We start from the raw sequence: 115,343 nt of genomic DNA, 5'->3' as shown, positions 1-115,343 counted from the left end.
GCCGGCAAGACCCCGGGCCCCGAGATGTCGCTGTCGAAGATGGGACTGATCCGCCAGATGAACGCCACCTGCGAGTTCGTGGCCGACACCATCGGCCCCAAGCTGGTGGTCGACTCCGGCGAGTGGGGCACGTTCTCGTGGGCCGGCTACGTGCTGGGCTTCCCGGCGATGCGCATCGCCGGCGGCTCAGACGAGGTGATGCGCAACATCGTCGGCGAGCGTGTGCTGGGCCTGCCCAAAGAGCCCGGCATCGACACCACCAGCCCGTTCCGGGAGCTGAAGGTCGGCACCCAGCGCGCCGAGTGAGCCGGCCGGCATGAAGATCGGCTTGGCACCGACCAACAGCGACTACGGGCCGGCTACCGCCGACATGGCGGTCGAGGCCGAGCAGCGGGGCTACGACTCGCTGTGGGTGGGCGAGCACAGCCACATCCCGGCCAGCCGCGAGACGGTTCACCCAGACGGGGGCGAACTGCCCGAGTTCTACTGGCACATGCGCGACCCGTTCGTATCGCTGGCGACCGCGGCGGCTGCGACGTCGAATATCAAGCTGGCGATGGGCGTCTGCCTCGTGCTCGAACACGAGATCTTGGACCTTGCCAAGAGCGTGGCGACGCTGGACGAGGTGTCCGAAGGGCGGTTGCTGTTCGGTGTCGGCGTGGGATGGAATCGCGAAGAACTGGCGAACGTCTCCGACGTGCCGTGGGCGCAGCGCTACAACGCCATGCGTGAGACGGTCGCCGCGCTGCGGGTGCTGTGGGCTGAGCACGAAGCCGCCTACTCGGGCGAGTTCGTGAACTTCGCGCCCGCCCGGGTGTACCCGAAGCCGGCCCAGCAGCCCGGCCCGCCGGTGCTGGTGGGCTGCCGGGGTCGCATCGGCATGCGCCACGTTGCCGAGTACGCAGACGGCTGGTGCCCCCTTGACGTCGGCTTCCGGGATGTGCGCGTAGGCGTCGAACGCTTCCGCACTGCGGCGGAGGCAGCGGGCCGCAACCCCGATGCCATCCCGATCTCGATGTACTGCTACGCGAGCCCGGACGCAGAGAAGCTGGAGCTGTACGGCAGCCTCGGCGCCGAACGGGTGGTCCTCGGCGCTCCCGACGGCGGCGATCGCTTGGCCCGCTTCCTGGACCGCTACCAACCTCTCGTCGACGCCTTCGCCGACTGAGGCCGCGCCGGCGATCAGGACGGCTCGCGAGCACCCGCGAACAGCGCTTCAGAGGCGAGTCGGGAGATCGGCGAGGGGGACGAGTTCGGCTCGGGGTGTCTCGATGTCGCCGTCGGGCAGCATGAAGCGCCAGAAGGCGATGCCGAAGGGGCGGCCTTCGGTGTCGAGCCAGTTCGGAACGCCGGGATCGGCGTGGGCGATGACGGCGGTGAAGCGGCCGTCATCGTCGGCGACCATCTGGGCGCGGTTGAGCGAGATAGAGCGGTTCGCATAGTCGAGCGATTGCAGGTGGCGGTTCCACAGGCTGATGTTGGCGTAGCGGCATTCGGGCCAGCGGCCGCGGATCACCAGCGCTTCGTCGGGCCCGACCACGAACGGCGCCAGGGCGTACGCGGCATCGATGGCCGACAGGCCGAGGTCGCCGGGCAAACCGGGGGGCGGGAACTCATTCGGCACCAGCGACACCCACGATCGGGGTTCGCCCTGGGCCATCGGCACGCGATCCACGGTGAGCTCGCGGATCATTGCCGCAATGCGGCGGATGCCGGCGCTGACCGAGTCGTCGGAGGGCCGGGGAGGGGGCGCACCGTCGATGACCTCGATGTCCATTTCCGGGATCCGGGCGGGATTGGTCGCCGCGTGCGTGGTGTCCTCGAAGTAGTGGCGAGTGATGATTGCGCCCTCTTGGGGCGGCAGCTCCAGCCAGTTGCCCTGCCGGGACTCGCCGCCGACGATGATCTCGAAGCGGCCGTCAGCGTCGACGTCGAGGGTCGTGTCGTTGAGCACGCTGAGCACCTGGTTGTCCATCGACCCCCACCCGACGCTCGACTCGATCGAAATCGACAGGTAGATCGCGCCCTCGGTTTCGCCGGTCACGCGGTACACGTGCCCTGCCGACACCGGGGCCTCGAAGTAGATGGTGTCTGGGTTGTCGCCCAGCAGCTTGCGACTCGGCGTCACCAAGCGGCGGAACCGGGGAGCGGACGGGTCGCGCTCGAACAGCCCCGCCAGTCCCCACTGCAGATAGTGCATGAGGGCGCGGTGCGCCTCGACGGCGTCGTCGGCGGTGTACAGGTTCCACTCGGGCGACACCCAGCGCTCGTCGGCGTCACGCAGCGTCTCGAGCAGCTCAGCGAGCGCCCGGCGGGACTCGGTCTCGGGAAGCGGATCCATGATCGTGGTCGGCTCAGCCCTCGAGGGGCAGGTCGAACCGCTCGATGTACTGGGCCGTGGCGTCGCGTATGCCTTCGGCGGTCATTCCCCAGTCTTCGGGCTGGTAGCGGTGGACGCCGTACTTGCCCTTGGGCTTGTGGTCCAGGTAGTCCCGCACTGCGGCGGCGTAGGCATCGGTCATCGACAGGCCCATCTGTTCGAGGGCCGGGCCCAGCGCTCCGATGGGGTCGCTCACCAACTGCGTGTAGCTCACGTCCACGAAGCGCTCGTCCGGCACGACGCCGTTTGCTCGCAGATTCACCGAGTCGTTGAGGGCGAAGGCGAAGGCGTCGTGCACGAACTGGGCGTTGCCGACGGCGTCCACATCGGCGAAGCGCATCCAGTGGATCATGGCGGTGATGCTGGCGGTGGAGGCCATGGTGCGGGCCGGGTCCCGGTGGGTTTGGATCACCCAGGCGTCGTTGAACTCCGCGAACAGATCGGGCAGCACGAAGAGATGGCCGGGCGTCTTGAGCACCCATTGCGTGGGGCCCGCGCCGTGCTGGAGCACCTGCAGGATCTGCCGCTCGTAGCTGTAGTTGACCGCCAGATCGGGAATCCACCCTGTCAGCGGGGCGATCATGCTCCAGTGGAAACCGGCAAAGCTGCCTGTGGTGAGGGTGATGCACTCGACGGGCAGGTCGGCCCGGAACTCGTGCATGGCCAGGAACTCGGGCTGGATGTCGGCCCAGAATTCCTGCTCGCTCTGCCCCATCTCCAGCCGATCGGCGAGGCCATCTTCGGGCAGCGGCACCGGGTGGAGCGCCTCGGCGCCGATCGGGGCTCGCAGGTCGGGATGCAGCCCCAGCAGCTCGAACAGGATCGAGGTGCCCGAGCGGGCCGGGCCGGCGATCATCAAGGGGGCGCGCACGGGCTCAGCGGTGATCTGCGGGGTCGCGTCGATGGCCGCTGTGAGCAGCAGCCGGGTGCGCAGCGAGCGCAGCAGCTCCTGCTTGGTCATCAGCCGGCCGAGCACGTGCATAGGCGAGGCGTCCAGGTCGGCGGTCAGCGCCTCGAAGCGCTGCTGCCAGTCGGGGTCGCCCAGGTCGCCGGCAGGCATGCCGCCGAGCGAGGCCTCGGCCAGCTTCAGCAGCTCGCCGGCGTCTATGGGCACCAAGTCCTGGGGGCGCCCCCCGATCGAGTCACCCATGAGGATGATGCGCCGCACCCAGTCAGGCCGGGTGTACCGCTCAGGCATAGATGGAAGTGCATAGGTTTCATGAGCCATACGGCCGGTCAACGTACCAGCACCCCGCTCAGCGAGTCAGCAGGAAAACCGTTGGAATGGCTCGGTCTGCGCTCGTTACGGTGCCAGCGTGGTAGTTCCGAGACGCCATCTGCCAGCGTCGCCGAGTCCGGGACATATGCCATACCATATGGTCATGGCTCGACGCGAAGTGCTCGTTCAACTCGACGACGAACTCATCGAACGCCTCTCGGAGATCGCCACTGCCGAGGGAACAAGCAGGTCGGCACTGCTCCGCCGAGGCGCACGCGCGGTCATTGATGCAGCAGACCTGGCCGCCGCCGATGCCGAACTAGTCGCTGCATACCGTCGCGAGCCCCAGGAACCGGCACTCGTCGAGGCAGCGACGCGTCTGGCGGCCGAGACAGCGACCCCGTGGTAGCCCGCAACGAGATCTACTGGGGCGATCTGGGAGAGCCAAGCGGCCGACGACCCGTCGTCGTGCTGTCAAGAGACGCCGCGGCCTCTGTGCTGACGGCAGTTGTGTGCGCTCCCATCACACGCACGATGCGAGGCATCCGCTCAGAAGTGGAGGTCGGCACAGACGAAGGACTGCCGCAGCCAAGCGCGATCAGCTGCGACAACCTCCTCACCGTGCCGATCACCCGCCTCGACGCCAACCCGGTCGGCCAGCTCGACACAGTCAAGCGAGCCCAGCTCGACCAAGCCCTCCGCTACTCCCTCGACATTGCCTACTGACGCCTCCACCTCGAGCAGATCTACCGGTCACGCGCGACTACCCATGGCGCGTAGGGCGGCTGCGATGTCGTCGACGCCGATGTCGCTTGAGGCGACGGTCATGACGAGGTCGTAGACGGCATCGTTGCTGGCTACGGTCACGCTGGCGTCGTTGACTTCCAGGAGGACGGCTGCGGCTAGCCAGCCGAGTCGCTTGTTGCCGTCTACGAGCGGGTGGTTGTTGACCACCGAGTGCAGCAGTGCCGCGGCTTTGGTCCAGGCATCAGGGTACGCGTCTTCGCCGAATGCGGAGGCCTGGGGGCGTGCCGCTGCGGCACCTAGGAGGCCTAGGTCTCGAATCGGCGGTGGATCGCCGAGCAGCCGGCGGGCCAGCTCGACGAGGTCTTCGGTGTCGAGGTACTCGAACGTCTCGTTCACTCGCCTAGACGGCGCAGCGCTTCAGCGTGACGATCCATGACGAGGTCGGCTGCAACTGCGACACGGTCGCGATGCTCCGCCTTGGCCACGTACTCGCGCACGGCACGCCGAGCGGCTTCCTGCATCGAGGTGCCATCCAGCGCGGCTCGCTGACGCAGTGCCTCCTGCTCGTCATCGGTCAGCCTGAGCGTCATCGCCATAGATGGAATGGTATCAAATCGATATCACTGGTCCGTGACTGGCCGTCGAATTCTGGACACGCTCAAGCCGGGAAGCGGGCGCGCTGGTTGCGCGCTGGTGCTTGGTGCCGCCAGATTCGTCCGGTGCTGCGATATACCGGAACCTCAGTGAGCTTGCCTGCCGTCATGGCGGATTCATGACGAACCGACTTGTTGCCGCGATGGCCTTTGCTGCCTTGGTGATCTCGGTGCTGTCGTTGTTCGTGGCGTTGAGCGGGACCGAGGTGGAACCGGCACGAACGACAGCCGATGTGGCCGCTGCGCCGACCGTGGCGGAAGCCGACGACGAACCGGCGATGTCGTCGCCGCCGGCCACGACGACAGGCACGTCGGCGGATGCTGGGACGCCTTCGGCAACTGTGGTCACCGCTACCACAGCAGCTCCGGCCGAGCCTGCCGCCACGACGACACCTGACGACGCGCTGCCGGGCACTCCGGCAGCATTCGGGCCGGCGGCCGGCACGCGACTCGGTGTCATCGGCGTCGCCCACGACGACTGGCTCAACGTGCGCGACGTTCCCAATGGCGAGGTCGTCGCAACACTGACGCTGCAACTCTCGCCGCAGTCGCCTGCGGAGAGCGCGCTGCTGGTCCGCGATGCCGAAGCCGAAGCGGCGTTCGCGAGGATCGGCGTCGCAGGAGTGACCGCGACCGGCCGCTCCCGCGACCTCGCCACGAGCACCTGGCACGAGATCCGGGCGGGCCCGATCGTCGGCTGGGCCAGCTCGAACTACCTGGCACCGCTGTCGCCGGCGACCGCCCTCGACATCACCGCACAGGTCATCACCGACATCGACGGCCCCGCGACCTCCGAGGCGTTCGCAGAGCTTGTCGACCAGGTCGTTGCAACGGTCGCCTCACAAGAACCGCAATCGCGTGTCAGGACCGCTTCAGCACCCGACGCATCGGGAGATCTCCTGGAAATCGTTGTCGATGTCGTCGGCCAGCCTGACGACTCGGTGCGCGGCTACCGGCTGCTGATCATCGCTCAGATGGCCGCTGACATCCGGGCCTTGGATGCCGACGGCGGCGGCGACTTCACCACCGACTTGGGGCCGTACACGCTGCACAGCGTGCTTGCGACTCCGCTGTGCTACAGCCACCGCGGAGTCGGCACAGACGGCATCTGCAACTAGTCGTCGGCGGGCGGCGCCAGCGTGTCGCCGATGAGGTACTGCACCACTTCGGCGAGGGCCTCGTCATGATCGGCGCCGTCATCCAACGCCCCTTGATAGACGGCGAGCTGACGATTCGCTGACGTGCCGTGCTCGCATATGGCGCGGAGGTGGCGGACCTCATCCACGCATCCGAGCGCCTCGGCATCGGGCGTCACCAGTTCGATGAGCTCGTCGGCCAGGTGGTCGTACGGCACCAGCGTGCCCTTGCCGAAGTCGATCAACGAGCCGCCGATGCCGTAACGCTCGGCGCGCCATAGGTTCTCGCCGATGAGGAAGTTGGCGTAGCCGCGCCAACGCTGGTTCTCGGTTCGCAGCCGCCACAGCATCCGCAGCAGGCAGACGTACGCGGCTGCGATGGCGATGGTGTCCTCCATGCGGGTCGGCAGGTCGGTGACCCGCATTTCCAAGGTCGGATAGCGCTCCGAGGGCCGGATGTCCCACCAGACCTTCGACGAGTCCTCGATGATCCCGGCGTTCACCAGCACATCGACATGGCGACGGAACTCCGCCCACGAGTCGAACTTCGGCGGCAGGCCGGTGCGCGGCAGCGTCTTGTACACCGCCGACCGGTAGCTGGCCAGCCCGGTGTCGCGACCCTGCCAGAACGGCGACGAGGTCGACACAGCCAGCAGGTGCGGCAGGAAGTACGTCACCTGGTTCATCAGGTCGATGCGCAGCTCGGGGTCTTCGATGCCCACGTGCACATGCAGGCCCGAGATGACGAGCTGACGCGTGATGTCCTGGAGATCGTCGGCCAGAACCCGGTAGCGCTCCTTGTCGGTGATCTGGAGCTCCTCCGGTCTGGCGAACGGATGGGTGGACGCGGCAATCGGCGCAAGCCCATGTTCCGCAGCGGCCTCGGTGACCGCGAGCCTCAGCAGGCCGACATCGGCGCGCAGGTGCTTCATGTCGCGGCAGATGCCGGTGCCGATCTCGATCTGCGCGCTGAAGAGCTCCGGGCTCACGAGCCCGTGGCGCAGCTCGGCCACCCGTTCGATCAGCCCGGGCGGTTGGGCCTGCACCAATGCGCCGCTGTCGCGGTCGACGAGGAGATATTCCTCCTCGATCCCTATCGTCCAGCTCGGTTCGTCGATCATCGCCCGCGAGTGTGCCAAACCCGTGCCTTCTGCCGTCGCGCCGGTTGAGCCTCGCAACAAGCGGGAGCGCTGGCGACCGTCTGCGGGATCAGTTGCGCGCCGTGACGATCCACGCAGCGGCAGGGAAGACCACGCCCTTCGGCGTCTCGAAAGGCGCGAGCGCTGCAATGACGGCGTCCTTCGCTTGAGCGTGCAATTCGGGCGGGTGCCCGGCCAGCGCCCGCCGGGCGATGCCCAGGTCCATGGCGAATTGCGCAGTGTCGGCAAGCGTGCTGCCCACGCCGTACAGCACCTCGGTCTCGAACGACTCCAAGCCAGCGTCCGACCACCCCGCTGCACCGAGCATGTCGCTCACGAAGTCGGGATCGGCAAATGCGAACGGATCCACTGCCGGCCCCCCGCCGTCGGGCATCTCCACGATCTCCAGCACTGCCTTGTTGACAGTGACCAGCCACGGGTTCTGGCGCGGCGTCTGCCAGCAGACGAATGCAAGCTGCCCGCCCGGCCGCGTGGCGGCGCGCAGATTTGCGAACGCTGCCGCCGAATCAGCGAAGAACATCACGCCGAAGCGCGAGAAGACGAGGTCGAAGCCGCCGAAGACCCCGTTGCGGCCCGAGGCAGCAGCACCGAGCGCGGCGATGTCCGCCGTCTGGGCGTCTGCGATCTCGAATGCGATCGGCGCCGTCTCAGGACGCTCGGCGGCATGCGCAGCGCCGCGCCGGCGGGCCACGTCGATCAGCGTCTCGCTGATGTCGAGGCCCAGCACCGAACCGCCGACGCGCTCGCTCCACTGCAGCGTCGTCTGGCCGCAGCCGCAGCCCACGTCCAGCACGTTGGCTTCCGTCGGCAGGCCCTCCACGGTCTCCATCGCCGCTAGGCCGATGTGGCCGAGCTGGGCGTCCAGCCGCTCCTGCTCCTGCACCCACACGTCTGCGTTGCGCCAGAACTCGCGCTGCTGGGCGTTGGGGTCGTCGTTCACACTCATTAGGGGCCTCTCCGTGAAGCTGCCTTCTTCTAGCAGCCTGCGTCCGCGGCTTCATTCAGGCGCGGTGCGTGACCTGCCGCCGACGACCGCTCGCCGGGACGGCCGCTCAGAACAGCGTCGTGTCGGGCCCGGCGAAAGCCTTCGAGTAGGTGGCGAGCGCTGTCTCGGCGTCGTTGTGGGTGGGGTTCGGCACCGGCTCGGCGTCGGGCAGCGCATCGGTGAACGACCAGCTCAGCCGGTGGATAGCGCACGGTCCGTGGGTGGCCAGCGCGGCACGGTGGACCGGCGCGGGATAGCCCTTGTTCGACTCGAACCCGTAGGGCGGGAAGTCGCCGGCCAGCACGGTCATGATCCGGTCTCGCACCACCTTGGCCATGATCGAGGCCGCCGCGATCGACAGGCAGCGCCGGTCGCCCTCCACGAGCGCCCGGCTGGGACGCCAGTCCACGAAGTTGAAGTTGCCGTCGAGCAGCACGCGGTCCGGCTCGGCCGGCAGCAGGTCCAGGGCCCGGCGGGTGGCCAGCCGCAGTGCATCGGTCATGCCCAGTTCGTCGCACTCGGCGGCGGTGGCGTGCCCCACCGACCACGCACGGGCCCAGTCGTCGATGCGCTCGAAGAGCTGCTCGCGCACCTCAGGGCGGAGCTCCTTGGAGTCGCGAATGCCGTTCACGCGTCCGTGCGGAGAAACCACGACCGCGCCGACGGTCAACGGGCCGGCCCAAGCGCCGCGGCCAACCTCGTCCACGCCCACAACGGTCGTCTCGCCGGCGTCCCAGCAGTGCCGCTCGAACGTAAGGCTCGGCCGCGCCGTCATGAATGTGAACCTAGTTGCCGACCCTGTGCCGGTCGGAAAACCGGTTAGGGCGCGCGCGGGGGTGCGAGGAGCGTCTCGCCCTGCCAGCCCGTTGCCGCGAACGCCGGGTCCAGCCCAGGCGCCTTGACTGCGGGCGGGTCGCCGTCCGGATCGTGCGGCGCAACTTCCCACAGCAGCGCCGGCCGCTCGCCGTGCCAGCGCACCGCCCACGACACAGCGCCGATGCGCGTCGGCACGCTGTGCACCTCGACCGGCTGGCCCAGCCAGGCCGCCGGCCACTGCGCCGCCAGCCGCAGGCTGGGTGATTCGCGGCCTGCTCCCCCGCGGCTGGCAGCACCGTTGTCGGGCACGTCGACCAGCAGTCGCAGCAGTGTCCGCACGAACAGGCCGCCCACCACCAAGTCGTGCCCCGTCCCGTTGGTGCCCGTGCGCAGCGTCGGGTGCATGTAGGTCGGCCAGTTCAGCGTCGGCGACGCCGCCGAGACGAGCGTCTCGAGGCGCTCGAAAGCGCGCCTGGGTGCCGGTCGAGCCTCGGCGAAGGCCAGCAGCGCGGTGGCCACCAGGTCGTGACCGCACGACGCTGCCGTGTCGGCCACGAAGTCCGCAGGCGTGCCCTCGGCCGGCTCGGCCCCCACGAACGGCAACGGCGGCGCCCACGGCACCGCGGCATGGATCCACAGCCCGGTGTCATGCGACAGCCATTCCCAACGCTGGCTCGGTGGTGCGGGCATCTCGTCCCACGACGCCTCCCACGGCGAGCGTCCCAATCCATCGCGGTAGAACGACGTGGCTTCCTTTGGGTCGGCACCGCCGTCGGCAGCATGCGGGCCAGCGCGGCGGCGTCCTCGGCGGCTGGCACGCGAGCCCGCTGAGCCAGCCACGTCCACGCGCAGTGCCTCGGGCAGGGACATCGCCTCGCGCTGCAAGGCAATCGCCGCACGTTCAGCGCCGAGCCGCAGCAGCAGCCGGTGGCTGGCTCGCAGTCCCTCCCGGATCGTCCATGCCTCCTCGCGGCGCTCTGCTTCGCGTGTCAGCAGCCATCGTGCCGCTGCCGTCACGAATTCCGAGATGCCCTCCGCAAGCTCCAGGTCGGGATGCAGCGAAAGCAAGTGCTCGGCCAGCACCAGCGTGGTACCGGTCACCGAGAGTCCCATGCTGCTGGTCTCGCCCGAATAATCCTGCGCCTGGGCCTGGCGCAGCAGAAGATCCCGCGCTTGCTGAGGCATGCCAGATTCGACGAGCATCAGCAGCTGCACCAGATCGTCGCCAGCGAACTGCGCATCGGTGTGCACCGCCGGGGCAAGCATCGGGCCCACGACGCCGGGACCGTCATCGCAGGGCGCCGTCGAGAGCAGCTGCGCCGAGCGTGCCGAGAGCGCAGCGTCGGCCAGTCGACCGCCAGGCAGTTGGAGACGGCAGCCCGCGTCGACACGCAGGCGCCAGCCATTGGCCACCCGATCCACGGCGGGCACCGCGTCGAGAACAGCGGCGCCGAGTGCGGGGCTGCCGGCGTCGTCCCATTCGAAGGCTGAGCCTCGCTCGACAATGGCGGCGCGCAGCGTCGCTCCCGCAACCAGCGGGAAGATCGCCGCTGCATTGGCCAGGTGCTGCGGGCACCGCTCCGAAACCTGAGGCCGCTCTGGCTGCGGCATCGATGCGGGCTCGGATCGCGGCGTCGATGCTGCGTCCTCGAGCGACGTGCTACCCCCGATGCTGACCGATACTGAACTCGGCTGTCCCGTCGCGGCCTGTTCGCCGGCTTCCACCAGCACGGCGGCGCAATCAGCCCCGTGACTGCCGACTACTGCGTCACCCGGTGCGCGATCGAAGATCACAGCCGCACGGTTCACCGTATGGCGATCGTCATCGTCGAGCGTCATCACCCGGCCGTCAACGGTGATCTCGTCGATGCCCCACGCGTTCGACCACTCCCAGATCTGGTCGTCCTCATGCTGGAACGCACCCAAGTGGTACGGCCGTGCAGCGAGCGCAACCGCCACGGGCGCAGGCGTGCGATTGGTGATCTCCACCACGAACACTTCGGGAATAGCGCTCGTGCGGTCTCCAGTCGTCCGCGGACCTCGCTGCCGCCTGACGTGCCGTTCAGCGTCAGCGAGCTGGACGGAAGCGCCCCGGGCCGCCGCAACCCGATGCACCACATCGCCGCCGCCGACGCGCAGCACGGTCTCGACCACCGGCATCCCGTCCACCAAGCGCTGCCGCACCGCAGCCGCCCGCGACGGGAATACCCACTCCTCGCCGGCGCGCACCCACCAGTCCAGCGACCAGCCTCCAAGCACCACCAACCCCCGGGGATCCACTGCGGCCCGGTCGAACGTCTCCGGCATGCCGATGGTCGTCCATGAGCGGCCCACCGTGTTCGCCAGCACGGTGTCCACGACCTGATGAGCGTCGAGCCAGTAGCGGACCCTGCTGGGCTCCGGTGCATACGCAGCCGTTCTCGAGTCGAGCTGGCGCTCGGCCCACCACGGTCGCACCCACTCATCGGGAGGCTCAGTCAGCACCGTCATGTCCTAGCAAACCGGGGCCCGCCGGCCGAGCCGGATCCGTCGTCGGACGACGCAGCCTGTTGCCGGCACCTGCCCTGCCGTCAGATCCAAGCGTGCCCATACACTCGCCGCGGGTGACTGATCGCGGCGACATCGAAGCGGTGGTGCTGATCCCCGTGAAGGACTTCGAGCTGGCCAAGGGCCGGCTCGCCCCGCAGCTTCCTGCCGGTGAGCGGGCCGAGTTGGCTCGTTCCATGGCCTCGCGGGTCGTGCAAGCCGCCGGTGGCATGCCAGCGCTCGTGGTGTGCGACAACGACGAGGTGGCCGAATGGGCTCATTCAGTGGGGGCCCATCCGCTCCGCATTGAAGTGCGGGGACTGAATGGCGCCCTCACAGCTGCCCTCGAGCGATTGTCGGCCGCAACGCCAGACGAATCACCGCCCTGGCGACACTCGACCGGCAGCGACGCCGCATCCGATGGCCGCTGGCCGCAGCACGTCGTGATCGCCCACGGTGATCTGCCCCGGGCCGAAACCCTCGAAGGACTGGCCGAGCCGGGCGCTGTGACGATCGTGCCCGACCGGCACCTCGACGGCACCAACGTGATGGCGCTGCCGTTGGGCACCGGCTTCGAGCTTCACTACGGGCCTGACTCGTTCAGTGCTCATTGCGACGAAGCGCGGCGCTGCGGGCTCGACTTGCAGGTACGGCGGGTCGCAGCGCTGGAATTCGACATCGACACACCCGACGATCTCGCGGCATACCTCGCCGATGCCGACGACCAGCGATGACCGCTGACACCGGCTTCTCGATTGACTTGGCGGTGCCGGCGTCGGCACTGGTGATTGCCGCGCACCCTGATGATGCCGAGTTCGATTGCGGAGCGACGCTGGCCAAGTGGGCGGCTGCCGGCGCCATCGTGCACCACTTCATCTGCACTGACGGTTCGAAGGGCACGTGGGACCCTGAGTGCGACCAGACAGCGCTGGTGCGAACCCGCCAGGACGAGCAGCGGGCCGCCGCCGCAGCATTGGGCGCCACGGGCGAGGTGCGCTTCGGCGGCCACGTCGACGGCGAGCTCGACAGCGACCTCGCGACCCGTGCGCAGCTCGCGCAGGTCATCCGGGAGCTTCGGCCCGCCGTGATTCTGGGCCACGACCCCTGGAAGCGCTACCGGCTCCATCCCGATCATCGCCACGCCGGACTGCTGGCAGTCGAGGGCGTGGTAGCAGCACGCGACCCGTTCTTCTTCCCTGAGCAGGGCCTGCCGCCGCACCGCCCCGACGAGCTGCTTCTGTTCGAAGCCGACGAGCCCGACCACGCGGAGAACGTCGAGGGCTGGACTGCGGCCAAGACCGCTGCGCTGCTCTGCCACCGCACCCAATTCGTGACCACCCACGACATCACCGATCCTGACGATCCCAACCAAGTACAGCGCTTTGCCGACTGGGTGGATGCAGTGGCAGCGGCCAGCGGCCAACAGGCCGGGCTCGCCTACGCAGAGCTGTTCAAGCGCATCGACAGCGTCTGAGCTTCGCTAGGGCGCGGTGTCAATCTCGCCGTCGTCCCAGAAGCCGGCGAGCAGGGTCGCAGTTCCATCGGCATAGCTCGCGAGCCTGGCCACGTCAGCCTCGTCGAACAGCTCGATGACGTCGAAGACCGCAGTTGGTCCGAGCGTGCGCAGCGCACGGTCGCCCTCGGCACCCACACGGGGCAGGTGCGGCGTCAGCAGCAGCAAGCGTGCGCCGGGCTGGGCCGAGGCCAGCACGGATGCGCGCCCGAGTGCCTTCCACAGCGTTTCGGCGCGCAGCAGTCCCGGGCGCACCGTGGTGAACGCTCCCGCCACGTCAACCCACCATTCGCCTTTCGCACGGTCGGCCACCAGGAAGCTGAACTTCACACCAGAACCGCGCACCGTGGCGGGGCTGCGCACGATCTCGAATCCCGCTCCTTCGAGCAGTTCGCCGGCGATGTCGTGAGCCTTGCGACCGGCATCCACCGCTTGACGTACAAACGCGTCGGCTGTCATCGCGTCCGCAATTGCCTTCGGCGCGGCAGTGCTCAACTCGAACAACGGTGGCTGATTGCTGTTGGGTGGCGTGTCGGGCGGAGCCGAGGCTGCCGCAGCGACGCGTGCGCGGGCCAAGTCCACGTAATCGGGGTTCAGGTCGTAGCCCACCGGCCGCCTGCCGCACAGCACGCTCGCCACCAGCGTGGTGCCCGAGCCCATGAACGGGTCGAGCACCAGGTCGTCCTCGTAGGTGTACAGGTCGATCAGGCGCCGGGGCAGCTCCAGCGGGAACGGCGCCGGGTGCCGCACCCGCTGCGCGCTCTCGGGCCCCATGTCCCACACGTCGAGCGTGGCTTCCATGAACTCATCGGTGGACAGGCTGCTGCGGTGCGGCAGTCCCTCCTCCTCGCGCTGAGCGGCCGAGCGCGCCCGATCGAAGCGGCCCTTGCTGGCGATCACGATGCGCTCCGTGGTGTCACGCAGGGTCGGGTTGGACGGGCTGCGGAACGATCCCCACGCGCACGACCCGCTCGAGCCCTTGCTCTTCTGCCACACGATCTCGCCACGCAGCAGCAGGCCGAGCTCCTCGAAGATCCGGGCCACGTCGCCGGACAGACTGCGGTAGGGCTTGCGGCCGAGGTTCGCCACGTTGACGGCCATGCGTCCACCCGGCTCAAGCACCCGCACGCACTCGGCGAACACGTCGCGCAGCATGTCGAGGTAGTCGAAATAGCTGGTGGGGATGCGGCTGTCGGTGCCGGCGGCGATGGCATCTTCGTACGACTTGCCGACGAAGTACGGCGGTGAGGTGACCACCAGCGCCACAGAGGCATCTGGAAGCGCTGTCATCTGCCGGGCGTCGCCGCAGAAGCAGCCGTCGCCGATGCGCTCAGCAAGCTCGGCATCGAAGTCAGGCCCGCGAGCCACCGTGTCGTCATCGGACAGGACGGGCGGGGTGAAGCGGGCGTAGAAGGCCGACGCATCGTGGCCCTCGCGTCGGGAAGCGCCGAATCGCGACGTCGCCGTGCGGCGAGCGGAGGGCGTGGCCAGGCGCGTTGCGCCCAGCGGCTCCCGGGGAGTCATTTGTTCCAAGGTACCGAACAGACGCGCGCTCGCCAAGAGCGGGCAGCCGCTAAGCGTCGTGGAGCACCATGCGGACGCGCTTGTTGCCCTTGCCCTTCGATTCAGTCTTGGTGATCTCGAAGCGGCCCACGGCGCCCGTGGACGCCACATGGGTGCCCCCGTCGGCTTGGCGGTCGAGCCCCACGATGTCCACCACCCGTATGTCAGTCACCCACTCGGGGATCAGGTTGACCTTCGTGCGGATCAGTTCGGGATCGGCCAGCGCCACTGAGCGTTCCAGGAAGCTCACCGCGATGGGCCGATCCGCGGCGATCTCGGCGTTCACCAGCTCGGTGACCCGCGTCGCGAAGCCCTCGGGCAGCGGGCTGAACTCGAAGTCCATGCGCGCGGCCAGCGGTTCCATGTTCCCGCCGGTCACCAGCACGCCCCACTCGTTCCAGATGACCCCGCACAAGATATGCAGAGCGGTGTGCGTGCGCATGAGCCGCAGGCGGCGCTCCCAGTCGACCGTGCCGGTGACTGCGGTTCCCTCCGGCGGAGGCTGGCCGTCGACCCAGTGCCAGATGAGGTCACCTTCCTTGCGGACGTTGTGCACCTGCCAGGTGTTGCCGCCCTGATCGGCGAGCGTGCCGGTGTCGTGGGGCTGGCCGCCGCCGGTGGCGTAGAAGACGGTTTGATCAAGCGCTACGGCGTCGTCTCGCACGGCGACCACGGTCGCCTCGGCGCTCTGCTGGTACGCGTCGCGCAGGTAGATCTGGTCGGTGGCCTGTTCGGCGTTCAATGCGGCAGTCATCGGCGCAGACGATACGCCGCCAGACCCCGGCACCGTTCAGTCGGCCCGACCGTGGCGGCGGCCGTTACGGTGACGCCGTGCGCATCGTGACCTGGAACCTGTGGTGGCGCTTCGGCGACAACTGGGAGGCCCGCCACGGGGCCATCGCCGCCACCCTCGCCGCACTCGACGCCGACATCGTGTGCTGCCAGGAGATCTGGGCCGAGCGTGACGGCGCGAACCAGGCCGACCTGCTCGGCGAGACGCTGGGCATGAACGTGGCACACCACCCGCGCTTCGGGCGGCGAGGACTGTCGTTCAGCAACGCGATTCTGAGCCGCACAGCGATCATCGAATCCAGCTCCCACTCGCTGGCGGTCGGCGACCCCGCGTCGCCCGAGGGCCAGCAGTCTGGGCACCGGACGGCAGTCGTGGCCCGGATCGCCCGCGGCGACGGCGAGATGACGGTCATCTGCACGCACCTCGAGCACCGCTTCCATCTCAGCGAGATCCGCCAGGCACAGGTGGCCACGCTGTGCGAGTTGGCAGCGCCCCATCACGATCCCGAGGGGTTCCCGATCGTGATGGCAGGCGACTTCAACGCCGTCCCGAGCTCCGAGGAGATCCGGTTGCTGACCGGCGAACGCCCGCCGCCAGTCTCCGGGCTGGTCTGGAGCGACGCGTGGGCGCAGGCGGGCGACGGCCCAGGCTTCACATGGAGCGGCCAGAACCCCTACCTGCACCAAGCCATGTGGCCGAATCGGCGCATCGATTACGTGTTCGTGTCGACACCGCGCCCGGTTCCGGGGGGCAACATCACGAGCGTTCGGCTGCTCGGCACTGAGTCGGTGGACGGCGTGGTGCCTTCCGACCACTACGGGCTGGTCGTGGATCTGGTCGACTGAGCCGGCGGCGTCAGGTCGCGTAGAGCGCCAGGATCGACGCAGCGGCGGCACTGCCCGCCTCGGCCAGTTCGGGCGGCAGTTCCGCCGCGTTCACGACGTGCGTCTCGGCGCCGAGGCGCAGCAGCATCTGGCTGAGCACGAGCGGACTGCGGATCGCGTACGTCACGATGCACCGGTCGCCGTCGTCGCGCACCTCCCGTGATGGGTATGCCTCCACTTGCCACAGGTCGCTGCGGGGAATCGACAGCACCACATCGGTCGTCTCGTCGGACTCGGCTGGCGCAACGGCACCAAGCTGGGCTGGATCGCCTGGCGCCTCGCGCGGCTCAGCCGAGTTGCTTGACGCCTCGCGGGGCTCGGCCGGACGGCCATGCAGCTCGCCGGTGTCGCTGCAGTCCTCGATGCGGTCGACCCGGAACGAGCGCAGGTCCTGCCGCAGGTGGCACCAGCCCCGCAGGTACCAGTGGCCGTCGGCCAGCGAGACGTCCAGCGGGTCCACTCGACGCTCGCTGACGGCGTCGGTGTTGGGCGTGTAGTAGTGGATGCTCACGGTGGTGCCGGCGCGCACGGCCTCCCGCAGCGTCGGCAGAGAGCGCGGCAGCGGCAGCTCCACCGACACCCGTACTCGCTCGCCGTACGCCGCACGCAGCTTGTCGAGCGCGGTCGCCAGCGCACCCGAGCGGTCGGCGCCGCGCATGGCCAGCGCCGACTGCCCGGCCACCAGGATCCCGAACGCCTGCGGCACCGACAGGTTGAGCGGCCGGTCCAGCATCGCTCCCGGCTCGACATGCACCCACGCCTCGCCGGCGGCGTCGTCGCCGCCGAACACGACGATGCCCAGATTCTCATACGCGCTTGCGCCGGCCACCTCGTAGCACATGGCCGCGAGCAGCAGGTCGTACACGGCGGTCGGCCGCAGCTCGAATCGCTCGGCGATGTCGCCCACCGTGGCACCGCCCCGCTCCACCACCCACGGAACGATGGCCAGCAGGCGCTCGATCTTCGCCGATGTGCTGGGCCCCCTCACCGGTCTGCGTCCCCAGCCTCGCCTGCCAACTCTCGCAGCCACGACGTGATCTCGCCTACCAGCTCCGTCGGCGATTCCACGACGGCGTGGCGGCCCATGTCCAGCAACCACACCCGAAATGCGGCCCGGTTGCGCACTCGAACCGTCACCGTCACCGAACCGTCGTCATGCCGCTCGACGACGCGGCCTCGTTCGGCCGTGGGCTGCTGCGCCATGGTGGCGTCGATCCGCACCCGGGCTTCGAAGTCGTCGCCGAAGTCGATCTCCATCGGCTCGCTCGGCAGCAGCGCTGCGACGTCGACATCGGCGCGGGCGAATGCCTCGCGCTCCCCCACCTCCGCGTCGCTCTCCATGCGATCCACCCGGAACGTCTTCACCACGTCGTCTTCGCGTGCGGCCAGATACCAATAGCCGGCCCGGCACAGCAGGCCGAGCGGCTGCGCGTCGCGACGCCGCCCCCCATACGCGAAACGGACCACGGCTCGCTCGGCAGACGCGGCGGCCAGCTTCGGCAGCAGCGACCCGGCGGTCTGCTGCGCGGCGGCCGTCTCCAGCGCCACGTCCGCCGACAGCGATCCGCTTTCCGCGCCGACAGCGCCTTCACCCTCCGCTCCGCCTCCCGTTGCCGCCCCACCCTCGCCGGCCGGAGCGGTCTCGGTGCTCGTGAGCTTGGCGACGGCTTCGAGATCCCAGGTCTCGCCGATGTCCACCCGAGCGGCAGCGAAACGCAAGGCGAGCTGCTCGTCGGCGGTCAACTGCAGGTCAGGCAGGAAGTAGTCCTGGCGCCGGATCGTGTAAGCGGTGGCGCCGTCGTGGGTGATCGCCTCGGTGATCCGTACGCCGAGGTTTCGGATCAGCGCCTTGTCACGCTCGAACGAGGCGCGTGCGCTGTCCAGCTGGCGCTTGTCGGTAATGCCGTCGGGCGCATACAGCCCGGTGTCGCGCCAAATCTCCTCACGCGTCTGGGGCACGTCGCGAGCCAGCAGGTACATCATCAGCTCCATCACGCGCTCGGTCGCGTCCGGGCGTGGTCTCGCTGCCACGCTCGGGAGTGTAGGACTGCGCAATCGGGCGCCCCGATGAGTTTCAGGGCCGGAGTCGGAGCGTCGGAGACTGGGGTGTCAGCCGTTGACGCCGGCGGATCGGAGCGCCGCCCAGACCCGCTCCGGCGTCAGGGGGAAGTCGTCCATCCAGACACCGGTTGCGTCAGCGAGCGCTGCGGCCACGGCCGGTGCGTAGGGAATGACGCCCATCTCGGCCATGCCGCGGGCACCGAAGGGACCCAGCGGGTCGGCCAACTCCAGCACCACGCTTTCCGTTGTGACGGGAATGTCGCCGATGCCCGGGATCAGGTAGGTGCTGAACCTTGGGTTCAGCAAGCGACCGTCCCGGCTGCGCAGATGCTCGCTGAGCACGTGGCCGTGGGCTTGGGCCACTGCGCCCTCGATCTGGCCGACCACGAAGCGCGGGTTGATCGCCCGGCCCACGTCGTTGGCGCTGATCACCCGGTCGATGCGGATGTGGCCGGTGTCGATGTCGACGGTCAGCTCGACGTGCTGGGCGACATAGCCGTAGGTGAAGTTCGGGGTGCCCTCGCCGGTCTCGGGGTCGAGCTCGGTGGTCGGCGGGGGCGTGAAGCGGAAGTGCCCGATGGCCGGCCGGGCGCCCTCGCGCCATGCCTTCTCGGCTTCCTCGGCGGCACCCAGGATCGAGTTGCCCGCCATCCACGTCAGACGCGACGCCGACGCCGACCCCGAGTCGCCCGACGTACCGGTGTCACTGAAGCGCCCCACGACCCTGGACGGGTCGACGCCGGTCGCCTCGGCAGCCATCTGCAAGAACGCGGTATGCGCGCCCTGGCCGACATCAGCACCGGCGTGGGCCAGCTCGACCGATGCCGGCAGCTCGTCGTCTGGCTCGCCATGCAGCACGATCGTGGCCTCGCAGCGCTCGGGAAAGCCGAAGGAGAACCCGACGTTCTTGAATGCGCAGGCGAAGCCGCGGCCGCGGCGCAGCGACGACGGCCGCGCCGGCAGCGAAACGAACGGGCTGAACAACGCCGCTTTGTCGGGCATCTGGTCGTCGGACTCTGGACTGCCAGCGTCGCTGCCTGGGTCGACGCTGCCCGAGCGGGCCGGTAGCGCTGCGGCGTGGGCGCAGGCCTCGATCACCTCGGGCATCGTCACGCCGGCCGGCATCGGCGTGTGGGCGATGCTCGGCGAACCCTCGCGCAGGGTGTTGACACGGCGGATGTCGATGGGGTCCATGCCCAGTGCCTCGGCCAGCTTGTTCACCTGGCATTCCACGGCAAAGGCCGCCTGCGGAGCGCCGAAGCCCCGGAACGCTCCCCCGGGCGTGGCGTTGGTGTACACGACATGGGTGTCGATGGCGGCGTTGGGCAGCTCATAGGGCCCGCCGAGGCCCAGGTGCAGGTTGCCCATCACCTTGTTGGAGGTGTAGTTGTAGGCGCCCGCATCCAGCCAGGCTTCGGCTTGCGCTGCGGTGATCTTGCCGTCGCGGTCGGCGCCCCAGCGGGCCCAGATGCGCCCACGGTGCCGCTTGTGATGGCCGACGATCGACTCCTCACGCGACCACTGCATGGCCACCGGCCGGTCGATGCCCCGTTCGGCCAGCCGGGCGGCGGCCAGCGCCAGGATGATCTGCATCGACGTGTCCTCGCGCCCGCCGAAGGCGCCGCCGATGGCCGGGTAGCGCACCCGGATGTGCTCTTCGGGCAGGTCGAGCGCGTGGGCGATCTGCTCACGGTCCTCGTGCACCCACTGGCCAGCGATCTCGACATTGACGATGCCCTCGGCGTCCACCCATGACGTGCCCGCTTCGGGCTGCAGGTAGGCGTGTTCCTGGTAGGGCACCTCGTAGGTGGCCTCGACCGTCACGGCGGCGGCGGCCCAGCCGGCATCGAGGTCGCCCTTGCGGGTGCGCATCGATTCGTACAGGTTGGACCCGATGCCCTCGTAGGGGTGCACGAGCGGCGCGTCGGGCGCCAGCGCCGCATCCAGGTCGGCCACGACCGGCAGCGGCTCCCACTCGACCTCGATGGCGGTCGCGGCGGCACGCGCTTGGTCGAGGCTCTCGGCGACGATCAGCGCCAAGTGGTCGGCCTCCCAGCGAGACACGTCGCAGGGCACTGGACTTCGGCCCGTGTGGTCGAGACCGATGAAGACGGGCTGGTCGAACTTGGTCAACCCATACTCGTTGCAGGGCACGTCGGCAGAGCCGAGCACCGCGACGACGCCCGGTGACTGTTCGGCGGGACTGAGGTCGAGGTGTCGCAGCCGGGCATGGGGCTGGTCGGTGAACACTGCGAAGGCCCACAGCGCATCGGCGGGAATGCGGTCCGCCGGGTAGCCGGCCAGCCCGGCGACCTTGGCAGGACCGTCGGCACGCGGCGGCGATTGGCCAGTACCGCCCGCCGTGGCTGGCGGCATCTCCAGCTCGATGACCGCACCGGTCTCGCCGGGAGCGGCGCCCTCCCTCACGACGAATCCCCGGCGGCGTGCACGGCTGCTGCGTCACTCGAAGCGGACTGCACTGCTTCGATGATCGAGCAGTAGCCGGTGCAGCGGCATAGGTTGCCCGACAGGCCGACGGTGATCTCTTCGGGCGTGGGCTCCGCAATCTCGTCGAGTAACGCCACGGCGCTCATCACGAAGCCCGGCGTGCAAAACCCGCACTGGGCACCGCCGGTGTCGACCATGGCCTCCTGGAACGGATGCAGGTCGCCAGCCGGCGAAGCCACGCCCTCGACCGTGGTGATGTTGGCCCCGTCTGCTCGGCCTGCAGGCACCAGGCAAGAGAACACGGCGGCGCCGTCGAGATGCACCGTGCAGGCGCCGCACTCGCCTTCGGCGCAGCCCTCCTTGGTGCCGGTCAGCCCGAGATCGTCGCGCAGCCAGTCCATGAGCGTCTTGCCGGCGGCACCTGCTGCGCTGCGCCGCACGCCGTTCACCGTGGCGGTGACGGTGTCGCGGGGCTCGGCCAACGCCGTCGATGCCGGTCCGGCATCAGCCGCGCTCGCTGTCAACGCCAGCCGTGGCGCTCGGCGGGGCCAGCGGTCGGCTTCGGTGTTGCTGGCCAGTGCCGTGATCGCTCGGTCCACTACGACGCCGACGGTGTGCGCGCGGTACTCGGCGCTGCCGCGGATGTCGTCGATGGGCGTTGCCGCCCGGCATGCAGCAGCCGTGATGTCGGCGTGGGCCTCAGCCAGCCCCCGACCGGCGGCAAGCTCGGCCGCGTCGGGCACGGTGATGATGGTGGGCGCGACGCTTCCGAGTGCAACTACGAGATCAGCCACTCGGCCGCCGTCAAGCTCCACAACCGCGGCGGCATGCACCACCGAGATGGCCTGCGCCCTCCGCAAGCCGAGCTTCACGAAAACGCCGCGCCGGCCATCGGCCCGGCTCGACCCGTCGAGGGCATCGAAGCCGATTGCGGTGACGATCTCGTCGGGCTCGAGCACGGTCTGACGGAAGCCGGCAAAGAACTCGTTGATCGGAACTGTTCGCTCGCCGCGCACCGAGGTCATAGTGACTGCAGCGTCAAGCGCCACGAGCGCCGAGATGGTGTCGTTGGCCGGGCTGGCCGTGACGATGTTGCCGACCACGGTGGCCCGGTTGCGCAGCGGCGGCGAGCCCACCTCTAGGCACGCCTGCGCTAGCGGCAGGCCGGCCGTGCGCATCGGCGCCGAAGCGATCACGTCGGCATGGGTCACGAGCGGCCCGAGCGTGGCCCGCCCGCCGTCGTAGGAGATCCGGTCGAGACCCGCCAGTCCCGAGATGTCCACCAGCAGTTCCACGCCCGAGCGGGCTCCGCGGGAGAGCTCAAGCATGAGGTCGGTGCCGCCGGCGATCAGCCGCGCCGCGGCGCCGTGCAACGAGAGCAGCTCAGCCGCCTCGTCGAGCGATGCGGGGGCCGCATATCGGCTTGGCAGCGGGACTGCCCGCTGCACCTCATGAAGCTCAAACATGCCGCACTCAAGGGTGTCAGATTGCGCCGTCAGCAGAGAACGCATTGCGCTGATGCACTTCGTGCTTCTCGTTCATGTGGCCCGTTCGCACGCGATGGGGTTCACCGGCCGCTCGGGCTTCGGCTTCGTCTACCGGCCCAGCATCTGGCGCTGGACCTTGCCGAGGGCGTTTCGGGGCAGCGCTGCGATGCGGTGGGTGCGGCGGGGCCGCTTGTAGAAGGCGAGGCGTTCGCCCACGAAGTCCTTCAGCTCGTCGTGGTCGAAGTCGCGTTCTGCGACCACATAGGCCACCACCACCTCGCCCCACTCGGGGTCGGGCTCGCCGCCGACCGCGCATTCCACGACATCGGGGTGCGAGGCGACGACTTCCTCAACCTCGCGGGGGTACACGTTGAAGCCGCCGCAGATGATGAGCTCTTTGGCACGACCGACGATGCGCAGGTAGCCGTCGTCCCACTGGCCGAGATCGCCGGTGCGGAACCAGCCGTCGCTGAACGACGCTGCGTTGTCGGCAGGGCGCTCCCAGTAGCCGGAGAACACGTTGGGTCCCCGCACCAGGATCTCCGCAGCGCCATCGGCCTCCGCGCCGTCGCCAGCCGTGGTGTCGGGACGAGCCGCCGCTGCGTCGTCAGCCGTCGCGGAGCCGCCGTCGCCGACGTCAAGCGCTTCAAGGCGCACTTCCACGCCGGGCAGCGGGAAGCCCACCGTGCCGGCACGGCGAGGCTCGTCGTGCGGGTTCGACACGAGCATGACGGTCTCGGTCATGCCGTAGCGCTCGATGACGTGCTGCCCGCTGGCTTCCCGCACGGCGTCGTGCAACTCCGCGGGCATGGGTGCCGAACCCGACGCGCACAGCCGCAGCGCAGACAGCTCGGCAGCCCGCGGCGACGCCACCAGCCGGGAGTACATGGTGGGCACGCCGAAGAACATGGTCGCTCGGTGCTCTTGAATCGCATCGAAGACGGCATCGGGCTCGAACGTGGGCTGCAGAACGGCCCGAGCGCCCACGGTGAGCGTGCCGTGCAGCCCCACGCCCAGCCCGTGCATGTGGAACAGCGGCAGCGCCAGCACGAGCACGTCGTCGGGCGTCCAGCGCCACGCCAGCTCCAGCGCCCGTACCGAGGACAGCAGGTTCGCATGGCTGAGCACCGCACCCTTGGGCCGACCGGTCGTGCCCGACGTGTACCCGATCAGTGCCGGCTCATCAGGCCGGCGCTGACGCGCGAACGCCAACAGATCGAATCGAGACCCTTCATGGGGTTCGGCACCGCCGCCGGGAACTACTGCATCAGCGCTGCCTGTGGCGTCTGCGCGAGCCGCGAGCAAATTGGCGGCGTCGAAGTCGCTGACCAGCACTGATGGATCGGCTTCGGCGATCCACTCCACCCACTCCCCGGGAGTGCCGACGCCTTCCATCAATGCCGCTGCGGGACGGCAGTCGTCCACCACGCCGCGCACCTCATCGGCCCGGTAGGCACCGTTCAGCGGCACCACCACCGCTCCCATCCCCAGCAGGGCCGCATGCGCCGCAACCAAACGAGACGAACTCGGACCGCTCATCAGCACGCGGTCGCCTGCGGCGATGCCCGCACCCGTCAAGCGCTCGGCAACCTCTTGGGCGCGCTTCAGCAGCCCGGCGCCGGTCACCCAGCCGTCATGCGCATCCCACACCTCGGCCCGCTGCGGATCGGACGACCAGCGGTCCAGCCAGACCGCCGGCAGCGTGCCCCCCACAAACAGATCAACCTCGGCAGCACTGCCACCCGCCGGCAGATGCCGGGACCAATGCGACTCCTGCCCATCGCTCATCTCGGGCTGCTCCCTCGGCACACCGGCAGCGGTGCCTGGCTCGCAGGAAGCTCAGCCGGGCCGACGCCCGCCGAGCCGCCCGAATCGAGCGGACATGGCGCACCCCCAACGGGATTCGAACCCGTGCCGCCACCTTGAGAGGGTGGTGTCCTTGGCCGCTAGACGATGGGGGCTGGTTGAGATGCGAAGGGTCAGCATACCCACCGCCCCAGATTGGGCCGCTAGCGCCCCTCGGCGGGGGGCCAGATCTCGGTGTCGGGGTGTAGGCCGTACCAGGCGAACCAGAACGACTGCGACGACACGATGCGCGGCAGCCTGACGTCGACGCCCGTGCGGCCGTCCACGCCGTTGACGCGCAGCTCGTCGTGCAGCACTCCCCCGGGCGCCACCTCCACGGCTGCTCCGTGGCGCCACGCCTCGGCTGGCACGCCGGCCACCTCGGCGGCGCTGTACACCCTGGCGCCGCCTTGGTTCGGCACGATCACCAGCGGTTCACCGCCCAGCACGTAGACGAAGGGACCTTCCTGCTCAAGCGCGGCCAATCCCAACGCCAACGTGTGACCGCCGCGGTCCACCGTGACGACTTCCTCCTTCAGTTCGAACACGTCGGGCGTCTCGAAGGTGGGGAACCACAGATCCTCGCTGGAGTAGTACGTGCGGTACGCCGCGCCCGGCGTGTAGTCGTAGGTGATCGGCGGACGCTCGGGCATCTCGGGGAAGTACGTGGGCGGGGGCGTATCGAGCGTGAACGTGCCAGGGTGATCGGCCAGCCAATCTGACCAGCGCGTCGTGGCCACCGGGAACTGCTCCAGCTTCGTGCCGGCTAGCGCGCCGGCGAACGCGGTGCCCGAGAGATGGTTCCACAGGCTCTCGGTCTCGTTGTCGATCATGATCTTGTTCGAGTCCATCAGCAGGCCCGATGTCTGGAACGACAGCACGTCGCCGTTGGGCAGCCGCCGGTCGAACATGAGCGCTGTGAGGCACAGGGTGCAGTAGCCGAGCGCCACCGGCACACCGCCGACCACGTCGTTCGCCAGCTCGTGGCGTGCCAGGAACCGCACCGGGTACGCCCCGGCTTCGGCGCCGATCACCACGCCCAGCACCAATTCCTCATCGGTCATGAAGTCGGCTTGGGCAGGGGTGAGCCGTTCAGGGTTGTTCAGCTCCGGAATGCCGCCCCGGCGCACCCCGCCGAACTGGATCGCGCCGAGCGTGACCCGGTCGGTGACCTGGGCGAGCATGTCCCCGAATCGGAAGTCGAGGTAGGCGTACAGCTCGCTCTTGAAGGTCTCGTAGCCCTCGCCGGGATCGATGCCGTTGGTGCGGTACCACGAGCCGTAGCGCACGTAGTCGGTGTTGAAGTCGCCTGAGCTCTCGATGCCCGTCAGCCGCTCCAGCGCCCCCATCGACGTATCGGAGACGTTGCGAGAACCGGCGGTGCGCATGATGTCCATGACCCAGGGCACCCACCGCTGGTCGCCGGTCAGGCCCATCTCGCCGGCGATGTTCGCGGCGAATGCGGTGTTCGGCAGCTCCAGGAACTCGTGGATCTTCTCGGTCAGCGTCAGCTCCAGGAACGGCCGACCGTCCTCGGTGCCCGGAAAGAACGGCTGGGTGGTCGGCGGCGGTGCCGTGTCGGAAGGCGTGGTGTCGGGCGGTCCCATGTCGTCAGCGGCGGGCTCGGTGGCCGCGGCGCTGTCTGCCGAATCGGCCGCCAAGGTCGACGACGTCGCTGGAGGCTCAGTCGGTGCAGAGCCATCGTCCGGGTCCGCCGAGGTCGAGCAGGCCGCGGCGAGCACGCTCACGGCGACCGCTGCGCAGATCAGCTTTCGCATACGCCGGCCGAGCCTATGGCAGCCGCCTGCTGCGCCACGGTCGGGCTGGTTGGGCTAGAACGGCAAGCGTGAGCGGCCGCTGCGGTGGCACCACGAAGGGGGAATCACGATGGACAACGGTGCAAGCAACGGGGCGATACCCGACAATCCGGCGGGGTACGTCTGCCTGACCTTCGACTTCGACGGACCGTCGCTGTGGATAGCCCGCCGCCAGACCACGCCGACGCCCATCTCACGCGGCGAGTTCGGTGCCGTGGCCGTGCCGAGGATCCTCAAGCTGCTCGCCCGCCACGACATCCCGAGCACGTTCTTCATCCCGGGCCACTCCATCGACACCTACCCCGACGCCGCCCGCATGGTGGTCGACGCCGGCTGCGAGGTGGGGCTGCACGGCTACGCCCATGAGTACAACCCCCGGCTCAGCGAGGACGAGGAGCGAGCCATCCTCGAGCGCACCTTCGCGCAGATCGAGTCGCTCACCGGCGCTCCGCCGAAGGGCTACCGGGCACCCTCGGGAGACATCAACCCGTGGACCATCGACCTGCTGATGGAATACGGCCTCAGCTACGACTCGTCGCTGATGGGCCACGACTACGCGCCGTACTGGCTGCGCACCGGCGACCAGTTCCCGCTGGACGGGCCGATGGAGTTCGGCGAGCAGGTCGACCTCGTGGAGCTGCCATTCAGCTGGCACCTCGACGACTACGTCCACCTCGAGTTCGTGACGTTCAAGAACACGATCCTGACCGGGCTGGAGAACCCCGGCACCATGTTCGACACGTTCCTGTCGGATGTGAAGTGGATGACCAGCGAGGTGCAGCACGGCGTGTGCACCGTCACGTTCCACCCGCAGGCGATCGGCCGGGGCGGGCGCCTGTACGAGATGGAGCGCTGGATCGAGCAGATGACCGACTTAGGCGTGAGCTACACCCGCATGTGCGACGTGGCCGACGCCTGGCGGGGCGGGCGTCAGCTCGGCATCGAGTAACTGCCGCACATTTCTTCCCGCTCTTGTTCGCTGCGCTCACGGGCCGCTCGGGCCCGGGGCTCAGCTGCTAGCCCTCGACGCCGTCGAGCATGCGGCTGATCAGTAGCTTCTGGACCTCTGAGGTGCCCTCGTAGATCTGGTACACCCGCACGTCGCGGTAGATCTTCTCCACCGGGTAGTCGTTGAGGAAGCCGTAGCCGCCGTGGATCTGGATGGCCTTCGACGCCACCCGCTCGGCCATCTCCGACGCGAACAGCTTCGCCATGGAGGCCTCGCGGGCGCATTCGAGGCCCTGATCGCGCATCTGCGCTGCGTGCAGGTAGAGCTGGCGTGCCGCTTCGATCTGCGTGGCCATCTCGGCGAGCGTGAACGAGATGGCCTGGTGCTCCACGATGGGGCGCCCGAACGTCTCGCGCTCCTGGGCATAGGCATGTGCCGCTTTCAGCGCGGCCCGTGCGCCGCCGGTGGCCTGGGCCGCGACGCCGATGCGGCCGAGCGACAGGTTGCCCAGCGCAATGCCGAGCCCACGCCCGATCTCGCCGAGCACGTCGCTGGCAGGCACCCGCATGTCCTCGAAAACCACCTGGCAGGTGTCGTTGGTGCGGTGGCCGAGCTTGCTTTCCTTGGCGATCACGTGGTAGCCGGGGTTATCGGTGGGCGTGATGAACGTGGTCATGCCCCGCTTGCCGGCTCCCGGATCGGTCACCGCCACGATCATCGCCACATCGGCGCTCGAGCCTGCGGTGATGAACGCCTTGTGGCCGTTCAGCACGTACTCGTCGCCGTCGGGGGCGGCCCGGGTGCGGATGGCCGCGGCGTCCGAGCCCGTGTGGGGCTCGGTGAGGTGGATGCAGCCCAGCCACTCGCCGCTGGTGAGCTTGGTGAGGTAGTCGCGCCGCTGCTGGTCGGTGCCCGACTGCTGGATCGCTACCGCCACCGGCGAGTTGTTCGCCGCCATCATGTTGCTGATGCCGCCGTCGGCTGCGGAGATCTCCTCGATGGCCAGCGCGTACGACACGAAGTCGGCGCCGGCGCCGCCCCAGCAGGGGTCGACCATCATCCCCATGAGCCCGACCTCGGCCATCTTGCTGTAGAGCTCGCGGGGCGCTCCGCCGGCGCGGTCCCACTCAGCAGCGTGGGGCGCGATCTCGCGCTGCGCGAACGCCCTGGCCACGTCGCGGATCTGCTGCTGCTCGTCGGTCAACTGCACTGCGCCCTCCTCGGGTTCGGCCACGGGATACGGGGGCTCGGCACCGCCGTGCAGCGGCGACTTAGGGTACCGAAATGCAGAATTCTGATTCCGGGGAACGCACCTCCGAGGCCGGTTTCGACCTCGACCAGGTGGATCGCCTGCTCACCACCACCCGGGCCGTGCGCAAGCGGCTCGACTTTGACCGCTGGGTCAGCGACGAGCTCATCTTCGAGTGCATCGACCTCGCGGAGCAGGCCCCCACGGGCGGCAACGATGCGAGCCGCCGCTGGATCGTGATCCGCGACCAAGACCTCAAGGACCGGCTCGGCGAGCTCTACGCCGAGGTGGGCACCATCTTCATCAACGCCCGGGGGCGACTCGACGGAACCGGCCACCCCAAGGAGCACATCGTCAGCTCCAGCGCCTACCTCGTGGAGAACTACGCGAAGGCCCCGGCGCTCGTGATGCTGGCGATCTGGGGCATCCACGACGACAGCGGCCGGCCGGGGCTGTTCGACAGCGCCATCCCCTCGGCGTGGAGCTTCAACCTGGCGCTGCGCTCCCGGGGCCTGGGCACCGCGTACGCCACGATGCTCAACAACAAGTCCGACGAGGTGGCCGAGCTGCTGGGCATGCCGCCGGGCCTCACCACGCTGGTGTGCTTCCCGGTGGCCTATACCAAGGGAACCGACTTCTTGCCGGCGCCCCGCCGGCCGGCGAGCGAGATCACCTACTTCGACCAGTGGGGCTTCACCCGCCAGCGGCCCAGCGACGACGGCACCGCCCGGGTGGCCGACGGTCAGGGCGTGGTGGCCGAGATCGACACCGACGCCCGGCCCCGTGCGGTCTGGGACGTCATCACCGACATCGGCATGCCGGCGCAGTTCTCCGAGGAATTCCTGGGAGCGGAGTGGACCTCCGAGGGCGATCCGGGTGTGGGCTCGACGTTCCGGGGCCGCAACTCCATCCCCGACGTGTTCGACTGGCAGACCGACTGCATCGTGACCGCATGGGACGAGCGCACGGCATTCGAGTGGCGCGTCACCGACACCGAGAACCCGGGCGCGGTGTGGCGGTTCGACCTGGCCGAGCAAGGCGGCGGCAGCCGGCTGCGGTTCTCGATGCTCATCGGTCAGGAGAACAACGGCACAGTGCCCATGGCCCTGCGCGATCCCGCCAAGGAGCAGCGCGTGCTGAACCGGCGCCGCGACGTGCTGCGGGCCAACATGCAGCGCGTGGTCGAGGGCGTCAAAGCCATCGTCGACGGCGACTGATCGGGACTGCATCTGCGTGTTGCATGTTTGACTGGCTCCGCTGCGAGACGGGTCCCCGACGGCACGAGAAGGCAAGCGCTGTCTACTGTTCTCGCTGCCGCATACGTCTCTGTCGTATTGCCCTCGCGCCGAGCGCTCCGCCAACAATCGCCGACCCGGCGACGACGGTGAACAGCAGATACATCGGTCTCGACAGGCCAAGCGCATCTTGCACTGCCGGCGACAACCGGCGCCAAAACCCAACCAACGCAATGGTGCCGATCAGCGATAGCCCACCGGCGGTCCCGCGCAACGAAGATGACCTCGACGTAGCAGGTGCTTCCGCGCCTGAACGCTCCGTTCGCCGGCCACTCGCCTCACTCTGCATAGTCAATGACTGGCGTACAGCCAGCTATTCGCATAAGGAAGAAAACCACCACAGCCACTCACAAGAAATCTGACAGTCCCGCGTCAACAACCTCGCTGGACATTACATCTAGTTGCCGGGCGTCGGGCTGGTGCAGTCCACCGACGTGTTCGTAGATGCGGAATGGTTGGGCTGGATCGCCAGTCGGAACACGAACTCTGCTTTGTTGGCTCTGGCACCCGCTGTGCCGCCCGAATCGGTGACAATCAGCTTGTACACGCCGTTCAACGATGCCGTCGGCGTACCTGAAATCGTCCGCGTCGCAGCATCGAAGACCAATCCGTCACCCAACGGCTCCCCGTTGATGAAGTTCTCTAGCCGGTATGTCACCGAACCCACCGTGCCGCACGCCCCCGGCAAGCGCAATGGAACAACCGGCGACCCCGGCGCGAACTTAACTCGCGCCAGAAACGCCCCTCGACCGTTCAATGACGCGGACGTCCCCCCAGACGGTGCAACGAAAGACACATCCGCAACGTCCTCCTGAGGCACCACCGGTGACGTCGTTTCATCATCATCACGGACAGCAACGGTCGCAGTATTCGAGGATCCAACCGTGTAGCCAGTACCGGCCGTCACGGTAACGGTGACTGAACCGTCCGCTTCGTCAACGCTGTCCGCGATCGTAGCGACACTCAACGTCGCCGAGCCAGAAGTGGGGATCGTCACCGTCCGCGTACCGGCAGCCGCATATCCGCCGACTGACGACACGCTGACATTCACCTCTTTCGCAGCGCTCGGTGCCGGTGACGCCGTCACCGTGAAAGTAGCGGTAGCCCCTTCAGTGACCCCGCTGCCGCCGCTGACGCTGACCGACGGCTGCGCCGCTGATGGGTTGTCGTCATCGGACACCGCCACCGAAGCCGACTTCCTCGTCTCGGGCACCGTGTAACCGGTGCCACTGGCAACCGTGACCGTCACCGTGCCATCTGACTCATCAGTGCTGTCATCGGCAGTCGTGATCGTCAGCGAGCCAGTGCCGGACGTTGCAATGACCACTTGGCGCGACCCCGTCACCACGCCGAAATCACCCGACGACGTCACCGACACATCCACTGTCAGCGGTGTTGAGGGAGCTGGCGATGCCGAAACCGTGAAAGTCACCTTCTTGCCCTCAGTGACGCCGCTACCACCAGTGATGCTCACTTTCGGCGGCGACCCGGCGCTATCCGAGGAAGCATCATCGCCTTGCCCGGCGGCGTCCGCGCTCCCCGTGTAGTGGGGATAATCCTGATCAGCTCCGTCGCCGCCTGAGCCTCCGATGAGAACTTTCACCAATTGTGTGGCACCGCTCGCGGCGTCTGTGATTTCTAAAGTCAGTGCAAAGGCTCGTGATGATCCAGCTGTAATCGTCAAGGTATCGCCAGTGATGCTGCCACTAATCTGGTCTAGGCCACTGCTGCCGAGCAGTCCGTTACGCAACTCACCCGATCCTAGGTGCTTCGTATACACCCGTACGGCATAGCTCTGCACACCGAGAAAATACTTCGACAAGTCAATGTTCGTAGATGCTCCATTCTTGAGCGACACGTCGGGAATCGATCCTATCGCTACCACGTCGTCTGCTGGGCAGTCCCAATACGGCAGTGCTCCAATCCCAGTCAACATGAGCGGACTCGGTGGCGGCATCACCTTCACACAGTCTTCGCTCGTGGGCACTCCAGCATCGATAAAGTAGTACAGGAAATCATTAACCACGTCGGTGCAAACGATGATAACGCCAGCGTTGATTGCTAAGCCGGTCGGAGTTACGGCAGAACCAACTCGGACTGCTCTGATGACGCCTTTCGACGCCAAGCCACACAGAGTATCGACGACGACCTCGGCCCCGATTTCGATGACCGTATCTACGGTTACTTCGCCATCTTGCAAGTAACTCCAGATGCTCGTCGCGCCTGGCAGACAGTACACCGCCAATGCGTCCAGACCAGCTCGAGCCGTGATCTTGTACCATCCAGAACCCCGTCCTAATGTTTCACTTGACGTGCGCCCGGACTCAACCATTTGGCAAATGGATGCAGCCAACCCAGTACCGAGGTGAGCTTCGATATCGGATGGGACCTCATTGCCACCTCGCGTGGTGCATGTGCCACTAAATTGCATCGTTTGCTTATCGGTACAAGGCGGCACACAATCTCCGTTGGGCGCATGCACGCGGGCGTTACCGACATCATCAGGCGTGCAAGTGACTTGATTGCAACCGGTGCCATCATGGTTCTCGACTTCACCGTCGCCACAGTCGGGGACGCACTCCATGGCTTTCTGTCCACCCGATTGCAGACGCAGCGCCCTGACGAATCCTGCTGCACAGGGCGAGCAGTCTTGACCGATAGCAATCGTGCTGATTGAACCATCCCCCTCATCGACGCATCGCAAATGGGCAGGGTCTATCGACTTACAGCGCGGTGGATCGCTGCCTGCCACCAGTCCATATTCTGCTGGACACGAGTAGCGTACGCAGGTTGGCGTCGGCGTTGACGAATCCAAGTCATAGCTGCCAGGGCACGTATACTGGAAACAGATCAGAGAGTTCGAGTCAAGTTCATAGTCCGATGGGCACACGTAGGTTTTACAGGTCGGTGGAGTAGTTGCTGGCGTGATCTCTGTGTCTCCTTCATCACACTTGTAACGTACGACTCCTGGAAGCACTCGGCTGCAGGTTCTGTCTGTGCTGTTTAGGGTCCATGTACTGTCCTTACACACCGGAGTACCAGGGCCCACGTCGGTGCCTGCCGGCCGTTTACAGTGGTTGGTATTCTTGTCCAAGGCATACGTAGTCGGACAAGTACGTGTCGTCGTTGGAGCTAGCGTTTTGACACGATCCACCACTACTGTTCGTTCGCGGGTCACTGATTTACAGCACTCCCACCGGGTTCGCGTTTCATAATTGTACGCATCAACGGTCTCATAGTTGTAGTCAGGCTGATCCTCGTAGTTGTACGCATCGACTGTCTCCGTCACCTTCACAGTGACGTTCCGGTATGCCCATCGAAGACACCCAGTGCCGAACTCAGTGTCGTATTGCGCGCAATATCGTTGGCGACGAGTGTACGTTTGTGTGACTACTTCAGTAAATGGGGCGATACGAACTTTTTTGGTATATGGAGCAATCCGAATCTGGGCCGTATATGGAGGAACGCGCACGGTGTACTCGACTTCGTATGGCACTTGGTCGACAGTTGTTCGAATTTCCTCCACCTGCACTGTTTTCTGACACTGACCTCCGGTCAGCGTCCAACCCCCGTCCGTCGGGCAGCTGACAGTCACAGTTGGATGCGCGGTGTGCTCTGCGTTCGTTACGCAGCGCGAGCCACTGGCCGACACCATGACTGGCGAGCCATGGGCCGAACAATCGGTACCGGCATCGATGGATTCCCGTTTTTCGCAACCAGACGGCGACGCAGCGGGATCGCTCGCCTCGACAAGATCAAATCCGTCGTGACAGTACGGCCTCTTGACGTAAGTGGATGGCGTCGGAACCGCTACCTGGCGCTTAGCACCGGTCGTTTCACGCGTCGCTTGGACCGTCGCGCTGCTCGATGTACCGCTCTCCGTCGAGGCTGTTGACTTCGTCGTTGAGGTTTCAGATGAGGAGGCCTGTGCCGGAAGGTCTTCTACCCCCCCCCCCGTTGGACACAGCAGCCGCGGGCGTGAGCGGCAGGAAGGACAAGCAGGACAGGGTCACGACGACCGCGACGACGAATTTACGCATCAGGCTTCCCCAAACTTCGGTGACCAGAGATGAACTCGGGGCACCGTAGCAGTTCATCCTCTTCTGTCAAGAATGCATAGCCACAGGCAGCGAATTCGCATTATCACGCGCGAAAGAAACGACGAGCCGCGCGCCCGCCCATCGCGCCAACCCCGAGGTCATGCGCTCAGGCACAGCGCAAGATCGAAATCTTCGGGGAGCGCATTCGCTCGGATCAGCAACGATCCCAGGCGCGGAACGCAAAGGGGCCGGCGGGTTTGAACCCGCCGGCCCCTAATGCGCTGACGCTGCGTCAGCAGGGATCAGTCAAGATCAGCGGCAGCCGCCGTTGTCCTTGTCCCAAGCGCAGTTCGTGGACTTGCCGTTGACGTCCACGACGGCGCCGACCTGGTTCCAAGTCTGCCCGGCAGCGTCGAACTGGCTGAAGTCTGAACCCTCAACGAAGTACGCATCCGCGTTGCCGTTGAGCTGGGTGATGATGCCGTCGAGCAGCATCGGGTGGTAGATGTCGATCGACCGCACCGCCAGGATGAAGTTCGTTCGGTTCAGGCCGCCCGGCAGCTCTGCAGCAATGCGCAGCGCCTCGCCGTAGGGGTAGCCGTACATGTAACCCACACCGTTCAGCGAGTTACCCGGATCGAGATCACCGGCTGCAAGGTTGTCGTTCAACCACGTGATAAATGGCTCGTCAGCAAACTTCGAATCCGTGGTGTCCTTGCCACCGCCGCCGACGATCCACCATCCATCGGATGCGTCACCGGCCGGCTCCATGTAGTTGGCCACGGCCTTGCAGACCGACGGCGTAAACAGCACACCGCCCTTGTCCCTGACGTTCTCGATGAGACCGCTCTGGCCGGCTTCCTGGATGGCCAGCAAACACGGATTACCCGCTGTCATCGAGATGAACACGTCGGGGTCGAACGCCAAGACTGTCGTCATCTCGTTAGTCAGCGTCGGCGCGGCGGGGTCGTGGCGCACCGGGAGGAACTCGCTCACCACGTCGGTGTTCTCATGCGCCCACTCCTCGAAGCCCAACTCATACGCCAGACCGAAGTCGTTGTCCATCACCAGGCCGGCGACCTTGACAGGCAGCAGGTCTGACAGGTTCTCCCGGATCCACGCGCCCCACAGGATCGACTCGGTCGAGTACGACATCTGCATGATGGTGGTCCACGGGTGGTTCACCGGGTCGCCCCAAGCGGGGTGGCCGGTCATCACGAACGGGTGCGGGATGCACTCCGCGTTGATCTTGTCGTACACCGCGAGCGTGTTCGGCGAACCCAGCGTCAGGATCGAGAACACGTTCTCCGCCTCGATCAGCTCATCCACGAACTCGATCGTCTGAGCGGCGACGTAGGCGTCGTCTTTGATGATCAGCGTCAGGTCACGCGGCGAGTCGCCGACCATGATCGGGTCGTTGTCGTTGAGCCAGTTGAAGTAGTTCTCCCAGCCGTATGCGATGTTGCCGTAGGCGGCAAGGTTGCCGGACTGAGCCGTGGTGTGGCCGATGCGGATCTGCGAGTCGGTGATGCCCGTGGTGTTCGACCAGTCGTCGGGGCACGCGGAAATGTCGATCTCGAAGCCCGCAGGACCGCGCAGAATGCCGTCGTCGCCGACGCCGTACTCGCCTGACTCGATCTTCTCGGTCAGTGAGGCAACAGCCTTGGCGCGACGGGCAGTGGCCTCTTCGAAGATGCCTTCGATGGTGGAGCGATCGAACATCATCTCCTCATCCATCATCTCCTCGTCGGCCATCTCCTCATCTTCGTCTTCGCCGGCAACGGCAGCTTCGATGTCCTCTTCGGCCGCGGCGCCGCCGAGAGCACCGGTGGCACCCTCGTCTTCTTCCTCGGCCATCTCCTCTTCCTCGGCCATGTCGTCGCCTTCGCTCGGAGCGGCCGTGGTTTCGGTCTCTGTCTCGCTGGCGTCAGCATCCGCGTCGTCATCGCCGCCGCCGCATGCAGCAGCGACGAGCGAGAACGCGAAGAGCAGAGCCAGCAAGCGCCACATTCGACGCTTGGTCATGTTGTGTCTCCCCAATTGGTTGCAAAATGATGAACCGGCAGCGCAATCGCACAGATGCCCCAACCGGTCCATCGAGACGCTAGTTCGCGTCTCTGATCTGGTCACGGGGCGGGTCATGTCAATTCTGCAACGATTTCGAATCTGTGATCCGTACAACGCTGGTGCGAGCAGCGCGTCTGCAGGCGTTCGCTCACCGCGTCCGGATGGATCGTGTTGCAGTACGAACTGCCTAGTCGTTGCGACGGCGGCTGAACATGCCGATGAGGCCGCGAGGGAAGACGAACGTCAGCGCCACCAGCAGCACGCCGAACACGAACTGTTCCTCGTCGAGCAAGCGCAGGAACTCGCCGAGCGGACCCAGCCCGCTCACATCGCCGAGGAGTCCGCCGATCACAGAGAAGACTTCACGGATCGCGACGCCCAACACGGAGCCCCACAGCGAGCCCAGGCCGCCAAGCACCGCAGTCGCATACAGCACCAGCGATTCTTGGAACGGGTACGACTCCTGCGACGTGAACGGCACGAGGACGATGCCGAGCGCGCCTGCGAGTCCCGCCAGCGTCGCACTCGCCGCAAATGTGCTGACCCTGGAGACCACGAGATTGACTCCGTACACGGCCGCAGCCGTATCGTTGTCGCGCACTGCGCGCATCGCGCGGCCGGGCCGGCTGTTGATGATGTTGTGCGTCAGCCACATCGCCAACCCCACCACCGCCAAGCAGATCAGGTAGCGGTAGAGCCCCTCGGCCCAGCGGGTGGTGCCGAACCACGACGGCGGCACCAACTCGGCACCCACCGCCCTGCCGCTGACGCCGCCGGAGAATGCCGGCACTCGCTTGGCGAGCGGCTGGAACACAATGGCGAGCCCGAGTGTCACCAGCGCGAGATGGATGCCTTTGATGCGAAGTGCGGGCAGGCCCACCAGTGCCCCCACCGCTCCAGCGAATGCAGCTCCGGCAACGATCGAAACGACCCACGGCAGCGCGAGGTTGTCAACTGCGTAGGCGGCCGCGAACGAACCGACGGCCACGAACACCCCATGGCCGAGGCTGATCATGCCGCCGTATCCCGTGGCGATGTTCACGCCCAGCACTGCGAGGATCATGACGATGATCTGGGTGTTCTGCCGCAGCTCGGTCACCGAGCTGGTCAGCGGCATTGCCACCAGCCACACACCCAGCAACACAGCACCGATCCAGCTGAGCGGGCCGATCCGCCGGCGAGGGCGCGCGACACGGCCTGCGCTACCGGCGCCGAGCACGGCTGTGCCAATGCCGGATGCGGCTGACGGGCCGCTGCGCACGCTGAGCCCGGCCCCGGCAGGCTCGGCAGCCAGCGCCTCTGATCCAGACGGCTCGTCAGCTTCGGGCGGCGTTCTGACGGGCGCCTCGGCGGCTGGGTCGTCGGGCGGGGCGAAGACAGCGAACACGCTGGCATCGGTGCCCGGGGCTTCGTCATCGTCGCCTGGGCGCGGCAGCGGCGTGGGCCAGTTGTCGTCGCTCACACCCGCTCGATCCGCTGGGTGCCGAACAGGCCAGCCGGGCGCACGATCAGCACCACCACCATGGCGACCAGTGCGGGCAGCACACTGAGCTCGAAGCCGATGAACGGAACATAGGCCGGGATCAGCGTCTGGCTGAGACCGATGACCACACCGCCGACCAGCGCTCCCTTGGGCGAGTCGAGCCCGCCCAGCGTCGCCGCGGCAAAGGCGTACACAAGCACCCGCACCATCATGGTGGGCTCCAGGAGCACCGAATTCGCGCTCATGTTTGCCGCGATGGCACCGAGGCCCGCCGCCAGCGCCCAGCCGTACATCAGCGTCGGACCCACGCGGATGCCGTTCAACGCGGCCGATTCCGAATCGATCGACACCGCCCGGAAGGCGAGACCGGCTCTCGTGTACCGCAGCAACAGGGCCAGCACGGTCAGCAGCGCGAACAGCACCAGCCACGCCCCGACCGTGGAGAAGCGCAGGCGGGCACCTGCGATCGCGAAGTGATCACCGGGATTCGACGGGAAGAACGGCGGGAAGACACGCGGTCCGGTGCCCCACCATTGGCCCATCAACGAGTTCAGCGCCAGCAGGATGCCGATCGTCACGTTGACGAGCGCTAGCTCCGGCGCGTTTCGTAACGGCCGGATCAGCACGCGTTCGGTCGCGGCGCCGGCCGCGATGCCGATGACGACCGCTCCTCCGATCGCCAGCGGCGTCACGAGCGGTGCTCCGATCCATGACGCCAGCCCGCCGCCGGTGACACCTGGTGCCGCACCGGCAAGCAGAACGAAGGCGATGTAGGCCGAGAAGGTCGCCATCTCGCCCTGGGCGAAGTTCAGCAGCCCGGTGGATCGAAAGATGATGACCAGCGCCAGCGCCAGCGAGGAGTAGATAGCGCTGTTGAACAGTGCATCGAAGATTCGCTGCAGCAGCAGTACTACATCCATCGCTACTGCTCAGCATCCATCGCTACTGCTCAGCCTTCAGCAATGTCGACCGAACCCCTGCGCCGCAACGGAGGCGGGAGGCTCGGCGTCGCTCTACATCTACGCAGAGGCGCCGACGTCTTCAGGCGCTGGCTCGGAGGCCGTCTCGGCCTTCTCGTCCGCGAACACGAAGTAGCGCAGGCCGATGAAGATCGTCGCCACGATGACGATGATGCTCAGCACCAGCGACAGCATGCTCTGCGTCGGCCAGCCGATGAGCCAGAAACCCACCGGTGTCTCGGAGGCATCAATGGCATCGGATGCCACGTTGCACAGCTCGCTGACCGACATGTCGCTGATCTCGCCCGAGGGCGAGGTGCCGCAGAATTCGCCCGGCGTGCCCACAAAATCCTTCGCCTTCGCAGCCTCACTGACGAGCGGGATCGCCGGCACCGTCTTGCCGTCGGGGTTCACTGCGATCGATTCGCGGGCCAAGTGACCCACGTGGTGGGCTCGCAGCGCGATGTTCAGGGCGAACGCCTGGATATAGGCGAAGCTCAGCACACCAAGGACGCCCGCTGTCTTGGCCTGCGAGCTCACTGCAGCGGCGTTCTCGCCGCGCCGGCCGGCTTTCGCCGCTCGGAGCTCGTTCATCGAGACGAAGATGATGACCGGCGCGAGCACCACGATGGCAAAGCGCAGAGCGAAAGCCAGCGTGCCGACGATGAGGTTGTCGACGTTCATCAGCACCCAGCCGATGACCAGCAGCACCGGGCCGGCGATGGCGAATCTCATCGCCCACGTAGCTCGGGTGGAGGATGGACCGGGGTCGAGGCTCTCAAGCGGCGTGATCGGGTCGCCGGACGGTGTGAGCGGCACGACTTGGATAATCCTCTTCTGCATCGCCGTGACCATCGATGCGATGCCGCCCGGGGCGAAGAAGGTGAACAGGATGAGGATGAGGCCGAAGATGGCTGCGGAGAGCGGCCCATCGCCGTCGAGCGTGTAGAAGCCCAACGGGATGGAGATTCTCTTGGTGAGATCTCGCACCCACACCACGAACAAGCCGCCGAAGATGGAGCCTTGCAGGGTGCCGACACCGCCGATCACCAAGCCGATGATGAGGTCGACTGCCAGCAGGAACGTGAAGTCCTGGCCGGCCACGAAGCCCTTGTCGAGACACCACATGAGGCCCGCCAGCGAACCCAGCGAGGCGCTCAGCGCGAAGTTCACGGTCTTGTACAGCGGCAGGTTCACGCCGTACACCGCAGCGCCAGCCTCGCTGTCGCGGATCGCGAGCACCGCCCTGCCAGGCCGGCTGCGCATGATGTTGCGGACCAGCGCAATGACGATCGCTGTCATGATCAGCAGGATCCAGTAGCGATACGCATTCGCGCCACGCGCACCGTCGACACCGGGCAGCCACTCGAAGAAACTGGAGAAGCCGCTCTCCTGCCGATCGACTTCCTCGATGACGTCTCGGCCATTCGGGCCGCCGGTACGGCGTGCGATGCCGAGTTCGTCGATGTTCACCAGCGTCGGGAACACCGCCGCCTGAGCGATGGTGACCAAGGCTAGGTAGAGACCTCGAACTCGTAGCGCGGGCAGGCCGACGATGATGCCGATGGCGAACCCCACGATCACGACGACCGGGATGATCATCCAGTAGTCCCAGAGCTCGTCCTGGACCATCGACGCGGCAACGAATGCACCGATGCCCATGAACGCCGAGTGGCCGAGTGCGAGCATGCCGTTGAAGCCAACGACCAGGTTGACCGCCAGCACGGCCACCATGAGGACCAGTGCGCGGTTCATCTTGCCGATCTCGAACGGCTGCAGGACCAGTGGCACCAGGATCGCCAGCGCCACGGCGTAGCCCCAGCTCAGGAACCGCCACTGGCGGTGCTGTGTGCTGCCCCTGGAAACGATGAGCAGTGGTGAACTCATACCTCAGCAACTCCCCTTGGGTCGTTGAGCTAGACGCGCTCGATACGGCGGGTTCCGAAGAGACCCGCTGGACGGAACAACAGCACGATCAAGATCAGCAGGAACGCCATGGCCAGCTGCAAGATCGAGAAATAGGCCTGGCCGAGCACGACCACGCCGAACCATGAGACCAATACCGATTTGATGAGGCCCACGACCAAGCCGCCGATGACGGCGCCGCCGAGGCTGTCGAGGCCGCCGAGGGCGGCGCCGGCCAGGGCGTAGATCAGGATCGTGAGCATCATGTTGGGGTTGACGCCGCCCAGCGCCGGTGCCACCAAGGCGGCGGAGAGCGTGCCGAACACCGAGGCCAGCGCCCAGCCGAACCCCAGCGTGCGGCCGGTGTTGACGCCGACCAGCCGTGCCGACTCGGTGTTGGAGGACACCGCCCGGAAGGCCAAGCCCGCCTTCGTCTTGCCCAGGATGACCGCCAGCGCAATCAGTGCGAGGGCCAGTGCGATCCACGTGCCGATGGTGCGGTAATGGAGGCGGGCGCCGATGACCTCGAAGAAGGTGCGGCCCACCATCTCGCACATCTCGGCGCCGGCGGTGCCCTCAGCCACCGTGGCCAAGTCGCCGTCGGCATTCTCGAGGCACGCGATGGTGCCTTCGCTAGAGGTCTTGAGCTCGCTGCCGTTCGGCACCCAGCTCGGGAAGTGGCCGAAGGGGTCGTTCACCCTGCGGACCTGATAGTTCCAGACATCGCCCGCGACGGCGTTGATTATCAGGAACAAACCTAGGGTGATGAGCACCACAGGCAAATGGTCGGCTGGGTCGAATGGTCTGACGAGTGTTCGCTCGACGGCCGCGCCGATTGCGGCGCTGATGAGCATTGCTATGGCAATCGAGAGCCAGAGCCACAGGCCCTGCTCGATATTGAGCACATAAACGAAGAACGCACCGAGCATCGCCAGCTCGCCGGTGGCGAAGTTGATCAGCGTGGTGGCCTTGAAGATCAACACCAGCGCCAAGGCAGCGGCGCCGTAGACGGCACCGTCGCGTAGGCCGTTGAAAATAAAGTCCGGGAGGATCTCCCAGTTCCAATCCATGGTTTCTGCCCCCGTACCTACGGATCAAGCGCCCAAGTACGCTTCCTGCACAGCAGGATCGTTCTTGAGCTGTTCGGCGGGTCCATGCAGAGCGATCTCGCCGCTCTCAATCACGTACCCGTAGTCGGCCATGTCCAGTGCCAGGTTGGCATTCTGCTCGACGAGCAGCATCGTCAGCCCGGTCTCTTTGTTGAGCTGGGCGAAGCGCTCGAAGAGGTCTTCGATGATGAGCGGCGCCAAGCCCAGCGACGGCTCGTCGAGCAGCAGCAGCCTCGGCCGGCACATCAGCGCCCGGGCGACGGCGAGCATCTGCTGCTCGCCGCCCGAGAGCGAGCCGGCGAGCTGATCGCGGCGCTCCTCGAGCCGGGGAAAGATCTCGAACCAGCGGTCGACATCGGCGCCGACCTCGTTGTCCTTGCGGGTGTAGGCACCGATCTTGAGATTGTCCATCACCGAGAGCTCGGGGAACGTGCCCCGGCCCTGTGGCACGTGGGCGACACCGCGCCGCACGATGTCGGCGGTTTTGGCACGGGAGATGTCGTCGCCTTCCATCGTGACCGTGCCGGTCGTTGTGCACATGTTGCACAGCGCCCGCAGTGTCGTGGTCTTGCCGGCGCCGTTGGCGCCGAGAATCACCACGACGTTGCCGTCGGGAACTTCGAAATCGAGGCCGCGGAGCACCTCGACGGCGCCGTAGCGCGCGTGGAGGTCCTCGGCCTTCAGCATCATGTCTGTCATGAAGAACTCCCCAGGTACGCCTCGATGACCTCCGGGTCGTTGCGCACGACATCGGGGTGACCGTCGGCGATCTTGCGGCCGAAATTGAGCACGACCAAGTGCTCGCTGATGTTGAGCACCATGCGCATGTGGTGCTCGACCAGCAGGACTGACAGGTTGTGCCGGTCGCGGATGTCCTTGACATCTTGCGCGAGCGAGTCGACCTCTTGGTGTGTCAGGCCTGAAGCCGGCTCATCCAGCATGATGAGGCGCGGATTGGAGATCAGGGCCCGTGCGAGCTCAATGCGCTTCAGCGTGCCGAACGGCAGGCCGGCAGCCGGGTGGTATGCGTACTCCTCGAGGCCAAGCTCCTCCAGCGCTTCCCAAGCTCGCCGCCTCAGGTCGTTTTCCTCGCTGCGGGTGCCGATGCGGAACGCAGCGGTGAAGAAGTTCGCCTTCGTGTTGGTGTGGTCGCCCACCATCACGTTCTCAATCACGGTCATGCCGCGCCACAGGGCCAGGTTCTGGAACGTGCGATAAACGCCGACGCGGCTGATCTGGTGAGCGGGCATGGCCAGCAGATCGTGCCCGTCGAATGTCACCGAGCCGGTCGTCGGGTCGTAGATCCGGCTGACCACGTTGAACAGCGTGGTCTTGCCCGCGCCGTTCGGGCCGATGAGTCCGAGGATCTGTCCCTCGTCCAGAGTGAACGACAAATCGTCGAGCGCACGGATACCGCCGAACTGCACGGAGATGTCTTGGACTTCGAGCAACGCCACGCGCTGAACCCCCTCCGGTCCTCGCCGATCAGGTGACCGGCCGCAGGCAAGTTATCAGGTCGGCCCAGCAGCGTGAGTTTCCGCGTGGAGCCTCTCGCGGGCCGGGCCAGCGGGTGATGCTAGGACACAAATCGACGGATGGTGCAAATCGTGCCCGGGATGCCGAGGACGTGGATGTTTGCCGACCGCGGCAAGCGCCTGATGCGTGGGGACATGCCGCCGCCGGTCTGGTTCGGGGAGGAGGACTCGAACCCCCAATGACTGGACCAGAACCAGTTGTGTTGCCAATTACACCATCCCCGAGGGCGGGAACAGGCTAGCGCTGCGGCTCTTTCGGTGGCCCTGATTATTCCCCGGAGTCTGCTGCACTCGCGAGCTTCGCCAGCGCGGTGTCGAGGCGCGCGAGCGCGGCATCGCGGCCGAGCAGCACGAGCGATTCGAATAGCGGGGGGCCGACGGCGCGGCCCGTGGTGGCGACGCGAACCGGGGCTTGCGCCTTGCCCAGCTTCAAGCCGAAACTCTCGCCGATCGCGCGCAGCTCGGCGTGCAGCGTCGCGGCGCTCCACTCGGCCTCGGAGAACGCGGTGCGCGCGCGCTCGAGGATGTCGCTTGCCGGCGCCGCCATAGCTGCGGCCCAGTCATCGGGGTCGATCTGGGGTTCAGCGAAGAGGAAGGCGATGCGATCGGGAGCGTCGCCGAGCAGGCGGGTGCGCTCGCGGATGAGCGGTGCGACCGTGCTCAGCGTCGCTGCATCAAGATCAGCGCCCCACGGTTCCGCGCGCACCCACGGCTCGACTGCGGCGGCGAAGCCGGCATCGTCGAGCGCCCGCAGGTACTCGCCGTTGATCGCGGTGAGCTTGTCCATGTCGAACATGGCGGGCGCAGCGTTGACGTCGGCCAGATCGAACAATTCAATGATCTCGCTGAGCGGTCGCACCTCGATGTCGTCGGGAGGTCCCCATCCCAGCAGTGCCAGGTAGTTGACCATGGCCGCCGGCAGCACGCCCTGATCGCGGTAGCTGATGAGCGACACGTCGTCGCGCCGCTTGGAGAGCTTCTTTCGCTGCTTGTTGACGATGAGCGGCAGGTGGGCGAACGTCGGCATTTCGGTCGCGCCGAGCGCAGCCCGCAGCAGCACCACCTTCGGCGTCGTATTCAGCAGATCTTCGCCTCGCACCACGTGCGTGATGCCCAGATCGAGATCGTCGACAGCGTTCGCGACGAAGAAGGTCGCGCTGCCGTCGCTGCGGCGGACAACGAAGTCATCGATCGACGCGTTCGGGAACTCGACGCGGCCGCGCACGATGTCGTCGAATGCCGTCACGCCGTCGTCGGGTACAGCGAACCGCACCGCCCCGTCGTCGAGGTACGCACGTCCCTCGTCGAGCCAGCCGTCGACGGCGGCGTCGTAGAGGGCGGCGCGCTGGCTCTGGAAGACGGGGTCGCCGTCGAAGTCCAGCCCGAGCCATTCGAGCGTCTCCAGGATCTGTTCGATGTGTGCAGTAGTGGCGAGTTCCGCGTTCGTGTCCTCGATGCGCAGCACCATCTCCCCGCCGCAGTGGCGGGCATACAGCCAGTTGAACAGCGCCGTGCGCGCCGTGCCGAGATGCGGCAGCCCGGTCGGGGCGGGAGCGAAACGCAGCCGAGGTACGCCGCTCAGCACTGACCGGTGCTGCAGTTCGGGTCGCTCGAGTCGACCCAGCGGCCCACCGGTCTGCCCGCCATCGCCAGCAGCCGTTGCAGCGGCGGGGTGGACAGGTCGACCGGCAGCGCCTCGAGCCCTGGCCAGACCGTCACGGCCGGGGCTGCAGCGAGCACGCGATCCACGAGGAGCTCGTCGAGGCCCGCGCCCGCACTGATGGCCTGCTGCAGGTCGTATCCCAGCACCGTCAGCTCGGTGACGCGCGTCCACAAGAGTCCACGCAGCCTGGGGCTGAACCCGGCGCCTGCATCCAGGCTGGCTGCCATCGACAGCACCGTGCGGACGCTCTCCACGACGGGCTGTGTGGGATCGGGGCGATCCTGAGCGCCGGTGCCGAAGCCCAGGCCGATGCCAGCTGCGGGCGTCGGGATCCGGACCGGTGGCGGTGCTGGCTGCCCGCCCATCTCGGCCGCAGCCGCGAGATTGCCGTTGATTGCCCGCTCCAGCAAGTCGGCGACGGTGTAGTCGCCCAGCGGCGGGGCCAGCCGCATGCCCATGTGCTCCCAGGCGGGCAACCGCATCCTGGCAGCGAAGTCGGTGCACGCCCTGCGATGCAGCCGCAACAGCTCGCGGTCGGGCTGCATGGTGACGGTTGCGCCGGGAGGCTGGTCGGCGGTCTGGGTATTCGTCATCTGGGCCATGGGTTTCTCAATCTCGCGTCAGTGACAGGGGATCTGTTTCATACCGACGCCTGATCGCCGACGGCGCGAGGGAGAGCACTTCGGTCGGGACGCGGGCGACCAGCTCGCGGACATGCTTGTAATGGTGCGCTTCCGCAGCGCCCTCGAACAGCGGCGTGCGGCGCGCCACGAGCTCCGCCGGCGGGTGCTGGTCGAGGAAGCCATACGCCAGGTACGCCGCTTCGAGGTCCCACACCACCGGCGCACGTCCGAAGATCGACGCACGCTTAAGCGCCACCGCCACGCAGCCGGCGTCGACGTCGTGACGATCCTCGCTCTCGGTGAGGTACACCCGATCGTCGAAGAGATGGACCAACCCGTAGGCGTAGCCCTGGTCGGGCCCTTGGTGTCCACGCAGGGCGCCTGTGGGCTGACCTCCGGCCAGGTCGCCGGGACGGGCGGCCTCCCAGCGCCGCGGCGTGACTTCGGGCGAGGAGTAGGAACGCACTACCGAGAGCGGTTCGACCCGGACGTGACGCGGCGCAGCCATTGCCGCGCAGTCTATGAAGCGGCGGCCGTTCCGGCCGAGACCGATGCCGCCGTCGCGGGCTGCTACTGGCTCGGGCTGTCGCCCAGGCGATGACGCATGAGCGCGTAGATGACCGAATCGCGCAGCGCGAGCCAGGACGACTCGATGATGTTCTCCGAGACGCCGATGGTGGTCCAGGTGGTCTCGCCATCGGTGGAGTCGATGAGCACCCTCGTAACCGCCTCGGTGCCCCGGTCGGCATCCAGCACCCGGACCTTGTAGTCGGTCAGGCGCACTGCATCGAGTTCCGGGTAGTCGTCTCGCACGGCTTGGCGGAACGCGTTGTCGAGCGCGTTCACCGGCCCGTCGCCCTCGCCGACCGTCACCCGCCGGTCGCCGCCGACCACGATGCGCAGCGTCGCCTCCGTGTCGAACTCGGCCTCGCGGCCGCGCTCCACCAGCACCTTGAACGACTCGACGTTGAAGAAGTCGAAGGTCTGGCCGGCGGCCTGGCGCAGCAGCATCTCCAGCGAGGCGTCGGCCACCTCGAAGTGGTAGCCGGCGTGCTCGAGCCGCTTCAGCTCGTCGACCACATCGGACATGGCGGCCTTGTCGATCTCGATGCCGAGCTCGGCCGCCTTCAGCTCCACCGACGCCCGTCCCGACAGGTCGCCGAGCAGGAAGCGTGTGCTGTTGCCGACTGCCGCCGGGTCGACATGTTCGTAGCTGTCGGGGCGGCGCGCGATGGCGCTGGTGTGCAGGCCCGCCTTGTGGGCGAACGCCGAGGCGCCCACATAGGGCTGCTGGTTCTGAGGCGGCATGTTCATCAGCTCGGCCACGTGATGCGCTACCGAGGTGAAGCGTGACAGGCACTCGCGTGGCACCGTCTCGATGCCCATCTTGAGCGTCAGGTTCGGCACCAGCACGGTGTTGTCGCAGTTGCCTGTGCGCTCGCCGTAGCCGTTGACGGTTCCCTGCACATGCGTGGCGCCCGCGACCACACCAGCCACGGCGTTGGCGACGGCGCAGCCCGTGTCGTTCTGCGTGTGCATGCCCACCTGGATGTCGTCGAAGTAACGGACCACCTCGTGCACGATCCGCTCCACCTCATGGGGCAGCGAGCCGCCATTGGTGTCGCACAGCACCAGGCAGTCGGCGCCGTTGACGGCTGCCGCTTCGAGCACCTGCAGCGCGAACTTTGGATTGCGCTTGTAGCCGTCGAAGAAGTGCTCCGCGTCAAAGAAGACGCGCAGCCCCTCCCCCTTGAGGAACTCGACGGAGTCGCCGACCATGGCGACGCCTTCGCTGAGCGGCTGCCGGAGCGCCTCGGTGACGTGGTAGTCCCACGACTTGCCCACGATGCACACCGTGGAGGTGCCGGCCCCAACGAGTGCTGCCAGGGTCTGGTCGTCGTCGACGCGGCCGCGGGGCCGGCGTGTGGAGCCGAAGGCCACCAGCGTGGCGTGCTGGAGCTGCAGCTCGGTGGCCGCCCGGGAGAAGAACTCCTCGTCCTTGGGATTCGAACCGGGCCAGCCGCCTTCGATCCAATGGATGCCGAGCGCGTCGAGCTGGCGGGCCACTTTGAGCTTGTCGTCGGACGACACCGAGATGCCCTCGAACTGGACGCCGTCGCGCAGCGTCGTGTCGAAGATCTCGACTCGCTCGGGCCACGCAGGGTCACGCACTCCCTCGCGGATGAGCGGAGCCGATGATCCGGGTTCGGCGGCTGTGTTGCCGGGGTCGGAGGTGCTCATTGCAGCATCACCCCTGCTCGACGCCGGCCAGGATCGCCTTGGCAATCTCGTCGGTGCCCACATCGGGCACAGCGTCATCGGCAATCACGGCTTCGCATGCCGCTCGCACACGCTCGGCGCACTCGGCTTCCCCCAGGAACTCCAGCATGAGCACTGCCGACAGCACCGCAGCCGTGGGGTTGGCGAGGCCCTTGCCGGCGATGTCGGGTGCCGAGCCGTGCACCGGCTCGAACAGGGACGGCCCCGTGCGGTCCGGGTTGAGGTTGGCAGAAGCGGCGAGCCCGATGCCGCCCGCCACGGCGCCGCCGAGGTCGGTGAGGATGTCGCCGAAGAGATTGTCAGTGACGATCACCTCATAGCGGTGCGGATCCTCGACGAAGTGGATGCAGGCCGCGTCGACGTGGTTGTACGCAGTTTCGACGTCGGGGTACTCCTCGGCGACGTCATTGAACGTGCGCTCCCACAAGTCGCCCGAGAACGTCAGCACGTTGGTCTTGTGGACCAGCGTCAGGTGGCGGCGCTCCCGTGCACGGGCCAGCTCGAAGCCGTACCGGATGGCGCGCTCAGCTCCCATGCGGGTATTGACCGAGCCCTGGGTGGCGATCTCGTGCGGCGTGCCCTTGCGCAGGAACCCGCCCTCGCCCGCATAGGTACCTTCGGTGTTCTCGCGGATCACCGTGAAGCTGTGGCCGTCAGGCAGGGTGAAGGGGCGCAGGTTCACGTACAGATCCAGCTCAAAGCGAGCCTTCAGCAACAGGCCGCGCTCGATGACGCCCGGGGGCACTTCGGGCGTGCCCACGGCGCCGAGCAGGATGGCGTCGAACGTGCGCAGTTCTTCCAGCGTCTCGTCATCGAGCACCGTGCCGTCGCGCAGGTAGCGATGCCCGCCCAGTTCGAACTCGGTGGTCGAGATGCCGGCTCCGGCGGCAGCAATCACATCGAGCGCAACCGAGATCACCTCGGGTCCGATTCCGTCTCCGCCGACGACTGCGATGCGATGCGTCACTGTGATGCCCCCTCGCTCCAAAGCACAGAGAGTGTGCCAACAGAAGCCCTCGGTAACCTCGCGGGGTGCCCGAGATCCACCACATCTCAGCGGAGACCCGCGATCGACTCCAGGCCGAGCTCATCGATCTGACCGGGCGAGGTCGCATCGATATCGCAGCCCAGATCGAGGCGGCTCGGCTGCTGGGGGACCTCTCGGAGAACGGCGACTACCACGCCGCCAAGGAAGAGCAGGGGAAGATGGAAGGCCGCATCATGCGGCTGAAGGCGATCCTGGAGAACTGCGAGATCGTCGCCGATTCGGAGGACAGGTCGGGCGACAGCGTCGTGGCACCGGGCCTCATGGTGTCCATCCGCTTCCAAGGCGATGACGAAGTCGAGCAGTACCTGTTCGGCTCGATCGAGGAACGCCGGACGGGCATCGAAGTGGTGTCGCCGGGGTCGCCCATGGGCCAGGCGCTCGAGGGCGCCCGAGCCGGTGAGACGGTCACCTACGAGGCGAACGGCAACCGGCTCAGCATCGAAGTCGTCGCCGTCGAGGCCTGACCGCGCTGCGACACGCGTTCGAGGGCTGCTGCAGCGGGCAAGGTGCACCGGCTCACAGCAGAACGAGCAGTCCGAACAGCACGTGGATGAGAAGCACCACCAGATTCACTGCGGCGTGGAGCATCACCGCGGACCACCATCCGAACCGGATGCGGACGATGCTCGCGAGCGCGCCGAACCACAGCCAGGGCAGCACGACGACCGGGATCACCAGTACCGCCGTCACGGACCAATCGATCTCGTAGCGCGCGAGATGCGCCATGGCGAAACAGGAGATCATGAGCCAGATCGGCACGGCCGGCCATCGCAGCAGCCACCGGTCGACGCGCTGATCGATCGCCGCCAGCACCTGCACACGCCCACTCAGCAGGTGAAGCCCGAGGCCCACGGCTATCGCGACGGCGTCCAGAAGGATCTCGACGCCGAGATCCTGAGCTGCACCGGGATAGCCCGTGATTCCCACGACGGCGATGTAGATGCCGGGAAGCAGGAGGAATGTCCGCGGCCGTTGCGCAATCGGCCATCTGCACATCGCCTCCTCGCCGAGCGGCGCGTACACAAGCAGCAGCAATACCCAGACGAGCAGTGGCGTGTCGCCGGTGATCTCGGTGAACCGGCTTCCCACATCCCCGATGGCCAGCACCGCTTCGGCGAAGATCCCCAGGGCCACACCGCCGCCGAAGTCGAGGGCAGTGAAGATCAGCAGGCACTGCGCTATGTGTCGCCGCGAATGGCAGCGCTCCCCGTCGGGCCGCACCAGCACCACAGGATTCAGATGGCGCCAGGCAGAGCTGTCGCACTTGCGCGCGGTCGTCGTGGGTGTCACCTCCCACTCGCGTGGCTGACCGTCGGGAGCAGGCGCGGGGACCGGTCTCGGCCGCGGCGGCCGTTTCGGACGAGCACGTTCCAGCACCTGCTGGCTTGACGGCGGCGCAGTCGGCAGGGGCAGCCGTGACCCACCACGCCTTCGCCGGATGGGAGGGCCCATGCCGCCATCGTTGAAGAAGATCCTGGCTATGCCCCGCAGCCGTCGGCGTTTTGTCGGGCGGGAATCGACCGGCCGCGCCGACGGCGGTGGGGCGGGACGCAACCCTGACCACGGAGAGCTCCCAGGCGGCGGGGCCGGCCGCGGCCCTGACCACGGAGAGCTCCCAGGCGGCGGGGCCGGCAGCGGCTCTGACCGCGGAGGGCTCCCGGGGGGCGGCGTGGCCGGTTGCGGCGGCGGAGGATCGTTGGTCACAAGTGCGGCTCTTGAACCGACGGCATGTCGACACCACGACTCTGACACAGCGGATCGCGACGGCAGCTGCCAGCCATGCGAGCAGCAGGTTGGAACCCGCGGCGCAAGAGGCGCAGACTGACATCGTGACAAACGCCGCCGCGACGGGTGCGCGCACCCTCAGCGAGAAGGTCTGGGACCGCCACGTCGTTCGCACCGGCGGCGGGCAGCCCGATCTCCTCTACATCGACCTGCACCTCGTTCACGAGGTCACCTCTCCGCAGGCCTTCGACGGCCTGCGCATGTCGGGGCGCACCGTACGCCGCCCCGACCTGACCGTGGCGACCGAGGACCACAACGTCCCCACCGCCGATCTGCACCTGCCCATTGCCGACCCGATCTCGGCCAAGCAGGTGGAGGTGCTGCGGACGAACTGCGACGAGTTCGACATCACGCTGTACCCGATGGGCGATCCAGGCCAGGGCATCGTGCACGTCATCGGTCCTGAGCAGGGTCTCACGCTGCCCGGCATGACCGTGGTCTGCGGCGACAGCCACACCTCAACCCATGGTGCCTTCGGCGCGCTGGCCTTCGGCATCGGCACCTCCGAGGTGGAGCACGTCCTGGCGAGCCAGACGCTGCCGCAGGCACGGCCGTCCACCATGGAAGTACGCGTCGACGGCGATGCGCCCGCGGGCGTGACCGCCAAAGACATCGTGCTGGCGATCATTGGACGCATCGGCACTGGCGGCGGCATCGGCCACATCATCGAGTACCGCGGCGCGGCTATCGAGGCGCTGTCGATGGAAGGGCGGATGACCGTCTGCAACATGTCCATCGAGGCGGGCGCCAAGGCGGGCATGGTGGCGCCCGACGAAACCACCTTCGAGTACTTAGCAGGCCGCCCGCACGCCCCATCGGGGGCCGACTGGGAGGCCGCGGTGGCCGACTGGCGCTCGCTCGTCACCGACGAGGGCGCGGCTTTCGACCGCTCGGTGACCATCGACGGCACCTCGCTGCGCCCGCACGTCACGTGGGGCACCAACCCCGCGCACGTCATTCCCATCGACGGCGCCGTGCCGGGCCCGGGTGACTTCAACGACCCGGTCGAGGCGACGACTGCCCAGCGGGCGCTGGACTACATGGGCCTCACGGCAGGCACCCGGTTGTCTGACGTGCAGGTCGACACGGTGTTCATCGGCAGCTGCACGAACTCGCGCATCGAGGATCTGCGGGCTGCCGCGGCGGTGGCCCGCGGCCGCACGGTGGCAGACGGCGTCCGCACCCTGGTGGTGCCCGGCTCGTTCGCCGTCAAGGCACAGGCCGAAGCCGAGGGGCTGGATGCGATCTTCGTAGAGGCGGGGTTCGACTGGCGCGAGCCCGGTTGCTCGATGTGCCTGGCGATGAACCCCGACAAGCTCTCGCCCGGCGAGCGCTCGGCGTCGACATCGAATCGCAACTTCGAGGGTCGGCAAGGCCGCGGCGGCCGCACGCACCTGTGCTCGCCGGAGGTGGCCGCGGCCACTGCAATCGCGGGTCGCTTTGTCACACCCGACGACCTGGGCTGACGGAGGCTGAGCCGGTAGGCGAAGCCGTGGCCCGAGCGGCCCGTGAGCGCAGCGAACAAGAGCGGAAGAAAGCTGATCCAGGAGGAAGCAGTCGATGGAGCCAGTACGAGTTCATGAGGGGCGGGCGGTGCCCCTCGATCGCTCCGACGTTGACACCGACCAGATCATCCCCAGCGACTGGCTGAAGCGCGTCGAGCGCACCGGCTTCGGCAAGGGGCTGTTCAGCGAGTGGCGCGACGAGCGCGATTTTGTGCTGAATGACGAACGCTTTGCGGGCGCCACGGTGCTCGTAGCAGGGTCGAACTTCGGCACGGGGTCGTCGCGCGAGCATGCCGTGTGGGCACTGATGGACTACGGCTTCGTGGCGGTGGTCTCCCCTCGTTTCGGGGACATCTTCCGCAACAACTCCACCAAGAACGGGCTGGTGCCGGTGCAGGTGTCCGAGGAGGCTGCCGCCCGCCTGCGGGCCGCCGTGGCTGCCGACCCCGACCTGATGGTCACAGTCGACGTAGAGCGGCGCCTGCTCAGCGCACCCGCTGCGGGCATCGAAGAACCGTTCCCGATGGACGACGCAACCCAGGAGCGTTTCCTCGAGGGTCTCGACGACATCGGCATCACGCTGCGCAGCGCATCGGAGATCGACAGCTACGAGACAGAGCGTCCCGCCTGGCTGCCCACCACGTAGCGAAACGCTGGGTGACCATGGCCGGTGCCCGACGAACTGCGACGCTGCTGGCGGCGCTTGCTCTCCTCGCGGCCGGGTGCGGCGGCTCGGAAGGCGAGGCAGCTGGCAGCGTCGGCGATGGGTCGCTGGGTGTGGTGCGGGTAGAACCGGGCGACGCCATCCAGATACGGACCATGACCCGCCTCAGTGGCCCGGTCACCGACGGCCTGACTACCTACCACCAAGCCGCCGTGTTCGCCGTGGCGGACTACGGCCCGATCCGCGGCTTCGCCGTGGAGCTGGCAGCACTCGACGAGCAGTGCACCCCCGAAGGAGGCGAGCAGGCGGCTCGTGCGGTGGTTGACGACGCTGCGATTGTCGGCGTGGTGGGCACGTCGTGCTCTGCGGCTGCGACTGGGGCCTCACCGGTGCTGTCGGCTGCGGGCCTGACAATGATCTCGCCTTCGAATTCCTCGCCGTCGCTGACCTCGGATCTGGCGGGCAACCCGAGCGAGTTCTACCGGCCCGGGTACTACCGCACGGCCCAGAACGATCTGTACCAGGGCGAGGCGGTGGCGAGCTTTCTCCGAGACGTGATCGAGGTGGATCGGGTCGCCGTCATCCATCACGGCGATGCGTACACGAAGGGCCTTGCCGCAGCGTTCGGCACTGCATTCGAGGCGACCGGGGGCAGCATCACCGGGATGGTCGAGGTCGACCGCGACGCAACCGACGTCACCGGCGTACTCGCCAGGATCGCCGCAGGGAATCCTGAGGCGCTGTTCTTGCCGGTCACGCGTCCGCTGGCCGACTATGTAGTCGAGCAGACGAGCACGTCAGATGCGTTGGGCCAGGCCGTGCTGGTCGCTGCTGACACAGTCCTCAACGCGCCGTTCCTCGAACTCGAAGCCGCCGACGGCGTCTTCGTGGCCGGCCCCGATCTGCGCTACGGCGACAATGCCAACCAATCCACCGGCAAGGCCGCCGATCATGTGATCCAGCGATTCGTCGATGAAACCGGCGGTCCGCCGATTCGGGCGTTCTGGGCCCACTCCTACGACGCCGCCACGCTGCTGCTCGACGCCATACATGCTGCCTCATGGCTGGACGACGGCGTGCTCGTGATCGATCGAGCGGCGATCCGTCAGCACCTCGATCAGGTGAGCGGGTTCGACGGCATCATCGGGAGGATCAGCTGCAGTGCCTTCGGCGACTGCGGTCCGGCGAACATGATGATCGTAAGAGGTTTGGGTCCGGGCCGCGGCGCAGCGTCACTGCGCAACGTGGTTTATGAGTTCTCGCCGTCCTGAATGCTGCCTGATCATACGATCGTCGGCCGCCAAGAGCTGATCAGCCCTGCACAGCGCGGATCGCTCTGGCCGCAAGGTACTCAGGCAGGTTCTGGCTGGATTTCGAGCCGCTTGAGGCCTCTCAGCAAGAAGCTGGGGTGATACTCAAAATCGTTCGAGGCGGACAGCGTGACGGAGCGCAGCCGCTGCGACAGCTCTTCGGCCGCGACACGCCCTTCCAGCCGTGCAAGTGCCGCTCCCAGACAGAAGTGGATGCCCCGGCCGAACGCGAGGTGATTCGACACGCCGTTGCGCATCGGGCAGAACGAGTCTGAGTCCTCGAAGACCGACCGGTCCCGGTTGGCCGAGCTGAACATCACCACCACGTGAGCACCGGCGGGGAGGTCAACGCCGGCGAGCCGCGCGTCTTTCTTCACCACGCGGAACATCCCCTGCGTCGGCGTCGACAGGCGAAGGGTTTCCTCCACAAATGCCGAGGCTCGCGACGGATCCGATCTCAGCGCCTCCCACTCGGCGGGGTGCTCGGCCAGCAGCCGCAGCATCTCGGTGAGCATCTTGGTTGTGGTCTCGTTGCCGGCCACCAGCAGCTGCTGGATGATGCTGAGCATCTCCGCAATCGTGAGCGGCGCGGTCGACACCGCTTCACCGACGTCATCGCCCTCGCGGTCGATGCGGGCGTTCAGCAGGTTCGTCAGCAGATCGTCCTGCGGTTCGGTACGCCGACGCTCGAGCTGTTCGGCGAAGTACTTCTGGAATTCGATCACCTCGCGCTCGGCTTCAAGACGTTCCTCGACGGAAATATTGGTGCCGATGCCGGCAATGGAGGCGTCGCTCCAGCGCTTGAAGTCGGCAAGCCGATCCTCGGGGACGTTGAGCGCCCGGGCGATGACCGCCACCGGGAGCGGCACCGCGAACGCCTCGACGAAATCCACCGAATCGCCGGCAGCGGCAGCGAGCATCTCGTCGATCAGGGCGGCGGCAATCTCGCGCACGGCGGGTTCGAGATCGTTGACGACCTTGGGAGTGAACGCCTTGCTGACGAGACGGCGGAATCGGGTGTGCTCAGGAGGATCCGCCGTGAGCATCGTGCCTACGCGGTCGTAACCGCCCTCGGCCTCATAGAGCTCCTTGGTGCGCCGAGCCAGCTCAGCGTTGCCGCGGCCGCCGACATCAAAACGAGAGGAGAACGTCCCAGGATCCCGCACTACCTCCAGCACGTCGTCGTACCTGGTGACCAGATGCAGCGCGGCACCGCCAGCCGCCGCCTCGAACACCGGTGACGATTCGCGCATCTTGGCGTAGTAGGCGTGCGGGCACTGCTGAACCGCCGGGTCGAACAGTCCGAAGTCGCTCAGGTCGACCTCGTGCGAGCCGGCGAAGAAGCGCAGCATCCAGCCGGCGACGAGTTCCTGGTTGCAGGGCGCTGCCAGGCTGGCTTTGGCTTCGGCAACGGCATCGGCGCCCAGCAGCTCTGTGCGGCTCTCGTACAGCGGGCCGACAAACTCGGGCTGGAACTCTGGGTGGCCCTGCAGCCCGACGAGGTGCTCCCCCACCGCCAGCATTGCGATCGGGCACCGATCGGCGCCCGCCAGCGCCACGCCGCCCGGGGGCAGCGCCAGCACTTGGTCCTGATGGCTGTGGATGAGGCGGATCTCATCGGTGGGTGGGTCCATCCACGGGCGACGCTCGTGGATCTTCCAGGCGTTCGCGCCCACGGTCCAGCCGTGCGAGGCCCGCTGCACAGTGCCGCCCAGCGCATGGGCGATCATCTGGTGCCCGAAGCAGACGCCGAACATCTTGCGGCCCTCAGCGTGCAGCTGCCGCACAAAATCGGCGAACCGGCTGATCCACGGCACATCGTCGTAGACCGAAGCGCGCGTTCCCGTGGTCATCCAGCCGTCATAGGCATCGAGGTCGTCAGGCCATTCGTCATCGGGGAGGCTGAACGTGTCCATCTGCACGCTGGGATCGACCCGGGCGATCACGTCGGCGAACATGTCCGAATAGGTGCCGCAGATCGATCTCAGCTCGGGGATCGGATCGTCGCAGCGCAGCAGGCCCAGGCGCAGCGGACGGTGCTCGCCGGACGCGCCGGTCTCTCCTCGCGGGTTCTCTGGCATCTGCAGCTCAGCGGAACGACGAGACCAGGGCGCTGTCGGAGCCCTCTGCGAGCGGTTCGAGCAGCCCCCGGTCACGCAGCATCGGCATGACGCCCTCGCCGAACCAGTACGCCTCTTCGAGGTGCGGGTAGCCCGACAGGATGAACTCGTCGAAGCCCAGCGCGTGGTATTCGGCAATGCGGTCCGCCACCTCGCTGTAGCTGCCGACCAGCGCCGTTCCGGCGCCGCCGCGGACGAGTCCGATGCCCGACCACACATTGGGGTGGATCTCCAGCCGCCCGGTGCCCTCGGCGTGCAGCTGGGCCATGCGGCGCTGGCCCTCCGACATCGTGGTGGCGAAGTCGGCCTGGGCAGCGGCGATGGCCTCGGGACTCATGTGCGCCAGCATGTCGTCGGCCACGGCCCAGGCGTCGGCCGCATCGGGCCGGGTGATGACGTGGAAGCGGATGCCGTAGCGCAGCGTGCGATCGTGCTCAGCGGCGCGGGCACGCATCCGGTCCAGCCGCTCGGTCACCATGTCGGGAGGCTCGCCCCACGCCAGGTAGACGTCGACGTGCTCGGCTGCGATCTGCTCAGCAGCAGGCGACGCCCCGCCGAAGTAGATCGCCGGGAGCGGATCGGGCGCCTCGCGGGTGGTGGCGGCGGCGACCTTGTAGAAGTCGCCTTCGAAATCGAACGGCTCGCCCGACCACGCCTCCCGCACGATGCGCAGGAACTCGCCGGTCCGCGCATAGCGGGTGTCTTTGTCGAGCCAGTCGCCGAAGCGGTTCAGCTCACGCGGCTCCGCACCGGTGACGATGTTGATGAGCAGCCGCCCGCCCGACAGCCGCTGGTAGGTCGAGGCCATCTGTGCCGCCAGCGTGGGCGACAGGAAGCCTGGCCGGAAGGCCACGAGGAACTTGACGCGCTTGGTCAGCGGGGCCAGCGCAATCGTGGAGAGCCAGGCGTCCTCGCACATCGTGCCGCACGGCGTGAGCATCCCCTCATAGCCGAGTTGATCGCAGGCGGTCGCGATCTGGGCGAGATAATCCATCGACGGCGCCCGCCAGTGCGCTCCCGGCTCGTCGGGCAGCACATCACGGGAGTCGCCGCCCGTTGGCAAGAACCAATGGACCTTCATTGGCCGACCACCTTGCTGAGTGCGCGGTGCCGCACGCCGAGCGTCGCGCGTGCCGCTGTCGATGGCAACGACATCGTCGGTTACGGTAGCGCAGGCTCTGCCAGGGCCTAGCCAAGAATTGCGCCCGTTGTCGTGTGACCGTGGGTGCCTCCAGGGAGGGAGACGTCCTCATGAGGACCACGACAACGCGTGGCAGGCAGCGGAGCTTCGGCCGGCTGCTGATCACGCTGCTTGCGGTGTTCGCACTGATCGCTGCGGCGTGCAGCAGTGACGACGACGGTGATGACGCCGCGCCGGCCACCACCGCCGCTGCGGACTCGGGCGGCGATGCCGGCGATGACATGGCCGATGACGGCGACATGGCTGACGACGACATGGCCGACGGCGACATGGCTGACGACGACATGGCCGACGACAGCGGCGACATGGATGACGACATGGCCGATGACATGGCCGCTGCTGCGTGCAACCACGGGCAGAACGTGGGCGGGACGCTCATCATCGGCAGCACGCAGGTGCCGCGGCACCTGAACGGCACCGTGCAGTCGGGCTACGCCACCGCCGTGCCCGGCACGCAGCTCAACGCCAGCCCACTGCTGTACGACGCCGAGTACAACCCCATGCCGTACCTGGCCGAGAGCTGGGAAGTGGCCGACGATGGCCTCTCGGTGACGCTGCATCTGGTCGAAGACGCGGTGTTCCACGACGGCATGCCCATTACATCCGCCGACGTGGCGTTCTCAATCCAGACCGTGCAGGCACATCACCCGTTCAAGACGATGTACGCACCGGTGACCACCGTGGACACGCCCGACGAGCACACCGCGGTGATCAACCTGAGCCAGCCGCACCCTGCGATTCTGCTGGCGATGTCGCCCGGTCTGCTGCCGATCATCCCCAAGCACGTCTTCGATGACGGCCAGGAGATGCCGACCCACCCGCGCAACAGCGAGGACTTCGTGGGCTCGGGCCCGTTCCGGCTGACCGAGTACGAGCCGGGCACGATCATCCGGATGGAGCGCTTCGACGACTTCTTCATCGAGGGCACGCCATGCCTGGACGAGATCGTGATGGAGATCACACCTGAGAGCACAGCCATCGTGCTCGGGCTCGAGAACGGCACAACCCACCTGTCGTCGACGCTGGGCCCGTCAGCGAACGTGCTGCGTCTGATGGACAACCCCGACGTCGAAGTGAGTGCCAAGGGCCACGAAGCCATCGGGCAGATCAACTGGATGGAAATGAACGTGAACGACCCGGCGCTGTCGGACAAGCGGGTGCGGCAGGCGATCGCGTACGCGATCGATCGCGACTTCCTCTCCGAGGTCATCGACCAAGGGATCACGTTCCCGGTGCCAACCGGCATTGCGGCCGCCAGCCCGTTCCACAACCCGAACGTGAATCACTACGAGAAGGACATCGATCGGGCGAAGGCGTTGTTGGCTGAAGCTGGCTACGGCCCAGGAGAACTGCAGCTCTCCATCGACTACATCCCGCCGGCATTCGTGGTGCAAGCCGAGTATGTGCAGCAGCAACTGGAGGAAGCCGGCATCGAGGTTGAACTGAGCGTGTCACCCGACTTCCCGACCTGGGCGCAACGAGTCGCCGCCGGGGAGTACCAGATGACGATCAACCAGGTCTGGAACTGGGGCGATCCGGTCATCGGCGTGCACCGCACCTACCTGTGCGACAACCGGGTGGGCGTGATCTGGACGAACAACACGGGCTACTGCAACCCCGATGTCGACGCGCTGCTCAACGCGGCCGGCCAGGAGTTCGACATTGACAAGCGTGCCGAGTTGTATGCCGAGTTCCAGGAGATCGTGGCCGAAGACATGCCGATCTTCTTCCTGAACACGCCCTCGTTCTGGCAGGCCTACAACCCGGCGGTCATGAACCCGCCGACCAACAACATCTGGGGGCAGATGTCGCCCATGCACGAGGTCTGGCTGGACGAGTAGCGCCAACTGAGCACCATTCCGGCAACACCGAGGTGACCGCCGGAATCTCGCTCAACAAGGACGGAGCATGCTGAGGTCCATCGCTGCCAGGATCGCCCAAGCACTCGGGCTGATCCTGGCAGTGATGTGCCTCAACTTCTTGCTGATCCACATCACGCCGGGCGATCCCGCCACCGTCATCGTGGGCGAGAGCGGGGCCGGCGATCCTGAGCTGCTGGAGGAGATCCGCGCGCAATACGGACTCGACCGCCCGGTCATCGTGCAGCTCGCGTCGTATGTCGGCCGGGTCGCCACCGGCGATCTGGGCGATTCGTACTTCTTCAACCAGTCGGTGACGTCGCTGATCCTCCAACGCCTGTGGCCCACCGTGCTGCTAGTGGGAACCGCGCTGGCGTTTGCCGTGGCGGCTGGGACGATGGTGGGCGTCGCCACCGCGCGCCGTCCCGAGAGCCCGCTCAGCCATGGAGCGACCGTGCTGGCGCTGGTGGGCTTCTCGATGCCGGTCTTCTGGACCGGGATCATGCTGGTGATCCTGTTCGCCTCCGCCTGGAAGCTGCTGCCGGTGCAGGGTTGGCACGACGTGAACTACGGCGAGGGCCTGCTCGCGAATGTGCTCGACGTGGGCGAGCACCTGGTGCTGCCCGCGCTCACGCTCGGCCTCATCTACCTGGCGCAGTACAGCCGGCTGTCTCGGGCGTCGATGCTAGAAGTGCTCGAGTCGGACTATGTGCGCACGGCGCGGGCCAAGGGCCTGAACGAGCGCCGCGTCGTATACAAGCACGCGCTGCGCAACGCCGTCATCCCCGTGGTGACCGTGGTGGGTCTGCAGTTCGGCGCGCTGCTGTCTGGGGCGCTGCTCGTCGAGACCGTATTCAACTGGCCCGGGCTCGGCCGATTGGCGTTCGACTCGATTCTCCGCCGGGACACCTCGGTGCTGCTCGGCGTGCTGATGGTGTCGTCGGTGATGGTGATCGTGGCCAACCTGCTCACCGATCTGCTGTACACGATCATCGACCCGCGCATCCGGCTGCGGGAGCGTTCCAATGTCTGACGCGATGGGACGTGGCGAGGTGGCCGCCGCCGATCTGCCCGTCGCACCCGGCCTGGGCGCCGGCGGCGAAGGCGGATCGGGTCGCCCAGGTCGCGAAACACTGCGGTTGTTCGTGCGCAACAAGGCGGCAGTGGCCGGTGTGGTGATGCTCATCGGGATCGTCTTCATGACGGTCGCCGGGCCGCGGATCTACGACAACGATCCCAAGGACATCGTGGCGATCCCGCTGACTGGTCCCGGAGAGCTGGCCGAGGCCCGCTTGGGCACCGACTATTTGGGACGTGACGTGCTGGCCGGGGTGATCGGGGGCGGCACGACCAGCATGACGGTGGCCGCCATGGCGGCTGCGATGGTGCTGGTGATCGGCATCAGCATCGGCGCGCTCGCCGGCTATTACGGCGGCTGGCTCGACAGCGCCCTCATGCGCTTCACCGAGTTCTTCCAGGTGCTGCCTGCGCTGCTGTTCGCGATGGTGCTCGTGGCGCTGTTCGAGCCGTCGATGTGGACGATCTCGTTCGCCATCGGCGTAGTGGCGTGGCCGGGGATCGCTCGCATCACTCGTGCGGAGTTCCTGAGACTGAAGAACCTGGAATTCGTGCGGGCAGCCCGAGCGGTGGGAGCGACGGACTGGCGCATCATTCGCAAGGTGGTGTTCCCCAATGCGCTGCCGCCGCTCATCGTGTCGGCCACGCTCATCATGGGTACGGCAATCCTGTTCGAGGCGGGGCTGGCGTTCCTGGGCCTCGGTGATCCCAACACCACGAGCTGGGGCTTGATGATCGGGCTGAACCGAGGGAACTTCCTGACGGCGTGGTGGTCGGTGACCTTCCCCGGCCTGGCGATCTTCTTCACCGTGCTGAGCTTCAGCCTCATCGGCGACGGGCTGCAGGATGCCTACAACCCCAAGCTGCGGGGACGCTGAGCGATGAGCGCTCTGACGAACGGCGACGGCGCCCCAGGAGATTCGCCACGGCTGCGGGTTCGGGGCCTCACCGTCGGCTTCGACGAGTTCATCGCCGTGAACGACGTGTCGTTCGACCTGCACGACGGCGGGACGCTTGCGGTGGTCGGCGAGTCGGGCTCGGGCAAGTCGGTCACGGCGCTCTCGATCATGCGCCTCATCGAGATCGGCACCCGGGCGGAGATCCGCAGCGGCGAGGTGCTGTTCCGCCACGACGACGGCAGCGTCGAGGACTTGCTGCAGCTGCCCGAACCGCAGATGCGGTCGATCCGGGGCGACCGCATCTCGATGATCTTCCAGGAACCGCTGACCAGCCTCAACCCCGTCTATACGGTCGGCAGCCAGATCGGCGAGGCGCTGCGGCTCCACCGTGGCATGAACCGCGGCGAGGCTCGCGAGCGCACGTTGGAGATGCTGAACAGGGTGCGCATTCCCGACGCTGCGCGCCGGATCGACCAGTACCCCCACGAGATGTCGGGCGGGATGCGCCAGCGGGTCATGATCGCCATGGCGCTTGCCTGCGACCCGGCGATCCTGATCGCGGACGAGCCCACCACCGCGCTCGACGTGACGATCCAAGCGCAGATCCTCGCCCTGATCGCCGAGATGCAGCGCGAGACCGGCGCAGCCGTGCTGATCATCACCCACGACATGGGCGTGGTGGCCGAGATCGCCGACGAGGTGGTGGTGATGCAGCAGTCGCGATTGGTGGAGCGCGGCCATGTCTCGGACATCTTCGATCGGCCCAGCGAGCCCTACACGCAGTCGCTGCTGGCTGCTGTGCCGCGGCTGGGGTCGATGGCCGGCGTCGAGGCCCCGCAGCGCTTCGACCTGATCGATCCCGATGCGCTGGCGGCTGCTGCGGCCGCCGGGGCCGACAGCGACGGGGGCTCGGACTCGTGACGCGGCACGATCCCCCTGAGGCTGAGCCGATCGTCGAGGTCGAGGCGCTCACCAAACACTTCCCCGCCACCCATGGCGCCCGCGTGCACGCTGTGGAGCAGGTCAGCCTGCACATCGATCGCGGCGAGACGCTGGCGGTGGTCGGCGAGAGCGGCTGCGGCAAGTCGACGCTGGCATACCTGATCATCCGCCTGCTGAATCCGACCAGCGGCACCATCCGGCTCGATGGTGCCGACATCACGAACTTGGGCCCCCGGGCGTTGCGGCCCCACCGGCGCAAGGCGCAGATCGTCTTCCAGGACCCCTTCGCCAGCCTGGATCCCCGTCGCACGGTGGGCAAGGCGATCGCTGAGCCGCTCGAGATCCATCGTGCGGTGCCCAAGCGTGAGATCGATGATGTGGTCGCCGATCTCCTGCGACGGGTCGGCATGTCGCCCGACGACATGCGGCAGTACCCGCACCAATTCTCCGGAGGTCAGCGGCAGCGCATCTGCATCGCCCGGGCGCTGACGCTGCGGCCTGAGCTGGTGATCGCCGATGAGGCAGTGTCTGCACTGGACGTCTCGATCCAGGCGCAGGTCATCAATCTCATGATGGACCTGCAGGACGAGATGGGCCTGTCGTACCTGTTCATCAGCCACGACCTCGCCGTTGTGGAGCGGATCGCTCACCGGGTCGGCGTGATGTACCTCGGCCAGATCGTGGAGCTGGGTCCGCGCCGAGCCATCTTCGAGAACCCCATGCACGATTACACCAAGCGGTTGCTCGACGCGGTGCCGATCGCCGATCCGGCTCGTCGTCGGACCGACCGCTCGGTGCAGACCGACGAGGTGCCCAGCCCGGTCTTCGAGGCCGGCACCGCCCCCGAGCCCGTGACACTGGTCGAAGTGGAACCGGGACACCTCGTAGCACAGGAGCAGGACTGATGGAATCGCACGCGCCGGCCAGCACCGAGAACGAGCCGTTCGTGATCTACCCGGCTCGCCGGGTCATCACCATCAATCCCGCTTTCCCCTTCGGTGAAGCCGTGGCAGTGGCCGGCGACCGCATTCTGGGCGTCGGCAGCACCGACGAGCTGGCGTCGTGGGGCGAACACCGCATCGACGATTGCTTTGCCGAGCACGTGATCATGCCCGGATTCATCGAAGCCCACTGCCACGTGATGTCAGGCGGCCTGTGGAACTCCACCTACGTCGGCTACTTCGACCGGCGCGACCCCCAGGGACAGCTGTGGCCGGGCTGCACCTCGATCGACGATGTGCTCGAACGGCTGGGCAAGGCTGCGGCAGATCTGACCGACGATTCCCAGACGCTGCTGGCGTGGGGCCTCGACCCCATCTACTTCCCGGGCGAGCGGCTCGTGGCGCGCCACCTCGACACCGTGACCGGCGACCGGCCGACGCTGATACTGCATGCCAGCGGGCATCTCGCCACGATCAACTCGGCGCTCATGGACCGATGTGGGATCGACGAGACGGCGACCAGCCCTGGGGTTGCCCGGGGCGGCGACGGACTGCCGAACGGCGAGCTGCATGAGCCCGCCGGGATGATGCTGGCCGGCGAAGCGTTCGCCGACATGATGCAGGCCAACCGCAGCGAGCAGGCCCGCTGGCGCTACGCCAACGAGGCACGCAATGCCGGGCACACGCTGCTGACCGACTTGGGCACCACGCAGCTCTGGGACCCTGACCAGCTCGGCAACTGGAAGAAGGTCACCAGCGAACCCGCATATCCGGCGCGAATCATGGTGGCGATGTCGAACCTGTTCGGGGCCACAGCCGACCCGGCGGAACTGGCCGACCTGTGCGTGAAGCTGAAGAGCGAGCAGACCGACAAGCTGCGCTTCGGCATCGTCAAGCTGATCCTGGACGGCTCGATCCAGGGCTTCACGGCCCGCATCAGCTGGCCCCACTACTACAAGCCGCCGCCAGGACACATCGGCAACGGCATGTGGCTGACGGCGCCCGACCAGATGGCCGACCTGGTGGAGCCGTACCACCGGGCCGGCTTGACCGTGCACTGTCACTGCAACGGGGACGAGGCCACCGAGGCGTTCGTCGAAGCCGTCGAGCAGGTGCTGGAGCGCTACCCCCGCTGGGATCACCGCCACACGGTGCAGCACTGCCAGCTCACCACGCCCGACCAGTACCGCCGCATGGCAGCGCTCGGCATGTGCGCCAACATCTTCTCGAACCACATCTACTACTGGGGCGACCAGCACCGGGACGTGACCGTGGGGCCCGAGCGTGCGGCGAGGATGGATGCCTGCGGCACCGCACTGGCCAGCGGCGTCAGCTTCTCGATCCACTCGGATTCGCCCATCACGCCGCTGGGCCATCTGCACACTGCGTGGTGCGCGGTGAACCGGGTGACGGCGTCGGGCCAAGTGCTGGGACCAGACGAGCGAATCGGCGTGCCAGACGCGCTGAGGGCCATCACCATCGAGGCCGCCCGGCAGATCAAGATGGACGCCGAGATCGGCAGCATCGAGGCCGGCAAGCTGGCTGACTTCGCCGTCCTGGAGGACGACCCGCTCACCGTCGACCCGATGGCGCTGCGCGACATCGGGGTGTGGGGCACCGTGCTGGGCGGCGTGCTGCAGCCTGCCCAGATCAGCGACGCGTAGGGGTCGCTCCGGCGGAGGGAACGTGCCGTCGCGCCAGAGTGTCGCAGACAGGGGCAAGATGGGCGGGAGATGAACGCGCACACGATTGCGGTCACCGTTGTCGGCGGGTATCTCGGCGCTGGCAAGACGACGCTGGTCAACCATGTACTGCGCTCGACCGACGAGCGCATCGCGGTGATCGTCAACGACTTCGGTGAGATCTCCATCGACGAAGACCTGATCGTGGCCGCCGACAGCGACAAGCTGACATTGGCCAACGGCTGCATCTGCTGCACACTCGCCGACGGATTCGCCGCCGCACTCATGCAGATCCGCTCAGCGGGCACGCTCCCACAACGCCTGCTCATCGAGGCCAGCGGTGTCGCCGACCCGACCCAGATCGCGGCCTATGGCTACACGCCCGGGCTGCGACTGGACGCCGTGGTGGTGATGGCAGATGCCGAGCAGGTTCGCCGCCAAGCCAACGACCGCTGGGTCGCTGACACCGTGCGGATGCAGCTCGCGGCTGCAGACCTGCTGGTGGTCAACAAGATCGACTTGCTGGACGATGCCGGAAAGGCCGACGACCTGTGCCACTGGCTGGCAGGGCTCGCGGCCGGCGCCACTGTTGTGCGGGCGAGTCGAGCCTCCGTGCCCATCGATGTGCTGCTCGGCCCCCGATCGGCCAATGACGCGGCCGACATCCGTGAACGGTCGGCGCCCGAGGCGGCCGCTGCTTCCAGATGGCACGTCGTGGAGGAGCTCTTCGAATCGCAGACCGTCGTGCTCGACGCACCAGTTCCCATGCCTGTCGTCGAGGCATTGCTCGCCGATCTGCCCGAAGGCGTCGCCCGGCTCAAGGGCTTGCTGCAAGCAGTGCCACCCGCGAGCACCGAGGACGCGGGCGAAACAGAGGCCGCCGACGCAACCGCCTACCTGGTCGAAGCCGTCGGCAGACGCACCTCGATGACCCCCCACGCCACGGACCCCACCCAGCCACCACCCCGCTGGGCCATCAGCCTCATCGCCCACAAGGGCTCGGTCCCCCCCGATTGGCTCGCCGAGCGACTGCACGAGCGCAGGTGAGTCTCCGCCCCGGGTGATCGGGGGCGGTTGCGTGCCAGACTCATCGGGGGGCTGCCGACTGCGCCGAAGCCCCGAACCTGAGTTCTGAGCCTGGAGTGCCGACGTGGCGATCACCATTCCTGAACCTGATGTCAACAACGTGTGGCGACTGGAGACGCCGGGCAATGAGGGGTGGCTGCGCTCGGCTCGGCCCGATTCCGACGACAAGTTCTTCATGTGCTCAGCGGACGGTCATGTGCAGGAGCCGAACACGTTTCTCTATGACCGCATCGACCCCGCGTACCACCACCGGCTGCCGACCATTGCCGTCACCAAGGCGATGGACGTGCACGGCAAGGGCGCCAAGGGCAGCGATGCCAGGGGTGAGGGCGGCGGTGCCACTGGCGAAGCCAGCGGCGGCGCAACCGAGGAGCAGTTCTTCCAGAAGGCCGAGGGATTCCGCCCGGCCAAGCTCAACTGGACCAAGCCCTTCGAAGGCCACGAGAAGCTGCGCAACCAGTCCGGGCGCAGCCCCGAGGCCCGGCTGGCTGACCTGGCGCTGGACGGCTGCGACGCCGAGGTCCTGTTTCCGAACAAGGGCTTGAGCATTTGGGCCACACCCGATGCCGATTTCAGCCACGCCATGTGCCGGGCCTACAACGAATGGGCCTGGGAGGAATTCGCCGACTACAACGACCGGCTGGCCCCGATGGCTTGCATCGCGCCCGCGGCGCTCGACAAGGCCATCGCGGAGATCCAGCGTTGCGCAGCGCTCGGGTTCAAGGGCTTGAGCCTGCCGGCCAAGCCGGTGTTCGGGCCGCCCGACGTGGACGACCTCAACTACAACCTGCGCGAGATGGAGCCGCTGTGGGACTGCATCGACGAGGTCGAGCTGCCCGTCACGTTCCACGTCTCAACTGGGCGCGACCCACGCACGTCACGCAGCCAGGGCGGCGCCGTCATCAACTACGCCGTGCACTCGCTGGCGCCCACCATGGAGCCGCTGGTCAACATCTGCGCCTCCGGTGTTGCCGAGCGGCACCCGAATCTGCAGTTCGGCTCGATCGAGGCCGGCATCGGCTGGGTGCCGTGGATGCTGACCGCGATGGACGAGGCGTACCTCAAGCACCACATGTGGGTACGGCCCAAGCTCGAGATGCTGCCCAGCGAGTACTTCAAGCGCCAAGGGTTCGCGAGCTTCCAGGAAGATCCCGCGGGGCTGGATCTCGCGCGCGAGCACGAGCTGGTCGACAATTTCCTGTGGGCGAACGACTTCCCGCACCACGAGGGCTCATGGCCCTACTCGGCCCAGGCCATCGAGCGCACGATGAGCCACCTCGACGACGGCGAGCGGGCCAAGATCCTGGGCCTCAACAGCGCCCGCATCTTCGGTTTCGACATCCCCGAGCGCTACCTGCACCATCCCGACGCAGCCGCAGTCGCCGCCCGGCACTGAGCACATCGGCGCTCAGCAGATTCCGGACGGCACGGCAATGACCGATTCCGATGGACCATGGCAACCTGCACGGATCTCGCGCGAGTCGAAGCACAGAAGCGCCCGACTGGGCGACGAGTCGGAGGTGACGCTCGCGTCGAGCGGCGAACGACTCGGGGCTCGCGTCATCGACTTCGGAATCTCCGTCGGCTTCCTGCTGCTCATCGGCGGGCGCTGGCTGTGGTCGCTCGCGATGTGGACTGACGACAATTCGTCCGGGGCGATCCGTGAATGGCGGTTCATCTGGCTACCGGCGTTGCCGTTCGCAGTGGCGGCGTTGTATCGCATCACAGCGACCGCCCTCTGGGGCCAAACTCTGGGAAAGCGCGTGCTGAACATTCGAGTTGTCGACGCAAGCACCGGTCAGCGGCTTCGCTGGCGCCAGTCTGTTGGACGGACTGCCATGACGGCAGTCGGGGGCTTTGTCTCGCTCGCAGGCTTCAGCTTTTGGTTTGTGCTCTCCATCGTCGGCGCGGGCATCGTCGTAGCCGTGTTCTTTCTCTTCGCAGGTCTCGTGGGAGCGAACTTGTGCTACTTGTCGATCACGTGGCATGCCCAGCGGCAGGGCTGGCACGATCGCGCTGCGAGGACTCTGGTCATCAGACTGCCTTGAGGCTCGTGCCAAACTCCGGTGCCGTCGCAGTCGACGCCTGGCACTGAAACCGGCTCGGACGCATCGCCGCAGCTTCTTGACCGTCGGCGAGATGTAGGGTCGATTCCCAGGAGCCCGTCTCATAAGGGAGTGGTGATCGTGCGCAGAGTGATCAAGAAGATCGGCAGCGGACTGCGGAGTTTCGGCCACTTCTTTGCTGCCCTGGCGCACCCGAGCTCGAAGTCGTCGGCCCCGGACCCTCGCAAGGCAGCCGCCAAGAAGATGCGTGAGTCGATTCACGCGAGCCGGGCTGGCAGCACCGCGAACAACTCGGATGCCGAAAGGCTCTACGCCCAGGAACTGGCGAAGGGCTACAAGCAGCAGGGCTAGGCGTTGACGGCGTAGGGCACGGGATCGCCGGCCAGCGCCAGGTTGACCTGTTCGGCGATCTGGGTACCGGCGCGGTCTTGCGCCTCTGAAGTGCCAATCGACTGCGCGGACTGCCATGACGGCATTCGGGGGCCTCGTCTCGCTCGCAGGCTTCAGCTTCTGGTTTGTGCTCTCCGTCGTCGGGGCGGGCATCGGTGTAGCCGTGTTCGTTCTCCTCGCAGGTTTCGTGGGAGCGAATCTGTGCTACTTGTCGATCACGTGGCATGCCCAGCGACAGGGCTGGCACGACCGCGTTGCGAGGACTCTGGTCGTCAGACTGCCTTGAGGCCCACGCTCTGGATACTGGGTGCCATGAACGAGCCCCGTCTCGAGCACGACGTGCGGCGGCGTCCCAACCATCGAGAGCACGACGAGCCATCTCGACGATGGCAAGCGGGCCAAGATCCTGGGCCTCAACGCTGCTCGCCTATTCGGCTTCGACATCCACGAGGGCGATCCGGGACATCCCGGCCTCGCAGCAGTTGCCGCCAGCGCTCAGGCTCACTGCGGAATCCAAGATCGGCGACCGAATTCCATGGGAATGCCGCTTACGTGCGTGTTACCGTGGATAACTTAATTCTGGCAAACCACGCCTATGTAGTTTGCTGGCGTGTGGTCTACCCGCGGTGTGCCCCCTCTGCCGCGCGTGATGAGGAGAACCATGAACACCCCTGCCGTTCAAGATGCCAAGGAGGAGCCAGTAGAGGCCCTCGCCCAGCCGGACGCCGTCCTGCGGGTTCTCGAAGCACTGCAGCAGGGGCACATACCGGCTCCGCACCGGATTCTCCTGGAAGGGTTTGCCTTTCTGGCGAGCCAGCTCGAATTCCGTCAGAAGAACTGTCGTGTCTTCAAGGCCTTCAACAAGGAGCAATGGCAGCTTGAGCTGCACGAATCGCTCAACTATCTCGAGCAAGCGCGACAAGTGAAGCGCGACAAGGGCAAGTACAGCCTGACGCCCTTGGGCACGGCACGACTGGACCCGATCTTGGCGGGCGGCCCCACCCAGAAAGAACTCAGAGAGATACAGCACCTCGCCCAGCGGGTCATCGTCGGCCTTGACCTCTAGCAGGGTGCTGAAATTCGGTGTTGTGGCTGGTTGGGTGTGTGGGGTGGGGCGGGGGCTGCCTGCTGGGGGTTGTGGCGGGTCGTGTCAGCCCGGTGCTGGGGTGTCTGTCAGGCGGTTTGGGTGTCGAGTTTGGCTATGCGGATGAGGTTGTAGGCGGCGGCGCTGATCAGGAAAGCGGCCCGGTTGCGGGCGGTGCCTTTGTGTCTGAGTTTTCGGCCTCCGCCGATGGTCTTGATCCACCCGAAGGGCTCCTCGACGCGTTTTCGTTTCCGCTGGGACGCCGTGTAGCCGGGGTGGCGGGTGGTGCGCCGGTCGATCGCTGAGCGGCGGTTGGTGGTGTTCTGGGCGACGTGGGGCGTGAACCCCGCAGCGCGGGCGTCGGCGACGAAGCCTTTGGTGTCGTAGTTCTTGTCGCCGCCCACGGTGCGCCGCCGTCGCCGCGGCGGACGCCGTTTGAGCATTTTGATGGCGGTGTCGCGTTCCGCGTAGCCGTCGGCGGCTGTGAGCTCGGCGTCGACGATGAGGCCGTTGCGGTTCTCGGTCACGATGTGGCCCATGAAGCACAGCACCGCCGCTGTCCCCGCCGACTTGCGGTACAGGCGAGCCTCGGGATCGGTCGTGGAGGCATGGGTGTCGTTGCGGCGCTTCGTGCCCCGGAAATCGCCCTCGGCGTTGCGGCCCCGCGGCGCGTCGCCCCAGGAGCCGTCTTTGGGCTTGAAGCTCTTGTGCGACGCCCACGCCTCCAAAAGCATGCCGTCCACGCTGAAATGATCGCTCGAGCAATACCGGCGCAGCCTGGCCCGCTCGACCACCGCCGCGAAGAACCGATCAGCGATGTCGTGGCCCAACAGCCGCTCGCGGTTCTTGGAGAACGTCGACGCGTCGAACGCGTCATCGTCGATGCCTAGCCCCAAGAACCACTTGAACAACATGTCATAGCGCAGCCGCTCGCAGAACGCCCGCTCCGAGCGCACCGAGAACAACGCCATCAACACCGACGCCTTCAGCAGCATCTCAGGCGGCACGCTCGGGCGGCCACGGGCCGGATACATGGCGTCCAGCTCTCCGTCGAGACCGGCCAGCACCTCATCAACCGTCGCCCGGATCGACCGGATCGGATGATCCGCCCCGATCAGATCCTCAGTCGACAGAGTCGACAGCATCGCCATCTGAGCATCAACAGTCCCGCGCATCCCCACAGTGTCCCGCGCCCACCCACCCAACGCGAGCACCAAACCGGGCCTTTTTCAGCACCCTGCTAGAGGTGTGCGCCTGAAGCTCCTTTCGGCAGCCGTCTCTCTTCTCTAACGTCTGTCTAACGTCGGTTCAGATCCACGGTCTGTCGTGTGCGCTAGATCCGAAGCGGAGCCGCTGCTCGGGTTGTACATCGGTCACCGGCCAGTTGATGTGATCGTCGGTCTGTGAAGGGTGTTGGTATGTCGGTCGACCACTATCCGCGAGAGTCGTATGCGCGCCGCTCAGAGGAACAGCATGTGCAGCAGCCGGGCACGGACCCCGACCCCGGCGGCGGACGCAACGAATTTGCTCGTGACCGAGATCGGATCCTCTATTCCAGCGCTTTCCGGAGCCTGGCTGGCAAGAGCCAAGTGGTCCCGAGCACCGAGACGGGCCAGTTCCACACCAGGCTCACACACAGCCTGAAGGTGGCCCAACTCGGTCGCCGCATCGCCGAGCGACTTCGTCGGCAGTACATGGATCAGGCCCAACCAGATCACGAAGGCGAGTCAGATTCGGCGACGGCGACAACAGCCCATCTGATAGTGCCGCCAGACCCGGACCTCGTTGAATTCGCCTGCCTCGCACATGACATCGGGCATCCGCCTTTCGGGCACGCAGGCGAGCAAGAACTGAACGCGGTCGCCGACGAGCTCATCGAACAGGCCATCCATGATCACTACGACTCACCCTCACAACCCGAGACGCCGACTGGCGACCGTGACCTGACAGCGCCGGAACCGGCAAGCGCCGATACACCGATCGAGCTCAAGGAACGTATCGAACGCGCCAAGCTGCTATTCGGCGGCTTCGAGGGCAACGCGCAGTCTTTCCGGATTGTGACCCGGCTGGCAAACAAGGCATACCCAGCCGACACCACTGCTGATGGACCCAATACTGATTTCTTCGGACTCGACCTCACGTATGCAGCGATGGACGCACTGACCAAATATCCATGGACCAGAGCGCAGGGCGAGTCGTCGAGCGTCCCGCATGCCGACGAGGGCAAATGGGGCGGGTACGGCGACCGTTCAGATGCTTCCAGCGATTACTCGGTGCTCTGCCGGGCGCGTGCCAAGACGGGATTCCAGCAACCCTCCGCCGATGGCGACGACGCGAGTCGCCCAAGAAAGAGCTTCGAGTGCCAAGTGATGGACTGGTGCGATGACGTGACCTACGCCGTGCACGATGTCGAGGACTTCTACATGGCCGGAATGCTCCCGATGGCCGCGATCTTTGACAACACGCCTTTCCTTGAACGGCTGAGGGAGCGTGATCCGGGACCTGATCACGAAGCACCGCTACGGACGCCGAACGAGCCCACTGATGATGGAACAAGCGACGAGGACCACGACCGTCGACGTGCGTGGTACCCCGAGACCGGAGAATGGCAGCGCTTTCGGCAAAAGCTGCTCGACGACTGGTGCAAGAAACACGAGGACGGGTATTCCGACGACGACCTCGACGCCGAGAAAGAGCGGCTGAACCGTGTCCGCCTGCACCTCTGTCACGAGATCTACGGCGTGACAGGCTGGTTCGCAGACTTGGACACGGTGCAAGCCAGGCGCTTCTCACAGCGACGAGTCAGCGCGCTCATTGACTACCTGGCTGGAGACAACCTGACCTACTCGGGCACACCGATGCTGCATCAAGGCTGCCTGAAGCTGAGCCGTGGCGGCCAAGACACCGCGGCAGAGCCCGAGGGGCAAGAGGGGACAGCGGCGCAGGCTCGTCGCGAGGTCTGCGATCTGCTGAAGAAACTTGTCCGAAAGTACGTCATCGAGTCTCCGGGCCTGCGCATGCAGCAAGAGGGGCAGCGCAAGATTCTGCGCGATCTCGTTGAGTTGCTGGCAGCGAAGCCCAAGCTCCTTCCTGCTCGGTACCTCGATGTCGTGCAAGCCGAGGCAGCGGCGGCGAAGGCACTCAGTATCGAAGAGCCCGCCGAGACCGCGCCCGAGAAACCACGGTCGACATCGACGCCATCGGAGGATCTAGGCCAACCGGCACCTCTGGCTATCAGGTTTTCGGAACCCTGCCTTGAGTCGATGTTCAAGATTCGAGCGGCTGTCGATTACGTGGCGTCGCTCACCGAAGTACAGGCGCTGGCGCTGCACAAGCGTCTGTTGGGCATAGAGACGTCTGGTTTTCGAGAGCTGACGTGACAGCAGTCGCGGCCGGTTAGCCGAACCGGCGCGGAGGCTCAGCTGGCAGATGTCACCGAGTCATGAGCGGGGCAGCCGGTTGGGTCCAAGGTGCGCTCTGCGGTCGGGGGATTCGCGGCGAGAGCACGGGCGGGGCGGATCGGACGGGGCACGAGGTTGCCGCCGCAGTTCTTGCAGGTCCAGTTCAGGTCTTCTGCGCAGCTTGCACAGAATGTGCACTCGAACGTGCAGATCGTTGCCTCAGGCGACTCGGGCGGCAGATCGCGGTCACAGCACTCGCAGCCGGGGCGAAGGTCGAGAATTGCCATCGTGGGTGCTCCTTATCCAGAGGATTTGCTGCTAGGCGTTGACGGCGTAGGGCACGGGGTCGCCGGCTAGGGCCAGGTTGACCTGTTCGGCGATCTGGGTGCCGGCGCGGTCTTGGGCCTCGGTGGTGCTGGCGCCGAGGTGCGGTGTGGCCACCACATCGGGTCGGCCGAACAGCGGCGACTCGGTTGCCGGTTCGGTTGCGTAGACATCTACTGCTACGCCGCCAAGGCGCCCGGCCTCCAAAGCTGCGGCAGCCGCCGCCTCGTCGAGAATGCCTCCACGGGCGGTGTTGACGATCAACGCATGCGGGCGGCACTTTGCCAGGTTCTCGGCTCCCAGCAGCCCCGCCGTCTCGGGCGTGCGGGGCATGTGCAGCGTGATGATGTCCGATCGCTCCAGCAGTTCGTCGAACTCGACCATCTCGACATCGGCGGCTCGGCCGGATTCCGCGCTCACATAGGGGTCGTAGGAGATGAGCGCTACGTCGAACGGTGCGATCCGCTGTGCGACCAAGCGGCCGACTCGGCCGAGGCCCACGATCCCGATCGTCTTGCGGTAGATCTCCATGCCGCCCCAGCGGCTGCGCTCCCAGCGGCCGTCCGCGAGTGCTTGGTGTGCTTGAGGCACATGGCGAGCCAGCGCCAGCATGAGCGCCACGGTCATCTCTGCCGCAGACACCACGTTGCTGGACGGCGCGTTACACACGAGCACGCCGCGCTCGGTTGCAGCGGCCACATCGACGTTGTCGAGCCCTACGCCGGCACGCCCCACGACGACGAGCGAATCGCCGGCTGCCAAGAGATCAGCATCGACCCGAGTCGCCGAACGGATGACCAGCGCCTGTGCCCCGGCGATGGCGTCACGCAACTCGTCGGAGCTGAGCCCCGTACGGATGTCGACGTCGTGGCCGGCAGCGCGCAGCAGGTCGAGACCGGCAGCGGCCAACGTCTCGGCGACCAAGACTCGTGCCATGTCACCCGACCAGGTCTGCGATGCGGCTGATGCCTTCGGCCAGGTCGTCGAGCCCGAGAGCGAACGAGAAGCGCGCGTAGCCGGGGGCGCCGAAGGCCTCGCCGGGCACGAAGGCGACCTTGGCGTGCTCGAGCACGGCCGCCGCCAACTCGAGCGTGGTCGTGACTTCCGTGCCGCCGTAGCGGCGTCCCAGCAGCCCCTCCATGTTGGGGAATGCGTAGAAGGCGCCTTCGGGCTCGGGGCAGTCCACGCCCTCGATGGCGCTGAGCATCTCGGTGATGCGCTGACGCCGCACGTCGAACGCTGATCGCATCATCGCCACCGCCTCGAGATCTCCCGAGACCGCTGCGAGTGCCGCCGCCTGAGCCACGTTGCAGACGTTGGACGTGGCATGGCTCTGCAGGTTGGTGGCCGCAGCGATTACGTCGGACGGCCCGGCCATCCAGCCGACCCGCCAGCCCGTCATGGCGTAGGTCTTGGCCACGCCGTTCAGCACCACGCAGCGGTCGGCGATCTCGGGCACCAGTACGGGAAGCGAGTGGTGCTCGGCGTCGCCGTAGGTCAGGTGCTCGTAGATCTCGTCGGTGATCACCCACAATCCGTGCTCGACGGCCCACTGGCCGATCGCCACGATCTCGTCGTGCGGGTAGATGGCTCCGGTCGGGTTCGACGGTGAGACGAACAGCAGGGCCTTGGTGCGGTCGGTTCGCGCCGCTTCGAGCTGTTCGACACTGACCCGGAAGCCCGACTCGATGCCGGCGAACACCTCCACCGGGACGCCTCCGAAGACGCGGATCGCTTCGGGATACGTCGTCCAGTAGGGCGCAGGCAGCAGCACTTCGTCGCCGGGGTCCACCAGCGCAGCCATGGTGTTGTAGACGGCTTGCTTGCCGCCATTGGTGACCAGGAACTGGCTGGCATCCCAGTCGAGACCGCTGTCTCGCTTGGTCTTGGCTGCCAGAGCGGCTTTCAGCGCGGGTTGCCCTCCGGCCGGCGAATAGCGGTGATTGGCGACATCGCGGCAAGCGGCCACCGCTGCATCCACGATGTGGGGAGGGGTCGGAAAATCGGGCTCGCCGGCGCCGAAGCCGACCACGTTCTCCCCCGCCGCCCGCAGCGCCTTGGCCTTGGCATCCACCGCCAAGGTTGCCGACGGTGCGATGCCCGCCAGCGCTGTGGAAACTCGATTGCTCATTGGGCGTCTCCCGTCTGCTCGACGCGCTGCCGCGAACGCCCGACAGTCTCGCCGCCAAGTCACGTTGCGCCACCATCGGCAACTTGTTGCGAAAATGTGGTTGTCGGCAGCACGGCCGGGCGCAATAGTGGCAGCCAATGGCTGGCACTCCCCCATCGATTTCGATTCCCGCAGAACTGCGGCCTGCCGACGGGCGTTTTGGCTCCGGCCCGTCCAAGGTTCGACCCGAGGCCGTCAAGGCGCTCGAGGCTCGTGCACTCGACTACATGGGCACGTCGCATCGTCGCACTGGAGTGCGATCAGTGGTGGGTCGGCTGCGCGCAGCCATGACCGAGCTGTTCGGACTCAGCGACGGCTGGGAGGTGGTGCTGGGCAACGGCGGCAGCACCGGCTTCTGGGACGCTGCGGCTTTCTCTCTGATCGAGCGGCGCACCCAGCACCTGACCTTCGGCGAGTTCTCGGAGAAGTTCTCGGCAGTCACTGCTGCCGCCCCGCACCTGGACGACCCGGTGGTCATCACAGCGCCGTACGGCAGCCACCCCGTGCCCGCGGCGGCGGATCCCGCCGAGGTCGACGTGTACGCGCTGACGCACAACGAAACGTCGACCGGCGTGGCGATGCCGCTGACGCAGCCGCAACTTGACCCGTGCCGGCAAGGCGTGCCGCCGGCACTGGTCATGGTCGACGCCACCTCGGCGGCCGGAGCGATGACATGGGATCCCCGCGATGTCGACTGCTACTACTTCGCTCCACAGAAGGCGTTCGCGGCCGATGGCGGGCTGTTCATCGCACTGTGCTCGCCGGCAGCCATTGAGCGGATCGAGCGGATCGATGCTTCGGATCGCTACAAGCCCGCCACGCTCGATTTGGCAATCGCCGCCCGCAATTCTCGCCAGGATCAGACCTACAACACCCCGGCGCTTGCCACGATCCTGCTGACGCTCGAGACCGCAGAGTGGATGCTCGACGGCGGCGGGCTCGGCTGGGCTGCGTCCCGCTCGGCCGCATCCAGCGGTGCCGTGTACGGCTGGGCAGCAGAACGCGACTTCGCCGCGCCGTTCGTTGCAGATGAGGCCATGCGCTCCCCTGTCGTGTGCACCATCGACTTCGAGGGCGTCAGCGCGGACGACATCGCGGCAGTACTGCGCGCCAACGACATCGTGGACACCGAGGGCTACCGCAAGCTGGGCCGCAACCAGCTGCGCATCGCTGCATTCCCTGCAATCGATCCGGCCGATGCCGAGGCGCTGACCGCATGCATCGACTACATCGTGGAGCGGCTCTAGCGCCGCATCCACCAACGGCTGGCGCGCCTCACTTCTTGATCACCAGCGTGCCCGCCGCCTTGTCATGCCAGCCCCGGTAGAACGGTTCATGACCGATGGTCAGCACGCACAGCAGGAAGAAGAGCGCACCGGGGATTTGGACATAGGGCACAGCGAGAGGCAGTATCAGCACGGCCCATCGGCCAAGTGACTTGCGCCAGCCAGGAACTCCGCCTGAAGCGACATCCACGACCTTGATCCCGAGAATTCGCTTGCCGAGCGTTTGGCCCCAAACGGCCGTAGGCACGACCTCGTAGACGACGTCCACCAGCGCCGTCAGCAGAAACGCCCCGAACGCAGCCAGGACCAGCGCTCCGAGCGTCGTGATGTTCGTGCCCTCATCGACGACAAGGGCGTCCCGACCTCGGATGAATGCCCAGATGCCCGCCGGAGCCGTGACAATCACCGCGTCGAGAGTGCGGGCGCCGAGGCGCTCGATTGGCCGGGCCAGCTGAACGGTCTGGCCCGATGCGAGCCGAGCCCAGCCGGACTGCCACTCGTCGCCTGAAACACGCAGCCGGTCGGAGTCGGTCATTCAGCTTTCTCGACCTCGTCGACCCGGCCGGATGGGCGGCCTGCTCAGGTGCGTACGACGAGGGTGCCGGCCGACTTGTCGTGCCATCCCTGGTAGACGCGGTCCCACGTGAGGCTGAGATAGCACAGCATGGAAACCAACCCACCGATGAACGGGATCAGAAAGACCAGACCCGGTATCGCCCACCTACCGAGTGCCTTGCCCCAGCCGGGCACGCCGCCGTGCGTGGCGTGAATCACCTTGATGCCGGTCATCCGCTTGCCGAGCGTCTGACCCCAGATGGCGACCTGCACGACCTCGTACACGAGCCAGATGGCCAAGAAGATCAGCATCGTGCCGAAAAACCCGCCCGTCGACAGATCCGTGTCATCAGAGTCAACCGACCCGGCCACAATGACCAGCACGATCACGAAGTTGATGATGGCGGCGATGATGATGTCGAGGATCCGACCTCCGAAGCGTGCTCCCGGCCGGGCCAACTCGACGGTCTCGCCGGATCCGAGTTCGGCCCAGCCTGTGCGCTGACCTCCGTCTGACATGGGTGGTTCGCTGAAATCGCTCAAGGGTCGCCTCCGCAGTAATCGTGGCCGGCCGGTCCGCGCATGCTAATTCTGCGCGGGGTCGTCGGGATAGTGGGCCAGCAGCCGGGCGGGCGGTGACTGGCGCGCGAGCACGTCGTACCAGAGCGTGGTGGCATCGGCAGTCAGGTCGCCGGGCATCGAATCGAACACCCACCAGCAGCCCGACTGCAGCTCGCCTCGCAACTGGCCGGGCCCCCACCCCGCGTGCCCGCCATAGATCCGGACGGCAACGACTGCGGTGTCCAGTTCGGCCGGATCGGCGGTGAGGTCGACCAGCCCGACCGTCCCGTTGACGGTGCGCCACACGCCGCCGGCCTCGGACGACTCGGCGCCCGAGCCTTGGGGCGGCAGTGATTCGCCGGCCGCGGGATCCATCGTTGCACCGAGCGCCAGCAGACCCTGCGGCTCTACCGGCCCGCCGAGCCCGACGGCCGCCTCCTCGGCAAAATGTGATGCCCAGCGCGGAACCGCGGCGACGCACGAGATATCCGACACGCGGTTGATGACCACGCCCAACGTTCCCGCTTCCTGGTGCTCGATCACGAACACGACCGTGCGATCGAAGTTGGGATCCACCAGACGCGGCGTCGCCACGAGCAGGTCACCCGCAGCGGGCACCCGCACCGGCGTTACGACAACGTCGACCACGCCCCGATTCTGCCACTGCGCTGCTGCGTCTCAGGTGCCCCGAACTGGGCGCGCCGTCAAGCGCGAGATGCTCAGAGGCTCAGGAGACAGCGCCGCCCGAGGCCGCGGTGACGTCCTGGCGGCCCGCGGTAATCCACGGCATCATCGCCCGCAGCTCCGCGCCGACCTGCTCGATGGGGTGCTGCTTGCCTTCCTCGACCATCCGGCGGTAGTTGGGCAGCCCGTTGCGGTTCTCGTCGATCCACTCCCGGGCGAAGCTGCCGTCCTGGATCTCCGCAAGGATGCGCTTCATCTCCGCTCGCGTCTCGTCGGTGATGATGCGTGCGCCGCGGGTCATGTCGCCGTACTCGGCTGTGGTCGAGATGGAGTAGCGCATGCCCGAGATGCCCGCCTCGTAGATGAAGTCGACGATCAGCTTCACCTCGTGCAGCGTCTCGAAGTAGGCCGACTCGGGCTGGTAGCCAGCCTCCACCAAGGTCTCGTAGCCAGCCCGGATCAGCTCGGTGAGGCCGCCGCAGAGCACGACCTGCTCGCCGAACAGGTCGGTCTCGGTTTCTTCGGCGAACGTGGTCGTCAGCACGCCGCCCCGTGTGCCGCCGATGCCCTTTGCATAGGCCAGCGCGTCGGCCAGCGCACGCCCGCTGGCGTCCTGGTGAATCGCCACGAGCGCCGGGACGCCGCCGCCCTCGACGTAGGTGCGCCGGACGTTGTGGCCCGGTCCCTTGGGGGCGATCATCCACACGTCCACGTCGTCAGGCGGGCTGATCTGGCCGAAGTGAATGTTGAAGCCATGCGAGAAGGCGACCGCATTGCCCGGCTGCAGGTTCGGCGCGATCGAATCCTCGTAGATGGCGGCCTGGTCGGTATCGGGCAGCGCCATCATGATGATGTCGGCCTCGGCGGCGGCGTCTGCGACAGAGGCGACCCGCAGGCCCTCGGCCTCGGCCTTGGCACGAGACGACGAGCCTTCCCGCAACCCCACCACGACATCCACGCCGCTGTCGCGCAAGTTCAGGGCGTGAGCGTGACCCTGCGATCCATAACCCATGACCGCCACAGTGCGGCCTGCCAGCTGGCTGAGTTCTGCGTCTTCTTCGTAATAGATGGTCGCGGGCATTCGTATAGTTCCTCTCCGAGTCGGCGTTGGCGGGAGTCTGCCAGCCTCAGGCGGTCATGCCGACGGCGGGCTCATCGGCATCGAGCGCCCGCAGCGCAATGCGGCCCGTGCGCTGCAGCACGTGCAGACCGAACGGACGCAGTTGGCGCTCGCACCGGTCGAGCCGGTCTGGATGTGCGCTCACGCTCACAATGGCCTCGCCATCGGCGTGATCGAGCACTTCGCCGCCGTATTCGGAGATCACATCGGTGACGGCTTCGAGATCGGCGGCGCCGACGCGGGCCAGCATCAGCTCCCGCTCGAGCGAATCGGACGGGTGCAGCTCGCTGATGTTGATGACGTTGACGAGCTTGTCGAGCTGCTTCGCGATCTGGTTGACGTCGGTGTTGTGGACGTCAACCACGATCGTGATGCGGCTGTAGGAGGGATCGGCCGTCGGGGCCACTGCCAGCGAGAAGATGTTGAAGCCACGCCGGCTGAACAGCCCTGCGATCCGCGCAAGAACGCCGAACTTGTTCTCCACGATGGCCGCGAAGATGTGCAGGTCGGGTTCCTGCGGCAGGCTCACCACCGCCGATTCCTCAGGGGACAGGTTGGTGCCCTGCGCGCCGCTCACGACGGCCTGCCCACTTGCGCGCCGCTCACGACGGCGCGCTGCCCTTCAATGCCGCGTCGGCGTCGCCCTCGGGACCGAGAATGATGTCGTCGTTGGAACCTCCGGCCGGCACCATCGGGTACACCTTCTCCTCGGTGTCGACGCGGAAGTCGATCACCACCGGACGGTCGTTGACAGCGTTCGCCTTGGTGATGGCAGGAACGACTTCCTCCGCCGATTCCACCCGGATGCCGACGCAGCCCATCGCCTCGGCCCAGCCGACGTAGTCGGGGTGGTCGGCGCTGAGATACACCTCGCTGTAGCGCTCGGCGTAGAAGAGCTCCTGCCACTGGCGCACCATGCCCAAGTAGGCGTTGTTGAGGATGCCCACCTTCACGGGGATGTTCTCTGCACTGGCGGAGATCAGCTCCTGTGCGGTCATCTGGAAACAGCCGTCACCATCAATGGCCCACACCGTTCGATCCGGTCGGCCCACCTTGGCCCCGATAGCCGCAGGCACGGCGAATCCCATGGTCCCCAGACCGCCTGAGTTCACCCAGGTGTAGGGGTGGTCGAACTGCCAGAACTGGCTGGCCCACATCTGGTGCTGGCCCACGCCCGCCACGACGATCGTGTCGTCAGGAGTGTGATCACGCAGCTGCTCCACCACGAACTGCGGCTTGAGCGGGTGGCCGCTCGACGGCTGGTCATAGCTCAGGGGGTACTGCTCCTGCCAACCGGAGACGGTCGACTTCCACACAGATCGATCCGCCATCGCATCGGTGACGGCGCTGCCGTCGCCGGGGCGCAGCGCTTCGATCAGCGCTTCGATCGCCACCTTGGCATCTCCGGCGATCGGCACATCGGGCACCCGCACCTTGCCGTGCTCGGCCGGGTCGATATCGACGTGAATGACCTTGGCAGCGGGGGCGAAGTGCGCGGGGTTGCCCGTGACCCGGTCATCGAAACGCGCGCCAAGGTTGATCAGCAGATCGGCCTGCTGCATCGCTGTCACCGCGGTGTAGTTGCCGTGCATGCCCGGCATGCCGAGGCAGAGCGGGTGACGATCGGGGAACACGCCACGCGCCATCAAGGTGGTCACCACGTGGATCTCGCACATCTCGGCGAGCTCCCGCAGTACTTCGGCCGCTCGGGCCTTCAGCAGTCCTCCGCCGGCGTAGATGACCGGACGCTCCGCCGTACGGATGAGCTGGGCGGCTTCGGCGATGGCCGCCGGGTCGATCTCATGGCGGGGCCGGTAGCCGGGCAGGTCGACGCCGTCTGGCCAGTACCAGTCCATCGTCGCGTTGCTGACGTCCTTGGGCAGGTCGATCAGCACCGGGCCCGGACGCCCCGTCGTGGCGATGTGAAATGCCTCGGCCACGATGCGCGGGATGTCGGCCGGGTCGGTCACGAGGTAGTTGTGCTTGGTGACCGCCATGGTGATGCCGGTGGTGTCGCACTCCTGGAAGGCGTCGGAGCCGATGGCCGACATCGCGACCTGGCCGGTCACGACGACCATCGGGATCGAGTCCATGAAGGCGTCGCACAGCGGTGTCACGATGTTCGTGGCTGCAGGCCCGCTCGTGACCATCGCCACGCCCGGCTTGCCCGTGACGTGCGCGTAGCCCTGCGCCATGTGGCCGGCGCCTTGTTCATGGCGCACGAGGACGTGGCGGATCGGCGAGTCGAGCACGGGGTCGTAGACCGGGAGGATTGCCCCGCCGGGCAGGCCGAACATGACTTCGACGCCGCTCATCTCCAGGCTTCGCATCAGTGCCTGAGCGCCTGTGAGCTCCATGAAGATTCTCCTGAAACAAAAAAGCCCCCCGAGCGGGAGGCAGGGCGAGCGCGGACGAAACGGCTCGCCTAGATGAGTACCCCTCCTGTCGCGCCGCGCCTCGCAGGCTCGGCCGGGCAGCCGGTTCGGCGTGCTGACGCGCTCACCGGCACATTCTGTCGTGCCGTTCCGGCGGCCACAACCTAAGAGGCGGTGCCGGTGGGCGGGCGTACATTGGCCGGGTGCGGGGTGGACGGCTGTTCAGCATTGCCACCTGCGCTGCGGCCATCACTGCCGGGGCGCTGGCAGTGGGGTGTTCTGACATCGGGATCGACGAGGGCGCCGGCCCCGCCGTCGGCAGTCCAGAGGGCGCGGGCAACGCCGCGACAAGCGAGCCTGCGACCACGCTGCCGCTGACGCAGACACCCGAGTACATCGCATCAAACACACCCTGTCCGCAGGGGCTGACCGAGTTGGGTGCGGTACCGCTGGGCGAGGCCGCGCCCGGGCGCTCAGCGACGCTGATGCCGTTTATCGACCTGGCCGAGGCGACGGTGATGATCTTCGACAGCGCGGGCGCAGCAGGCGGCGGGTTCGTGGGCGATCGCCGGGGACGCATCTGGCGATTTGCCCCCAACTTCGCAGCGCAGGCCGGCCGCGACTTCGGCGCGGTCATCAGCGCGGAGCCCGTCGCCGATTTCTCCTCGAACACGGCGGCCGAGCACGACCAAGGCCTGGTGGGCATGACGCTGGGACCCGACGGGCGGTTGTGGATCAACCGAACCGACCGCCACGGGTCAAGCGTGCTCACGGTGCTCATGCCGAGCGCGGACAGAACGACGCTGGAGGGTCGCTACGCCGATGTACTGAAGGTGAAGCAGACCAATGCACAGCACAACGGTGGCGACCTGCTGTTCGACCCGGATGGGCTGCTCTACGTGTCATTCGGCGATGGCGGCGGACTCGGCGATCCACGCCATCACGGTCAGAACCTCACCACCCCGCTGGGGGCTGTGCTGCGATTCGCAGTCGAAGGCGGCAGCAGCGCCGATCCCAGCGACTGGCGCTTGACACCAGCGCCCGGCAATCCCGATCTCGGACCCGGCAGCGACCCGCGCATCTGGGCCTACGGGGCGCGCAACCCGTTTCGCATCTCGCTCGATGAGCCGACCGGCACGTTGTGGATCTCCGACGTCGGACAGCAGTGCATGGAAGAAGTCACAGTGCTCGACCTCGGCGAGGGAGGCGCCAACTTGGGCTGGAATGCCTACGAAGGCAGCCGGCGCTTCGTCGGCGATGAACTGGCCAACCACCGACCGCCAGATCTGGAGTATCGGCACGGGCGGGGCCTGTGCGCGGTCATCGGGGGTCACGTCTACCGGGGTGGCCAACTCGAATGGCTGGCCGGCCGCTATGTCTTCGCCGACCTCTGCGGGGGTGACATCTACGCAGCGGCGGTGGAGCCCGGCACGCAGCCTGACGAGGTCTGGCACTTGGGCGTGAGCACGCCGCGACCGGTCGGGTTCGCGGTCGACGCAGCGGGCGAGTTGTACGTGATCGACATGGAAATCGGCGTGTGGCGCCTGACCGGATGACGCACGCAGCACCTACTGGGTCCGGGACGTAGCCGTGTTTCGACGCACGGTCTATGACCGTGAGATCCTGCTGCTCGCAGTGCCGGCGTTCGGGGCGCTGATCGCCGAGCCGCTGTATGTGCTCACCGACAGGGCGATCGTCGGGAGACTCGGCACGCCCGAGCTGGCCGGGCTGGCCATTGCGTCGGCCATCCTGCTCAGTGCTCACGCGATTCTGATCTTCCTCGCCTATGGCACGACCGGCCTCGTCGGGCGGCTGGTGGGGGCCGGATCGCTGAGGCGAGCAGCCGAACAGGGCATCGCCGGCATGTGGCTGTCGATCGCGCTGGGCGTGGTGTTCAGCCTGGGCATATGGGCCGGCTCGGGCTATCTCGTCGGCGTGTTCGACCCGACCCCCGAAGTCGCTGATCACGCGCTCACGTACCTGAGGATCAGCCTCATCGGCTTTACCGCGTTGCTGGCGGGCATGGCGGCCACGGGCTACCTACGGGGCACCCAGGACACGGTCACCCCTCTCGTGATCGCCGTGGCTTCAGCGGCAGGGAACTTGCTGATCGAACTGGTGCTGGTGTTCGAGCTCGACATGGGCATCGCCGGCGCGGCATGGTCAACAGTCATCGCGCAGTGGGGTGCCGCCCTGGCGTTCGCCGTCGCTGTCCATCGCCACGTTCGGGCGGTTGGCGCGCGGCTGCGGCTCGTTGCTTCTGCGGCGTGGCGTTACGCCCGAGTCGGCGCCCAGATGTTCGTGCGCACGGCATCATTGCGGGGCGCGTTCGTGCTGGCTGCAGTGTTCGCTTCCCGTATCGGCACCACCGAGGTGGCATCGCACGAGATCGGCGTGCAGATCTGGTCGTTCTTCTCGCTCGCCCTCGACGCCGTGGCGATTGCGGGCCAGGCCATGGTGGCCAAGGAACTCGGCGCCAGCCGCCCCGACGTGGCTCGCGCAGCCAGCGTCCGCATGATCGGCATGAGCATCCAGCTCAGCGCAGTGTTCGGGCTGGCACTGGTGCTGCTGCGCGGGCCGCTGGCCTCGATCTTCAGCAACGACCCTGCTGTCGTCGCGCTCAGCGGCTTCATCCTGCTGTTCGTGGCCGTCGCGCAGCCCATCAATGCCGCCGCCTTCGCCTTCGACGGCATCTTCATCGGCGCGGGCGACTTGGGCTTCCTGGCACAGGCGATGGCCGGTGCCGCGGCGGGTTTCGCGATCGTCGGCGGCGCAGTGCGCATCTTGGATCTGGGAATCGGCTGGCTGTGGGTGGCGCTCACCCTGTTCATGTTCTTTCGCGCTGCGCCGCAGTGGGTCCGCTTCAGGGGCGACGCCTGGCTGCGCACCGGTGAGAGCTGAGCGCGGCAGGCGCCCAGAGGGACTCAGGCGTCGCGGCGCTGTGCGAGCAGCTGGGTGACGGCTTGGCCGTCGGCCTGGCCGCGGGTGGCCTTCATCACCGCTCCCACGAACACACCGATCACCTTGGCCTCACCGGCGCAGAGTTTTTCCCACGCTTCGGGGTTGTCCGCGATGGCCTGATCGACCAGCGCTTCGAGTTCGTCGGCGGCCATGGCTTCGAAGCCCAGTTCCGCGGCGATCGCAGCAGGATCGGCGGTGCCGGCGGCGACTCGCTCGCACATGATCCCCAGCACCGTCTTGGCCTGCGTCGCAGTGAGCTGTCCTGACGTCTCCATCTGGACCAGCGAGGACAGATGGTCGGAGCCAAGCAGTTCGGCTCCGTCGAGCGCCAGGTTCTGCACGGCATGGGTCACGGTGCGCTTGGCATCAGCTCCCGCCTCGACCGCCCCCAGCACCACCGGTGCCAGGCCGCGGCCCACGATGACCTGGGCATCGTCGGGCTCGGCGCCGCATTCGTGCAGGCGTGCCCGCTGGGATGCGGGCAGTTCGGGCATGGCAGCGCGGACTTCGGCGATCCACTCGTCGTCGGGCACCAGCGGCACAAGGTCGGGCTCGGGGAAGTACCTGTAGTCGTCGGCCTCTTCCTTGGAGCGCAGCGAGTGCGTGCGCCCGTGTTCGGACCAGTGACGGGTTTCCTGGACGGGGGCTTCTCCTGCGGCGTACAGCTCGATGTGGCGCCGGGCCTCGTAGTCGATGGCGTTCCGTAGCGACCGCAGCGAGTTCAGGTTCTTGACCTCGCAACGGGTGCGCAGCTCGCCCGAGCCAGCGGGCCTGACGCTGATGTTCGCGTCGACACGCATTGAGCCCTCTTCCAGCCGCGCGTCGGATGCGCCGAGCGCCAGCAGGATCGCTCGCAGCTCCTCGACGTAGGCGCTGGCCTCGGCTGCCGAGCCGATGTCGGGCCGCGAGACGATCTCCAGCAGCGGTGTGCCTGCCCGGTTGTAGTCGACGAGCGCGCCGACGGCCCCGTGGATGCGGCCGTCCGCGCCTCCCAGGTGTGTCGTCTTGCCGGCGTCCTCTTCGAGGTGCGCCCGCTCGATCCCGACACGGCTGCCGCCGGGGACGTCGAGCCAGCCGTCGGAGCAGATCGGCTGGTCGTACTGGCTGACCTGGTAGTCCTTCGGCATGTCGGGGTAGAAGTAGTTCTTGCGGTGAAACACCGACGGCCGGATCTCGCAGTTGAGCGCGAGGCCCACCGCCATGGCCAGCTCGACGGCGCGGCGATTCAGCACAGGCAGCGAGCCGGGCAGGCCCAGGCACACCGGCGTGACATTGGTGTTCGGCTCGTCGCCGAAGCGGCTGGGCGCGGCCGAGAACAGCTTCGTGTCGGTCGCCAGCTCGACGTGGACTTCGAGCCCCACGACGGTCTCCCAGCCCGCGGCCATCAGCTTCGTGCACCTGTCGAGCCGGTCATGCGAGCCAGCGGCGGCTTCGGCAGCGGCGGCGCGGCGCGCTCCAGCGCGGCGGCCACCGTCAGCATCGTCTCCTCGCCCAGTGCGGGAGCCATGACCTGCACGCCCACCGGCAGATCCTCAGCGCCGGTTCCGAACGGCACCGACATGGCCGGGTCGCCCGAGAGATTCGACGGGATGGTGCAGGTGTCGCAGCGGTACATGGTCATCGGGTCAGCGCGCTCGCCGAAGCGGAACGCCACGCATGGCGAGGTCGGCGACAGCAGCACGTCGAAGTCGGCGTAGGCGGCGTCGAAGTCTCGCCGGGTCAGCATGCGCACACGCTGAGCCTTGCCGTAGTAGGCGTCGTAGTAGCCGGCGCTGAGGGCGAAAGTGCCCAGCATGATGCGTGCCTTGACCTCGTCGCCGAAACCGACCCGGCGGGTCAAGCGGTTCATCTCCTCGACATCTGCGCCCTCCACCCGCAGGCCGTAACGGGTGCCGTCGTAACGCGCCAGGTTGCTGGAGGCCTCGGCCGGTGCGATGAGGTAGTACGCAGTGAGGCCGTAGGTGACCGCAGGCACCGAGACCCTGCCGACGGTCGCCCCGGCGTCGGCCAGCGCGTCAGCCGCCTCGAGCACCCGCTCGGTCACATCCGCGTCGATGCCGTCCAGCACGTCTCCCGCTGCATCGCCCGGCGCGGGGCCAGCGGCGGCAGCACCATTGCTGCCGCGCCCGGTCAGCTCGCTCACGACACCCACTCGCAAGCCCTCGACACCCCGCCCCAGCGCGGCCTCGAAGTCGGGCACGGCAGACGGAATCGACGTGCTGTCGGCGGGATCGTGGCCGCTGATCACACCGAGTGTGAGCGCAGCATCGGCAACATCGGTTGCGAACGGACCGATCTGGTCGAATGAGCTGGCGAACGCCACGAGCCCGTAGCGGCTGACGCGGCCGTAGGTGGGCTTGATGCCTACGATGCCGCAGAGCGATGCCGGCTGGCGGATCGAGCCGCCGGTATCGGAGCCCAGCGCCAGGGGCGCGAAGCCCGCGGCCACCGCTGCAGCCGAACCCCCGCTGGAGCCGCCCGGCACCCGGGCAAGGTCGTAGGGATTGCGCGTGGGGCCGAATGCCGAGTGCTCGGTGGAGCTGCCCATCGCGAACTCGTCGAGGTTGGTCTTGCCGATCATGACGGCACCGGCGGCCGTCATGGCCTGCACGACCGTGGCGTCGTAGGGAGGCTGCCAGCCTTCGAGCATCCGCGATGAGCAAGTGGTAGCGACGCCGCGCGTACACAGGTTGTCTTTGAAGGCAACCGGAACGCCCGCCAGCGGTCCGGGGTCGCGGCCCTCGTCGACTGCTGCATCGATGGCGGCTGCAGCGGCTCGAGCCTGCTCGGCCGTCACGGTATTGAAGGCGTGGACATCGCCGTCGTGGGCTTCGATGCGGCCGAGATATTCCTCGAGCACATCGGCAGCCCGCTGGGCGCCAGAGCGGATGTCGCCGGCGATGGCACGTGCGGTGCTCATCGGACGCCTGCAGCGGGAAACATGGCCGTATCAGGCTTCCTCGCCGAGCACCGGCGGCACTTCGAACTGGCCGCCGGACGCAGCGGGTGCCTGCTCGAGCACCTCGTCCCGGTCCACCGGCGAGCACGCAACATCGTCACGGAACACGTTGCGGAGCGGGTAGGGGTGCGCCAGCGGCGGCACATCGGCGAGATCCAGATCTTCCAGCTCGCGGGCATGCTCGAGCACTCGTCCCAGGTGGCCCGTGTAGTGCTCGATTTCGTCGAGAGTGAGCTCGATCCGGGCAAGCCGCGCCACGTGCGCCACCTGATCCGTGCTGATCGCCTTCGCTTCTCCCATAGAGGCCGCGAGGGTACTGGCGCTGCTTCAGCGGGGAATTCGTCGCCGGGCGGCTTCTGCCAGCATCTCGCCGGGGCGGGTCGGGCTGAACAGCACCCGCGATACCGACAGCACTTGTGCGGTGCCGGTAGTACGCGGCACCACCTCGACCTGGCCGTTCAGCGCCACAAGCAGCACCGGTCCGAGGGCATTGCCGCTGATGTCCACCAGGTCGTCGGCTGCGAGATCGATGTCGGCGGGCGCAGCACCGAGCGACGCTATGTCGGCTCGTCGCAGCAGGAACGGCTCGCGCGTTGCCATGCGGTCGTGCAGCACGAATCCGTTGGGAACGAATACCACCCAGCGGCGCGCCAGCTGATGCAACGAGCGAAAACCCAGCACAGCCGCAGTGAGTCCGGTGGCCGTGGCAACGGCGGCCCAGATCCACTGCTCGATGGCCCACAGCACCGCCGGCGCCACGATGCCGGCAACCACGGCTGCCCACACCAGCGGGACCGGAGCGATCGCCAGCAGGAACGGCGTGCGCAGCAGCATGCGCCGCTCGTTGCCGTAGCTGAGGCCGTCGACCATGGAGTTGCCGGTCTCGGGCAGCAGCGCGACGGCGGTCGCGATGGCAGCGCCGGCGATGGCTGCCGCAGCACGCGGGGCGGCCAGGTCGGCGTCCCACGCCGCTGCGGCCACCACGGCACCGATAGCCACGCCGACAGAGGCGGGCGCGGCGATGCGCACGACGGTGAGCGCCCACGGCCGGCGCACCAGGGTCGCCGTGAGCACCAGCGCCCAGACAGCCCACAATTCGGCACTCAGGATGCGCGCCGAGGATTCCGAGCAGGCGACGAGCGCATCCGCCGCTGCGGCACCCACGCTCCACGGCATCACCAGCCACAACAGCCGCATCAACCACAGGGTCGGGTGCGCGCGCAGCGTTGCTCCCACAGGCGAAGTCTTGCCGCTGGACACCGCAATTCTCCGTCTTGCTGCTGCCGAAGCAGTCACAGCCCCTCGGTACTCTCAGCAGTGCGATGCCCTCCGAAAGCGATAACTCGACGGGCGAGCGCCAGGAAGCGGCGCTGAGTTCCACTGCCGAGGGTGATCTCGAGCGCATGCGCCAGCTGGCGAGCCTGATCAATCGCTACGACGTGGAATACCACCGCGACGACGCACCGTCGGTGCCCGATGGGGAGTACGACGCCCGCAAGCGCGAGCTCATCGAGCTCGAAGCGCGCTATCCCGACTTCGCAGATCCGAACTCGCCCAGCCAGCGTGTCGGCGCGGAGCTGTCGGCGCTCTTCAGCGAGGTCGTCCACGCCAGGCCGATGATGTCGCTCGACAACGCCATGAGCTTCGACGAGCTGCGGGCGTGGCACGGCCGTGTCATGCGCGGCATGGCTGCGACGCAGCCGACGCTGTTCGACGACGCAGACGCCGATGAATCCGCCGGCGACGGCGGCGAAAACGGCGCCGAGGTGAACCTTCCCGAACCGGAGCTGATTTGCGAGCTCAAGTTCGACGGGCTGGCCGTGTCGCTCCGGTACGAGCAGGGACGCCTTGTCCAGGCGGCGACGCGCGGCAACGGGCGTGTCGGCGAGGACGTCACCGCGAACGTCGTGACCATCGCGGACATCCCCCGGGAACTGAGCGCGGCATCGCCGGTGCCCGAGGCCATCGAGGTGCGCGGCGAGATCTTCCTGCCGCTGGACAGGTTCCGCGAGTTGAACGAGTCGCAGGCCGAGGCGCGCCGAGCCCTCGCCGCGGCCGCGGAAGACGCACGGGAACAGATCGTCGAGGCCCCCGACGGCATGCCGGCGAGCGAGCGGCGGAAGCTCGAATCGCTGGCCAAGCTCACGCCGGTCGATGTGCAGCGCCGACATCCCGACTACGCCAATGCCCGGAACACTGCTGCGGGCAGCCTGCGCCAGAAGGATCCGTCGATCGTGGCGACGCGTGGCCTGTCGTTCTGGAGTTACGACGTCGGCGGGCTGGCCGGCGGGCCCGAGCTCAGCGGCGCTGGCGAGGTCTTCGCGTACCTGGGCAAGCTCGGCATGCCGGTAAACCCCGAAATACGGACCTTCGGCACGCTCGCCGAGGTCGAGGAATTCTGCACGCGCTGGGAACGCGACCGCCACAAGCCCGCCTACGAGATCGACGGGGTCGTGGTGAAGGTGGCCGACCTCGAACTCCGATCTCAGCTCGGCTACACCAGCCGTGCGCCGCGATGGGCGGTGGCCTACAAGTTCCCCCCGGAGGAACGCACGACCAAGCTGCGCAACATCATGGTCTCGATCGGGCGCACCGGTCGCGCCACGCCGTTCGCCTACATGGAACCTGTCTTCGTGGGCGGATCGACAGTGTCGCTGGCCACGCTGCACAACCAGGATCAGGTCGCCGCCAAGGATGTACGCCCGGGCGACACCGTGATCGTGCGCAAGGCCGGCGACGTGATCCCCGAGGTGGTCGGCCCCGTGCTCGCCGAGCGCCCGGAGGGGCTGCCGGAGTGGACGTTTCCCACCGTCTGCCCGGTCTGCGGCCACGGTCTCGTGCGCGAGGAGGGCGACGCCAATACCTACTGCGTGAACCGTTCATGCCGTGAGCGGATCATCCAGGGCATCGGGCACTTCGTAGGCCGGGGCGCACTCGACATCGAAGGCCTCGGCGAGCGAACCGTGGTCCTGCTCTACGAGCAGGGACTCGTCGCCGATGCGGCCGACCTCTTCGGACTGACCGCCCACGACCTCGTCGGGCTCGAGGGATTCGCCGAGAAGTCCGCGACGAGCCTGGTGGCAGAGATCAGCCAAGCACGGGAGGCGCCCTTGGCCCGGTTGCTCATCGGCCTCGGCATCGAGCACCTTGGCCCAACGGCCTCGGAACTGCTCGCGATGCGCTTCGGCGCCCTCGATTCCATCATGGAAGCCACCGACGAGGATCTCGCAGACATCGACGGCATCGGCCCGATCATCGCCGCCAGCGTCACGGGCTTCTTCGCCGACGATGACAACCGGGCGCTGGTGAAGAAGCTGCGCAGCATGGGCGTTCGCTTCGATGTCGTCGATGGTCTTGACGACGGTGGCGACACACCGCAGGTGCTGGCCGGGCGCTCGGTAGTCGTGAGCGGCAACCTCGACGGCTGGTTCATCGGGCGAGACGACGCGAAGCGGGCCATCACACAGCGCGGCGGCAAGTCCACCTCGTCGGTGAACAAGAGCACGTACGCGCTGGTCGCCGGCGAACGTGCCGGTCAGGCCAAGCTGGACAAGGCCGCCGAACTCGGCATCCCTGTCCTCGACGAGGACGGCTTGCGCACCCTGCTCACTGCCGGGACGGTCGACGGGTCAGGTCCTCCTAGAACGTCGTGAAGCACCATTCGTAGGTGAAGTCGGCCGCTTCGACATCGATCGTGGGCGTGGCGACCAGTCGCGCGCACGATCGCCCGGTACGCAGTTTCTCGATGACTTTGCCGTCCCCCGGCGAGAAGAAGTGCTCGCCGAGCTGGATGGTGCCTGCGTCGAGCTGACCGGCGGGAATCGTGGTGCCGTTGATGACCAGCGTCAGCGTCCAGCCGGGTTCGAGCCGAGCTCCGATGGGGCTCTGGTGCGGCACCTGGGCGCCGGGCACCGGAGTGACTGCCTGCAGGCCGCTCGGGTAGGCCGGTGCAGGCTCGCCGCCGCGGGTCAGCCACACCGCCAAGACGACGAGTGCAGCAGCAACGAGCGCACCGAGCGTGATGGCCGTGGAGACGCCCTTGCGCAGCGCCCAAGGCACGCTCGGCTGGCCGTCGGCGGACCCGTCGCGGCTCATGTGAGATGTCCGGCGGCGGTCGCGCCGCCGAGCACCTCGTCGCCCTTGTAGAACACGACCGCCTGGCCAGCCGCGACGCGGCGCTGAGGCACCGCCCACCGCAACTGCCCCTCGGCATCGACGTGCGCCGGCAACGCCGGACCGTGGGCGCTCGTCTGGGCCAGAACGTCGCCTTCGACGGCGGCGCCGGCCCAACGATGATCGAGCAGCCGGAGGCCTGTTGCCGCCAGCTCGGAGGCCCCGCCCACCGTGACACGGCGAGCGGCGATGTCTACGTCGACCGCATAGCGCCGCTGCGGTGCGCCGCCAAGGTCAAGACCCTTGCGCTGACCGACAGTCACGAGCTCCACCGCAGGAGCGGTGCCAACGCGTTGACCCGCCGCATCGACCAGCTCCGCCGGATGCAGGTCGATTCGTTCGGCCAGGAAGCGCTCCCTGCCGGCAGCCTCGGTGATGAAGCAGACATCCTGGCTCTCGGGCTTGTGAGCAGTTCGCAGCCCGAGCTCGGCTGCGAGCGTTCTCAGCTCGTGCTTGCGGTAGTCGCCGACCGGGAACCACAGGTCCGCCAAGTCGGCCTCGGACAGCATGTACAGCACGTACGACTGGTCTTTCGCGCTGTCGGCCCCACGCTGCAGCCGTCGCCTGCCGCTCTGCGAGCAGATGCGAACGTGATGGCCCGTGACCAGACGCTCGAAGCCCAGGCGGCGGGCACGGTCCAGCAGCACGTCGAACTTGACGTGCCGGTTGCAGGCAATGCACGGATTCGGTGTGAGGCCTCGACGGTGTGCGTCTACGTACGGCTCGACCACATCGCGCTCGAACTCGGCCGCATAGTTGAAGACGAAATGGTCGATGCCGAGCTGCTGGCACACCCGTCGGGCATCGTCCACGTCGGAGACCGCGCAGCAGCCCTGGTCCTGCGGGCCGCCCCACAGCTTCAGGGTGACGCCGACCACGTCGTGCCCAGCGCGCAAGCACAGGGCCGCGGCGACCGAGCTGTCGACGCCGCCCGACATCGCAACGAGCACCCTGCTCCCTGCAGCGGCACTGCGCCACGCGGCGCCCCTTGCAGCCGCGCCGTGCCGCTCGGGAGTCATCGCAGCTGCTCCACGCAGTTGGGGATGGCGTCGATGGCTCGCTCGATCTCCCACGGTTCGGTGCACCAGCCCAGCGACAGGCGGAGCGAACCGGCTGCGGCATGGCGCTCAACCCCCATCGCTGCGAGCACATGGCTCGGCTCCATGGCGCCCGACGCGCACGAGGCCGCCGCCGATGCCATGACGTCGAACCGGTCGAGCAACACCAGCAGCGCTTCGGTCTCGATGCCGTCGATGAGCAGCTGGCAGATGCCCGCCGCTCGCCGAGGCCGCTCGACCGTCTCGGCACACCCGTCGATCGCGGCCAGCAGGCCATCTGCCAGCCGGTCCGCCAATTCCCTGATCCGGCAGAGGTCCTCGTCGCGTGTCTCGTGCAGCTCGCCGAGCGCGGCGCCGAGCGCGGCGATTCCCGCTGTGTTATGCGTGCCGCTGCGCCGGTCGGCCTCCTGGCCGCCGCCGAGCTGCTGCGCTGACAGCGTCACGCCGGGCCGGATGGCCAGCACCCCCACGCCCTTGGGCCCGCCGAACTTGTGGCCGCTCAAGGACAGCAGATCTGCCGGACGCGCCGCTTCGGCGATGTCAACCCAGTTGACCCCTTGCACGGCGTCGGTGTGCAGCAGCGCCTCGGGGGCATGGCGCCCGATCACGTCGGCCACGGCATCAAGATCGGCAATGACGCCCGACTCGTTGTTGACCAGCATCACCGACACCAACCCCACGGGTGGTCCCGCATCGGGCGCCAACTGTTCGGCTAGGTGTTCGAGGTCGACGTCACCGCCGGCGTCGACTTGCACATACCGACCGCCGACCGCTTCGACCGGGTGGAGCACCGCGTGGTGTTCGGTCGCCGGGCACAGCGCCGTCGTGCCTGTTGCGGAGGTCACGCCGTGCACCGCGAGATTGTCTGCTTCAGTCCCGCCGCTGGTGAACACGATGCCGTGCGGGTCGAAGCCGAGCGACCCAGCGACGATCTCACGCGCGTCATCGATGGCCGCCCGCGACCTGCGCGCCATGCGGTGCGCGCCCGAGGGATTGGCGAACTGGTGCTCGAAGAACGGCACCATGGCCTCGATGGCGCATGGCCGCATCGGCGTCGACGCAGCGCAGTCGAGATACGCGGGACGCTGGGATTGATCACGCTGAGCCTGCCGATGCTCGGCCGGCTGGTTCTGCACCGCGCTCATGCCGTGAGGTTACGGGTGTGGTCCTCGACCAGCCGCCCGCTGGAGTGAACGCGACGTTGCTCAAGCCAGCGATTCATGGACTCGGCCTATGCGACTCCTTAGGAGCTGAGCCGGTAGGTGTGTTGGTCAGTTGCGTGTCCAGCGGTTTCGGTGGTCGATGAGGCGTGCGGTGATCAGGATTGCGGTGGCCAAACAGAGGGCGGCGTGGCGGTGGAGGGGTTTGCGGTCGGTGTTGCGTCGGAGCTGGCCGTAGTTGGACCACCAGGTGTTGGTGGCCTCGACGATCCAGCGAAGCCCCAAGGTGAGCCGGCCCCGCGAGCCGGGCGGGGGTTTGGTGCCGCGTCGCTGGATGTCGAGATCGGTGATCCCGCGGGCGGCGAGAGCTGCGCGCACTTTGGGGTAGTCGTAGCTGCGGTCCAGGCTCAGGGTGCCGATGTCGTGATGCAGACCGGCGGCGTCCACAGCGTCGAGGGTGGGCCCCAGCAGAGCGACGTCGTTGCGGTTCGCGCCGTCGATGCTCCACCCGATCGGGATGCCGTGCCGTTCAGCGGCGACGGACCATTTCCAGCCCAGCTTGCCCCGGTCCACGGGACTCTTGCCGGTGCCCTCCCCGCCGCCGGGCGCCTTGTGGATCGACCCGTCGACCGCCACCACACCGAGGTCGAGGCCGACGATCCGGTCGAACGCCGCGAGCGCCTCAGCACGAAGCCTGTCGAACACACCCGCAGCGATCCACTCGTCGCGTCGACGGCGCAGCGTCGTGTCCGACACCGCATAGTCCATGATCGCCTCGATGTCGGTCCACGACGAGCCCGTCACCAGCCGGATCAACAGCCCCCGAAAACACACCTCATCAGCCACTCTGGGGTTGTGGCAGCCCAACGGATGGCTGTCATCGGGCGGCGGCACCAACGGCTTCACAGCCGCCCAGATCGCGTCTGACACCTCCGGGTCCATAGCGCGTGTCATGATCCCCACAGCCTCCACTGGTCGTTGGTGGGTGAATGCACTCGCCATCAAACGCGAGACACCACAACGACCGGTGGATGCTCACCTACCGGCGCGGGTCCTTAGGCACAAACGATTGATTTCTTCACGTTCGCGCGACCACGTGCAAGCGGAGTCAGGCGAAAATGCAAGTGGGGACAGATCGCACACGAGGACATGTGCAACTGCCGAATGCCGCCCGAGAGAAAGAGCTTCATGAACATCTCTGCATCGGTGAGCTGGCAGTTTCCCCAGCGATGGCCAATGAAGGTTGCGTGAACGCTCCGTGAGCACACGTACCAACGTCGCCGTAGGCAGGCCGACGATACGCCAGCTGGAGTATCTGGTGGCCCTCGACGCCCATGGGCACATCGGGCGCGCGGCAGCAGCATGCTTCGTCTCCCAGCCGACGCTCAGCACGCAGATCCGGCAGCTTGAGCGCCATCTGGGCGTCACCATCACCGAGCGCGTGGGCCGCGGCATCGTCGTGACGCCTGCAGGCCGCGAACTCGCAGAACGCGCACGAGCGGTGCTGCGTGACACCGACGAGATGCTCGAATGGGGCCGCAGCAGCACGGACGGTCTGGGCGGACCATTGCGAATCGCAGCCATTCCGACGGCGGCGCCCTACTTGCTTGCCCGCATGCTTGCGGTGATCAACGAGCGACATCCAGAGGTGCTGCTGTGCCTTGACGAGCTCAGGGCCTCTGCGCTGGTCGAGGCACTGGTCGCAGCACAGCTTGACCTGGGTCTGATGGCGGAACCAGAGGCGCACGATGACCTCGCGCACACGATCATCCTCGAAGACCCGCTCCTGCTGGCAATGGCGCCCCAGCATCGACTGGCCCGCCAGCCTTCAGTGGCAATCGATGACCTCGCCGGCGAGACCGTGCTGCTGCTCGAGGACGGCCACTGCTTGCGCTGCCAAGTGCTCAAGGTGTGCCGGAGCGTGGGCGCCCGCGAGGTGAGCAAGGGCGGCACGAGCCTGGCGACGATCTGCCAGATGGTGGCCGCGGGGATGGGCGTGACACTGCTGCCCACGAGCGCCGCCCCCATCGAGGCCCGGCGAGGCACCGGAATCGTGGTGCGGCCGTTCAGCGACGTCACGGCGAAGCGACAGCTGGCGCTTGTTTGGCGACGTCGCTCGCCGGCTGCGCCCCTGTACCGGGAGCTGGCCGAACTCATCGCAGCGAGACTGGCAGATGTGAACTCCGGGTCGGCACCCTCGCCTGCGTCATCGAAACCCGACGTCGGCGACGCGACGGCCGCGGGGTGACATCGCCCGTTCTGGGTGCAACACTTGCCGGTCGCTGGAAACGAGCGTCGGCGTGACGCAGTGCACCAGCGATTCGAGACGCGATTCGCGTGCAAGCAGGCATCGACAAGGCAATCACCCCCATGGGCATCGAGGTCTCCATCGACATTCCGGCATCGCCGCAGGAAGTCTGGGATTACGTCGCAGACCTCGCGAGCAACGTCGAGTGGATGGCTGACGCTCAGTCGATCAACTTCACGTCTGCCCAGACCGAAGGTGTCGGCACGACGTTCGACTGCGTCACCAAGATCGGCCCGATGAAGACCACGGACAAGATCGAGGTCACCGAATGGGACCCGCCGAAGACGCTCGGCATTGCCCATCAAGGTGCAGTGACAGGCACTGGCCGCTTCGCGCTCGAGCCCATCGAAGACGGCACCCGCTTCACCTGGAGCGAGGATCTGACGCTGCCGTGGTACTTCGGCTCGCGGATGGGCCAGCAACCTGCCTCGCTGGTGCTGGAACGCGTCTGGCGCAAGAACCTGCGGAACCTGCGCGCACGGATGCTCGAACGTCAGCAGGGACCCACCGGTCACGAGCCCGGACCGCTGCTCGGGATGGGCCGCGACTCAGAGATGCGCGCCTACGGCCCGCACATCATTCGCATGAGCCTGCGCGGCAGAGACCTGAGCCATGAGGCCGAGGCGATGCGTCACGTGCGGGCCCACGGATTTCCCGCACCGGAGGTCATCGAGCAGCCCGACAACCACTCGGTGGTAATGGCGCGTCTGACCGGCCCAACAATGCTCGACGAGCTGGCGGCCAAGCCGTGGCTCCTGACGCGCCACGTCAAGGGTCTGGCACGGCTGCACCGGCTTCTCGGCGACGTGCCTGCCCCAGGCAACTGGGTCAAGGTGTCGGGCGGCAGCTCGGTGGTGCATCTCGACCTGCAGCCCGACAACGTGAAGCTCACGCCCGACGGCCCCGTCGTCATCGACTGGTCGAACGCAGCAGCCGGCGACGCCGCCTTCGACGCGGCCTCCACCTACGTCCGGCTGCGCACTGCCGCGCCCGACAACCACGCTGCGGCCCGGGCGGTCATCAACGCGTTTCGCACGCAGTTCGCCCGCGCGTTCCTCAAGGAGTTCGGTGCCGACGCGATTCTCTCGCACTTGCGCGCGGCAGCCGACCTGCGGCTCCTCGACCGCAACCTGCATCCCAACGAGCGCGAGGCAGTCTTCGCGCTCGCCCGCGGCGAACTCGACTGACGAATTCGCATGAGTCGTCCTGACTTGCCGGAGTCAGGAAACCATCGGCCGTAATCGGTCGACCGCGTTTCAGCGGTCCTGGTCGAGGAGCATCTCGGCGGCGGCGTAGGGATCGAGCTCTCGGCGGGCGAGCTGCTGGCGCAGGCGCTCCGCAGCAGGCCCTTCGGAGAGGGTTGCCACGCGTTCGGCAATGGTGGCCCGCAACACTTCATCAAGCTCGGTCTGCACCCTGGCCGCACGGCGGGACTCGAGTTCGCCCGAGACCGTGCAGTGGTCGCGGTGCGCACAGATGGCATCCCACAACTCCGCGGCGCCCTCGCCGGTGGTGCCCACCGAGGTCAGGATCGGCGGGTCCCAGTCGCCGGGCGCAGAAAGATCCAGCATCTGGCGGATGTCCCGGCACGTTTCCGATGTGCCGGGCCGATCGGCCTTGTTCACCACGAAGATGTCGGCGATCTCCATGAGACCCGCCTTGTTGGCCTGCACCGAGTCGCCCCAACCGGGGTTCACCACGACGACGGTGGTATCTGTCGCGCCCACGATCTCCGTCTCGATCTGGCCGACGCCGACCGTCTCGATCACCACCCAGGGCCAACCCAGTGCGTCCAGCACTCGTACCGCGAGCGGTGTCGCCAAGGTGAGGCCGCCCAAGTGGCCGCGCGTCGCCATCGAGCGGATGTAGACGTTTTCGTCGAAGGTGTGGTCGGACATGCGCACGCGGTCGCCCAGGATTGCGCCGCCGCTGAACGGCGACGACGGGTCAATCGCCAATACCGCCAGCCGCTCGCCCCGCTCGCGTGCCACGCCGACGACGCCTGAGTTGAGCGTCGACTTGCCGGCCCCGGGCGCACCGGTGATGCCGACTGTGTGAGCGCTGCCTGACTGGGCGAACGTGAGCGCGCCCAGCGCACGCGCCTGCGAACCGCCGCGTTCGACCAACGACATCGCCCGCGCCAGGGCGCGGCGCTGTCCCGAGCGCGCAGCTTCCAGAAGCTCTGCAACATCAGCAGCGAGCGGATGGTCGGGTGATGTCATCGGCGCGCCGACAGTAGCGAGACGCGCCGGGAGCGGCACGTTTCAGCGACGCGTGATGATGGCGCCGAGACCGGCCAGCTTTCCCGTCAGATCGTCGTAACCGCGGTCGATATGGGTTGCTCCGGCCACCTCGGTCTCGCCTTCGGCTGCAAGCCCTGCCACCACGAGCGCCGCGCCGGCTCGTATGTCGTGCGCCCGCACGGGCGCTCCCGAGAGGCGTTCGGCACCACGTACCACCGCGTGATGGCCTTCGGTGCGGATGTCGGCACCCATGCGCCGCAACTCGTCGATGTAGCGGAAGCGTCCGGTGAATATGTTCTCGGTGACGATCCCGACGCCGGAAGCCGTGGTGAGCATGGCCACCAGGAATGGCTTGTAGTCGGTGGCGAGGCCGGGGTACGGCAAGGTGGCCACGTCGGCAGATGTGAGACGTTGCGTTGCGGTCGCCCGGATGCCCTCGGCATCGGCGACGATGTGCATGCCCATCTCGGTCAGCTTGCGGATGAGCATGGTCATGTGGTCGCCCACGGCGTGGCGGAGGAATACGGATCCGCCGCACATGCCCACGGCGGCCAAATAGGTAGCAGTCTCGATGCGATCCGAGATCACCCGATAGCCGTCCCCGTCCGCAGGGGTGCCGCCGACTTCTGTGCGAGCCGACGTTCCGATGCCGCCGGCAGTGCTCCTGGGAGAACTCGCGTGCTGACCGGCGGGCGACAGTTGCTCGACTCCCTCAATCGCCAGACCATTCCCGGCCCATCTCGCCTTGGCGCCCATCTGGTTGAGAAAACTGACGAGATCGCCGATCTCGGGTTCTCGCGCGGGGTTCACAATGCGCGTACGGCCTTTGGCCCGCACTGCCGCCATCAGCACGTTCTCCGTCGCGCCCACCGACGGGTACTCCAGCACGATTTCGGCACCAGTGAGTGCTTCAGCCGTGCCGGAGATGTCGCCGTGCGACGTGCGGAAGGTGGCCCCCAGGCTCTCCAGCGCTCGCAGGTGCATGTCGATGGGCCGTGGGCCGAAGTCGTCACCACCTGGCAGCGCCACGCGGGCGGCGCCGAAGCGCGCCAGCAGCGGGCCGAGCACCACGATGGAGGCGCGCATGCGCTCGACGAGGTGATACGGCGCCTCGGTGTTGATCTCGGCCGGCACGTCGATGACCAAACAGTGATCGGTGCGGGTGATGCTGACTCCCATGGCTTCGAGCAGTTCGCACATGACCGACACGTCGGAAATGTCGGGGACGTTTGCCAGAACATGCTGACCCTCGGCCAGCAGGCACGCCGCTATCAGCTTCAGCACGCTGTTCTTGGCCCCGCCGATGCACACCTCGCCGTCGAGGCCGCCGTTGCCTCGCACCACAATCACGTCACCAGCCGACTGAGCCATCGCATTAGCAGTACCACTGCTGCAGGCCTATGGCTAGGCCTATTGCATGGCGGTACCGGGTCACTCGCTGCCATATGTGCTAGGCCCGCCGCCGTGACCTGCCTCGTGCGCACGTTCGTGGCCGATGCCGGCGAGGTGGATGCCCTGCTGCGTCCCCGCGACGACATTGTGGCCGAAATGCCGGCCGCCACGCTCGACGGCGATCACCGCTTCGAGCTCGCAGAGGGGCCGTTCACCAGCTACTCACGCGTCGTCGAGGTCTCGCCAGCCGCGGAGCAATCGGCGGGCTGCACACATGGCGCAGCGGGTGACGTGATGCCCCGTTACGAGGTCACGGAAACAGTCGAGTGGCGCTTGGCGGTGCCGTGGTTCGGCCCGCTCTTCAACGTCGCTGTCCGGCGCGCGATGCGCACGGGACGCACCGGCGACGGCACCCAGCCTGTCTGGGCTCCTCCACGGCGGTTCACCCCACGTGCGGCCACCGTCATGGCCATGCTCGCCGCGGCAGCGATGCTCAGCGGCTACCTGGCGAACGCACCCTCGGAGCTGCACACCTACGCCGCAGACGAATTCGGTGCGGATCAAGCCGCCCAGGGATTGCTGGGGGCCGTCGTGCGCATCGGGACGCTGCTGGCGATCGGCGTGTCGGTACTGGCGGACCGGCACGGGCGCCGGCGCGTCGTGGCGGGCGCCATGGGCATCGGCATCGTTGCTGCCGCGCTCGCAGCCCTGGCACCGAACATGGTGTGGCTGGGCGCGTTCCTGCTGATCGGTCGCACAGCCAATGCGGCGCTCGGTGCCACGGTCGTCGTGATGGCGCTGGAGGAGATCCCCGCCGGCTGCAGGGCGTGGTGCCTGTCGGTGCTGGCCATGTCGGCCGCGCTCGGCGCGGGCGTGGTGGTGTGGCTGCAAACAATCTCGGATCTTGCGCCGTGGGCATGGCGCCTGGTGTTTGCCTTCCCGCTCGTCGCGCTGGCAGCCGCTCGCCCGCTGCTCCGGCGGCTGCCGGAGAGTCGCCGGTTCGAGCGGCGGGGTCGGGGCGTGACATTGCGCGGCTACTGGCGGCCGATTGCGCTGCTGGGGGCCATCTATCTGGCATTCGGACTGTTCCTGGGCCCCATCGACTGGTTCCGCAACGAGTACCTGCGCGACGAGCACGGCTTCAGTGCCGGCTTGGTGTCGCTGTTCGTGCTGGGCACCGCGACGCCCGCCGGCCTCGCCGTCTACGCAGCAGGCAGGCTCGCCGATTCCCGGGGGCGGCGAATCATCCTGTCCGTGGCCTCAGTGGCCGGGCTTGGCTCGCTGGTGGTGCTGTTCAACGTGTCCGGCGCCGCACTGTGGATCGCAGGCCTGGTCGGGGCGATGCTGTCGGCGGGACTGCTGCCAGCGCTCGGCGTGTACCGCGGCGAGCTGTTCCCGACTGCCCTGCGGGCACGCGCCGCGACGCTGACCGGTGCCATGGGCGTCGGTGGCGCGGCAGCAGGAATCTATTTCGCCGGCCGGCTGCGCACGGCGTGGGGCAGCTTCGGCGATGTGATCGCTCTGCTGTGGGTAGGGCCGCTGCTGGCGGTCACCGTCGCCGTGTTGTGGCTGACCGAGCGCAGCGGGCAGGAACTCGAAGAGCTGCATCCCGCCGACGCCGCCGCAGATCCCGAGGGCCCGTGGTCACGCGGCCTGTGAACGATTCCGGTGAGACCGGGCCGGGACATGATGGGTCTGCGATGCGCGCTGCCGAAGCACTCCTGCTGACACCAGGTGCCGGTGGCGGCGCGGATCATCGCACGCTCGTCGAGATCGATGACGCGCTGTCGGGCCGCCTGCCGGTGCGCCGTCACGACTTCGCATACCGGAGAGCCGGGCGGCGCGCGCCGCCGCACGCGCCCAGCGTCGTTGCCGAACTGCTGGGCGACCTGCCCCAGATTGCGGCCGATCTGGGCGTGTCGCCGGGCGGTCTGGTGATCGGCGGCCGGTCGTTCGGCGGCCGTGTCTGCTCGATGGCAGTGGCCGATGGCGCCCGCGCCGCAGGGCTCGTGCTGCTCAGCTACCCGCTGCACCCGCCCGAACGGCCCGAGCGCCTCCGCACCGAGCACTTCGAGCGGATCGGCGTACCGTGCCTGTTCGTCTCGGGCACGCGTGACCCGTTTGCCACTCCTGAGGAGCTGAGCGAGCACACCCGGGCCATCGCGGGCCCGGTCACACTCGCTTTCGTTGACGGTGGCCGACATGATCCCAACACGATCGCGGCCCGTCAGGCCATCGTCGAACACCTCAACTGCTGGCTCGACACGCTCGGAGGCTGAGCCACCGGCTCGATCTCGTGAGCCGAACGGGCAGCGGCTCGCGGGCACCTGCCGCACTGACGCAGCCGGGACTGCTCAAGATCGCTTTGCATATCCGGCCGGAAAGCGTGGTATTGCCGGTTTCGGGCTTGAGCCGCGGCAGGCGACGGCTCACTCCTCGGGGTGCCAGCCGAAACCGATCGAGCGTCGGCGAGCCTGCTCAGTGCCGCCGATCAGCGCTTGGTCCGAATCATCGGACGCATGCCCTTGGTGAGTGTCCCGAACTTGGCACCGATCCTCACTGACGACGAGCGCCGGGTGCGGGCCCGGCTGGGCTCGCTGCGCCAGACAGGCTGGATCGAGTGCATGAGCGTGGGGATGACCGAAGCCCGCCAGCAGCGCTGGTTCGTCACGAACCAAGCCGCTCAGGCTCTCTACGCCCACGATGGCGTGCACACTACGGGGGACTGCGATCCACCGACGACGCCCTTCTCAGACCGCCTGCCAGTCAACGCGCCGACGTCGGAACCTCGTGAGCACCTGCCGTGGACAGCCACCGCGCGAGGCGTGCGTACCGGCGTGCGGCGACTGGCTGCGCTGGAGCCGCTCTACCGGCTCGCCCCGGGTTTGCTGCATTCAGGCTGGCTGCGCGTACCCGACAGCGACACTGCCGACCGTCTCGATATCGGCATGACCGACTTTCGCCTGCTGCGCTACGGCGGCTGGTTTCATGCCGTCGCGCACTACGGCGAGCACTACTGGGTCACGTTCACCTACGTCGGCCTGCACGCCACCGAGAGGGCGTTGCGCCGCAAGCGAGCCCATCGCTTCTGGGGCCTTGACGCCTACGCGAGCGAGCACGATGCGCACGAGCGAGCTGTCGATCGTGTCTTCTACGGTGACCCCGAATACGAAGCCACGCCCTCCGCGCAGGTGATGCTGGCTGCGGACTCGTGGGCGGCCCACCTGGCGCAGCGCGAGTTCGCTCGCGGCGCCCGGCCGCTGATCTGCACCCCCGACGGACTCTGGGGCGATCCGGTCGAACTGCGCCCCTCCCGTGATCGGGTCGATGATCCGGTCACGCCGGTGGCAGCGGGGCGGGCAGAGCAACTGAGGCGCTGGCGACGCATCAACGCCGACACCGTGGCCATCACCGATCCCCTCACCTACGCAACATTCATGGCTGTCGCCCAATTCCCGGCCATGCGAGGACGCGAGCTCAGCCGCATGTTGAGCGCTTCGCAGCGGAGCGTCAACGACGCACTCGCCAGGCTCGTCGAGGTCGGACTCATCGATCGTTTCGATGGCCGCTGCTATCTCACCGAGCAGGGTCTGCGGCGAGCTGCCAATGTCAGTCGACTGCTGGCGTCTGCGCTCATCCGGCGACACGGCGCATACCTGCTGCCCGCCTTCCGGCACAGACAGCGCCACCACGACGATGGTGTCAACCAACTGGTGCTGCAGTTCGCCGCCGAAGGCGCGGCAGCATTCGTGGGCTGGAGGGGGGAGATCAACGTACCCGGCGTCACCCAGATCAGGCCCGACCTCGTGGTGCTGGTTGCCGACGGACCTCTCGGCGCCGGCACCCACTGCCTCGAGTACGAGCGCAGCGCCACCAGCCCTGCTGAGGTCATCGAGAAGATGAGGACGTACCGCAAGTGTGCGGCCGTGGGACGTCACGTGCCCTTGCTGATGGTCTGCGAAACCGAGCAAGCCGCCGAGAGATTCGCCGAGTTCGACACGCTGGTGCCGCTGCTGGTCACCCACATGGCGGCCGTCGAGGCAGGCCGGCTGACGGGTGACAGCACCGTCTGGCGGAAACGCGATACCGCTGCGGTCTCGCTGCACTGCGTGTGAGGGCTGAGTCGGCGACCTGATGCCCGCATCCGGCACCGGGCGTCGTCAACGCGGCGGCGAATCTCAGCCGTCGATCCGATCGACAATCATCCTGGCGATCTCCAAGCTTGAGGTGGCCGCAGGACTCGGGGCGTTCAGCACGTGGGTGCTGCGGCTGGCGACTGTGACCGCAAAATCGTCCTCGAGTTCGCCTGCGGGATCCATGGCCTGGGCACGCACGCCGGCGGGCGAGGGCACGAGATCGTCGGCTTCGATGTCGGGCACCAGCCGCTGCAACGCCCGGGTGAACGCTGCCTTGTTCAGCGAGCGCCACACCTCCCCCGCTCCGGTGCGCCAGTAGCGACGGGCGAGTCGCCACAGGCCGCGATTGGTGACGTGCTCGCGCAGCTGTGCCCTGCTGATGTCGCCCCAGCGGTAGCCCTCTCGGGCCAGTGCGAGCACCGCGTTGGGGCCGGCGTGGATCGTGCCGTCGATCATCCGAGTCAGATGTACTCCGAGGAACGGGAAGCTGGGATCGGGCACCGGGTAGATCAGGTTGTTCACGAGGTGCGAGCGCTCCGGCACCAGCTCGTAGTACTCGCCGCGGAACGGGACGATCCGGTAACCATCCGCCGCACCGGCGAGCGCCGCCACCTGGTCGCACCGCAGCCCTGCACAGTTCACGAGCCACGCCGCCTCCAGGTCCCCGGAAGTGGTGGTGATCCGGACGCGGTCCGCGGCGGGAGCGAGCCCGACAACCGCGGTGCCCGTCCGCAATTCGCCGCCGGCAGCGGTGATCTCGTCGATGAGCGCGCGGCACACCGCGCTGTAGTCGACAATCCCAGTGCTGGGGATGAACAGCGCCTCCACACCGGCGCAGTAGGGCTCGAGCTCAGCGAGGCGGCGGGCGTCGATCAGTTCCGCGGCCACGCCGTTGCTGGCCGCACGCTCATAGAGCGCTGCCAACCGCGCCTGCTCGGTGCTGTCCACCGCCACGATGACCTTGCCGCACAACTCGTGCGCAATGCCACGCTCGCGGCAGAACTCGACCATCGAGCTGCGCCCGGCGACTGCCAGCGAGGCCTTGGCTGACCCCGGCCGGTAATACACGCCTGAGTGCAGCACTCCGGAGTTGCGACCGGTCTGGTGCAGCGCCGGCCGCTCCTCGGCCTCACAGATCACCACCCGGTGGCCCGGATGGTCAGCCAGATACCTGTGCGCCGTGGCCAAGCCGATGATGCCCGCCCCCACGACGGCCAGATCGGCACCAGCCGACGAGGTCGAAGCGCTGCTCACCGGGGCGAAGCTATCGCCAGAGGCGAAGCCGTGGCCCGAGCGGCCCGTGAGCCCAATCGCATGAGAACGGGGAACAAGAGCGGGAAGCACAAGAGGCCTAATCAGAAGGCTCATCTCTCCGCGCATCCTCTAGGGTCGGCGGCAATGAATGACAATCGCAGGTTCCGCAGCGATCGAGGTCGCGTCGGCGGTCCAGATCTCAGCCGTCAGGCACCTGATCGCAACCTGGCACTCGAACTGGTGCGCACTACCGAGGCGGCAGCAATGGCCGCTTCACGCTGGATGGGCCGCGGCGACAAAGACGGCGCCGACGGCGCCGCGGTGGACGCCATGCGGGTGGTGCTGTCGAGCGTGCCGATGGACGGCATCGTCGTGATCGGCGAGGGCGAGAAGGACGAAGCGCCGATGCTGTTCAACGGCGAGCTGATCGGCGACGGCACCGGGGCTCTGACCGACGTCGCGGTGGACCCGATCGATGGCACCACGCTGACATCGCTCGGACGGGGCAATGCCATCGCGGTGATCGCCGTCTCGCCGCGCGGCACCATGCTGGATCCCGGTCCGTGCGTCTACATGGAGAAAATCGCTGTGGGTCCCGACGCCAAGGGCGTCGTCGACCTGAACCGGTCGCCCGCAGAGAACCTGCGAGCCATCGCAGAGGCCACCGGCCAAGGTCTGCGCGACCTCACCGCGGTGGTGCTCGACCGCGATCGCCACTCCGAGCTGATCGGGGAGATCCGCGAGACAGGCGCTCGCATCAGGCTCATTCCCGACGGCGATGTGGCCGGTGCCATCTCCGCGGCCGCGAGCGACTCGACCGACGTGCTGTTCGGCATCGGCGGCACGCCCGAAGGCATCATCTCGGCAGCGGCGCTGAAGTGCCTCGGCGGCGAGCTGCAGGGCCGGCTGTGGCCCCGCAACGACCATGAGCGCCAGGCAGCCGTTGCCGCCGGCTACGACCTCGACCGGGTGCTGCACATCGACGATCTCGTCCAGTCCGACGACGTTTTCTTTGCTGCCACCGGCATCACCGACGGCGAATTGCTGCACGGCGTGAAGTTCACGGCGCATCGCGCCACCACCGACTCGCTCGTGATGCGCTCCCGCAGCGGCACCGTGCGCCACATCAAGGCCACCCACGACATCGACAAGCTCAGCGCCTACGCCGCGGTGGACTTCACCTGAGCCATGGCTGAGACCCAGAATCTCAACTCCGGGAGCGAGCCAGCACCGGACGCCCCGGTCGGCAACGAGCTCGAAGAGGGCACAGTCGTCAACGAGCTCGAAGAAGGCACAGTCGCACTCATCGACTTCGGCAAGGTGGCCCAGATCGGACGTGACGGCCATCAGGTGGTGCCGGTCGTGCTGCAGGACGCCGACAGCGGCGACGTGCTGTTCATCGGCTATGCCAACGAGGAGGCACTGCGGCTCACGTTCGAGCGACGCAGCGCGGTGCTGTATTCCACGTCGCGCAACGAGATCTGGCACAAAGGCGCCACCTCGGGCGACACCCTGTCACTCGTCGACGTGCGAGTGAACTGCGAGCAGAACTCGCTGCTGTACCGGGTGCGGCGCGATGGCGGCGGCGCTTGCCATACCCGCGACGCGAGCGGCAACTCCCGCCCCGGCTGCTACTACCGCGCTGTCGACAGCCCCACCGAGCTGAGCCACTTGGACGGCTGAGCCAACTCTGCAGCTGGCGTCTGCCGGGCCGGTGCGGCGACCGGCCCCGGGCCGCTATTCGTCGAAGTTCTCCGGCATCAGCACGAACTCGGGGTATGCCTCGATGCCGAGTTCGCCCGAGTCCTGCCCGAGCTGCTCCACCGTCTTCGAGACTCGCAGACCCAGCACGAGGTCCAGAACCTTCCAGACGATGAACGATGCGATGAACACGAAGGCACCGACCGCCACGACGCCCAGCAGCTGAATGTGAAGCTGGGCACCCGCTGCGATCGCAGTTGCGAGGGTTCCCCAGATGCCGCAGACAAGGTGCGCTGGGATCGCGCCCACCACATCGTCCACCTTGATCAGCTCGAGACCCTTGATCGCGGCCGTGCAGATGACGCCGCCGATAGCACCGATGATGATCGCCCACCAGTGTTCGGTGATGTTGGGCCCGGCTGTGATCGACACCAGGCCGGCAATGGCACCGTTGAGTCCGGCAAAGAGGTCGATGCGCCCGAGCAGGGAGCGGGAGACCGCCAGCGCTGCGACCACGCCAGCGGCAGCGGCCAGATTGGTGTTGACCAGCACGATGCTCATCTCCACGGCGTCGAGCACGCTGCCGAGCGCAAGCTGCGAACCGCCGTTGAAGCCGAACCAGCCCAGCCACAGGATGAAAACGCCCAGCGTTACGACCAGCACGTTGGATGGCGGCGTGGGCCGAACCGACCCGTCCTTGCGGAACTTGCCGAGCCGCGGCCCCACTACCAGCACGCCGGCCAGCGCTGCCCAGCCGCCGGTGCTGTGCACGATCGTCGAGCCCGCAAAATCCTGGAAGCCTTGCTCGTACAGCCAACCTTCGCCCCACGTCCACGCCCCGACGATCGGGTAGATGATCGCTGTCAGGATCAGCGTGAACGCGAAGAACGACCACATCTTGATGCGCTCGGCGATGGCACCGGACACAACCGAAGCGGCCGTGGCGACAAACACCATCTGGAAGAACCAGTCCGACATCGACGCATAGCGATCGCCGGCCACGGCGGCCTCAGCGGCTGCATCGCCACCGATCAATGCCAACTCGTTCGCGCTCGGCCCGTACAGGAACGTGAACGTGCCCCACAGACTGCCGACGTCGACGTACATGAGGTTGTAGCCGACGACGTAGAAGGCCAGACCGGCGACCGAGTAGATGCCGATGTTCTTCAGGCAGATCATCGACGCGTTCTTGGTGCGCACGGCGCCGGCTTCGAGCATGGTGAAGCCAGCGGCCATCCACATGATCAGCGCGCCCCACACCAGGAACATGAAGGTGTTGAGGATGAACTGACCCGAGGGCTCGATCATGAGAAGTCCTTTCCGGGCTGCGACAGGACGCTCACATGTTTGCAGGCACCACGCGGGCGCTACGACATTCGCGGGCCCAACGGTCAAGCCGCGATCAACGGCGACGCCTGTTGGCTGGGGAAGGTACGGCGACCGCGCTCAGGCGGCGCTGGCAACTGCGATGCGTGTCTCGGCCCAGGCCACGGCTGCCTTGGCGTCGTCATCGTCGTCGTCGGCCGCGACTGCGGCTTGGGCAGCTTCGAGGTCGGCCTGTGCAGCAGCGACGTCGATCTCATCGGCTGCGTAGGCAGCATCGCTGAGGATTGTCACGACGTTATTGCTGACTTCGACGAAGCCGCGGTTGAGCGCCAGTGTCACGATGCCGTCGGATGCCCAGAGCTGGGTCTGCCCGATGTCGAGCGCTCCGATGAAGGCTGCGTGGTGGTCGAGGAAGGCGATGTCGCCGTCGACCGTGCGCGTCACGACTTGGCTGCACTCGCCGCTGAACAGCACCGCTTCGGGTGAGACAAGTTCAACCTGCATAGGCCTCGACCTGCATCCGTCTCTTGGGGTGCCGGCCCTCAGGCCCCGGCTTGCGCCAGGTCGCGGGCCTTGGCCATCGCCGACTCGGCGTTGCCGACATTGAGGAACGCCTGCTCGGGCAAGTCGTCGAGATCGCCGTTGCACAGCATCTCGAACGACTCGATGGTCTCCGAGACCGGCACGAAGATGCCCGGCAGGCCGGTGAAGACCTCGGCCACGAAGAACGGCTGGCTCAGGAAGCGCTGGATCTTGCGGGCCCGGTCGACGGTGATGCGGTCTTCCTCGGACAGCTCGTCGAGGCCCAGGATGGCAATGATGTCCTGCAGCTCCTTGTAGCGCTGCAGGATCTCCTGGGTGCGCCGTGCCACGTTGTAGTGCCGGTCGCCCACCACTTCGGGGCTGAGGATGGTGGAAGTGGACGCCAGCGGATCCACGGCCGGGTAGATGCCCAGCGAGGCGATCTGCCGGCTCAGCTCGGTGGTCGCATCGAGGTGCGTGAAGGTCGTGAACGGCGCCGGGTCGGTGTAGTCGTCGGCGGGCACGTACACGGCTTGCAGCGACGTGATCGAGTGACCCGACGTCGAGGTGATGCGCTCCTGCAGCTCGCCCATCTCGTCGGCCAGGTTGGGCTGGTAGCCCACTGCCGAGGGCATGCGCCCCAGCAGGGTCGACACCTCCGAGCCTGCCTGCACGAAGCGGAAGATGTTGTCGACGAACAGCAGCACCTCCTGGCCCTGCACATCGCGGAAGTACTCAGCCATCGTGAGTGCCGACAGCGCCACACGCAGCCGCACGCCCGGCGGCTCGTCCATCTGCCCGAAGACCAGCGCGGTCTTCTCGAGTACGCCCGATTCCTCCATCTCGAGATAGAGGTCGGTGCCCTCACGGGTGCGCTCCCCCACACCGGCGAACACCGATACGCCGCCGTGCTGGGAGGCGACGCGGTTGATCATCTCGGTGATGAGCACCGTCTTGCCCACGCCGGCACCGCCGAACAGGCCGATCTTGCCGCCCTCCACGTAGGGCTCGAGCAGGTCGATCACCTTGATGCCCGACTCGAACATCGTGGCCTTGGGCTCGAGGGTGTCGAACGCCGGCGCCGGGCGGTGGATCTCCCAGCGGTCGGCGATGTCCTCGGTGACGTCGGCGCCGTCGAGCGGCTCGCCGAGCACGTTGAAGATGTGGCCGAGCACCCCATCGCCCACCGGAACGCTGATGCCCTGACCGGTATTGACCACCGCCATGCCCCGTGTCAGACCGTCGGTGGCCTTCATCGACACGATGCGGACGCGGTTGTCGCCGATCTGCTGGGCGACCTCGCCGGTGATGGTGACGGGCCGGCCCTCCAGCTCGACGTGCATCTCAACGGCGGTGTTGATCTCGGGGATTGCGCCCGGCGGGAACTCCGCGTCGACGACCGGCCCGGCGATGGCCACAACCCGGCCATCAGCGTGCTCGGCGGCGTCTCCAGCAGTTCTCTCTTCGGTCATCGTCATGTCTGTCACTCCTTGGAGCAGAGCGGAGGCTCGGTGGGGTTACTCGCGTGCACGGAACAAGTCCACGGTGCGGGCTTCGATGGTGTCTGACAGCAGGTCGACTTCGCCGCCGGTCTGCGCAAGCGCCTCGGCACCGCCGACGATCTCCATGATCTCGGTGGTGATGGCGTCCTGACGGGCACGGTTCATGACGCGCGTCAGGTTGGTCTTGAGTTCCTCGGCGTTGTCGGTGGCTGCCTTCATGGCGCGCTGGCGGGCCGCGTGCTCCGATGCCGAGGCCTCAAGCAGCGCCGAATAGAGCCTGGCTTCTGCATAGCGCGGCAGCAGCCGCTCCAGAATGACGGCGGGTTCGGGCTCGAACTCGTAGCCGCCTTCGGGGCCGCCCGCCGAACTCTCGGCGCCGTCTGCTTCGTCGAGCTCACCCGTGTCGAGCGGCATGAACGGCACGATGGCCACCGACTGGTTTCCCATGGAGTGGAACTGGGTGTAGGCGAGCATCACCCGCTGGCAGCCGTTCTCGAACAGCTCCGTCGCCGCCGCGGCAACCTGCTGAGCGTCGGCGTAGCTGGGTTGGTCGCTGAAGCCCTCGAATCCTGCTGCGATGCGATAGTCGCGGAAGCGGAAGTACCCGAGCGCCTTGCGCCCTGACAGCACCAGCTCGTAGTCACGGCCCTCCGCTGCGTCGGCGGCGATGGCCCGCTCGGTGGCCCGCAGGACATTGTTGTTGTACCCGCCGCACAGACCGCGGTCTGCGGCGATGGCCACGTAGGCGACCTTGGTCACCTCGGCCGGCTCGCGCAGCAGCGGGTGGTCGGCTTCGCCGCCGGCGGACGCCAGGTTGGCAATGACGGCGGTCACCTTGTCGCTGTACGGCCGTGCTGCCCGCACTCGGGCTTGCGCTCGCACGATACGAGAGGCCGCAATCAGCTCCATGGCGCGCGTGATCTTCTTGGTGGCGTCGATCGACCTGATGCGACGCCGAAGAATGCGCTCCTGACCGCTTGCCATCGGTGCTCAGTTCCCCGCTCAGTCCTCGCCGCCGGCGTCTGCACCGGCAGACGCACCGTCGCTGCCTTCGGCAGTGCCCACGAACTGGGCGGTGAATGCCTCGACGGCCGCCTGCAGCGAGGCCGCGTCGACATCGCCAGTGGAGCGGATGTCCGACATCAATGCGCTGTGGCGGGTGCTCATATAGGCCAGCAGTTCTTCCTCGTAACGGTTTACGTCGTCGACGTCGATGCCGTCGACATAACCATTGGTGCCCGCATAGATCACGACCACCTGCTCCTCCACCGGCATCGGCGAGTTGAGCCCCTGCTTGAGCAGCTCCACGAGCCGGTAGCCGCGGCCGAGCTGCGCCGCCGACACGGCGTCGAGCTCGGAGCCGAACGTGGCGAATGCCTCGAGGTCGCGAAACTGGGCGAGGTCGATCTTGAGCGTGCCGGCCACGCTCTTCATGGCCTTGGTCTGCGCAGCCGACCCCACCCGCGACACCGAGATGCCCACATCCACGGCGGGACGCACGCCCGACTTGAACAGGTCGTCCTGGAGGTAGATCTGGCCGTCGGTGATCGAGATCACGTTGGTCGGGATGTACGCCGACACGTCGCCCGCCTTGGTCTCGATGATCGGCAGCGCCGTCAGCGAGCCCGCGCCGTTGGCATCGGACAGCTTGGCGGCGCGCTCCAGCAGCCGGCTATGCAGGTAGAAGACGTCGCCCGGGTAGGCCTCACGGCCTGGCGGCCGGCGCAACAGCAGCGACATCTGGCGGTACGCCTCGGCCTGCTTGGACAGGTCGTCATAGACGATGAGGGCGTGGTCGCCGGTCTCCATCCAGTGTTGGCCCATGGCGCAGCCCGCGTACGGCGCCAGATACTTGAACGGCGCGGGGTCTGACGCAGGCGCCGAGACCACCACCGTGTACTCCATGGCGCCGCGCTCACGCAGCGTGTTCACCACCTGCGCCACCGTCGAGCCCTTCTGCCCGATGGCCACGTAGATGCACTTCACACCCAGGCCGGCCTGGTTCAGGATCGTGTCGACCGCGACGGAGGTCTTGCCGGTCTTGCGGTCGCCGATGATGAGCTCGCGCTGGCCCCTGCCGACCGGCGTCATCGAGTCGATCGCCTTGATGCCTGTCTGCAGCGGTTCGTGCACCGGCTTGCGGCCCATCACGCCGGGTGCCTGGATCTCCATGCGCCGCTCGACTGCACCAGTGATCTCGCCCTGGCCGTCGACCGGCTGGCCAAGCGCGTTCACGACGCGGCCGAGCACGGCGTCGCCGACCGGCACCGACAGGATGCGACCTGTGGCCCGCACTGCCTGGCCTTCCTCGATGTGCTCGACGCTGCCCAGCACGACGGCGCCGATCGACTCTTCGTCGAGGTTCAGCGCCAGGCCGACGTCGCCGCTCTGGAACTCGAGGATCTCGTTCACCGAGCAGCCGGGCAGGCCCGAGACACGGGCGATGCCGTCGCCGACCTCGAGAATGCGTCCGACGGTGCCAGACTCGATCGACGGATCGAAGCCTTCGAGATTCCGGCGAATCGCAGAGGTGATATCGGCTGTGTTGATGGAAAGATCGGTCACGACAGGCGCTCCTTCATCTGGTCGAGCCGGGTGCGAACCGAGCCGTCGAAGACTGTGTCGCCGATCTGGGCGGTCAATCCTCCGATGATCTCGGTGTCGACTACGACATGGACGGTCACGTTGCGGCCGCTGGCACGGCTCAGCGCCTCGGCCACCCGGGCGATTTGTTCGTCGGTGAGCGCGACTGCCGAGCGAACTTCGGCCACCGCCTCGCCACGCGTGGCTGCAGCCAGCTCCAACGCTTCGGTCGCAATGGCCTCGAGGTCGCCGCCTCGGCCGGCCCCCACCAGCATCGCCACCACATTCAGCGTGATCGGTGAGGCCACCGAAGCCAGCAGATCTTCCACGATGCCGATGCGACGTGACGCTGGCACCGTGCGGTCTGACAGCACGCGGCGCAGCTCTTCATTGCCCGATGCAGCCCGTCCCACGGACGCCAGCTCAGAGGTGACTCGGTCGAGCACGTCTTCGGCCTGGGCGATAGCGACCACAGCGCCGGCGTAGCCCTCGGTTCGCTCGCTCATCGGTCGATCCTGATCATCAGTTCAACTCCTGTGGGGTCCGCCGCCTGCCGCTGCAGCCAGAGCGGTGCTGCGGGTGACGGCGGGAACCTTCGGCGGGATGGCTCAGTTCCCCACCCGCTCGATGTAGTCCTCGATCAACTGGGCATGCGCCGCCTCGTCGATGCTGGCCATCACTACCTGCTCAGCGGCGCCTACCGCGATCGAAGTGATGTCGGCCCGCACCTCGGCCATGGCACGTTCGCGGGCGGCCTCGATATCGGCCTCGGCCTGCGCACGTCGCTCGGCGATCTCGGGCTCGATGGCCGCGAGTCGCTCCTGGCGGACTTCCTCGGCCTGTGCACGCGCTTCCTCGATGATTCGCGCCGCTTCCGCGTTGGCCTCGGCCAAGCGGGCGTCGTAGGACGCGCGCAACTCCTCGGCTTCGGTCTTGGCGGTCGCGGCGTCGTCGAGGTCGCCCTGGATGCGCTCGGTGCGCGCCTCCATTGCCCGCCGGATCGGCGGCAGCGCCAGCTTCCACATCACGAAGAGGAGAATGAAGAACGCGATCGAACCCCAGATCACCTCGAACCATGCGGGAATGATCGGGTTGGACGACTCGCCCTCGGATGCTGCGAGCAGGCCGGATAGTGCGTTCACTGCCGCCTCCTAGGTGAAGTTGAGCAGGATGAACACCACGAAACCGATGAGGGCCAAGGCCTCGGTGAACGCGATGCCCAGGAACATGGTCGTACGGACCATGCCTGCTGATTCGGGTTGGCGAGCCATTGCGGTGATGGCGTTGCCGACGACGAGGCCGATGCCGACGCCCGGGCCGATGGCTGCGAGGCCATAGCCGAGGCCGGCGCCGAGCGCCTTGAGGCCGTCAACTGCGGTGTCCGCTTGTGCGAGCAAGTCCATTACTCGTTATCTCCTGTGTTGTATGGGTTCTTGGGGCAGGGGCCGGAGCGCCGGGGCACTGTGCGGCCGTTGGTCGATGGGAACTGGATGATCTGGATTGGAGTTGGGCCTAGTGCTCGGGGTGCAGCGAGCCGCCGATGTAGACGGCGGTGAGGATCGTGAAGATGAACGCCTGCAGGAACGCCACCAAGATCTCGAATCCTGTGAGGCCTATCAGCATCAGGAACGGGGCTGGCGTGATGATGACGAGCCACGTGGGCGTGCTGTCGGTGAGCGCCAGCCAGAACACCGTGTGCGACAGCACAGCGAACGTCACCAGCAACAGGTGGCCGGCAAGCATGTTGGCGAAGAGCCGCACCGCCAGCGAGAAGGGCCGTACGACGATTGTCGATATGAACTCGATGGGCAAGACGATGATCAACAACGCCTTGGGCACGCCGGGCGGAATGCAGACGTTCTTCAGGTAGCCGAAGAACCCGTGGTGCTTGATGCCGATCGTGTTGTAGATCACCCACACCAGCAGTGCGAGCGTGACCGGCATCGCCATGCGGGCGTTGCCCGGGAAGTGGATCAGCGGCACAACCTCGGTGATGTTCGAAAACAGGATGAAGAAGAACATCGTCAGCAAGAACGGCAGGTAGCGCAGGCCGTCCGGTCCGATGGTCTGCATGATGATGTTCTCGCGGATGAACCCGACCGAGGTCTCCGCCACGGTCTGGATGCCGCGAGGGGCGGTGATGACTTCGGCCCGGTCGTAGCGACGCTTGGCCATCACGAACATCAGAACCGTCGCCACGAGGGCGAAGAGGTAGATGATGCCGACCTTGTTCAGCGCGTACCACTCGTTCGTGCCCGTCACCGGGTCGTGCCCGAAGAGGCCCGGCCACTCCAAGAGGTGCCCGATGTCAGGGAAGGTCAGCGCTAGCAGGTTCACTTCTGCTCCTTGCCGGGACGTTGGAGATCAAGGCCTGGGGCTGCGAGCCGCAGGGAAACATAGCGGATCTCCCACGCAAGCAAACCGAGATGGCTCGCGACGATGGTGATCGCGAGGGGCACGGGCTCGAAGAAGCTGAGCTGACTGGCCCCCAGAACAATGCCGGCGAGCACTGCGAGCCGCACGATGAAGCCGCCCAGCGTTGCCCCCATGAGCGCGACCGGCGACGTGCGCGCGCCCCACGCCATCAGCACCGCGGCCGCCGCAAGGTTGCCGATGACCAGCGCGTAGCCGAGTGCCGACGAGAGCGCCCCGCCTATGCCCCAGATGAACCCGCTGACGACAACCCAGGCGGGAAACACCCACAGACTGCGGCGCGCCATGTCGAACGCAAGGTCGCGCT

100 protein-coding genes, 2 tRNA genes and 1 pseudogene (2 of these 103 cut by a window edge) are annotated in these 115,343 nt (G+C 67.2%); 36 read left to right on the top strand and 67 right to left on the bottom strand.

Annotated elements, in window-relative coordinates; all coding sequences use genetic code 11:
* Positions 1–306, top strand: partial view of an acyl-CoA dehydrogenase family protein gene (locus ACOGXD_RS10155; RefSeq protein ID WP_419914754.1) — the end only. 978 nt of this gene lie to the left of the window's left edge; the window shows 306 of its 1,284 coding nt (coding positions 979–1,284); its start codon lies off the left edge, out of view; the stop codon is at positions 304–306.
* A 10-nt stretch (positions 307–316) separates the two neighbouring features.
* Positions 317–1,168 carry a TIGR03619 family F420-dependent LLM class oxidoreductase gene (locus ACOGXD_RS10150; protein ID WP_419914752.1) on the top strand — a complete coding sequence of 284 codons (852 nt, stop codon included), beginning with the start codon at positions 317–319 and terminating at the stop codon, positions 1,166–1,168.
* 48 nt (positions 1,169–1,216) lie between these two features.
* Here the strand turns inward: ACOGXD_RS10150 and ACOGXD_RS10145 are convergent, their stop codons facing one another.
* Together ACOGXD_RS10145 and ACOGXD_RS10140 are read right to left on the bottom strand one after the other, a co-directional pair.
* A complete protein-coding gene (locus ACOGXD_RS10145) occupies positions 1,217–2,341 on the bottom strand; it encodes a DUF1214 domain-containing protein (protein ID WP_419914750.1) in 1,125 nt (374 codons plus the stop codon).
* Between the two features lie 13 nt (positions 2,342–2,354).
* Complete coding sequence (locus tag ACOGXD_RS10140) at positions 2,355–3,578, bottom strand: sulfotransferase family protein (RefSeq protein ID WP_419914748.1); 1,224 nt, start codon at positions 3,576–3,578, stop codon at positions 2,355–2,357.
* Between the two features lie 184 nt (positions 3,579–3,762).
* Between ACOGXD_RS10140 and ACOGXD_RS10135 the strand changes: the two genes are divergently transcribed.
* Both ACOGXD_RS10135 and ACOGXD_RS10130 read left to right on the top strand, forming a co-directional pair.
* Entirely contained in the window at positions 3,763–4,008 is a 246-nt protein-coding gene (locus ACOGXD_RS10135; RefSeq protein ID WP_419914746.1) for a ribbon-helix-helix protein, CopG family, read from the top strand.
* Positions 4,002–4,325 (top strand): type II toxin-antitoxin system PemK/MazF family toxin, encoded by a 324-nt coding sequence (locus tag ACOGXD_RS10130; protein ID WP_419914744.1) that lies wholly within the window; start codon positions 4,002–4,004, stop codon positions 4,323–4,325. Before ACOGXD_RS10135 ends, ACOGXD_RS10130 begins: the two co-directional genes overlap by 7 nt.
* A 27-nt stretch (positions 4,326–4,352) precedes the next feature.
* On the opposite strand, the gene ACOGXD_RS10125 is transcribed toward ACOGXD_RS10130, so the two are convergent.
* Positions 4,353–4,742, bottom strand: coding sequence for a type II toxin-antitoxin system death-on-curing family toxin (locus ACOGXD_RS10125; RefSeq protein ID WP_419914742.1), 390 nt, complete (start codon positions 4,740–4,742; stop codon positions 4,353–4,355).
* Positions 4,739–4,942, bottom strand: coding sequence for a hypothetical protein (locus tag ACOGXD_RS10120; protein ID WP_419914740.1), 204 nt, complete (start codon positions 4,940–4,942; stop codon positions 4,739–4,741). Before ACOGXD_RS10120 ends, ACOGXD_RS10125 begins: the two co-directional genes overlap by 4 nt.
* Positions 4,943–5,118: 176 nt before the next feature.
* On the opposite strand from ACOGXD_RS10120, the gene ACOGXD_RS10115 reads away from it, so the two are divergent.
* Positions 5,119–6,117, top strand: coding sequence for a hypothetical protein (locus ACOGXD_RS10115; protein WP_419914738.1), 999 nt, complete (start codon positions 5,119–5,121; stop codon positions 6,115–6,117).
* Here ACOGXD_RS10115 and ACOGXD_RS10110 read toward each other — a convergent pair.
* From ACOGXD_RS10110 to ACOGXD_RS10095, 4 genes are all read right to left on the bottom strand, one after another.
* Positions 6,114–7,253 (bottom strand): carboxylate-amine ligase, encoded by a 1,140-nt coding sequence (locus tag ACOGXD_RS10110; protein ID WP_419917389.1) that lies wholly within the window; start codon positions 7,251–7,253, stop codon positions 6,114–6,116. The genes ACOGXD_RS10115 and ACOGXD_RS10110 overlap by 4 nt on opposite strands.
* 91 nt (positions 7,254–7,344) lie before the next feature.
* Positions 7,345–8,241 (bottom strand): class I SAM-dependent methyltransferase, encoded by an 897-nt coding sequence (locus ACOGXD_RS10105; protein ID WP_419914736.1) that lies wholly within the window; start codon positions 8,239–8,241, stop codon positions 7,345–7,347.
* A gap of 106 nt (positions 8,242–8,347) precedes the next feature.
* On the bottom strand, positions 8,348–9,055 hold the full coding sequence (locus ACOGXD_RS10100; protein WP_419914734.1) for a ribonuclease HII: 708 nt from the start codon (positions 9,053–9,055) through the stop codon (positions 8,348–8,350).
* Between the two features lie 44 nt (positions 9,056–9,099).
* The gene (locus ACOGXD_RS10095; protein WP_419914732.1) at positions 9,100–11,580 is read right to left on the bottom strand and encodes a hypothetical protein; all 2,481 of its coding nucleotides are present in this window, start codon (positions 11,578–11,580) and stop codon (positions 9,100–9,102) included.
* Between the two features lie 119 nt (positions 11,581–11,699).
* Here ACOGXD_RS10095 and ACOGXD_RS10090 point away from each other — a divergent pair, with 119 nt between their 5' ends.
* Together ACOGXD_RS10090 and ACOGXD_RS10085 are read left to right on the top strand one after the other, a co-directional pair.
* Complete coding sequence (locus ACOGXD_RS10090; protein WP_419914730.1) at positions 11,700–12,356, top strand: hypothetical protein; 657 nt, start codon at positions 11,700–11,702, stop codon at positions 12,354–12,356.
* Positions 12,353–13,096, top strand: coding sequence for a PIG-L deacetylase family protein (locus ACOGXD_RS10085; protein ID WP_419914728.1), 744 nt, complete (start codon positions 12,353–12,355; stop codon positions 13,094–13,096). The genes ACOGXD_RS10090 and ACOGXD_RS10085 overlap by 4 nt, the downstream gene beginning before the upstream one ends.
* Before the next feature lie 6 nt (positions 13,097–13,102).
* Here ACOGXD_RS10085 and ACOGXD_RS10080 read toward each other — a convergent pair whose 3' ends face one another.
* Both ACOGXD_RS10080 and ACOGXD_RS10075 read right to left on the bottom strand, forming a co-directional pair.
* Complete coding sequence (locus ACOGXD_RS10080; RefSeq protein ID WP_419914726.1) at positions 13,103–14,659, bottom strand: DNA-methyltransferase; 1,557 nt, start codon at positions 14,657–14,659, stop codon at positions 13,103–13,105.
* A 49-nt stretch (positions 14,660–14,708) separates the two neighbouring features.
* Positions 14,709–15,452, bottom strand: a complete 744-nt coding sequence (locus ACOGXD_RS10075) for an alanyl-tRNA editing protein (protein ID WP_419914724.1) — start codon at positions 15,450–15,452, stop codon at positions 14,709–14,711.
* A gap of 77 nt (positions 15,453–15,529) precedes the next feature.
* On the opposite strand from ACOGXD_RS10075, the gene ACOGXD_RS10070 reads away from it, so the two are divergent.
* The gene (locus ACOGXD_RS10070) at positions 15,530–16,336 is read left to right on the top strand and encodes an endonuclease/exonuclease/phosphatase family protein (RefSeq protein WP_419914722.1); all 807 of its coding nucleotides are present in this window, start codon (positions 15,530–15,532) and stop codon (positions 16,334–16,336) included.
* Positions 16,337–16,346: 10 nt separating this feature from the next.
* Here the strand turns inward: ACOGXD_RS10070 and ACOGXD_RS10065 are convergent, their stop codons facing one another.
* The 7 genes from ACOGXD_RS10065 to ACOGXD_RS10035 all read right to left on the bottom strand — a co-directional run bounded on the left by ACOGXD_RS10065 (position 16,347) and on the right by ACOGXD_RS10035 (position 25,994).
* Positions 16,347–17,363, bottom strand: a complete 1,017-nt coding sequence (locus tag ACOGXD_RS10065) for a helix-turn-helix transcriptional regulator (RefSeq protein ID WP_419914720.1) — start codon at positions 17,361–17,363, stop codon at positions 16,347–16,349.
* A complete protein-coding gene (locus ACOGXD_RS10060) occupies positions 17,360–18,406 on the bottom strand; it encodes a helix-turn-helix transcriptional regulator (protein ID WP_419914718.1) in 1,047 nt (348 codons plus the stop codon). The genes ACOGXD_RS10065 and ACOGXD_RS10060 overlap by 4 nt, the downstream gene beginning before the upstream one ends.
* Positions 18,407–18,484: 78 nt before the next feature.
* Complete coding sequence (locus tag ACOGXD_RS10055) at positions 18,485–20,863, bottom strand: xanthine dehydrogenase family protein molybdopterin-binding subunit (protein WP_419914716.1); 2,379 nt, start codon at positions 20,861–20,863, stop codon at positions 18,485–18,487.
* A complete protein-coding gene (locus ACOGXD_RS10050) occupies positions 20,860–22,350 on the bottom strand; it encodes an FAD binding domain-containing protein (protein ID WP_419914714.1) in 1,491 nt (496 codons plus the stop codon). The genes ACOGXD_RS10055 and ACOGXD_RS10050 overlap by 4 nt, the downstream gene beginning before the upstream one ends.
* Positions 22,351–22,479: 129 nt before the next feature.
* The gene (locus ACOGXD_RS10045) at positions 22,480–24,159 is read right to left on the bottom strand and encodes an AMP-binding protein (protein ID WP_419914712.1); all 1,680 of its coding nucleotides are present in this window, start codon (positions 24,157–24,159) and stop codon (positions 22,480–22,482) included.
* Between the two features lie 100 nt (positions 24,160–24,259).
* Positions 24,260–24,332 (bottom strand) — tRNA-Glu (locus ACOGXD_RS10040).
* 48 nt (positions 24,333–24,380) lie between these two features.
* Positions 24,381–25,994 carry a DUF3179 domain-containing (seleno)protein gene (locus ACOGXD_RS10035; protein ID WP_419914710.1) on the bottom strand — a complete coding sequence of 538 codons (1,614 nt, stop codon included), beginning with the start codon at positions 25,992–25,994 and terminating at the stop codon, positions 24,381–24,383.
* Between the two features lie 109 nt (positions 25,995–26,103).
* Between ACOGXD_RS10035 and ACOGXD_RS10030 the strand changes: the two genes are divergently transcribed.
* Positions 26,104–26,982 carry a polysaccharide deacetylase family protein gene (locus ACOGXD_RS10030; protein WP_419914708.1) on the top strand — a complete coding sequence of 293 codons (879 nt, stop codon included), beginning with the start codon at positions 26,104–26,106 and terminating at the stop codon, positions 26,980–26,982.
* A gap of 67 nt (positions 26,983–27,049) precedes the next feature.
* Here ACOGXD_RS10030 and ACOGXD_RS10025 read toward each other — a convergent pair whose 3' ends face one another.
* On the bottom strand, positions 27,050–28,192 hold the full coding sequence (locus ACOGXD_RS10025) for an acyl-CoA dehydrogenase family protein (RefSeq protein WP_419914706.1): 1,143 nt from the start codon (positions 28,190–28,192) through the stop codon (positions 27,050–27,052).
* Positions 28,193–28,266: 74 nt separating this feature from the next.
* Here ACOGXD_RS10025 and ACOGXD_RS10020 point away from each other — a divergent pair, with 74 nt between their 5' ends.
* On the top strand, positions 28,267–29,448 hold the full coding sequence (locus ACOGXD_RS10020) for a nitroreductase family protein (protein WP_419914704.1): 1,182 nt from the start codon (positions 28,267–28,269) through the stop codon (positions 29,446–29,448).
* 475 nt (positions 29,449–29,923) lie between these two features.
* Here ACOGXD_RS10020 and ACOGXD_RS10015 read toward each other — a convergent pair whose 3' ends face one another.
* From ACOGXD_RS10015 to ACOGXD_RS09950, 14 genes are all read right to left on the bottom strand, one after another.
* The gene (locus tag ACOGXD_RS10015; protein WP_419914702.1) at positions 29,924–32,278 is read right to left on the bottom strand and encodes a putative Ig domain-containing protein; all 2,355 of its coding nucleotides are present in this window, start codon (positions 32,276–32,278) and stop codon (positions 29,924–29,926) included.
* A gap of 1,600 nt (positions 32,279–33,878) precedes the next feature.
* Positions 33,879–35,591 carry an ABC transporter substrate-binding protein gene (locus ACOGXD_RS10010; RefSeq protein ID WP_419914700.1) on the bottom strand — a complete coding sequence of 571 codons (1,713 nt, stop codon included), beginning with the start codon at positions 35,589–35,591 and terminating at the stop codon, positions 33,879–33,881.
* Positions 35,592–35,820: 229 nt separating this feature from the next.
* Entirely contained in the window at positions 35,821–37,095 is a 1,275-nt protein-coding gene (locus ACOGXD_RS10005) for an ABC transporter permease subunit (RefSeq protein ID WP_419914698.1), read from the bottom strand.
* Positions 37,092–38,036, bottom strand: coding sequence for a branched-chain amino acid ABC transporter permease (locus tag ACOGXD_RS10000; protein WP_419914696.1), 945 nt, complete (start codon positions 38,034–38,036; stop codon positions 37,092–37,094). Before ACOGXD_RS10000 ends, ACOGXD_RS10005 begins: the two co-directional genes overlap by 4 nt.
* A 99-nt stretch (positions 38,037–38,135) precedes the next feature.
* Complete coding sequence (locus tag ACOGXD_RS09995; RefSeq protein ID WP_419914694.1) at positions 38,136–39,962, bottom strand: branched-chain amino acid ABC transporter permease; 1,827 nt, start codon at positions 39,960–39,962, stop codon at positions 38,136–38,138.
* A 29-nt stretch (positions 39,963–39,991) separates the two neighbouring features.
* Positions 39,992–41,050 (bottom strand): branched-chain amino acid ABC transporter permease, encoded by a 1,059-nt coding sequence (locus ACOGXD_RS09990; protein WP_419914692.1) that lies wholly within the window; start codon positions 41,048–41,050, stop codon positions 39,992–39,994.
* A gap of 24 nt (positions 41,051–41,074) precedes the next feature.
* Positions 41,075–41,788 carry an ABC transporter ATP-binding protein gene (locus ACOGXD_RS09985; RefSeq protein ID WP_419914690.1) on the bottom strand — a complete coding sequence of 238 codons (714 nt, stop codon included), beginning with the start codon at positions 41,786–41,788 and terminating at the stop codon, positions 41,075–41,077.
* On the bottom strand, positions 41,785–42,546 hold the full coding sequence (locus tag ACOGXD_RS09980; RefSeq protein ID WP_419914688.1) for an ABC transporter ATP-binding protein: 762 nt from the start codon (positions 42,544–42,546) through the stop codon (positions 41,785–41,787). The genes ACOGXD_RS09985 and ACOGXD_RS09980 overlap by 4 nt, the downstream gene beginning before the upstream one ends.
* A 228-nt stretch (positions 42,547–42,774) precedes the next feature.
* Positions 42,775–42,849: transfer RNA gene (locus tag ACOGXD_RS09975), tRNA-Gln, on the bottom strand.
* A gap of 43 nt (positions 42,850–42,892) precedes the next feature.
* Entirely contained in the window at positions 42,893–44,209 is a 1,317-nt protein-coding gene (locus tag ACOGXD_RS09970) for a glutamate--tRNA ligase (RefSeq protein ID WP_419914686.1), read from the bottom strand.
* Positions 44,203–44,889, bottom strand: a complete 687-nt coding sequence (locus ACOGXD_RS09965) for a hypothetical protein (protein ID WP_419914683.1) — start codon at positions 44,887–44,889, stop codon at positions 44,203–44,205. The genes ACOGXD_RS09970 and ACOGXD_RS09965 overlap by 7 nt, the downstream gene beginning before the upstream one ends.
* Before the next feature lie 7 nt (positions 44,890–44,896).
* A complete protein-coding gene (locus ACOGXD_RS09960) occupies positions 44,897–45,418 on the bottom strand; it encodes a hypothetical protein (RefSeq protein ID WP_419914681.1) in 522 nt (173 codons plus the stop codon).
* 62 nt (positions 45,419–45,480) lie between these two features.
* Positions 45,481–47,151, bottom strand: a complete 1,671-nt coding sequence (gene cimA / locus ACOGXD_RS09955) for a citramalate synthase (RefSeq protein WP_419914679.1) — start codon at positions 47,149–47,151, stop codon at positions 45,481–45,483.
* A 7-nt stretch (positions 47,152–47,158) separates the two neighbouring features.
* Positions 47,159–48,157 carry a 3-isopropylmalate dehydrogenase gene (locus tag ACOGXD_RS09950; RefSeq protein WP_419914677.1) on the bottom strand — a complete coding sequence of 333 codons (999 nt, stop codon included), beginning with the start codon at positions 48,155–48,157 and terminating at the stop codon, positions 47,159–47,161.
* 65 nt (positions 48,158–48,222) lie between these two features.
* On the opposite strand from ACOGXD_RS09950, the gene ACOGXD_RS09945 reads away from it, so the two are divergent.
* Complete coding sequence (locus ACOGXD_RS09945) at positions 48,223–48,702, top strand: GreA/GreB family elongation factor (protein WP_419914675.1); 480 nt, start codon at positions 48,223–48,225, stop codon at positions 48,700–48,702.
* A gap of 52 nt (positions 48,703–48,754) precedes the next feature.
* Here the strand turns inward: ACOGXD_RS09945 and ACOGXD_RS09940 are convergent, their stop codons facing one another.
* The gene (locus ACOGXD_RS09940; RefSeq protein ID WP_419914673.1) at positions 48,755–49,528 is read right to left on the bottom strand and encodes a hypothetical protein; all 774 of its coding nucleotides are present in this window, start codon (positions 49,526–49,528) and stop codon (positions 48,755–48,757) included.
* Between the two features lie 539 nt (positions 49,529–50,067).
* Here ACOGXD_RS09940 and leuC point away from each other — a divergent pair.
* The 3 genes from leuC to ACOGXD_RS09925 all read left to right on the top strand — a co-directional run bounded on the left by leuC (position 50,068) and on the right by ACOGXD_RS09925 (position 53,463).
* Positions 50,068–51,489, top strand: coding sequence for a 3-isopropylmalate dehydratase large subunit (leuC, locus tag ACOGXD_RS09935; RefSeq protein WP_419914671.1), 1,422 nt, complete (start codon positions 50,068–50,070; stop codon positions 51,487–51,489).
* A 94-nt stretch (positions 51,490–51,583) separates the two neighbouring features.
* A complete protein-coding gene (leuD, locus tag ACOGXD_RS09930; protein ID WP_419914669.1) occupies positions 51,584–52,174 on the top strand; it encodes a 3-isopropylmalate dehydratase small subunit in 591 nt (196 codons plus the stop codon).
* Positions 52,175–52,191: 17 nt separating this feature from the next.
* Positions 52,192–53,463 carry a branched-chain amino acid ABC transporter substrate-binding protein gene (locus ACOGXD_RS09925; protein WP_419914667.1) on the top strand — a complete coding sequence of 424 codons (1,272 nt, stop codon included), beginning with the start codon at positions 52,192–52,194 and terminating at the stop codon, positions 53,461–53,463.
* Between the two features lie 80 nt (positions 53,464–53,543).
* Here ACOGXD_RS09925 and ACOGXD_RS09920 read toward each other — a convergent pair whose 3' ends face one another.
* On the bottom strand, positions 53,544–55,583 hold the full coding sequence (locus ACOGXD_RS09920) for a cytochrome P450 (RefSeq protein ID WP_419914665.1): 2,040 nt from the start codon (positions 55,581–55,583) through the stop codon (positions 53,544–53,546).
* A gap of 7 nt (positions 55,584–55,590) precedes the next feature.
* The gene (locus tag ACOGXD_RS09915; protein WP_419914663.1) at positions 55,591–56,703 is read right to left on the bottom strand and encodes an LLM class flavin-dependent oxidoreductase; all 1,113 of its coding nucleotides are present in this window, start codon (positions 56,701–56,703) and stop codon (positions 55,591–55,593) included.
* Positions 56,704–56,873: 170 nt separating this feature from the next.
* On the opposite strand from ACOGXD_RS09915, the gene ACOGXD_RS09910 reads away from it, so the two are divergent.
* The 9 genes and pseudogenes from ACOGXD_RS09910 (at position 56,874) to ACOGXD_RS09870 (ending at position 67,726) form a co-directional block, all read left to right on the top strand.
* Positions 56,874–58,664, top strand: a complete 1,791-nt coding sequence (locus tag ACOGXD_RS09910) for an ABC transporter substrate-binding protein (protein ID WP_419914661.1) — start codon at positions 56,874–56,876, stop codon at positions 58,662–58,664.
* Between the two features lie 67 nt (positions 58,665–58,731).
* Positions 58,732–59,715 carry an ABC transporter permease gene (locus ACOGXD_RS09905; RefSeq protein WP_419854245.1) on the top strand — a complete coding sequence of 328 codons (984 nt, stop codon included), beginning with the start codon at positions 58,732–58,734 and terminating at the stop codon, positions 59,713–59,715.
* Positions 59,708–60,637, top strand: coding sequence for an ABC transporter permease (locus ACOGXD_RS09900; RefSeq protein WP_419914658.1), 930 nt, complete (start codon positions 59,708–59,710; stop codon positions 60,635–60,637). The genes ACOGXD_RS09905 and ACOGXD_RS09900 overlap by 8 nt, the downstream gene beginning before the upstream one ends.
* Positions 60,638–60,640: 3 nt before the next feature.
* Positions 60,641–62,505, top strand: a pseudogene (locus ACOGXD_RS09895) (dipeptide ABC transporter ATP-binding protein).
* Positions 62,505–64,205 carry an amidohydrolase gene (locus ACOGXD_RS09890; protein ID WP_419914656.1) on the top strand — a complete coding sequence of 567 codons (1,701 nt, stop codon included), beginning with the start codon at positions 62,505–62,507 and terminating at the stop codon, positions 64,203–64,205. The pseudogene ACOGXD_RS09895 and the gene ACOGXD_RS09890 overlap by 1 nt, the downstream one beginning before the upstream one ends.
* Before the next feature lie 69 nt (positions 64,206–64,274).
* Complete coding sequence (locus ACOGXD_RS09885; protein ID WP_419914654.1) at positions 64,275–65,270, top strand: CobW family GTP-binding protein; 996 nt, start codon at positions 64,275–64,277, stop codon at positions 65,268–65,270.
* Between the two features lie 103 nt (positions 65,271–65,373).
* On the top strand, positions 65,374–66,705 hold the full coding sequence (locus tag ACOGXD_RS09880) for an amidohydrolase family protein (RefSeq protein WP_419914652.1): 1,332 nt from the start codon (positions 65,374–65,376) through the stop codon (positions 66,703–66,705).
* Positions 66,706–66,742: 37 nt separating this feature from the next.
* Entirely contained in the window at positions 66,743–67,357 is a 615-nt protein-coding gene (locus ACOGXD_RS09875; RefSeq protein WP_419914650.1) for an RDD family protein, read from the top strand.
* 129 nt (positions 67,358–67,486) lie between these two features.
* Positions 67,487–67,726 carry a hypothetical protein gene (locus ACOGXD_RS09870; RefSeq protein ID WP_419914648.1) on the top strand — a complete coding sequence of 80 codons (240 nt, stop codon included), beginning with the start codon at positions 67,487–67,489 and terminating at the stop codon, positions 67,724–67,726.
* Here ACOGXD_RS09870 and ACOGXD_RS09865 read toward each other — a convergent pair.
* Entirely contained in the window at positions 67,723–67,851 is a 129-nt protein-coding gene (locus ACOGXD_RS09865; RefSeq protein ID WP_419917433.1) for a hypothetical protein, read from the bottom strand. The genes ACOGXD_RS09870 and ACOGXD_RS09865 overlap by 4 nt on opposite strands.
* A gap of 575 nt (positions 67,852–68,426) precedes the next feature.
* Here ACOGXD_RS09865 and ACOGXD_RS09860 point away from each other — a divergent pair.
* A complete protein-coding gene (locus tag ACOGXD_RS09860) occupies positions 68,427–68,831 on the top strand; it encodes a hypothetical protein (RefSeq protein ID WP_419914646.1) in 405 nt (134 codons plus the stop codon).
* A 107-nt stretch (positions 68,832–68,938) separates the two neighbouring features.
* On the opposite strand, the gene ACOGXD_RS09855 is transcribed toward ACOGXD_RS09860, so the two are convergent.
* Positions 68,939–70,024: an IS5 family transposase gene (locus ACOGXD_RS09855; RefSeq protein ID WP_419914644.1), complete on the bottom strand. Its 1,086-nt coding sequence runs from the start codon at positions 70,022–70,024 to the stop codon at positions 68,939–68,941.
* Positions 70,025–70,267: 243 nt separating this feature from the next.
* Here ACOGXD_RS09855 and ACOGXD_RS09850 point away from each other — a divergent pair, with 243 nt between their 5' ends.
* Complete coding sequence (locus ACOGXD_RS09850) at positions 70,268–72,229, top strand: deoxyguanosinetriphosphate triphosphohydrolase family protein (RefSeq protein WP_419914642.1); 1,962 nt, start codon at positions 70,268–70,270, stop codon at positions 72,227–72,229.
* 38 nt (positions 72,230–72,267) lie between these two features.
* Here ACOGXD_RS09850 and ACOGXD_RS09845 read toward each other — a convergent pair whose 3' ends face one another.
* Genes ACOGXD_RS09845 through ACOGXD_RS09835 form a run of 3 tightly spaced genes read right to left on the bottom strand, consistent with a single transcriptional unit; the run spans position 72,268 to position 74,705 of the window.
* Positions 72,268–72,531, bottom strand: a complete 264-nt coding sequence (locus ACOGXD_RS09845) for a DUF1272 domain-containing protein (RefSeq protein WP_419917388.1) — start codon at positions 72,529–72,531, stop codon at positions 72,268–72,270.
* 37 nt (positions 72,532–72,568) lie between these two features.
* Positions 72,569–73,510, bottom strand: coding sequence for a hydroxyacid dehydrogenase (locus ACOGXD_RS09840; RefSeq protein ID WP_419914640.1), 942 nt, complete (start codon positions 73,508–73,510; stop codon positions 72,569–72,571).
* A 1-nt stretch (position 73,511) separates the two neighbouring features.
* Complete coding sequence (locus tag ACOGXD_RS09835; RefSeq protein WP_419914638.1) at positions 73,512–74,705, bottom strand: pyridoxal phosphate-dependent aminotransferase; 1,194 nt, start codon at positions 74,703–74,705, stop codon at positions 73,512–73,514.
* Between the two features lie 137 nt (positions 74,706–74,842).
* On the opposite strand from ACOGXD_RS09835, the gene serC reads away from it, so the two are divergent.
* Positions 74,843–75,991, top strand: coding sequence for a phosphoserine transaminase (gene serC / locus ACOGXD_RS09830; protein WP_419914636.1), 1,149 nt, complete (start codon positions 74,843–74,845; stop codon positions 75,989–75,991).
* A gap of 28 nt (positions 75,992–76,019) precedes the next feature.
* Here the strand turns inward: serC and ACOGXD_RS09825 are convergent, their stop codons facing one another.
* From ACOGXD_RS09825 to ACOGXD_RS09800, 6 genes are all read right to left on the bottom strand, one after another.
* Positions 76,020–76,565 (bottom strand): RDD family protein, encoded by a 546-nt coding sequence (locus ACOGXD_RS09825; protein WP_419914634.1) that lies wholly within the window; start codon positions 76,563–76,565, stop codon positions 76,020–76,022.
* Between the two features lie 44 nt (positions 76,566–76,609).
* The gene (locus tag ACOGXD_RS09820; protein ID WP_419914632.1) at positions 76,610–77,104 is read right to left on the bottom strand and encodes an RDD family protein; all 495 of its coding nucleotides are present in this window, start codon (positions 77,102–77,104) and stop codon (positions 76,610–76,612) included.
* A 66-nt stretch (positions 77,105–77,170) separates the two neighbouring features.
* A complete protein-coding gene (locus ACOGXD_RS09815; RefSeq protein ID WP_419914630.1) occupies positions 77,171–77,794 on the bottom strand; it encodes a YqgE/AlgH family protein in 624 nt (207 codons plus the stop codon).
* A 79-nt stretch (positions 77,795–77,873) separates the two neighbouring features.
* A complete protein-coding gene (gene ilvC / locus ACOGXD_RS09810) occupies positions 77,874–78,911 on the bottom strand; it encodes a ketol-acid reductoisomerase (protein ID WP_419914628.1) in 1,038 nt (345 codons plus the stop codon).
* Between the two features lie 46 nt (positions 78,912–78,957).
* Positions 78,958–79,527: an acetolactate synthase small subunit gene (gene ilvN / locus ACOGXD_RS09805; RefSeq protein ID WP_323672151.1), complete on the bottom strand. Its 570-nt coding sequence runs from the start codon at positions 79,525–79,527 to the stop codon at positions 78,958–78,960.
* Between the two features lie 25 nt (positions 79,528–79,552).
* Positions 79,553–81,307: an acetolactate synthase large subunit gene (locus tag ACOGXD_RS09800; RefSeq protein ID WP_419914626.1), complete on the bottom strand. Its 1,755-nt coding sequence runs from the start codon at positions 81,305–81,307 to the stop codon at positions 79,553–79,555.
* Positions 81,308–81,528: 221 nt separating this feature from the next.
* Here ACOGXD_RS09800 and ACOGXD_RS09795 point away from each other — a divergent pair, with 221 nt between their 5' ends.
* Positions 81,529–82,881: a PQQ-dependent sugar dehydrogenase gene (locus ACOGXD_RS09795; RefSeq protein ID WP_419914624.1), complete on the top strand. Its 1,353-nt coding sequence runs from the start codon at positions 81,529–81,531 to the stop codon at positions 82,879–82,881.
* A gap of 34 nt (positions 82,882–82,915) precedes the next feature.
* A complete protein-coding gene (locus tag ACOGXD_RS09790) occupies positions 82,916–84,226 on the top strand; it encodes an MATE family efflux transporter (RefSeq protein ID WP_419914622.1) in 1,311 nt (436 codons plus the stop codon).
* A gap of 23 nt (positions 84,227–84,249) precedes the next feature.
* On the opposite strand, the gene gatB is transcribed toward ACOGXD_RS09790, so the two are convergent.
* Genes gatB through ACOGXD_RS09770 form a run of 4 tightly spaced genes read right to left on the bottom strand, consistent with a single transcriptional unit; the run spans position 84,250 to position 88,442 of the window.
* The gene (gene gatB, locus ACOGXD_RS09785; protein WP_419914620.1) at positions 84,250–85,671 is read right to left on the bottom strand and encodes an Asp-tRNA(Asn)/Glu-tRNA(Gln) amidotransferase subunit GatB; all 1,422 of its coding nucleotides are present in this window, start codon (positions 85,669–85,671) and stop codon (positions 84,250–84,252) included.
* Positions 85,671–87,206 carry an amidase family protein gene (locus ACOGXD_RS09780; RefSeq protein WP_419914618.1) on the bottom strand — a complete coding sequence of 512 codons (1,536 nt, stop codon included), beginning with the start codon at positions 87,204–87,206 and terminating at the stop codon, positions 85,671–85,673. The genes gatB and ACOGXD_RS09780 overlap by 1 nt, the downstream gene beginning before the upstream one ends.
* 30 nt (positions 87,207–87,236) lie before the next feature.
* Entirely contained in the window at positions 87,237–87,545 is a 309-nt protein-coding gene (gene gatC / locus ACOGXD_RS09775) for an Asp-tRNA(Asn)/Glu-tRNA(Gln) amidotransferase subunit GatC (protein WP_419914616.1), read from the bottom strand.
* Positions 87,546–87,572: 27 nt separating this feature from the next.
* Positions 87,573–88,442 (bottom strand): hypothetical protein, encoded by an 870-nt coding sequence (locus ACOGXD_RS09770; RefSeq protein WP_419914614.1) that lies wholly within the window; start codon positions 88,440–88,442, stop codon positions 87,573–87,575.
* A gap of 125 nt (positions 88,443–88,567) precedes the next feature.
* Between ACOGXD_RS09770 and ligA the strand changes: the two genes are divergently transcribed.
* Entirely contained in the window at positions 88,568–90,898 is a 2,331-nt protein-coding gene (gene ligA / locus ACOGXD_RS09765) for an NAD-dependent DNA ligase LigA (RefSeq protein ID WP_419914611.1), read from the top strand.
* Here ligA and ACOGXD_RS09760 read toward each other — a convergent pair.
* The 4 genes from ACOGXD_RS09760 to ACOGXD_RS09745 form a co-directional block, all read right to left on the bottom strand.
* Positions 90,885–91,340, bottom strand: coding sequence for a hypothetical protein (locus ACOGXD_RS09760; protein WP_419914609.1), 456 nt, complete (start codon positions 91,338–91,340; stop codon positions 90,885–90,887). The two genes, ligA and ACOGXD_RS09760, sit on opposite strands and share 14 nt — an antisense overlap.
* The gene (gene mnmA, locus ACOGXD_RS09755) at positions 91,337–92,437 is read right to left on the bottom strand and encodes a tRNA 2-thiouridine(34) synthase MnmA (RefSeq protein WP_419914607.1); all 1,101 of its coding nucleotides are present in this window, start codon (positions 92,435–92,437) and stop codon (positions 91,337–91,339) included. Before mnmA ends, ACOGXD_RS09760 begins: the two co-directional genes overlap by 4 nt.
* Complete coding sequence (locus ACOGXD_RS09750) at positions 92,434–93,621, bottom strand: cysteine desulfurase family protein (protein ID WP_419914605.1); 1,188 nt, start codon at positions 93,619–93,621, stop codon at positions 92,434–92,436. The genes mnmA and ACOGXD_RS09750 overlap by 4 nt, the downstream gene beginning before the upstream one ends.
* Before the next feature lie 126 nt (positions 93,622–93,747).
* Positions 93,748–94,590, bottom strand: coding sequence for an IS5 family transposase (locus ACOGXD_RS09745; RefSeq protein WP_419914603.1), 843 nt, complete (start codon positions 94,588–94,590; stop codon positions 93,748–93,750).
* Between the two features lie 304 nt (positions 94,591–94,894).
* Between ACOGXD_RS09745 and ACOGXD_RS09740 the strand changes: the two genes are divergently transcribed.
* Together ACOGXD_RS09740 and ACOGXD_RS09735 are read left to right on the top strand one after the other, a co-directional pair.
* Positions 94,895–95,884 (top strand): LysR substrate-binding domain-containing protein, encoded by a 990-nt coding sequence (locus ACOGXD_RS09740; RefSeq protein WP_419914601.1) that lies wholly within the window; start codon positions 94,895–94,897, stop codon positions 95,882–95,884.
* A gap of 89 nt (positions 95,885–95,973) precedes the next feature.
* Complete coding sequence (locus tag ACOGXD_RS09735; RefSeq protein WP_419914599.1) at positions 95,974–97,131, top strand: SRPBCC family protein; 1,158 nt, start codon at positions 95,974–95,976, stop codon at positions 97,129–97,131.
* Positions 97,132–97,200: 69 nt separating this feature from the next.
* Here the strand turns inward: ACOGXD_RS09735 and meaB are convergent, their stop codons facing one another.
* A complete protein-coding gene (gene meaB / locus ACOGXD_RS09730; RefSeq protein ID WP_419914597.1) occupies positions 97,201–98,166 on the bottom strand; it encodes a methylmalonyl Co-A mutase-associated GTPase MeaB in 966 nt (321 codons plus the stop codon).
* Between the two features lie 42 nt (positions 98,167–98,208).
* Entirely contained in the window at positions 98,209–99,558 is a 1,350-nt protein-coding gene (locus tag ACOGXD_RS09725) for a UDP-N-acetylglucosamine 1-carboxyvinyltransferase (RefSeq protein WP_419914595.1), read from the bottom strand.
* Positions 99,559–99,651: 93 nt separating this feature from the next.
* Here ACOGXD_RS09725 and ACOGXD_RS09720 point away from each other — a divergent pair, with 93 nt between their 5' ends.
* The 3 genes from ACOGXD_RS09720 to ACOGXD_RS09710 all read left to right on the top strand — a co-directional run bounded on the left by ACOGXD_RS09720 (position 99,652) and on the right by ACOGXD_RS09710 (position 103,694).
* On the top strand, positions 99,652–101,238 hold the full coding sequence (locus tag ACOGXD_RS09720; protein ID WP_419914593.1) for an MFS transporter: 1,587 nt from the start codon (positions 99,652–99,654) through the stop codon (positions 101,236–101,238).
* A 41-nt stretch (positions 101,239–101,279) separates the two neighbouring features.
* Entirely contained in the window at positions 101,280–101,858 is a 579-nt protein-coding gene (locus ACOGXD_RS09715; RefSeq protein WP_419914591.1) for an alpha/beta family hydrolase, read from the top strand.
* A gap of 240 nt (positions 101,859–102,098) precedes the next feature.
* Positions 102,099–103,694 (top strand): replication-relaxation family protein, encoded by a 1,596-nt coding sequence (locus tag ACOGXD_RS09710; protein ID WP_419914589.1) that lies wholly within the window; start codon positions 102,099–102,101, stop codon positions 103,692–103,694.
* Between the two features lie 63 nt (positions 103,695–103,757).
* On the opposite strand, the gene lhgO is transcribed toward ACOGXD_RS09710, so the two are convergent.
* The gene (gene lhgO / locus ACOGXD_RS09705; protein ID WP_419914587.1) at positions 103,758–104,969 is read right to left on the bottom strand and encodes an L-2-hydroxyglutarate oxidase; all 1,212 of its coding nucleotides are present in this window, start codon (positions 104,967–104,969) and stop codon (positions 103,758–103,760) included.
* 144 nt (positions 104,970–105,113) lie between these two features.
* Between lhgO and glpX the strand changes: the two genes are divergently transcribed.
* The gene (gene glpX / locus ACOGXD_RS09700; protein ID WP_419914585.1) at positions 105,114–106,154 is read left to right on the top strand and encodes a class II fructose-bisphosphatase; all 1,041 of its coding nucleotides are present in this window, start codon (positions 105,114–105,116) and stop codon (positions 106,152–106,154) included.
* Positions 106,155–106,157: 3 nt separating this feature from the next.
* Positions 106,158–106,652, top strand: a complete 495-nt coding sequence (locus ACOGXD_RS09695) for a phosphoribosyl-AMP cyclohydrolase (RefSeq protein WP_419914583.1) — start codon at positions 106,158–106,160, stop codon at positions 106,650–106,652.
* Between the two features lie 54 nt (positions 106,653–106,706).
* Here ACOGXD_RS09695 and ACOGXD_RS09690 read toward each other — a convergent pair whose 3' ends face one another.
* From ACOGXD_RS09690 to ACOGXD_RS09645, 10 genes are all read right to left on the bottom strand, one after another.
* Positions 106,707–107,978, bottom strand: coding sequence for an ammonium transporter (locus tag ACOGXD_RS09690; protein WP_419914581.1), 1,272 nt, complete (start codon positions 107,976–107,978; stop codon positions 106,707–106,709).
* A 138-nt stretch (positions 107,979–108,116) separates the two neighbouring features.
* Positions 108,117–108,500: an ATP synthase F1 subunit epsilon gene (atpC, locus tag ACOGXD_RS09685; protein ID WP_419854285.1), complete on the bottom strand. Its 384-nt coding sequence runs from the start codon at positions 108,498–108,500 to the stop codon at positions 108,117–108,119.
* A 38-nt stretch (positions 108,501–108,538) separates the two neighbouring features.
* A complete protein-coding gene (atpD, locus tag ACOGXD_RS09680; RefSeq protein WP_419914579.1) occupies positions 108,539–109,996 on the bottom strand; it encodes a F0F1 ATP synthase subunit beta in 1,458 nt (485 codons plus the stop codon).
* A 39-nt stretch (positions 109,997–110,035) separates the two neighbouring features.
* Positions 110,036–111,004: a F0F1 ATP synthase subunit gamma gene (locus ACOGXD_RS09675; protein ID WP_419914577.1), complete on the bottom strand. Its 969-nt coding sequence runs from the start codon at positions 111,002–111,004 to the stop codon at positions 110,036–110,038.
* 18 nt (positions 111,005–111,022) lie between these two features.
* On the bottom strand, positions 111,023–112,585 hold the full coding sequence (atpA, locus tag ACOGXD_RS09670; protein ID WP_419914575.1) for a F0F1 ATP synthase subunit alpha: 1,563 nt from the start codon (positions 112,583–112,585) through the stop codon (positions 111,023–111,025).
* Positions 112,582–113,109 (bottom strand): ATP synthase F1 subunit delta, encoded by a 528-nt coding sequence (gene atpH / locus ACOGXD_RS09665; RefSeq protein ID WP_419914573.1) that lies wholly within the window; start codon positions 113,107–113,109, stop codon positions 112,582–112,584. Before atpH ends, atpA begins: the two co-directional genes overlap by 4 nt.
* A gap of 102 nt (positions 113,110–113,211) precedes the next feature.
* Positions 113,212–113,745, bottom strand: coding sequence for a F0F1 ATP synthase subunit B (gene atpF, locus ACOGXD_RS09660; protein WP_323671800.1), 534 nt, complete (start codon positions 113,743–113,745; stop codon positions 113,212–113,214).
* A 9-nt stretch (positions 113,746–113,754) separates the two neighbouring features.
* Positions 113,755–114,006: an ATP synthase F0 subunit C gene (gene atpE, locus ACOGXD_RS09655; RefSeq protein ID WP_419854291.1), complete on the bottom strand. Its 252-nt coding sequence runs from the start codon at positions 114,004–114,006 to the stop codon at positions 113,755–113,757.
* Positions 114,007–114,115: 109 nt separating this feature from the next.
* Positions 114,116–114,940: a F0F1 ATP synthase subunit A gene (gene atpB, locus ACOGXD_RS09650; protein WP_419914570.1), complete on the bottom strand. Its 825-nt coding sequence runs from the start codon at positions 114,938–114,940 to the stop codon at positions 114,116–114,118.
* Positions 114,937–115,343: the 3' portion of an ATP synthase subunit I gene (locus tag ACOGXD_RS09645; protein ID WP_419914568.1), read on the bottom strand. 31 nt of this gene lie beyond the right edge of the window; the window shows 407 of its 438 coding nt (coding positions 32–438); the start codon falls outside the window, past its right edge; the stop codon is at positions 114,937–114,939. Before ACOGXD_RS09645 ends, atpB begins: the two co-directional genes overlap by 4 nt.

The sequence above is a fragment of the Candidatus Poriferisodalis sp. genome, from assembly GCF_965204125.1.
In the GTDB taxonomy this organism is placed as follows: Bacteria; Actinomycetota; Acidimicrobiia; order Acidimicrobiales; family Poriferisodalaceae; genus Poriferisodalis.
Note: the sequence above shows the minus strand (reverse complement) of the source record. Positions and strands in the feature narration are given on the sequence as shown.

Bases quoted from the DNA above. Each gene is read 5' to 3' on its own strand.
- ACOGXD_RS09860 (WP_419914646.1), top strand. From the start codon at position 68,427: ATGAACACCCCTGCCGTTCAAGATGCCAAGGAGGAGCCAGTAGAGGCC.
- ACOGXD_RS10000 (WP_419914696.1), bottom strand. From the start codon at position 38,036: ATGGATGTAGTACTGCTGCTGCAGCGAATCTTCGATGCACTGTTCAAC.
- ACOGXD_RS10135 (WP_419914746.1), top strand. From the start codon at position 3,763: ATGGCTCGACGCGAAGTGCTCGTTCAACTCGACGACGAACTCATCGAA.
- ACOGXD_RS09890 (WP_419914656.1), top strand. From the start codon at position 62,505: ATGGAATCGCACGCGCCGGCCAGCACCGAGAACGAGCCGTTCGTGATC.
- ACOGXD_RS10100 (WP_419914734.1), bottom strand. From the start codon at position 9,055: ATGACGGCGCGGCCGAGCCTTACGTTCGAGCGGCACTGCTGGGACGCC.
- ACOGXD_RS10105 (WP_419914736.1), bottom strand. From the start codon at position 8,241: ATGAGTGTGAACGACGACCCCAACGCCCAGCAGCGCGAGTTCTGGCGC.
- atpC (WP_419854285.1), bottom strand. From the start codon at position 108,500: ATGCAGGTTGAACTTGTCTCACCCGAAGCGGTGCTGTTCAGCGGCGAG.
- mnmA (WP_419914607.1), bottom strand. From the start codon at position 92,437: ATGACTCCCGAGCGGCACGGCGCGGCTGCAAGGGGCGCCGCGTGGCGC.
- ACOGXD_RS09750 (WP_419914605.1), bottom strand. From the start codon at position 93,621: ATGAGCGCGGTGCAGAACCAGCCGGCCGAGCATCGGCAGGCTCAGCGT.
- ACOGXD_RS10010 (WP_419914700.1), bottom strand. From the start codon at position 35,591: ATGACCAAGCGTCGAATGTGGCGCTTGCTGGCTCTGCTCTTCGCGTTC.
- atpE (WP_419854291.1), bottom strand. From the start codon at position 114,006: ATGGACTTGCTCGCACAAGCGGACACCGCAGTTGACGGCCTCAAGGCG.
- ACOGXD_RS09960 (WP_419914681.1), bottom strand. From the start codon at position 45,418: ATGGCTGCGCCGCGTCACGTCCGGGTCGAACCGCTCTCGGTAGTGCGT.
- ilvC (WP_419914628.1), bottom strand. From the start codon at position 78,911: ATGCCCGCGACCATCTATTACGAAGAAGACGCAGAACTCAGCCAGCTG.
- ACOGXD_RS10120 (WP_419914740.1), bottom strand. From the start codon at position 4,942: ATGGCGATGACGCTCAGGCTGACCGATGACGAGCAGGAGGCACTGCGT.
- ligA (WP_419914611.1), top strand. From the start codon at position 88,568: ATGCCCTCCGAAAGCGATAACTCGACGGGCGAGCGCCAGGAAGCGGCG.
- ACOGXD_RS09995 (WP_419914694.1), bottom strand. From the start codon at position 39,962: ATGAGTTCACCACTGCTCATCGTTTCCAGGGGCAGCACACAGCACCGC.
- ACOGXD_RS09865 (WP_419917433.1), bottom strand. From the start codon at position 67,851: ATGCCGTCATGGCAGTCCGCGCAGTCGATTGGCACTTCAGAGGCGCAA.
- ACOGXD_RS10075 (WP_419914724.1), bottom strand. From the start codon at position 15,452: ATGACTGCCGCATTGAACGCCGAACAGGCCACCGACCAGATCTACCTG.
- ACOGXD_RS09760 (WP_419914609.1), bottom strand. From the start codon at position 91,340: ATGAGCCGCGACGGGTCCGCCGACGGCCAGCCGAGCGTGCCTTGGGCG.
- ACOGXD_RS09905 (WP_419854245.1), top strand. From the start codon at position 58,732: ATGCTGAGGTCCATCGCTGCCAGGATCGCCCAAGCACTCGGGCTGATC.
- ACOGXD_RS09710 (WP_419914589.1), top strand. From the start codon at position 102,099: ATGCCCTTGGTGAGTGTCCCGAACTTGGCACCGATCCTCACTGACGAC.
- ACOGXD_RS09820 (WP_419914632.1), bottom strand. From the start codon at position 77,104: ATGTCAGACGGAGGTCAGCGCACAGGCTGGGCCGAACTCGGATCCGGC.
- ACOGXD_RS10115 (WP_419914738.1), top strand. From the start codon at position 5,119: ATGACGAACCGACTTGTTGCCGCGATGGCCTTTGCTGCCTTGGTGATC.
- ACOGXD_RS09780 (WP_419914618.1), bottom strand. From the start codon at position 87,206: ATGAGCACCGCACGTGCCATCGCCGGCGACATCCGCTCTGGCGCCCAG.
- ACOGXD_RS09770 (WP_419914614.1), bottom strand. From the start codon at position 88,442: ATGCGGCTGTTGTGGCTGGTGATGCCGTGGAGCGTGGGTGCCGCAGCG.
- ACOGXD_RS09885 (WP_419914654.1), top strand. From the start codon at position 64,275: ATGAACGCGCACACGATTGCGGTCACCGTTGTCGGCGGGTATCTCGGC.
- ACOGXD_RS10080 (WP_419914726.1), bottom strand. From the start codon at position 14,659: ATGACTCCCCGGGAGCCGCTGGGCGCAACGCGCCTGGCCACGCCCTCC.
- ACOGXD_RS09690 (WP_419914581.1), bottom strand. From the start codon at position 107,978: ATGATCGAGCCCTCGGGTCAGTTCATCCTCAACACCTTCATGTTCCTG.
- ACOGXD_RS09855 (WP_419914644.1), bottom strand. From the start codon at position 70,024: ATGCGCGGGACTGTTGATGCTCAGATGGCGATGCTGTCGACTCTGTCG.
- serC (WP_419914636.1), top strand. From the start codon at position 74,843: ATGGCTGGCACTCCCCCATCGATTTCGATTCCCGCAGAACTGCGGCCT.
- ACOGXD_RS09825 (WP_419914634.1), bottom strand. From the start codon at position 76,565: ATGACCGACTCCGACCGGCTGCGTGTTTCAGGCGACGAGTGGCAGTCC.
- atpH (WP_419914573.1), bottom strand. From the start codon at position 113,109: ATGAGCGAGCGAACCGAGGGCTACGCCGGCGCTGTGGTCGCTATCGCC.
- meaB (WP_419914597.1), bottom strand. From the start codon at position 98,166: ATGACATCACCCGACCATCCGCTCGCTGCTGATGTTGCAGAGCTTCTG.
- ACOGXD_RS09695 (WP_419914583.1), top strand. From the start codon at position 106,158: ATGGCTGAGACCCAGAATCTCAACTCCGGGAGCGAGCCAGCACCGGAC.
- leuD (WP_419914669.1), top strand. From the start codon at position 51,584: ATGGAGCCAGTACGAGTTCATGAGGGGCGGGCGGTGCCCCTCGATCGC.
- ACOGXD_RS09910 (WP_419914661.1), top strand. From the start codon at position 56,874: ATGAGGACCACGACAACGCGTGGCAGGCAGCGGAGCTTCGGCCGGCTG.
- ACOGXD_RS09900 (WP_419914658.1), top strand. From the start codon at position 59,708: ATGTCTGACGCGATGGGACGTGGCGAGGTGGCCGCCGCCGATCTGCCC.
- ACOGXD_RS09925 (WP_419914667.1), top strand. From the start codon at position 52,192: ATGGCCGGTGCCCGACGAACTGCGACGCTGCTGGCGGCGCTTGCTCTC.
- ACOGXD_RS10145 (WP_419914750.1), bottom strand. From the start codon at position 2,341: ATGGATCCGCTTCCCGAGACCGAGTCCCGCCGGGCGCTCGCTGAGCTG.
- ACOGXD_RS09875 (WP_419914650.1), top strand. From the start codon at position 66,743: ATGACCGATTCCGATGGACCATGGCAACCTGCACGGATCTCGCGCGAG.
- ACOGXD_RS10020 (WP_419914704.1), top strand. From the start codon at position 28,267: ATGCAGAATTCTGATTCCGGGGAACGCACCTCCGAGGCCGGTTTCGAC.
- gatB (WP_419914620.1), bottom strand. From the start codon at position 85,671: ATGGCCGCGGGCTGGGAGACCGTCGTGGGGCTCGAAGTCCACGTCGAG.
- ACOGXD_RS10045 (WP_419914712.1), bottom strand. From the start codon at position 24,159: ATGAGCGATGGGCAGGAGTCGCATTGGTCCCGGCATCTGCCGGCGGGT.
- ACOGXD_RS10030 (WP_419914708.1), top strand. From the start codon at position 26,104: ATGGACAACGGTGCAAGCAACGGGGCGATACCCGACAATCCGGCGGGG.
- ACOGXD_RS09985 (WP_419914690.1), bottom strand. From the start codon at position 41,788: ATGACAGACATGATGCTGAAGGCCGAGGACCTCCACGCGCGCTACGGC.
- gatC (WP_419914616.1), bottom strand. From the start codon at position 87,545: ATGGGAGAAGCGAAGGCGATCAGCACGGATCAGGTGGCGCACGTGGCG.
- ACOGXD_RS09840 (WP_419914640.1), bottom strand. From the start codon at position 73,510: ATGGCACGAGTCTTGGTCGCCGAGACGTTGGCCGCTGCCGGTCTCGAC.
- cimA (WP_419914679.1), bottom strand. From the start codon at position 47,151: ATGAGCACCTCCGACCCCGGCAACACAGCCGCCGAACCCGGATCATCG.
- ACOGXD_RS09965 (WP_419914683.1), bottom strand. From the start codon at position 44,889: ATGGCCCAGATGACGAATACCCAGACCGCCGACCAGCCTCCCGGCGCA.
- ACOGXD_RS10085 (WP_419914728.1), top strand. From the start codon at position 12,353: ATGACCGCTGACACCGGCTTCTCGATTGACTTGGCGGTGCCGGCGTCG.
- ACOGXD_RS09835 (WP_419914638.1), bottom strand. From the start codon at position 74,705: ATGAGCAATCGAGTTTCCACAGCGCTGGCGGGCATCGCACCGTCGGCA.
- ACOGXD_RS09745 (WP_419914603.1), bottom strand. From the start codon at position 94,590: ATGACACGCGCTATGGACCCGGAGGTGTCAGACGCGATCTGGGCGGCT.
- ACOGXD_RS10150 (WP_419914752.1), top strand. From the start codon at position 317: ATGAAGATCGGCTTGGCACCGACCAACAGCGACTACGGGCCGGCTACC.
- ACOGXD_RS10140 (WP_419914748.1), bottom strand. From the start codon at position 3,578: ATGCCTGAGCGGTACACCCGGCCTGACTGGGTGCGGCGCATCATCCTC.
- ACOGXD_RS09850 (WP_419914642.1), top strand. From the start codon at position 70,268: ATGTCGGTCGACCACTATCCGCGAGAGTCGTATGCGCGCCGCTCAGAG.
- ACOGXD_RS09990 (WP_419914692.1), bottom strand. From the start codon at position 41,050: ATGGATTGGAACTGGGAGATCCTCCCGGACTTTATTTTCAACGGCCTA.
- glpX (WP_419914585.1), top strand. From the start codon at position 105,114: ATGAATGACAATCGCAGGTTCCGCAGCGATCGAGGTCGCGTCGGCGGT.
- ACOGXD_RS09800 (WP_419914626.1), bottom strand. From the start codon at position 81,307: ATGGAGCTCACAGGCGCTCAGGCACTGATGCGAAGCCTGGAGATGAGC.
- atpD (WP_419914579.1), bottom strand. From the start codon at position 109,996: ATGACGATGACCGAAGAGAGAACTGCTGGAGACGCCGCCGAGCACGCT.
- ACOGXD_RS09920 (WP_419914665.1), bottom strand. From the start codon at position 55,583: ATGCCAGAGAACCCGCGAGGAGAGACCGGCGCGTCCGGCGAGCACCGT.
- ACOGXD_RS10050 (WP_419914714.1), bottom strand. From the start codon at position 22,350: ATGTTTGAGCTTCATGAGGTGCAGCGGGCAGTCCCGCTGCCAAGCCGA.
- ACOGXD_RS09675 (WP_419914577.1), bottom strand. From the start codon at position 111,004: ATGGCAAGCGGTCAGGAGCGCATTCTTCGGCGTCGCATCAGGTCGATC.
- ACOGXD_RS09715 (WP_419914591.1), top strand. From the start codon at position 101,280: ATGCGCGCTGCCGAAGCACTCCTGCTGACACCAGGTGCCGGTGGCGGC.
- ACOGXD_RS09915 (WP_419914663.1), bottom strand. From the start codon at position 56,703: ATGAAGGTCCATTGGTTCTTGCCAACGGGCGGCGACTCCCGTGATGTG.
- ACOGXD_RS09725 (WP_419914595.1), bottom strand. From the start codon at position 99,558: ATGGCTCAGTCGGCTGGTGACGTGATTGTGGTGCGAGGCAACGGCGGC.
- ACOGXD_RS10035 (WP_419914710.1), bottom strand. From the start codon at position 25,994: ATGCGAAAGCTGATCTGCGCAGCGGTCGCCGTGAGCGTGCTCGCCGCG.